The following is a 112993-nucleotide window of genomic DNA, read 5'->3' on the forward strand; positions in this document are numbered from 1 at the left end:
AACCGGTTCGTCGACCACCATTATCCTCCACTCTTCTTGATTTTCTCGATCTGGTCTTCGAAGATCTGCAATTCGCGGGCCCGGTAGGCGATGTAGTCCGCGTCCGGGTCGGTGCTGCGGCGACCCAGTTCGGCGAGCACCGCCAGCAAGCCGACGGTCGCCCCGTACCGAAGCAGTTGCTCCGCCGACTCCTGCTGGACGGCGATGTCGTCATCCTTCAGCGCGGCTGTGAGACTCGCCAACGCACCTCGTCCGGCAGGCAACGCCCCAACACCCGCACGGAATCCCGCCGCACATCCCATCGCGGCGACCGAATCCCCAGCAACGCCTGCTCCCCATCCGAATGTAGCCCCTGCACAACCTCATCCAATCGCATCCCCCGACTGCAGGCATGCTCGGCCTTCGTGCCAAATGGGGTCGGTCGGATGGCAGTACCACCACGACTTTCCGACTTGGGCGGGTTCAGTGGATTCGTGCCCTTCTCAGCATTGGGTACCTCGGAAGTACCGACCGGGAGTGCTGTGTCGCGAACCCGCCACGAAGCAGTGTGCTGAATTAGTTCAGCACTGGGCATAGGGTGAAGTGATGAAGTCTCTACCGTTCAGTGAGCTCATCCGTAAGCAGACGTCGGTTTTTCCGCTGCTGGCCGATTCCGATGTCACGCTCGAGCGCCGTGACGCCGAGAACGTTGTGATGATGCGCGACGAGCGGTATCAGGCGATGGATGGTGCGCTGCGGATCGCGGCTCGGTCGTTGGCGCTGGTCGCCAAGGCCAATCGGCAGATGGCGGAGGAGGTGTTGGCCGAGGAGCTGCCCTGGCTGCGGTGGCTGCGGTGGCTGCCTTCTGAGCATCGCGCCGAGGCCGTGCGGGAGTTGCTCGATGATCTCGTCGCGGGTGCGGACACCGGGTTCTACCTGCCTTTTCAGCGAAATCTGATCGCTTGGAAACACACCGCTCAGATCTATACCGACCCGGCGCTCGTCCGTGAACTCAGCGGGCCGTTCGAGCGGACCGATCATGGGGAGATCGGTCGACCGAAGGCCGCCGAGTGAGCGGGATCGAGCGCGGCGATGAGGTGCCGCGACCCGAGCCGTCGGATTCGGTGAAGTCCGGCGGTCGCCGTCTGCGTTGATCGAGGACTGCGAGGCGGATCACCCTGGGTTCGGGAGGTCTTGCGGCGTAGGTTCTGAGGTACGGAACCGGCGACACGAAGAGGTGTTATCGATGCGGGTGGTCAAGCGAATCAGGGGTTATGCCAAGGTTCTTGGGCAGGCTCGGCGGAATCGGGGGGATTTGGTCGGGTGGTTGGGGAGGCGGCCGCAGATCGGGGTGGCGACGGTGACTTATGAGACTGCGCTGTTGTTCAGCAACAAGGTGGATCCTCGGTTGAAGGAGTTGGCCGAGCTCAAGGTGGCGGGGTTGGTGGCTTGTCAGTTCTGTCTCGATATCGGGTCGGCGTTGGCGCATACGGCGGGGTTGAGTGAGCGGCAACTGGTGGATCTGCCTCGGTATCGGAGCAGTGATGCCTATACCGAGCTGGAGAAGTTGGTGATCGGGTTCGCCGAGGCGATGACGGTGACGCCGGCGGTCGATATCGATGAGCTGCGGGAGTCGTTGCTTCTCCATTTGTCGAAGACTCAGGTGGCCGAGTTGGCCGCGGCTATCGCTTGGGAGAATCAGCGGGCGCGGCTCAACCAGGGGTTGGGGGTGCAGCCGACGGGGATGGCCGAGGGGATGGCGTGCGCGTTGCCGGAGGCTCCGCGCACGCCGTGACCGCGCTCAGGCGGGACGCACCAGCAGGCGGACCACCGGCAGCACCTCCAACCCGACATCTCGGCATGTCAGAGGCGTCTCGAGGAGTGGCGCACTACCGTGGAGTCATGAGCGAACAGCAAGTGCCGGGTGGTGTGGTGCACGAGTTGCCCGCCGATCTGCGCGCGGCGCTGGTCGCCAACTCCGTGGCGCTGGACGCGTGGCGTGACATCACGCCGTTGGCGCGCAACGAGTTCATCTGCTGGGTCGAGGACGCCAAGCAGCAGCAAACGCGGGAGCGGCGGATTCGACGGACGCAGGAGGAACTCGAGGAAGGTCAGCGGCGACCGTGCTGCTGGCCCGGCTGCAAGCACCGCGAGCGCACCGGCAGATAGGCCGCACGAAGATGGCGATACGCAACGTGTACGCGGCCTGAGACGCGTTCGACCACCCCGGCGCGGAGCACATCGGCGACGAGGCGGGTGGGCCGGGTCTGAGTCGGGACGAACTCAGGCCGTGGCATTCACGATCGACATGGCGATCCCGTCGAGGATGTCGTGTTCACTGACCACGAGTTCGGAAACCCCCGCGCGCCGGGACAATTCGTCGGCGAGGACTTCGGTGATCACCGCGCCGCCGCCGATCACGTCGACGCGGCCGGGGTGCATCGGGCCGAGGGCGGCGCGTTCGTCGTGGTTCATGGCGATGAGGCGGTCGCAGACCTGGTGGACTTCGGCGAGGCTGAGGCGGGTGAGATGTACTCGGGTGGAGTCGTATTCGGGCAGGTCGAGGGCTACGGCGGTGATGGTGGTCATGGTGCCCGCTACGCCGACCCAGGTGTGGACGTTGTCGACGGGGACCTTCGCGAAGGCTTCGTCGAGTTTCTGCTGCGCGAATTCCCGTGCGGCGGCGACCTGTTCGGCGGTCGGCGGGTTGTCGGCCAGGCAGCGTTCGGTGATGCGAACGCAGCCGATGTCGGCGGAATAGGCTGCCTGGACACCGTTTTCGTCGCCGACGACCAGTTCGGTGGAGCCGCCGCCGAGGTCGACGACGACGAAAGGTCCCGCGTCGGCGGGCAATTCGCCGACCGCGCCGGCGAACGAGAGGCGCGCTTCCTCGTCACCGGAGATCACTTCGGCGACCGCGCCGGGGACGACGAGGCCGAGCAGGGTGCGGGTCATCTCGAAGAAGTCCTCGCGATTGGCGGCGTCGCGGGTGGCGGAGGTGGCGACCATCCGCACGCGGGTGACCCCGGTCGCGGTCATCACCTCGACGTAGTCGGCCAGCGCGGCGCGGGTGCGTTCGATCGACTCGGGGGCGAGTCGGCCGGTGGCGTCGACGCCCTGACCGAGGCGCACGATGCGCATCTCCCGGTGCACGTCGGTCAGGCTGCCGTCGGCGCCGACCTCGGAGACCAGCAGACGGATCGAGTTGGTTCCGCAGTCGACTGCTGCGATGCGCTCACCCATGAGTTCCTCCAGATCTCCGGCGCCGTGCACCGGTCGCTGTTCGCGATTATGCCTGCTGCGAGAGATCGACCGGTCGATACCCGATCCTGAAGCGGTGGCATATTCGTGCACTCGCCCGCACGCCGGGCCGTTTTCTGCCCTGCTGTGCGCAGAAATGCACGAAAATGCTGCCTCGGTGGGCCCTTAGACCGACTCGCCGGAGGTCTGGGCCTCGGGCCAGTCGGCGGGGACGGCGGTGCCGCGCAGGCCAGCGGCGGCGGCCAGGGCGACGGCTTCGTCGCCGAAGGGGTTCACGCCGGGGCCCTTGGCCAGCGAATGCGCGATCAGCACGTGCAGGCACTTGACCCGGTCGGGCATCCCGCCGCCGGTGAAATCTGTTCCGAGAGACTCGATTTCGTTGCGTTCGGCCAGGTAGCTCTCGTGCGCGCGCAGGTAGGCGGCGGCGACTTCGGGATCGGTGGCCAGGCGCTCGGTCATCTCGCGCATCACCCCGGCCGACTCCTGGCGGCTGGCCTCGGCGGTCAGACGCGGGTCGGTCAGGTAGTAGAGGGTGGGGAAGGGCGTGCCGTCGGGCAGGCGCGGGGCGGTCTTCACCACGGCGGGCAGGCCGTCGGGGGTGCGGTAGGCGACTTCGAGCACGCCGCGAGGCTCGCGGCCCAACTGCTTCGCGATGATCTCGAGGTCGCTGGCGTTCGGTGTCGTCACCGTGGTCCTTCCGGGGCTGGTTCGGAGATGGCGCGCCACAGGTCGGTGTACCAGGGGTCGGGCGCCGCTGTTCGGGTGCTCATCGGCGGCGGCGCCGGTGCTTCGATGCCGGGAACCTGCACGATGTAGGGGGTTTCGCCGGGCATCACCAGGCGCAGGCGGTCGCGCGCCTCGGACCGGATGTAGGCCGGATCCTGTTGTTGCGCACGACGATCGCGCAGGGCGGCCAGGTCGGCTTCGAGTTCCACGCGCTGCTTGGCCAGGGCCACCGCTTCGGCGCGCTGGCTGAAATAGGTGCGGGTGGGCACGGCCAGGGTCAGCGCCAGACCGCACAGCACGGCTGCCAGGATCACCGCTTTACCGGTCGAGAGACCGAGGATGGTGTGTTCGCTGCGTTCGAGCTTGCCGCTGAATTTGCGCTTGGCGCCGGTGGTTTCCGGGCGCCTGCGGGTGGTGCGCTTGGCCGCGGCGGGGCGGCCGGGCGCGTCGAGATGGCTGGGGCGCGAGCGTGCGGCCCGCGACGTGCGCCTGTCGCCTCGTCCACCCGGACTGGTTCCACGCGCACGTCGCTCGGTCATTCGCTACCGCCCCTGTACAGCTTTCTAGAATTCGCCGGTGAAACGCGGGAAGGCCACGTCGCCGGCGTAGCGTGCCGAATCACCGAGGGCGTCCTCGATGCGCAGCAGCTGGTTGTACTTGGCGACCCGCTCGGAACGGGCGGGGGCGCCGGTCTTGATCTGGCCCGAACCGACGGCGACCGCGAGGTCGGCGATGGTGGTGTCCTCGGTCTCGCCCGAACGGTGCGACATCATGGTCTTGTAGCCGTTGCGGTGCGCGAGCTCGACGGCGTCGAGGGTCTCGGTCAGGGTGCCGATCTGGTTGACCTTCACCAGCAGCGCGTTGGCCGCGCCCTTGGCGATGCCCTCTTCGAGCCGCTCGGGGTTGGTGACGAACAGGTCGTCGCCGACCAGCTGCACCTTGTCACCGATCGAGTCGGTGAGCGCGACCCAGCCGTCCCAGTCGTCTTCCGAGAGCGGGTCCTCGATGGAGACCAGCGGGTACTTGGTGAGCAGGTCCGCGTAGAAGTCGCCCATCTCGGCGGCGGTGCGGACCTTGCCCTCGAACTTGTAACCCTCACCCTCGGTGTAGAACTCGGTGGCGGCCACGTCGAGCGCGAGTGCCACGTCGGTGCCGAGCTTGTAGCCCGCGCGCTCGATGGCGACGCTGATCAGGTCGAGCGCCTCCACGGTGCCCGCGACGTCGGGGGCGAAGCCACCCTCGTCACCGAGACCGGTGGACAGGCCCTTCTCCTTGAGCACGGCCTTGAGCGAGTGGTACACCTCGGTACCCCAGCGCAGCGCCTCGCGGAAGGTGGGGGCGCCGATCGGGGCGACCATGAATTCCTGCACGTCCACACCGGTGTCGGCGTGCGCGCCACCGTTGAGGATGTTCATCATCGGCACCGGCAGCACGTGGGCGTTCGGGCCGCCCAGGTAGCGGAACAGCTCGAGGCCCGAGGACTCGGCGGCACCGCGGGCCACGGCCAGCGAGACGCCGAGCAGGGCGTTCGCGCCGAGGCGGGACTTGTCGGGGGTGCCGTCCAGATCCAGCAGGACCTGGTCGACGGTGCGCTGCTCGACGGCGTCGAGGCCGATGATGGCGGGCGCGATCTCGTCGAGGACACCCTCGACGGCCTTGGTGACGCCCTTGCCGCCGTAGCGGTCGCCGCCGTCACGCAGCTCGACGGCCTCGTGCTCGCCGGTGGACGCGCCGGACGGTACGTCTGCCCTGGTCAGGGTGCCGTCGTCGAGGGCGATCTCGACCTCGACAGTGGGGTTGCCACGCGAATCCAGAATCTCGCGCGCTCCGACCTGTTCGATAATGGCCACGAAAACTGCTCCTTACGACGGAAGGCACGGTAGGTATCACGGGAAGGGCCGTGCAGTGGCGAGCCTATCGTCTCGGCGGGGCGAGGAGTAACCGGCACTCCGGGCCGAGACCGACTACGCGCGACGGCCGATGCTGTACAGGGCGGCGCGATCGCGCACCACATGCATGTATTTGTTCGACTGGTTGTAGGCGAACAGGGCGCGCTGCCAGCCGTCGGCCGAGGTCAGGTTGCCGCCGCGGGTACACAGGTAGCGGGCGGCGGTGAGGGCGGCGTCGTCGATGTTCTGCGGGTCGATCACGCCGTCGCCGTTGGCGTCGACGCCCCAGCGCTGCCAGGTCTCGGGGATGAATTGCAGAGGGCCGACGGCGCGGTCGTAGGTGGTGTCGTTGTCGAGGCGACCCTTGTCGGTGTCGCGGATCTCGGCGTTGTTGTTGGTGCCGTCGAGGGCGACGCCGATGATCGGCGGGCGCACGTTGCCCGCGGCGTCGATGCCTGCGCCGCGATGGGTGCCGTGCGCGCTCTCCACGCTGGCGATGCCGGCGATGGTGGTCCAGGCGATTCCGCAGTCGGGCTTGGACTTCGCCAGGACCGCGGCGGCATAGCCGTAGGCCTGCAACGCGACCGGTTCGATGCCGACCGCGCCGGATTGCTCGTCGGCCCAGTCCGCCAGCTGCGCGGAGGCGCGGCCGGGTGCGTCGACGTCGATGGCGGGCAACGGAACTCCCGGGCCCGGCGGCATGTCATCGGGAATCGGCGCGAGCGAACTACACCCCGCGAGGAGCACGGTGATCGCGACTGCGGCGGCGATGCCGACCTTCTGCACTGACATCTGCTCAATCATAAGGATCGGTGTTGTGTGAATCCTGAGGCGGCACGGCGAGCCGTCGGGGATGGTCGAAATGTCCTGCTCAGCCGAGGAGTTCGGCGGTGGCGCGGTGGACGGGCGCGGCGAGAACTGTCGTCGGGGTGCCGGCTTCGACGACGCGGCCCTGGTCGAGGACGAGCAGGTCGGTGCAGTGGCCGCGAACCAGGGTCATGTCGTGGCTGATCAGGAGGACGGCGGTACCGCGCTCGGCGCGGACGCGATCGAGCAGGGCCATGATCGCGGCGGCGGTGGCGGGGTCGAGGGCGGTGGTGATCTCGTCGCAGATCAGCACGGCCGGGTTCGCGGCGAGGGCGCGGGCCAGGGCTACGCGTTGGCGTTGGCCGCCGGAGAGTTCGTGGGGGCGGCGGGTGGTGAGGGTCGAGGGGAGGTCGACGGCGGTCAGTAGGGCGGTGATGTGGGTGTGGAGGTCGCGCTCGGGGACGCGGGCGATGCGGCGGAGGGGGCGGGCGAGGGTTTGTTCGACGGTGCGGCGGGGGTTGAGGGCGGCGCGGGGGTTCTGGGTGACGAGTTGAATGCCGTTGGTAACCGGCTTTATTCGACGGTGACGGCCTGGCTTCTGTTGTCTGCCGAGAACTTCCAGTACCCCATCCGCCGCCGTGTGCAACCCCGCGATCACCCGGGCGAGGGTGGTCTTTCCGGCCCCGGACGGTCCGACCACGGCCAGCGCCGCACCGCGTCGCAGGGTGAAACCGACGTCCTCGAGTACGACGCGCCCACCCGCCAAGGCTCGGATGTCCCTGGCGGACAAGATAATTGGCTCATCCTCTGCCGATCCGGGTGACTTCTCAGTGCCCACCATCCCGCTGCCCGACTGCGGACCAGCGAGCTCAGGGGGGTCGGTCGACGCTCGAGAACCCCACCGCCCAGCATCGACACGCGCCACGGCGGCACCGGCCTGCCTGGCAACGGTCTCGGGGTCGCCGGTCGGCGCGCCGACTCTCCGCGACCCGGCGTCGACCATGGCGCGGGGTCGTGTACCCGGTTCTTCGAGGTGGGCGCCCGATGGGCGTGGGGCAGGGCGCTCGGCCGAATCCTTGGGTGTCCCGGCCGAATTCGGGGTGGTGTTCGTGGGGTGGTCGGTCGGGGGGCGGAGTTCGATCACCGTGTCGGCGATGGTGGTGATCGTGGCGGTGTCGTGGCCGGAGAGTAGGACGGTGGTGGCGTTTTCGGTGGCGAGGGTGGTGATGAGGTGGGCGATGTCGGTGCGGAGGGTGCCGTGGAGGCCGGCGAGTGGTTCGTCGAGGACGAGGATTTCGGGGCGGCGCAGGATGGCGCGGGCCAGGGCTACTCGGCGCTGTTGGCCACCGGAGAGGTGGGCGCAGCGGCGGCGCAGGTGGGTTCGGTCGAGGCCGACTCGTTCGAGGACGGCCTGGCGCTCGGCGGCTGTGGAGTTCGGGGCGGCGTCGGCGAGGACGGCTCGGACGCGGCGCAGAGGGTTGAGTTCGGAGCCGGGGTCCTGGCCGACGTAGGCGATGCGCTCCCGTCGGAACTCGCGCAGAGCCGCGGGCTCGAGCGCGAACACCGCGCGCCCCGCGACCGACACCTCTCCCGCCGCACGCGCGCCTGCGGGCAGATGCCCGAGCAATGCCCGCATCACCGTCGACTTTCCGACTCCCGAGGCGCCGGTCAGCGCGGTGACCGAACCGGCCTTCAACCGAAACGACAGCGGCGCGGACAAGACCACGCCACCCTCCGTGGCCACGGTCAGCCCTTCCACCACCACCGTGTCGCCGACCCCCGAAGTCCCGTATCCGCCCAGGTCCCCGTTCCTGCCGACGGAGGTACCACTGCCGTCCGCACCCGCGCTCGCGATAGTCCGAATGCGAGCAAGCAGCGATGGTCTCCTCCCCTCGGACACCCCTGCACTCCCCTCGGGCACCCCCGCACTCCCCTCGGGCACACCCGCACTCCCCTCGGATACCCCCACACTCCCCTCGGGCACCCCCGCACTCCCCTCGGGCACACCCGCACTCCGCTCGGGCACAATCGCACTCCCCTCGGACGCCCCCGCACTCCCCTTGAGCACCCCCGCACTGCCGGTAACCCGAGCGGAACCGACCTGACCACCGGCAGCCTTGCGACGCTCGGGCACACCCGTGACCACCAGATTCACCCCGACCGCGACGATCGCGATGGCGGCGCTGGGGGCGAGGACCGACCAGGGGTTGAGGAGGAGCCCGGCGGCGTTGTCGCGGACCATGGTGGCCCAGTTGTCGGGGCCCAGCGCGGGGGCGCCGAGGAAGGAGATGGTGCTGACCAGGTAGATGGCGACGACGAAGCGGAGGCCGAGTTGGGTGGTGAGCACGGCGCGGAGGTTGGGCAGGATTTCGCGGAAGACGAGGTGGGGCAGGGACTCTCCGCAGGCGACGGCCGCTTCGACATAGCCGGTGGCGGCCACGGGTGCAGCCGCGGCGGCGAAGATCCTGGCGCAGTAGGGCACCCCGAAGATCAGCGCGACCACGATCACCGCGGCAACCCCACCCTGGGGCCACGCGGTGAGCACGAGCAGGATGCCGAGCACCGCGGGAAGAAGAATGACCAGGTCACCCCCGATTTCGATCACCCGTCCCGCGCGCGGGCGCACCGCGGCCACCGCGCCGAGCACCGCCGACAACCCGGTCACCACCACCGCGATCACCACCGACACCACCAGCAGCCGCGCGCCCCCGGTGAGCAGGTGGCTGAACACATCGCGTCCGAGCCGATCCGTCCCGAGCAGCGCACCCCCACCCGGCCGCGCGAACGGCATCCCCACCGCCCGCTCCGGCGGATGCGGCGCGAACCACGCCCCCACCACCGCGAGCACCACGACCAGCCCCACTCCCCCGCCCACCCCGAACCGCCACCACGACCTGGACGTGCGATCACCACGCTCTGGTGGCGCACTTCCGCCGGTATCCGCGACCACCAGAGCGTGATGATCTTGATCGGCCGTGGGCTGGTCGCCGGTCATCGTGGGCCTCCCGTGCGCTGGTGGTCGCGCCGCCTCTCGAGGCGCGATGAATGCCGGCGCGCATTCCGTTGTCCACGGGTGAGGTTGGGTGGGTCGTCGGTGTTCGGGGGGTTACCGATCATCGTGAGCCTCCCGCGCGCTGGGTGGTCGCGCCGCCTCTCGGGACGAATACGGGCGTGTATTCCGTTGTCCACAAGCGTATTTGGATAGATTGTGAGTACATGGGGAGTCATCGGGTGCCTCCGGTTGACCAGGTGCGGATGAGGTCGGCGAGGGCGAGTAGGGACATGATGACGAGGGCGGTGAGGGCTACCACGGCGGTGACCAGGGTGGCCTCGCGGTCGGCGACGGAGTCGGCGAGGACGGCGCCGATGCCGGGGTAGTTGAAGAGGGTTTCGACGACCAGGGCGCCGCCGAAGAGCATGCCGACCGAGGTGGCGTAGCCGGCGACGATGGTGGGGGCGGCGAAGGGCAGCAGGTGTCGGGTGAGGATCTTGGGAGCAGGAAGTCCTTCCAGGACAGCGCTTTCCACGTGCGGTGCGGTGGCGACGTCGAGGAGGGCGGAGCGGACGATGCGGGCGTTCCAGCCGATCTGCGGAATCGCCAACGCCAGCACCGGCAGCACCAGCATCTCCGGTGCGATCGGGAAGCCCGAGCGGCCGGTGATGGTGACGGCGGGCAGCCAGCCGGTGGCCAGGGAGAACACCAGGATCAGCAGGGTGCCGCCGACGAATTCGGGTACCGCGACCGCGATGGTGCTGGCGGGCTGCATGATTCGGGATCCGAGGCTGCCGGGCCGCATCGCCCACCAGCAGCCGAGCGCCAGCGAGCACGCGATGGTCAGCAGCAGGGCGAGGCCGCCGAGCAGCAGGGTCTGCGGGAACTTGGCGGCGAGCAGTTCGCCGATCGGGGCGCCTCGGGCGGTGCGGCCGAGGTCGCCGGTGAGGACGCCGGCGAGCCAGTCGAGGAACCGCGCCGGCAGCGCGCGGTCCAGGCCCAGCTCGCGTTCCTTCGCCGCGATCTCGGCGGGGTCGGCGTCGCGGCCGAGCGCGGAGCGGGCCGCGTTGCCCGGCAACAGGTCCACCGCGACGAACACGATGGCGAGCAGGGTCACCAGCAGCGCGACCCGCCGCACGACCGGCAGCGCGATGGTTCGCACCCTCACGCCAGCCAGGCACGTTCCAGCTGGACCCGCGCGAAACCGCCCAGCGTCGGCAGGTCACGCACGGTGGCGGCGGCGATGTCGACGCCGTCGGCCATGCCCCACACCAGATAGCCGCCGCGCTCGAACTCGATGCGCTGCAAGCGGCGCACGGCCTGGGTGTAGTCCTCGCCGGTGGCGGCCAGGGCAGTGGCGTCGACCGCGTCGAATTCCGGGTCGTGGAAGGCGGTTTCGTTGCGGTTGGAGCCGGTGGTCATGAGCTTGTCGGCCAGGAACACCACCGAGTCGTTGGTGCCCCACGACACCGTGTAGAGCGGGGCGTTCAGCCAGGTGCTGTCGTAGAACGCCGCCGACTCGACCACCTGCACGTCGAGGCGGACGCCGATCTCGGCGAGTTGGGTGGCGATCACCTTCGCGGATTCGACCTCACCGGCCACTTCGGCCTTGGTGACGAACGGGTAGCTGCGGCCGGTGTCGAAATTCGCCTCGCGCAGCAGGGTTGTGGCGCGCTCGATGTCGCGGTCGCGGCGCAGCGCGGTGTCGTAGAGCGGGTCGGCGGTGCCGAGCACATCGGCGGCGACGGTGCCGAAACCGGAGTGCACCTGGTTGACCAGGGCCTGGCGGTCGACGCCGAGGCGCAGCGCGGTCCGCACCCTGGCGTCGGCGAAGGGGCCGTCGGCGGTGCGCATCGCCACGCCGAGCATGGTGTCGTCGGGGCGGCGGATGACCTGGAGGTCCGCGCGTCCGGCGGCGGTGCGTCCGGCGATCGCGCCCACGTTGGAGGCGAGGTCGATCTGGCCGCCGAGGACCGCGTTGCCCAGCGCGGTGACGCTGTCGAACATGGTCACCTCGATGGCGTCGAGCAGCGGCGGGGTGCCGTGCCAGCGATCGTTGCGCACCAGTCGGGCATTGCCGCCCTGATAGGACTCGAGCCGGAACGGGCCGGAGCCGACCGCGGCGGTGAAGTCGGTTGTGTTCTTCGGCACAGTGAAGGTCATCAACCGAAGCAGCAGTGGCAGTTGGGTATTCGGCTCGGGGACGGTGAAAACCACCCGGTCTGTTCCGTCGGCGGTGATGTCGTTCTCGGCCACGGGGACCTTCGACACCCCGCCCACCGAACGCAGTCGGCGCATCGACCACACCACGTCCTCGGCGGTCACCGGCGCGCCGTTGTGGAAGGTCGCGCCCGGCGCGATGGTGAAGGTCCAGCGGCGGTTGTCCGGGCTCGCCTCCCAGCGCGCGGCCAGGCGCGGGGCGACGGTCGGGTCGGCGCCGGGCACGGTGAGCGCGTCGTAGACGAGCGAGGCGATCAGGAAATCGCTGTCATTGCTGAGGTTGGCGTGCGGATCTCGTTCGCTGCGACCGGCGGTGCCGAGCGCGCCGACCCGCAGGACGCCGCCGCGCTGCGCGGCGCCGGACCCGCCCTCGGTCCCGCACGCACTCGCGAGTAACAGTGCGGTGACACCGACCCCGGACCGGAACAGCTGCCTGCGCGTGAAACCCATCGTGTCGCCTCCTCGAACCGCGCGTCGAAACACCTTTTCCGACAACGCAAACCAGGTGAGGCTAACCTGAAAAGTACCCCCGGTGGTGACCTTCGATTCGACCGTCACCCAACCGCAGCCGGGCGCGACACCCCGGTCGGGGCTGCCTTCGCGAACTCGGGTAGAAAAGCTACGTTATATGAATCGGCTATTTCTCCGGCCGAATAGTTAGGTAAGTCTTGCCTTATCAGAGTGCGGGCACTACCTTCGCACATCGAGTCTGAAGATCACCCGCGTTCGACCGATGAGAAGAAGGGAAGCCGGTGAAAAGCGTTCTCTCCGAACGTATGACGATTCACCAGCACGATATCGAATGCCGCGAATTCGATCCTGACGCAGCACGGGCCGTCCGATCGCTCGCGAGCGACATTCGCCGCCGATTAGGTGACACACCGCACATCGCGACCCTGCACGACCCCGAACTCCTCGCGCGGATCGACGGTCGCGTCGGCGAGTTGCCCGACAGCGTGCGCGAAGCCGTTCGCCCGCCCGCCACCGCGGCGGGCGCGACCGTGGTGCGCGGACTCGTGGTCGTCGATGCCGAATTCGGGCCGACCCCGGCCCACTGGCAGGCCGCGGCCGAGCACGCCGCCGACGGTTCGCTCGACCTCGACATCGCCATGCTGCTGCTGGCCCGGTGCGCCGGTGAGCCGTTCGGCTGGGAGGGGCAGCAGAACGGGCGGCTGGTCAACAACATCGTGCCCGCCGCCGGACACGAGGACGAGCAGTCGGGCGCGAGCAGTACCACGCTGCTGAGCCCGCACACCGAGGACGCCTTCCACGCCGCGCGCGCGAATCTGCTGATGCTGGCGTGCCTGCGCAACCCCGACCGGGTCGCCACGACGGTGTCGTCGGTGCGGCAGGTGCGCCTGAGCGAGGACGATCTGCGCACGCTCGCCACGCCGACGCTGCCGATCCTGCCGGATGTGTCCTACGGGACCGGCTTCGATTCACTGGCCCCGTTGCCGACCCTGTGGTTCGACGAAAATGGCGCTGCGACAACACGTTACGACCCCGCCTACACTCCACTCGACGATGCCGACGCGGAGTTCCGCGCCGCCTACGCCAGGCTCACCGCCGAACTCGCCAGGGTCTGTCACGCCCCCGCCCTGGCTCCCGGCGAGATCCTGCTGGTCGACAACGATGTCGCCGTGCACGGGCGGGTGCCGTTCCGGGCGCGCTACGACGGCACCGATCGCTGGCTCAAGCGCGTGAACATCCGGCTGCCCGAACGGCGTCGGCGCGCGCAGGAGTCGTCCGAGAATGGGTATGGCCAACGAGTGGTCGCGCCGTTCCGGGCGAGCACCGAGCGGACAGTAGAGCGGGGCATGGCAGATGAACGAGGATCCGTTGAACAACCGTGACCGGAGCACCCCGCTGCGGGTGCTGTCCCGCAGCGACCTGGCCGATGTGCCGATCACGCCCGCCGAGGTGGTGCGTGCCGTCGAGGAGGCCTATCTCGCCTTCGCCGCCGGGGAATCCGACAATCCACGCAAGTTGAGCGTGGCCGATCCGGGCGGATCGTCGGTGTCGTACGCGATGCTCGGGCGCGACGGGCGCCGCCGCGTGGTGGCCATGAAGACCTCCTACAAGTTCGATCCGGGCCACGACCGCAGCACCAAGCGGTACTACACGACGATCACGCTCTACGACGACACCACCGGCGCGCCGATCGCGATGATGGACTGCGCGCGGGTGGGTGCGTTGCGCACGCCCGCGGTGTCGGCGCTGCTGGTGCGCGAGACCGTGCGGCGCGGGGCCGAGAGCGCACTGCTGATCGGCACGGGCACGCAGGGGCGAAATGCCCTGCCGCACTTGCTCGCCGCGAATCCGCAGTTGCGCAAGCTGATGGTGTACGGGACGCATCCCGAGGGGTTGGCCGCAGTGCATGCGTATCTGGCCGACGCGGCGCCGCACGCCCTGCTCGATGTGGTCGACGATCCGTACGCGGCGGCGGCGAGCGCCGATGTGGTGCTGGCGACGGCCGGACCGGGGACCGAGGTTTCGCTGGAGGCCGCGCATCTGGCACCGGGGTCGGTGGCGGTGCTGGTGGGGTACGGCCTGGCACCGTCGACGCTGATCGAGGCCGATCGGGTGGTGGCGACGAGCGCGGCGCAGATGGCGTTGACGGGGACCGACATGGTCGGGCCCGACGGGACCTTGCGGTCGGTGGATGCCGAACTGCCGCAGGTGCTTACGCGCGCGGCGGTGGCTCGGCGCACTGACGACGAGAAGATCTTCGTCTACAACAGTGGGCTGGTGCTCACCGATATCGCGGTCGCGCACGCGCTGGCGGCCAGGGCGATCGCGGAGGGGCGGGGTACGGAGGTCCCGCTGTGGGACTAGCCGGGGACGGCGCGACGGTGTCGGCTCGGTGGGCGGATAGCGAGTCGAGCGCGAGTGACGCCGGGTCCGATCACGTGAGCCGAGGTGGCTCGTCCCGCGACACCAGGTCGAGCGAGCCTGGCGGTGGCGTGAGCGTGTTCGGCGGCGACCCCGCGTCGACCGAGATCGACTCCGACGACATCGCGGTGAGCGGCGTCGACGCGAGATCCGTTTCCGGTGGCGCGTCCCGCTCAGGACCCAGCGACGGGGCCGGGTCGCACCAGGCCACGCGCGGGGCCGAGGCACGGCGGCGTCCGTCGCACTGCGCACCACCGATGCCCGCGCGGATTTCCGCAGTCGAACAGCGCGTGCTCGACGATCCGCGACTGCTCGGGGAGATCGCCGAGGTGATCGGGGGGCCTTTTCATGTGCTGTTGCCCTCGCGGGTCTCGGTGAACGTCAAGGGTTTTCAGGCGGTATTCCGGGACGCGGGGGTCGACGGGTTCGTGTACTTCGGGAAGAAGGCGAACAAGGCGGCGTGTGTGGTGCGGGCCTGTGCCGAGGCGGGGGCGGGGGTGGATGTCGCGAGTGTGGGCGAGCTGGTGGCGGCCCTCGCGCAGGGGGTGCGGGGCGCGGATGTGATGGTGACCGGGCCTGCCAAGTCCGAGGAGCTGCTGTGGTTGGCGGCTCGGCACGGTGGGTCGATCGCGATCGACGCGCTCGACGAACTGGAACGGCTCGTCGCGCTCGGACTGCCGGCGCGGGTGCTGTTGCGGGTGTTGCCCGCGGGGTCGACCAGCAGGTTCGGGCTCGATCCCGGGGAACTCGACCGGGCGATCGGGGCGATCTCGTACCCGATCACGCTGTCGGGCTTCAGTTTTCACCTGTCCGGATACGACGCCGTCGCCCGCGCCGAGCAGGCCGCCGCGCTGGTCGAGCACTGCCTGCGCGCCCGCGCGAACGGCCATGCGTCGGACACCATCTCGATCGGGGGCGGGTTCGGGGTCGACTACGTGGCCGCCGACCGTTGGGAGACGTTCCGAAACACTCTCAGCGACAACTGGTTCCACAGCAGTCCGCCCGGCGACTACTACCCGTATCACTTCCCCGCACCGGGCCCGGAGATGCTCGGCGAGATCCTCGCGCACAACGACCTCGCGGGTCTGTTGCGCACCAACGGGATTCGCCTGGCCATCGAACCGGGCCGCGCCCTCCTCGACCAGGCGGGCAGTTCGATCTTCCGGGTGCAGGGCGTGAAAACCCGCACGGCACACGGCAACCCCTACGACATCCTCACCGTCGACGGCACCAGCCTGAGCCTGTCCGAGCAATGGTTCGACAGTGAGTTCCTGCCCGACCCCGTACTGTGGCCGCCGGGACCGGGCCACCCGACCCCCACCTGTGTCGGCGCCACCACCTGCCTGGAGTCCGACCTGCTGAGCAGACGACGTATCCCGCTGCCCCGCCGCGCCCGCGTCGGCGACCTGCTCGTCTACCCGAACACCGCCGGGTACCAGATGGACTCCAACGAGTCCCCGTTCCACGAGCTCCCGCTCCCCCCGAAGGTCGCGCTCCACCCCGAGCCCGACCGGGTGCGCTGGACCCTGGACGCCACCGCCCGCTGATCCACCTTCCGATGGAGGAATCCCCATGGCTCTCGTCACGCGTGTGACGGATCTGATCGGCCGCACTCCCCTGTTCGAACTCGCCGTCACCGACACCGGCACCCGCCTGCTGCTCAAGCTCGAACAGTTCAATCCGACCGGCGCGGCCAAGATCAGAATGGCCCGGTCGATGGTGCTCGATGCGGAGCGTCGAGGTTTGCTGAGGGTTGGCGGGCATATCATCGAGTCGACGTCCGGCAACACCGGACTCGGCTTGGCGGTGGTCGCGGCCGAACGTGGCTATCGATTCACCGCCGTGGTCGACAACCACGCCTGTAAGGACAAACTGCGCGCGATGCGAGCCATGGGCACCGACCTGGTGTTCGTCGCCGAGGGCGACGACGACGAGCTGGCCACCTCGGCACGAGAGGACCTCGCCGAGGCGATGGCGGCCGCCCGTGACGACGCGTACTTCACCGAACAGCACAACAACGACGCCAACGCGGTCGGCTACTACGCCGTCGCGGAGGAGTTGCTGGCCGAGGTCGAACGGGTCGACATCCTGCTCTCGGCGGTCGGCACCGGCGGTTCGCTGTTCGGCACCGCCACCCGGTTGCGCGATCTGGGCAGGCCCGCCCGGGTGATCGGGGTGGAACCGGTCGGCTCCATCGCCTTCGGCGGCGAGGGCGGACCGTACTGGCAGTCGGGCACCGGCACCCCGCCCGGGGCGAGCATCGGCACCGCCGTGGACTACGCGCTGCTCGACGAGGGCGTCAAGGTCAGCGATGTGGACGCCTTCGCGACCGCGCGGGCCGTGGCCAGGACGCACGGGCTGCTCATCGGCGGGTCGGCGGGCGGGTCGGTGCACAACGCGCTGGCACGGCTCGAGGAGTTCCCGGCCGGGTCGACCGTGGTGACCATCGTGTGCGACGGCGGCGAGAAGTACCTCGACACCGTGTTCGACGACGAGTGGATGCGCGCCCGCGACCTGCTCGACCCCGCCACCGAGGCGGACGTGACCACGCTGCTGCGCCGTTTCTCTCCCCTGCGGCGCCAGGACGAATTGATGGAGGTCTGAGTGAGCGCGACCGCGCGCCACATCCCGACGCCGACCACCGGTCGAGCGAATCCCCGGTGCGGGTTATGACGCACCCCGTCGACACCGACCCGACGAACGCGCCGGGGCTCGGTCGTCGGCGCGGCCCGGCGAGCGCGTCGCGGGGGCGGCGGTGATCAACACCCGCACCGACAGCGGTGCGCTGACCCGACTGGCGACGCCGATCGCGCTGACCCAGTTGGCGCAGATCGCGGTGTCGACCACCAATCTCGTGCTGATGGGCTCGCTCGGGGTGGCCGAGGTCGCGGCGGGTGGGCTGGCGCTGGTGTTGTTCAACCAGATCCGCACGATGTGCGTCGGGTTGATCACCGGGACCGGGAATCAGATCGCGGGCGCGCTCGGCGCGGCCGGGAAGCGGGGCGTGTCGGCCGATGACGAGGTGCGCGCGGTGGTGCGGGCCGCGTTCGTCATCGCGACCATCGCGGGTCTGCTCGGCGGGGCATTGCTGATCGGGCTCGGGTGGATGCTGCCCTGGCTCGGGCAGGACATGGCGGTGCTCGACCTGGCCCAGCCCATGATGATCGCGCTCGCGCCCGGGTTGCTGCCGTGCCTGTGGTTCCAGGTGCTGCGGCAATACACCGTCGGCATGCAACGTCCACAGGCGTTGCTGCTGGTCACGCTCGGATCGGTGGCGTTGAACCTGGTGCTCGCGCTGGCGTTCATCCACGGCTGGGCCGGCCTCCCGGCCATGGGGCTGACCGGGGTGGGTGTCGCGACCTCGCTGGTCTTCCTGATCACCTTCGGGGTGTTCTGGGCGATGGTGCGGCGCGACGAACACCTCGGTCGCACACTGCCGACGACACCGTGGCCGGTGCGCTGGTCGACTGTGCGCGCGGAGCTGCGCCTCGGCACCCCGATCGCGCTGACCTACGGGTCGGAGGCGGGCATGTTCTCGGTGTTGGCGCTGGTGATGGGCAGTTTCGGGCCCGCCGCGCTGGCCGCGCACAATGTCGTCTACCAGATCATCTACATCGTGTTCCAAGTCGCGATCGGCATCTCGCACGGTGCGTCGATCCTGGTCAGTCACGCGGTGGCGCGCGACGAGTTCGACCGGGCCAGGGCGCTGGCCTGGTCGGCACTGCGCCTGGCCGCGGTGGTCTCGCTGGTCACCGGGGTGTTCTACGTGGTCGCGCCGAACCTGGTGCTGGCGCCGTTCCTCGACCCGGGCGACACCGACACCGTGGCGATCGCGCACACCCTGCTGCTCATCGGCATCGTGCTGCAATTCTTCGACGCCGCCCAGAACATCGGCACCGGGCTGCTGCGCGGACTGAAACAGACCTCGGCGGGCCTGCGGCTCTCGCTGGTCGGGTACTGGGGCGTGGGGCTACCGGCGGCGCTGGTACTGGCGTTTCCGCTGCACCTCGGCGCGGCCGGGGTGTGGTGGGGACTCACCGCCGGGCTGGCCGCCACCGCCGCGCTGATGCTGCGCAAGTACTTCGCGCTGCTCGACCGGGCCGCCGTGGCGCGGCCGGTGCGGGTGCCGGTGGGTCAGGCTCGATGAACGAACGAGGCGGGCGACCCGCTGGTCGCCCGCCTCGTCTCGTGGTCTGTCAGAGATTCACACCGTAGTCACGGGCGATGCCCGCCAGGCCGGAGGCGTAGCCCTGGCCGACAGCGCGGAACTTCCACTCGGCGTTGTGGCGGTAGAGCTCGCCGAAGACCATCGCGGTCTCGGTGGACGCGTCCTCGGACAGGTCGTAGCGGGCCAGTTCCACGCCGGTGTTGGCGTCGGTGACGCGGATGTAGGCGTTGCGGATCTGCCCGAACGACTGGCCGCGAGCCTGCGCGTCGTGGATCGAGACCGGGAAGAAGATATTGGTGATCTGCGGCGGGGTGGCGGCCAGGTCGACGTTGATGGTCTCGTCGTCGCCCTCGCCCTCACCGGTCAGGTTGTCACCGGTGTGCTCGATGGTGCCCTCGGGCGAACGCAGGTTGTTGTAGAACACGAAGTGCTGATCGGAGAGCACCTTCAGGTTCGGTCCGGTGGCCAGCGCGCTGGCGTCGAGATCGTGATCGGCACCGGTGGTGGTGCGCACGTCCCAGCCCAGGCCGACCGCGACCTTGGTGAGGTTGTCGGTCTGCTTCGACAGCGAGACATTGCCGCCCTTGGCGAGTGTGACGCTCATGAAAACCCTTCTGTCCAGATAGTGTGCCGTGGAAGAACTTACGCCGTGAAACCGTTGTCGGCCCAGGTCCGCAGGGTCTCGACGCGACCCTCCAGTGCCCGCAGCTCGGTGTCGTCGAGGACGGTGCGCTGGATGCCCCGGTCGACGGCGAAGGCCGACTGCCGGTGATCGTCGATCACCTCCACATCGAGCTGGACCGCGGTGTAATCCGGTGCCTGCGGCATCTGCTCGGCGACCACCGTAGCGCGGCCGCGCGCGCACAACGCCACATTGCCGCCACCCAGGATCAGCAACGCCACCGACGGCTGCGCGCGCAGCCGAGCCAGCGAGCCGCGATCGGACTTCAAACTGATGAGGATGCGCTTGTCGCCGGCGCGCACCGGCCACGACACGGGAATCGCGTGCGGCGCCGGGTCGGTGGTGACGAGGACCGCGATGGTTTCCTGCGGCCAGACCGGCAACACGTCGAGCTCGGGATGCTCGGTTTCGGCGTGTTCGGTCAAGGAATCAATCTCCGCGGGATCTACTTCTGTAGCCATCTACCTCACCTCGACACTCGTCGGATACCGACTCTCACCGCGAACAGCGAGCACCCCCGAGTCTAAAGTGCTGTGCCCCTTGCCCGCTGGCGTGCGAGCGATTGACCGCAATATCTCAGCAAGGTCTCAGACCCGACAGCCGAGCCCGCCCCCTGCGGAGATTCCGTTAGCCCGTCGGTAACCGACTGTCCGCTGATGCCAGCTTACCCAGGGGGTCCGACAAGTGTCGCGCGCGCGAACTCAGACCGGCCAGTAGGTGCGCCAGTCCTGCGCGGCGAGCGGGGCGCGGGTGCCGCGAGTGGTCTCGGCGGCGTCCTCGGTCGCGCGGATGGCGGCGGCGAAGTCGAGCGTCGCGGTGCGCAGCCGCTCCTCGGCCGAACCCGGTCCGCCCAGTTCGATCACGCGCAGGGTGGCGGGGATCAGGTCATCGGGCAGGCCAGCGGCGGCGCTGCGCGAGCGGACCTTCTCGGCCAGGGCGAGGGCGGGTTGGGCCATGGCGATGCCGTCCAGGCACGAGCGACGCGCCTTCTCCGCGGATTTGCGCTCCTCCCAGGCCTTTTCCTGGGCGGCGATCTTGTCGTCCAGCGAGGTACCGGCGGAGAATTCGGCGTCGGTGAGGTAGGGGCTGCGGTGGACCAGCTTGTCGACCAGGGTGGCGGCTACGTCGTCGACGGTGAATTCGCCGGCGTGCTCGGCGATTCGGGAGTGGAACAGGACCTGGAGCAGCAGGTCGCCGAGTTCCTCCCGGATGGTCTCGGCGTCGCCCGCCTGGATGGCGTCGAGGAGCTCGTAGGTCTCCTCGAGCAGGTAGGGGCGCAGCGAGTCGTGGGTCTGGGTGCGCTCCCAGCCGCCGAAGTGCCAGAGGCGATCCATCACGTCGACGGCCTCGGCCAGGCCCGCCGCCACGGCGGCCTTCTCCCGCGAGACGTCCTGGCTCATCGGGCACCCGCCGGTTCGGCCGCGACCGAAAGATCCACCATGCCTTGGGGTTTGCCATCCAGGACCAGCAGCAGGTCGGCGACGAACTGCAAGACCGCCACATCGCGCACCCGGTCGGCGCCGACGCTGTCGGTGACGCGCGGCAGCGGCAGGGTGATCAGGCCGCTCGCGGGACGGTAGGTGGCGGCGGGGTAGATGCGCTTGAGCCGAAGCTGTTTGGAGTCGGGCAGATTCAGCGGCGCGATCTTGAGCGAGGAACCGGTGACCACGATCTCGGACACGTCGTACTCGCGCGCCAGCAGGCGCAGCCGGGCCACCGACACCAGGCGACCCACCTCCACCGGCAGCGGGCCGTAACGGTCGACGAGCTCCTCGATCACCGCCGCCAGGGCCGAATCGTCCTGTGCCGCCGCGAGTTTGCGATACGCCTCGAGCCGCAGGCGGTCGCTGGCGATGTAGTCAGGCGGGATGTGCGCGTCGACGGGCAGGTCGATGCGCACCTCCTTGTTCTCCTCGGTGACGATCGGCTTGCCGTCGGCGGCGGCGCGATAGGCCTCCACGGCCTCGCCGACCAGGCGCACGTACAGGTCGAAACCGACCCCGGCGACGTGACCGGACTGCTCGGCGCCGAGCACATTGCCCGCGCCGCGGATCTCGAGGTCCTTCATCGCCACCGCCATACCGGCGCCGAGATCGGAGTTCTGGGCGATGGTGGCGAGGCGGTCGTAGGCGGTCTCGGTGAGCGGCTTCTCCGGCGGGTACAGGAAGTAGGCGTAGCCGCGCTCGCGGGACCGGCCGACGCGACCGCGCAGCTGGTGCAGCTGCGACAGGCCGAGGGAGTCGGCGCGTTCCACGATCAGGGTGTTCGCGTTGGAGATGTCGAGGCCGGTCTCGATGATCGTGGTGCAGACCAGCACGTCGTACTCGCGCTCCCAGAAGCCCTGCACGGTCTTCTCCAGCTGGTCCTCGTTCATCTGACCGTGCGCCACGACCACCCGCGCCTCGGGCACCAGATCGCGAATCTTCTTGGCGGCCTTGTCGATCGAGGACACCCGGTTGTGCACATAGAACACCTGGCCGTCGCGCATGAGTTCGCGGCGGATGGCGGCGGTGACCTGCTTGTCGTTGTAGGCGCCCACGTAGGTGAGCACGGGGTGGCGTTCCTCGGGCGGGGTGAGGATGGTCGACATCTCGCGGATGCCCGCCAGGCTCATCTCCAGGGTGCGCGGGATCGGGGTGGCCGACATGGTGAGCACGTCGACGTGGGTGCGCAGCGCCTTGATGTGCTCCTTGTGCTCGACACCGAAGCGCTGCTCCTCGTCGACGATCACCAGGCCGAGGTCCTTCCAGCGCACGCCCGTCTGCAGCAGCCGGTGCGTGCCGACCACGATGTCGACCGAGCCGTCGGCCAGTCCGGCCAGGATCTCCTTGGAATCACTCGCGTCGGTGAATCGGGACAGGCCGCGCACCGTCACCGGGAAGCCCGCGACGCGTTCGGTGAAGGTTTGCAGGTGCTGTTGGGCGAGCAGCGTGGTGGGCACGAGCACGGCGACCTGCTTGCCGTCCTGCACCGCCTTGAACGCCGCGCGCACCGCGATCTCGGTCTTGCCGTAGCCGACGTCGCCGCAGACCACGCGGTCCATCGGCACCGGCTTCTCCATGTCGGACTTCACGTCGGTGATCGCGGTCATCTGGTCGACGGTCTCGGTGAACGCGAACGCGTCCTCCATCTCCTGCTGCCACGGGGTGTCCGGGGCGAAGGCGTGACCGGGCGCGGCCTGCCGGGCGGCGTAGAGCTGCACCAGCTCGCCCGCGATCTCGCGAACGGCCTTGCGCGCCTTGCGTTTCGTGTTCGCCCAGTCCGAACCGCCGAGCTTGGACAGGCTCGGCAGTTCGCCGCCGACGTAGCGGGAGAGCTGGTCGAGCGATTCCATCGGCACGAACAGCCGGTCGCCGGGCTGGCCGCGCTTGCTCGGCGCGTACTCGATGACCAGGTACTCGCGGCGCGCGCCGCCGATGGTGCGTTCGATCATCTCGACGAACCGGCCGATGCCGTGCTGGTCGTGCACGACCATGTCGCCGGAGTTCAGGGCCAGCGGGTCGACCTGGTTGCGGCGCTTGGCGGGCAGGCGCTTGCCCTCCGAGGGCGCGGTGACCCGGTTGCCGGTGAGGTCGGATTCGGCGACGACGACCAGCCCGGCGTCGTCGAAGATCAGCCCGTCGTGCAGCGAACCGCACAGCACCCCGACCACGCCCGGTTCCGGCACGGCGCCCGCGGGCAGCAGCGCGGCGGGCACCTCGGCCTCGCCGAGTCGTTCCAGCACGCGCTGGGCGGTGCCGTGCCCGGTCACCACGACCACCGCGCGACCGCCCGTGGCGACGTGGGCGCGCAGCGAGGCGAAGATGGTGGCGACCAGTTCCTCGGAGCCGCGCGCGGTGGGGCCGGACTGCACCGGCAGCACCACCTCGACCGGATCACCGGAACTGAGCGGGCTCAGCGTCCACCACGGCAGGCCGAGTTCGTCGGCGCTGCTGTGCAATTCGGACAGGCCGCGATAGCCGGAGGCGGCCAGGTCGAGGCCGTTGGCGCCCAGCGGGGCCTCGCTGCCGAAAGAGGCCGCGGTCCAGGAGGCTTCGAGGAATTCCTCGCCGGTGCGCACGAGATCGGCCGCGCGCGTGCGGATCTTCTCCGGGTCGCACAGCAGCAGCTGGGTGCCCGCGGGCAGGGCCTCGGTGAGCAGGCTCAGCTTGCCGGGCGCCAGGACCGGGAGCAGCGCCTCCATGCCGTCGACGGGGATGCCCTCGGCGATCTTGTCCAGCATCTCGACCAGGGAGGCGTCGGCCTCGTTGTCGGCGGCGACGGCGGTGGCGCGTTCGCGGACCGGGGTGGTGAGCAGCAGTTCGCGACACGGGGGCGCGACCACCACGTCGAGGGTGGCCTCGCCGATCGAGCGCTGATCGGCCACCGAGAACGGTCGGATCTCGCTGACCTCGTCGCCCCAGAACTCCACGCGCACCGGATGATCCGCGGTCGGCGCGAACAGATCGAGGATGCCGCCGCGCACCGCGAACTCGCCGCGCTTGCCGACCATGTCAACCCGGGTGTACGCGAATTCGACCAGGCGCGTGAGCAATTCGTCGAACTCGTAGTCCGCGCCGACGCGCAGCACGATCGGCGCGATATCGCCGAGCCCGGCCGTCATCGGCTGCATCAGCGAGCGCACCGTGGTGACCACCACGCGCAGCGGATCGGGATAGACCGGATCCTCGGGGTGGGCGAGCCTGCGCAGCACCTCGAGCCTGCGCCCGACCGTGTCGGGGCCCGGCGAGAGGCGCTCGTGCGGCAGGGTCTCCCAGGACGGGAACATCGCCACCGAGGGGCCGAGCATCTCGGTGAGCTCGACGGTCAGATCGTCGGCCTCGCGACCGGTGGCGGTCACCACCACCAGGGGGCGCTGATCGGCGATGGTCGCCGCGACGAACGGCCGCACCGCCGACGGCGCGACCAGCTCCACCCCGGATTTACCGATCAGATCGGTGACCGTCCGCAGCGCGGCATCACCCGCGACCGCCTCGGCCAGGCCGGCGAGCGGAGGACGAAGGGAGGACATTGTTCGCTCCTGAATGCGCAGTGGGCGGGCGTCGGAAACGGTCGAGGTGGCCGTATCGAAGTCTAGTCACCGGGTCCGACAGTCCCCGTGCAGCCTGGAGATGTCCCGCACCCGCGTAGGGTCGAGTCGTGAGTCTGGCTCGACGTGAACGCCTCGCCCTCGTGGCGACGATGACCGAAGCGGGTCCCGCCGCGCCCACCCTGTGCGGCACCTGGACCGCCCACGACCTGGCCGCGCACCTGGTGGTGCGCGAACGCCGCCCCGACGCCGCGCTCGGCATCCTCGTGCCGCCGCTGGCCGGCTACCTCGACAAGGTCCAGACCGAGATCGCGCGGCAGTCGTTCGCCCAACTGCTCGAGCTGGTCCGCACCGGGCCGCCGTGGTGGTCGCCGCTGCGCCCGGTGGACGCGATGGCCAATCTCACCGAGATGTTCATCCACCACGAGGACGTGCGCCGGGCCGAACCGGGTTGGGAGCCACGGCAATTGGCGGCCGCCGACGAAGACCGACTGTGGAAGGCGTTGCGCGCGGTGGCGCGCACGGCCTATCGCAAGTCGCCGGTTGCGCTCGTGCTGGCGAACCCGGCGGGCGCCGAGATCACGGCCCATCGCGGTGACGGCACGCCGGTCGTCCTCACCGGGACACCCTCGGAACTGCTGCTGCACGCGTTCGGTCGCGACGAGGTCCGCATCACCGCGACCGGTGACGACGACGCCGTGCGGGCCGCCCTCGCCACCGACCGCAGCGTCTGAACTACACGATGTAGCGGCGCAACCGACGCGCGGCGAACTCGCGGAAGTACGACAGCTTCTCCGGCGGCACCAGCGAGGGCAGCAGGAAATACCAGGCCCGCTCCATCCGCGCCGCCATCTGATCCATCGACTCGGTGCCGACCGCGACGATGTGCACGCCCGCCGTGAGCTCCTGGAGCAGCACGCCGACCACGTCCGGGTCCAGGTCGGGCAGCAGATCGCCCTGGGCGATGGCCCGCTCCGAGAGCAGACGGTAGGTCTCGCCCCAGGTCTTGGTGATGTTGTCGCCCTGGGCGCCGCGATAGTCACCGATCTGATGGGTGAGCTTGAGCATCGCCCCGACCATCGGATCGTTCATCGACAGATCGGCCACCACGTAGGTGATCCCGATGCCCGCTTCCAGCGCGGGCACCCTGGCATCGAAGAAACCCTGGCAGGATCCGATCAGGCGCTCGTTGCCCTGATCGACCACCGCACGGGCCAGCTCCTCCTTGGAGCCGAAGTGAAAGTACAAGGCGCCCTTGGTCACATTGGACTGCGCGATGATTTCGCTCAGGCTCGCGTTGGCGTAGCCCAAACGGAGAAAGACATCGGCAGCGCCAGCAAGGACGGAGTCGCGGGTGATCTCCGCGCGTGCTTGCCTAGCCATCAGATCCGCCTGTCATCCAATAATCCAGCCATCCTGAAGTAGACCGACATACCGAAATTTGATCGACATACCGCCCGGCAGCACCCAAAAGGATGGGTGAACCGTACCACCAGGCGGCAAAGCGGCGGCCGAATCGTGGATTCGGTACGCCTCGCCAGCGCTATCGTCCGGTTACCCCACCGTTGGTTGGCGTAGTCCCCGTATTCCATTCGGAGCTGAGCCCCGGTTCGGCTTCCAAATGCTTCAAACCGTTCCAACAAAGATTGACCAGATGCGCCGCGACCACCTCTTTCGGCGGGGTGCGCTCATCGAGCCACCAGGTGGCGGTGGTCGAGACCATGCCGACGAGGGCCTGGGCGTAGAGCGTGGCCAGGCTCGTGTCGAAATCCCGGCGACCGAAATCGCCCGCCAGCAGATGCGCGACCTGGTTGACGGCCTCGTTGAGCAGACTCGAGTAGCGACCGTCGGCATTGGGCGCGGGCTGGTCGCGGACCAGGATCCGGAAGCCGTCGGTGCGTTCCTCGATATAGGTGAGCAGCGCGAGGGCGACCTGTTCCAACCGCACCCGCGAACGATTGCGGGTGAGCGAGGAGGTGACCATCTCCAGCAACATCGACATCTCGCGATCGACGACGACCGCGTAGAGGCCTTCCTTGCCGCCGAAATGCTCGTAGACGACCGGCTTGGACACCTGCGCGCGCTGCGCGATCTCCTCGATCGACGTCGCGTCGTACCCGCGCTCGGCGAACAACGCCCGCCCGATCTCGACCAGCTGCTGCCTACGCTGCGTACCGGTCATCCTTGGCCGCGACGGACGCGCCGACTCGCTGGAAGACAAACTCCCCTGCCTCTCTATGCCTGGAGACCACTGCCCCAACTGTCTCAGACCGTGAGCGACATCGCGGGACCCACCCCTCCCAACCGGCTATCACCCGCCCGCACAACCGATCTCGCGAGAACACGGCCAACTCGTCGGGCACGGCCCGACTTCCCCCGTTCGCCGAGCTCGCCGCGTCGACGACCCGACCCCGCGCCGCGGTCCGGCCGGAGTTTCCGGGGAGGCGGATTTGCGGGGAGGCGGAACTGTGCGAGGATCACTGCTGTGCCGTAGCACAGTGGTGGGCTCACGCAGCCCACTGGTGTAGCGATCCGCCGTAGTGTAATGGCAGCACCTCTGATTTTGGTTCAGATAGTTCAGGTTCGAGTCCTGGCGGCGGAGCACACGGGCACACAGTGACGTATCGTCGGCCCGCACCGTCTACCGACCGAACCCGCCACAGCACTCGCTGACAGGCAGCCGAGGGAGATCCATGCCACCGCAGACCGCCGTCGTCGTCCTCGCCGCAGGTGCTGGGACGCGAATGCGGTCGAAGACTCCGAAAGTGTTGCACCCGTTGGCAGGCCGGTCGATGCTCTCGCACGCGCTGCACGCCGCCGCCGAGATCGACCCCACCCACCTGATCACCGTGGTCGGACACGACCGCGAGAAGGTCGGCGCCGCCGTGGCGGACGTGGGTGCCGAACTCGGCCGCGAACTCGTGTGCGCGGTGCAGGAGCAGCAGCTGGGCACCGGCCACGCGGTGCAGTGCGCACTGGGCTCGATCCCGGCGGACTTCGACGGCGACCTCCTCGTCACCTCGGCCGATGTGCCGCTGCTCGACGGACACACCCTCTCCGCGCTGCTCGACGAGCACCGCAGCTACGCCGAGCGGCCCGCCGTGACGGTGCTGACCTTCGTGCCCGACGACGCCAACGGCTACGGCCGGATCGTGCGCGACGACGACGGCCAGGTCGCCGAGATCGTCGAACACGCCGACGCCACCCCGGAACAGGCCAAGATCAAAGAGGTCAACTCCGGCGTCTACGCCTTCGACGCGTCGGTGCTGCGCACCATGATCGGACGGCTGTCCACCGCCAACGCCCAGCACGAGCTCTACCTCACCGACGTGCTGCGACTGGCCCGCGAAGCAGGCCACCCCGTGCACGGCGCGCGCCTGATCGACTCGAACAAGGTCACCGGGGTCAACGACCGGGTGCAGCTGTCCGAGGCGGGCGCCACCCTCAATCGCTACATCCTCGAACGCCACATGCGCTCGGGCGTGACGATCATCGACCCCGCGACCACCTGGATCGACGCGAGCGTGCGGATCGGCCGCGACGCCGTGCTGCGACCGGGCACCCAACTCTTCGGCGCGACCAGGATCGGCGAGGACGCCGAGATCGGACCCGACACCACCCTCACCGACGTGATCGTCGGGACGGGCGCGAGCGTGATCCGCACCCACGGTTCGGGCGCCGAGATCGGCGAGGGCGCCACCATCGGGCCGTTCAGCTACCTGCGACCGGGCACGGTGGTGGGCGAGGCGGGCAAGCTCGGCGCGTTCGTCGAGACCAAGAACGCCACGATCGGCGCGCACTCGAAGGTGCCGCACCTGACCTACGTGGGCGACGCGACGATCGGCGACCACAGCAACATCGGCGCGTCCAGCGTTTTCGTGAACTATGACGGGGTGACCAAGCACCGCACTGTGGTCGGCTCCCATGTGCGCACCGGGAGCGACACCATGTTCATCGCGCCGGTCACCGTGGGTGACGGCGCCTATACGGGTGCGGGTACTGTACTGCGCAGCAGCGTTCCGCCGGGTGCACTTGCGGTGTCGGGTGGACCACAGCGCACAATTGAGAACTGGGTGCAGCGCAACCGTCCAGGAACCGCTGCGGCGCTCGCGGCGGCGGAAGCCATCGCGGCAGACGAGACGTCTTCGAAGACAATCGAGCAAAAGGATGGCAACCAGCAGTGACCGCGTTCTCGATCGACAACCAGAAGAACTTGATGCTCTTCGCCGGCCGGTCACATCCTGAGCTGGCCGAGCAGGTCGCCAAGGAACTGGATGTCGACATCACGCCGCAGACCGCGACCGATTTCGCCAACGGCGAGATCTTCGTGCGGTTCGAGGAGTCGGTGCGCGGTTCCGACGCCTTCGTGCTGCAGAGCTTCCCGGCGCCGCTGAACCAGTGGCTGATGGAACAGCTCATCATGATCGACGCGCTCAAGCGCGGTTCGGCCAAGCGGATCACCGCGGTGCTGCCGTTCTACCCCTACGCCCGCCAGGACAAGAAGCACCGCGGTCGCGAGCCGATCTCGGCCCGCCTGGTCGCCGACCTGCTCAAGACCGCGGGCGCGGACCGCATCATCAGCGTCGACCTGCACACCGACCAGATCCAGGGCTTCTTCGACGGCCCGGTCGATCACATGCACGCGCTGGTGCAGCTGTCCGACTACATCCGCACCAACTACCCCTCCGACAACCTGGCCGTGGTCTCCCCCGACGCCGGCCGCGTGAAGGTCGCCGAGAAGTGGGCCGACGCGCTGGGCGGCACGCCGCTGTCGTTCATCCACAAGACCCGCGACCCGCTGGTGCCCAACCAGGTGAAGTCCAACCGCGTCGTCGGTGACGTCGAGGGTCGCACCTGCGTGCTGATCGACGACATGATCGACACCGGCGGCACCATCGCCGGTGCGGTGAAGGTCCTCAAGGAAGCCGGTGCGGGCGACGTGATCATCGCGGCCACTCACGGTGTGCTGAGCGATCCGGCGGCCGAGCGGCTGGCCAACTGTGGTGCCAAGGAAGTCGTCATCACCAACACGCTGCCGATCAGCGAGGACAAGAAGTTCCCGACGCTGACGGTGCTGTCGATCGCGCCGCTGCTGGCTCGCACGATTCGCGAGGTCTTCGAGAACGGCTCGGTAACCGGCCTCTTCAACGGCAACGCCTAAGCTGGGGCTCCCCCGCCTCTCCGGGTTTTTTGGCCAGGCTTGGGTGCGGGTCGGGTTGGGGACGCGGCAAGCTTTTCTGAGGTGAAGAGTTAGCTCGCGCCCGGTGAGTTACCCATGTGCTGACGAGATCAGTCGGTGCGTTTTCGTCCTTCGGACGTGGCGGACCGGCTGATCTTCGTGCATGGTGGTGTAGTTCGGGATGTGAGAGGGGGGCGAAATGGGGACCGAGCCGCAGTGGCCGGTTGAGTTGGGCAAGGATGTGCCTCGGGTGCAGGATGGGGCCGAGCCGGTGTGGGGTGGGGGCGCGAATCCGGTGCCTGCGGTCGAATTGCCGCCGTATCCGGCGCCTCCGCCGGTGTATCCCGCTGCTGGATTTCCAGGGCCTGGTTATCCCGCCGTAGGCAATCCCGCGCCGGGGTATCCGGGGCAGGCGCCCTACGGTGCCGTTCCCTTTCGGCCGGGTCCGCCGCAGCCTGTTTACGGGTATCGCGACACGACGCCGCTGTGGTCGATCTTCAGTTTCTGTTGTGCGGCGGGTTCGGTGTTCGGGGGGATCGCGCTGTGTGGATTGCCGGTGTTGATCACCGCGCCGACGGGGGTGGTGCTCGGGCTGGTCGGGCATGCCAAGGGCGAGGAGATGGGCAAGTGGGCCGCCATCGTCAACGGGGTGATCGGGGCGCTGGCGGCAGCGGTCGTGATCGTGTTCCTGGTGTTCCTCGGCAGCCTCTGAGCGATCGCGGGCGATACTGGTAGGCGGTAGCCGCACGATCGCCCCGACCAGGGAGGTTTCGATGAGCACACCGCTGGGCCCCGGATCCGACCAACCCGCGCCGCGTCGCCCTCCCCGCCACGCCAAACCGGAACCGGAACCCGAACAGCCCGAGGTGGCGCCCTCGATCTTCGACGAGACCGCCGAGGAGACGACCGACACGGACGACGGCCAGTCGGAGGTGACCTTCTCGATCTTCGACGACCCGGCCGTGACACGGGTGTCGAATCCGCCGGGCGGGAGCAAGCGGCGCCGACCCGCGGTGTCGTACTCGCTCGTCGACGAACCCGCCGAGGACACCACACCCGCGCCGTCGGACGACGACTCGGCCGGGCGCCACGAGGACGACTCGCCCGGCAAGCACGAGGAACGGGAACCGAGTCGGCCCGACGTCGCCTACGGCGGGCTGCCCGCCGACACCCCCGCGCCCACCGACGACAAGCCGGGACGGCAGACCTGGTCGATGGTCGGGTTCGTATTCGCCGCGATCGCGCTGGTGTTCTTCCCGATCATCTTCGGCGTGATCGGCATCGGATTCGGCGTCTACGCCCACACCAGGGGCGAGAAGCTCGGGTACTGGGCGGCGATCGCCGCGCTCACCGCCCTGCTGCTCGGCCTCGCGATCAGGATCTTCTTCTTCGACGCCGCCTTGCTCCCCGAACAGGACTGAGAAACACCGCACCGATGGACGCTTTCACCGGATTCCCGCTCGCCGGACTCGACTTCTACGAAGATCTCGAGGCCGACAACTCCAAGGCCTTCTGGCACGCGCGCAAACACCTCTACGACGAGTCGGTGCGCGCCCCGATGGTCGCGCTCACCGCCGAACTCACCGACGAATTCGGACCGGCCAAGATCTTCCGGCCCTACCGTGACGTGCGGTTCTCCGCCGACAAGCTGCCCTACAAGACCCATCAGGGCGCGGTGGTGGCGGTGGCGCCCGGGGTCGGCTGGTACGTGCAGATCGGGGCGGCGGGATTGTTCGTCGCGGGCGGGTGCTTCCGGCCCTCGCCCGCGGCGCTGGCGGTCATCCGGGCCACGATCGATGACGAGGTGCGCGGCGCGGAACTCGAGCGAATCCTCGCGGGCACCGGCGCGGCCGGGTACACGCTCGGCGACGACAAACTCGAGACCAAGCCCAAGGGCTACGCCATCGACCACCCCCGCATCGACCTGCTGCGCTACAAGTCGCTGACGGTGCATCGCGAGTTCGGCGCGCCCGACTGGCTCAGCACCCCGGCCGCCGCCACCCGGATCCGCACCGCCTGGAACGACCTGCGGCCGCTCGTGGAATGGTTCGGCGCGGTGCTCGAGGGCGTCGAGGACGACGCGCGAAGCCCGCGCCGGTAGCCGCCCGACCGACCGGGCCGAGCGTGGCTCGTGACGGATGGCCCGCGGAGGCCGATACTGGAAACCATGAGCCGTGAACCGTTGGACATGGACATGGGCGATGACGATCAAGCCGACGACATCGTCGAATACGAGCGCTATGTGGAGGACCCCCCGGCCGACTACGTGATCCGCAATCACGAAGCCGACGCCGACGGCTTCCTCGGCATCAACGAGGAGGTCTCCGAGGAGTGGTCCGAGCGCGGCTCCCGCCGTGAGGCCCTCGCCGAAGACGAACGCCCCGCCGAGGAAGCCGCGATGCGCGTGCGCGACGGCGACAGCCTCGACGGCGACCTGTTCGACGACGGCGCGATCAACGGCGAAGAAGGCGTCGAAAAAGACCTCGAGGGCGACGAGAACGCCATCAGCGGCGAATACCTCGCCGACGAACTCGACCTGTAGTGACAGTGCCGCCGACCGCGGTGTCGCGATCGGCGGCGCGGGTCAGCGGCGTTCGGCCAGGACGAGGGTGAAGCGGTGGGCGGGGTCGGTCCAGGTGTCGGTGGGGGTGAACCCGGCGGTGGTCAGTTCGGCGGCCAGGGATTCGGGGCGGAACTTGGCGGAGATCTCGGTGCGCATTTCCTCGCCCGCGGCGAAGTCGACGGTGAGGTCCAGTTCGGCGACTGTCGCGGTCATGGCTTCGGTGGCGCGCAGGCGCATTTCGATCCACTCGTTGTCGGCATCCCAGAGCGCGACGTGTTCGAACTTCTCGGGGGCGAAGTCGGCGTCGAGGCGGGAGTTGAGGACGTGCAGGACATTGCGGTTGAACTCGGCGGTCACGCCCGCGGCGTCGTCGTAGGCGGGGACCAGGATGGCGGGGTCGATCACCAGGCCGGCGCCGAGCAGGAGCAACTCGCCCGGTTCGAGGACCTCGTTGATGCCTGCCAGGAACTCGGCGCGCTCGGCGGGGACCAGGTTGCCGATGGTGCCGCCGAGGAAGGCGATCATGCGGCGACCGCCGCGGGGCAGGTTGTGCAGGGTGTCGGTGAAGTCGCTGACCACGCCGTGCACGGCCAGGTGCGGGTACTCGGCCGCGATCTCGTCCGCCGCGCCACGCAGCGCGCTGGCCGAGACATCCTGCGGGACATAGGTTTTCAGTGAACCTTCGGCGGTGAGGGCGTCGAGCAGCAGGCGGGTCTTGACCGAGGAGCCCGAACCCAGTTCCACCAGCACCTCGGGGCGGGCCGCGGTGGCGATCTCGCCGACGACGCGTTCGAGCAGGGCGCGTTCGGTGCGAGTCGGGTAGTACTCGGGCAGTTCGGTGATCCGCTCGAACAGTTCGCTGCCACGCGCGTCGTAGAACCACTTGGGCGGCAAGGACTTCGGCGTGGCGGTCAAGCCGGTGCGGGCGTCGGTGCGCAGGGCCGTGGTGAGATCGTCGTCGGTGAGGTGGATGTCCAGCAGCGGCACGGTCATGAACGGACCCTTTCGGTGGCGGGGAGTTCGAGGGCGGTGATGGTGCAGTGGCCCGGCGTGGCGGTGACCAGTCGGTGATCGTCGACGGGTTGCCAGCGCGGGTCGGCGTCGTAGGGTTCGGAGGACAGCACGGTGTAGTCCTCGGCGACGAGGACCGACAGCGAATGCCAGCAGGTGGTGGCCCAGAGGTGGGTTCCGTTGCCGAGCAACAGGTTCAGGCGCGCGGTGGGTTGGTGGCGTAGGACGGCGGCGGTGAGCAGGCTCAAGGCGTCGGCCGGGGTGACCACCGTGAGTAGGCCGCGCAGCAGGACCCACAGGGCCGCGGCGTCGGTGAGCGCCTCGGCGTGCAGGAACAGGGCGGGGGAATCGAACAACGTCGGCGGACCGGTGGAGGTGGCGAAGTGTTCCGCGAGATCGGCCAGGACCGCGACGAGGGTCGCTCGCCACTCCGGGATGACCCCGTTGTGGCTGAAGGCCCAGTGCTCGTCGATGAAGGGGGCGCAGGCGGACCGCTCCACCGGCATGCCGACGGTGGCCGAGCGGACCGCGGCGATCACCGACCGGGATTCGAGCTGGGTCAGGACTTCGGCGACGGCGGGATCGGTCCAGATCGGGGCCTGGTTGCGGTAGCGGGTCACCGCGTCGCGGGCGCCCTCGACCCCGATATCGGCGCGCCGCCACCAGGCCACGCCGAAACCGTCGGCGTTGATGGTGCCGCCCGCGCGCATCTCGCTCGGGGCCCAGGCCTGGACGAACAGCGAGTGCGGGCCGCGCACCACCAGTTCACCGACCCCGACCGGCGGGCCGACATAGCCGAGGTGTCGACACATCAGCGTTCGTCCGCGCGCAGGTCTCGGGCGAGGCGGAAACCGGCGAAGATCTGCCTGCGGATCGGGTGATCCCAATTGCGGAAGGTGCCGCGGCAGGCCACCTCGTCGGTGCCGAAGGAGCCGCCGCGCAGGATGCGGTAGTCGCCGCCGAAGAACACCTCCGAGTACTCGCGGTACGGGAACGCGCGGAAGCCCGGGTAGGCCTCGAAACCCGAGGAGCACCACTCCCAGACGTCACCGATCAGCTGGTGCACGCCGGTCGCCGAGGCACCGGCCGGGTAGGCGCCGACCTGGGCGGGTTCGAGGTGGCGCTGGCCGAGGTTGGCGGTGCGCGCGTCGGGTTGATCCTCGCCCCACGGATAGCGCCGGGACGCACCGGTTTCCGGGTCGTAGCGCGCGGCCTTCTCCCACTCGGCTTCGCTGGGCAACCGCTTTCCGGCCCAACGCGCGTAGGCCTGCGCCTCGAACCAGCACACGTGCACCACCGGTTGACGCGGCCGCAGCGGGGTTCGGACGCCGAACGCCGCGCGCGTCCAGCCGTCGCCGTCACGCTCCCAGAACTGGGGCGCGAACAGACCGGCCTCCCGGCGGTGGGCCCAGCCGCGCTCCGACCACAGTTCGGGTCGCTCGTAGCCGCCGTCGGCGATGAAGGCGAGGTACTGCTCGTTGGTCACGGGCGCGATATCGATCGCGAAACCGTCGACCCACACCGGGTGGGCCGGGCGTTCGTTGTCCAACGCCCACGGGTCGGCGGAGGTGCCCATGAGGAATTCGCCCGCGGGCAGGACTCTTTCGCCGTCGACGGGCACCTGTGCGGCCGGCGCGGGCGGGGCCGAGAGCACCGGCGGGCCGATGCGCAGCTGGTGGGTGGCGAGCATGGTCTCGTCGTGCTGCTGCTCGTGCTGGGCGATCATGCCGAACGCGAAACCGTTGTCCACCAGCGGGTTACCCGACAGGGTGTTGGTGTCGAGGACGTCGAGGACCTTGTCGCGCACCGAGCCCACGTAGGCGCGGGCCTGGTCGGGGTCGAGCAGCGGCAGGGTGGGACGGTTGGATCTGGCGTGTTTGAACGCGTCGTAGAGCTCGTCGATGTCGGCGCGCACCGCCTCGCGACCACCGACATCGCGCACCAACCACAGTTCCTCCTGGTTGCCGATGTGGGCCAGGTCCCAGACCAGCGGTGACATCAGTGGCGAGTGCTGGGCGCGCAGATCGGCTTCGTCGACGCTGTCGGTGAGCGTGGCGGTGCGACGGCGGGCCCGCGTGAGGACCTCGGCGATGCGCGCGCGCGTGCGGTCGAGATCGCTGTGGTCGGCGGGGGCGGAAAGAGTCACGAGGTCTCCGAAAAGGACAGGTCAACAAGGGATTCGGGGCGGAACGACGCGATCACCGCGCACCGTTTCGCGACGAGTCGACCTCGGCGAGGGGACTGCGGCCCGCACGACATCGGTGAGCGGCGGCGGCCAATTCGGCAGCGGCGGCGGGTGTTCGGGCGTTCGCGGCGGCGAGGTCGAGCACGTCCACGGCCGCGCGACGCAAGTGCGGGTCGAGCAGGCCACAGTGGGCCGCCATCAGCCACTCCCCCGCGGTGGGCGCGGCCAGGGCGGTGGCCTCGGCGACGACCGCCGGGGTGGCGAGCAGGGCGTCGAACAGGTGGATCGGGGTGGTCCAGGTGTCGCCCGGTTGGGTGTCGAGGTAGCGCACCTCGAGGTGACCGGAGGCGCGGACCGGGGGGAACAGGGTGCTCAGGTGGTAGTCCAGGTCGGCGCGGGTGGGGCGGCGGCCGACTTCGTCGTCGAGGGCGCCCGTGAGCCAGTCGGCGAAGGTGGCGCCGGGCGGGGGGTTCCAGTCGGCGTCGCGGTCGGTGCAGCGCACGCACAGCAGCGGGACGTCCAGCGCCCAGTGGGCGTAGGCGGTGATCGGGTCGGCCCAGTCGGCGACCGGCGGTCGGGTGCGGGAGGGGTCAAGGCGCAGCCAGGTGCGCATGCGCTGGGAGGCCCAGTTGCCGGGCGGGATGCCGTGCAGGCGTGGTGAGCAGGCGAAAGCGGCGATCAGGGCGGGGCCCAGGGCGTAGAGGGCGGTCCAGCGGGCGTGTACCTCGGCCGGGTCGGCGCCCGCGTCGACACTGACCTGGGTGGCCGCGGTATTGCACATCATCAGGGCGCCGAAGGGGCCCACGCTGTCGAAACGGCGTTGCATCGCGGCGTAGCGGGGAAGGCGCAGCAGGCGCTCGGCGGGGCGGCCCGCGTCGGCGGCGGCGGCGAAGACGGCGATCCCGCGGGCGGCGAGCAGATCCCGCAAACGGACCGCGTCGGCGCGCAGGTGTTCGGTGAGGGCGGCGGGGTCGGCGAACGGCGCGCTGGACAGTTCGACCTGACCACCGGGTTCGACGGTGACCATGCTGCCGCCGGGCAGGGGGTGTGCGGGTGAATCGGGGGCGATCGAGGTGGGGGCGTAGGCGCCGAGAGCGGCGGCCAGGTGGTCGAGCGAGGGGCGGGCGCCGGTGGGACCGGCGGTGAGCCACTCCAGTTCGGCGCCGATCAACGCCGGTGGTCCGAGCTTGAAACAGACCCCGCCGACATAGGCCTCCGCGGCGGCTCGGGATGAGAGTTCGGCCTGGTCAGGGACGGGAACCGGCCACGAGGAACGTTCCAGGATTACCGCCATGCCAACCTCCACGTGCTGTGTACTGCCGGGGAACCTGCGTTTCGCTCATTCCAGAGTAGCGACGCCCACCGACAGAAAAAGTGACGAAATGGAGAACGGCTCAGAGCCGTTATGGTCGAGCCATGAAGGACCTCTCGATGATCAGGGCCGATACCGCGGGACTCGCCGACGGCCGGATATTCCTCGACAGCGCGGGCTCGTCGCTGCCGCCGGCGATCGTTGTCGACACGATGATCGCCCACCTGCGACGCGAAGCCGAGATCGGTGGTTACCAGGCGGCAAACGAGCGACTCGATGACCTCGACGCGGTGAAGACCTCGATCGCCACGCTCATCGGCGCCACCCCCGACACCATCGCGCTCAGCGACAGTGCGTCCCGGTCATGGGCCGATTTCGCCTACTCCGTCCCGCTGCGACCGGGCGACCGAATCCTGATCTCGGGCGCGGACTACGCCAGCAACGCCATCGGCGCGCTGCAACGCGCCAAGGCCACCGGCGCGGTGGTCGAGCGCATTCCCAGCGACGACACCGGCCGCCTCGATACCGACGCGCTCGCGGCCATGCTCGACGAGCGCGTGCGGCTGGTGTCGTTGCAGCACGCGCCGACCAACGGTGGGTTGGTGAATCCGATCGCCGAAGCCACCCGCATCGCCCACCGGGTGGGCGCGCTGGTGCTGCTCGATGCCTGCCAGTCCACCGGTCAACTGCCCATCGACGTCACCGCGCTCGGCGTCGACGCCATGTCGAGCACCGGGCGCAAGTGGTTGCGCGGGCCGCGCGGCACCGGATTCCTGTATGTCCGTAGGGAATTGGCGCAGACGATGGAACCGGCCCGGCTCGACCTGCACAGTGCCGAATGGGTCGGCCCGCAGGAGTACCGCCTCGCCCCCGACGCCAGCCGGTTCGAGTTCTGGGAATGCGGGGTCGCCGCCCGCCTCGGACTCGGCGCCGCCGTCGACTACCTACTCGACCAGGGGCCCGACGAGGTCTACGCCGCCGTCGCCGACCGCGCCGCCTACCTGCGCAAAACCCTGCCCGAGATCCCCGGCGTCACCGTGCGCGACCTCGGCACCGAACACAGCGGCATCGTCTCGTTCACCGTCGACGGCCACGACCCCGAACAACTCCGCGACCGCCTGGCCGAGCACGCGATCACCGTCACCGTCAGCCACGCGAGCTCCACCCTGCTCGACATGACCGACCGCACCCTCCCCGCCGTCCTCCGCGCCTCCCCCCACTACTTCGTCGACCACCACGACCTCGACCGCTTCCACACCACCCTGACCACCCTCACCCACTGAGCCCAGCGAGATGCTCGCGGACAACGGCGTCCACGAGCACGGTCGCTACTACCCTCGGGTGGCGGTGCGGGCGCAGGTCAGGGGGGCAACTGATCGGTTGATGCGGGATATTGCGGCGGTATCGGGTAGACCATACGTAGACCGCTACGCAGCATCCTTCGCTGTCAAGGGCTGAAACAGCAGGGGTGTTGGTTTTTCAGCCGGGTTAACACCGGTGGGGCGGGGTGGGATTTCTTTGTTGGGAGTGCAGAGCACGGCCGTAACCGATCGTTGGCGAGAGGGAGACCGACGTTGAGCAGGTTCACCGACGAAATGTTTGGCACCGCGTTGTCCAGCTCCAGAGGGCTGGTCACCGGGGAACCAGGGGCGCCGCTGCGGCAGACCTGGGGGGAAATCCATGGTCAGGCCCGTCGGATGGCGGGTGGACTCGCCGCGGCCGGGATCGGACACGGCGACGCGGTGGGCGTGCTGGCGGGGCTGCCGGTCGATATCGCGCCCGCCTGCCAGGGCATCTGGATGCGTGGCGCCTCGATCACGATGCTGCACCAGCCGACCCCGCGCACCGATCTCGCGGTCTGGGTGCGCGACACGGAGACCGTGCTGCGGATGATCGACGCGAAAGCCGTGGTATTGGGCGCGCCGTTCGCCGCGGCCGAACCGGTGCTGCGCGAACGCGGGATCACCGTGGTCAGGATCGAGGACCTGCACGCCGGCCCCGACACCGACCCGGTGCCGACCGCCGAGGACGATATCGCGTTGCAGCAGTTGACCTCTGGGTCCACCGGCTCGCCCAAGGCGGTCCGAATATCGCACAGCAACTTCTACGTCAACGCCTACGCCATGTTCAACCGGGTGAAATTCCAGCCCGACGACGACGTGATGGTGAGCTGGCTGCCGCTGTTCCACGACATGGGCATGGTCGGATTCCTCAGTGTGCCCATGCAATTCGGCGCCGAAGTGGTGTGCGTGACACCGCTGGACTTCCTGGCCAAGCCGCTGCTGTGGGCCGAGCTGATCGCGAAGTATCGCGGCACCGTCACCGCCGCACCGAATTTCGCGTACTCGCTGCTGGCCCGCCGACTGCGCCAGGCCGAACCGGGCAGCATGGACCTGTCGAGCGTGCGCTACATGTGGAACGGCGCCGAACCGGTCGACCCCGACACCATGATCACCCTGGCCGAAGCCGGAAAACCCTTCGGCCTCAACCCGATGGCCCTCACGCCGGTCTACGGCATGGCCGAGACCACCCTGGCCGTGTCGATTCCCGACCCCGGCCACGGCCAGGTGCTCGACGTGATCGACGCCGACCTGCTCGAGGCCGTCGGCAAGGCGGTGCCGATCGCCGAGGACGGCCACCACGGCACGCCCCGCAAACTCCCGACACTCGGCTATCTCGTCGACGATCTGGAAGGCCGCGTCGTCGACGACGAACGTCAGCCGCTGCCCGTCCGCTCCGTCGGCATCATCGAATTGCGTGGTCCCGCGGTCACTTCCGGCTACGTCACGGTCGACGGCTTCCAGCCCGCGCAGGACGCCGACGGCTGGCTCGACACCGGCGACATCGGCTACTTCACCGAGGACGGCCTGATGGTGGTCTGCGGGCGGATGAAGGACGTCATCATCATGGGCGGCCGCAATATCTACCCCACCGACATCGAACGGGCGGCGCTGCGGGTGCGCGGGGTTCGGCCCGGTAACGCCGTCGCGGTGCGGCTCGACGCGGGCGAGAAGCGTGAGAGTTTCGCGGTCGTCGCCGAATCCAACGACTACCAGAACCCGGACGAGGTCAAGCGCATCGAACGCGAGATCGTCCACGAGGTCGTCGCCGAGGTGGGTGTGCGCCCCCGCACCGTCGCGGTCCTCGGCCCCGGCGCCCTGCCCAAGACCTCCTCGGGCAAACTCCGCCGCGCCGCCACTGCGGTCCACCTGCGCTGACGGGTGCCCGGCCGGGCCACACGCCCGGCCGGGCACGCCCTCAGTGCAGGCTGTTCTGGGCTCCCACCAAGCCCACCTTCAGCAACAACTCGACCGCGTCCGCGGCCTGCTCCACGATCACCGGAACCTCTTTGCGCTCCGGCGCGGAGAACGGCTTCAACACGTAATCGGCCGGATCCTGCCGACCGGGTGGACGGCCGATCCCGATGCGGGTCCGCAGGTACTCCTTGGTGGTCAACGCCTGCGAAATGGATCGCAGCCCGTTGTGCCCACCCTCGCCGCCGCCCTGCTTGAGCTTGAGCGTCCCGAACGGCAGATCCAGTTCGTCGTGGACCACGATCACCTGATCGACGGGCACCGAGAAGAACTTGGCCAGCGCCGCGACCGGGCGCCCGGACAGGTTCATGTACGTGCGCGGTTTGGCGATGAGGATCTGGCGGCCGTCCAGGCGGGCCTGGAGCAGGTCGGCGCCGGATTTCTTGTGCACGGCAAAACGGGANTTCGGCGAGCGCGTCGGCGACCAGGAAGCCCACATTGTGGCGGGTGCGCTCGTACTCGGGGCCGGGGTTACCCAGTCCGACTACGAGCGCGGGCCCGGAAGATTCGGTCACAGGCCGAACCGTAGCGCAGTCCTACTCGGACTCGGGCTCGGTCTCCGCGGTGACGACGTCGGCGGCGGTGCCTTCGCCCTCTTCGTCCAGCTGTGCGGCCGAGGGGGCCTCGATGACGTTGACGATCAGCGCCTCCGGGTCACCGGCCAGGGTGACGCCCGCGGGCAGCGTGATGCTGCCGGCCAGGATCTGGGTGCCGGGCTCGATGCCGTCGATGGCGACCTCGATGGTCTCGGGCAGGTTCAGCGCGTCGGCCTCGATCGACAGGGTGTTGAGCTCCTGGGTGATCAGGGCGCCGGAGACGGCATCGCCGGTCACGACGACGTTGACGTCGGTGGTGACGCGCTCGCCACGCTTGACGATCAGCAGGTCGGCGTGCTCGATGTAGCGACGGATCGGGTGCACGACGACCGACTTGGTCATCGCCAGCTGCTGCTGGCCGTCGATCTGCAGGTTGAGGATGGCGTTGGTGCCGTGCAGACGCAGGATCGCGGCGAACGCCTTGGCGTTCAGCGACAGGTGCTGCGGCTCGGCGTGGTGGCCGTACAGCACGGCGGGCACGTTGCCGTCGCGACGGGTACGGCGAGCGGCGCCCTTACCGAACTCGGTGCGGACAGCGGCTTCGATCAGGTTGACGTCGGACATACGAATGCGCTCCTACGGCTCTTCAAGGCTGGTCATGGGCGACCCATCTACCGGGGTCAAGGTCTACTCGTCGACGACAGAGAACGAACGAGGACGGCCCATCAGCCGAGCCGCGTCGATCACGGTGAGCACACGAGCACTCACCCTCGCCGAGACAACCCGCCAACCATACCGCATCCACCCATTCCACCCGAAACCGCCATGACCCCGACCCGGCACATCCCGACCATGAGAAGGGGCCGCGAACTCGAGCGCGGCGGCGCTCCAATACTCTGGAAAGGCTGCCCCCATCGAAAGGCCCCCTGTGTCCGAGTCCGGAGAGAACGTCGCCACCACCCCCCGCGGACTACCCGCCGAGGTGGCCCGACGCCGCACGTTCGCCGTGATCTCGCACCCCGACGCGGGTAAGTCCACGCTCACCGAGGCGCTGGCCCTGCACGCCAGGATGATCTCCGAGGCGGGCGCGATCCACGGTAAGGCCGGTCGCAAGTCGACCGTGTCGGACTGGATGGAGATGGAGAAGGCGCGCGGCATCTCGGTGAGTTCGACCGCGCTGCAGTTCAACTACCGGGCCGCGGGGTCCGATATCGACAATGTGATCAACCTCGTCGACACCCCCGGTCACTCCGATTTCTCCGAGGACACCTACCGGGTGCTCACCGCTGTCGACGCCGCGGTGATGCTGATCGACGCGGCCAAGGGTCTGGAACCGCAGACGCTCAAGCTGTTCCAGGTGTGTCGCCATCGCGGCATCCCGGTGATCACCGTGATCAACAAGTGGGACCGGCCGGGTCAGGCGCCGCTGGAACTGCTCGACGAGATCAGCGAGCGGATCGGCCTCACGCCCACTCCCCTGTTCCTGCCGGTCGGCATCGCGGGCGATTTCCGCGGTCTGCTGCGGCGCGGACCCGAGGGCGAGGCCACCGAGTACATCCACTTCACCCGCACCGCCGGTGGCGCGACCATCGCCCCCGAGGAGTCGCTGACCCCCGAGCAGGCGCTCGAGCGGGAGGAAGAGGCGTGGACGACCGCGAGCGAGGAGAGCGAACTGCTCTCGGCGACCGGCCAGGACCACGACCAGGAGATGTTCCTGGCGGGCCAGACCTCCCCGGTGATCTACGCCTCGGCGATGCTGAATTTCGGTGTGCGCCAACTGCTCGAGACGCTGGTGGAGCTCGCGCCCGCGCCCGGTTCACGCGAGGACGTCACCGGCAAGGAGCGCACCACCGGTGACCCGTTCAGCGCGGTGGTGTTCAAGGTGCAGGCGGGCATGGACACCGCCCACCGCGACCGGCTGGCGTTCATGCGCATCGTGTCGGGCGAGTTCGAGCGCGGCATGGTGGTGACCCACGCGCAGACCGGTCGCCCGTTCGCCACCAAGTACGCGCTGACGGTGTTCGGCCGCGAGCGCACCACCGTCGACACCGCCTACCCCGGCGACGTCGTCGGCCTGGTCAACGCGACCGCGCTGGCTCCCGGGCACACGCTGTTCGTGGAGAAGAAGGTCGAGTACCCGCCGATCCCGAGCTTCGCCCCCGAGCACTTCGCCAGCCTGCGCGCCCAGAGCGCCGGCAAGTACAAGCAGTTCCGCAAGGCCATCGACCAGCTCGACTCCGAGGGCGTGGTGCAGGTGCTGCGCAACGACGCCCGCGGTGACGCGACGCCGGTGCTGGCCGCGGTCGGGCCGATGCAGTTCGAGGTCGTCACCGCGCGCATGCAGGGCGAGTTCAACGTCGAGACCGAACTCAACTTCCTGCCCTACACGCTGGCCCGCCGCACCGACGCCGAGTCCGCGCCCGAACTGGACCGCCAGCGCGGCGTCGAGGTGTTCACCCGCTCCGACGGGGTGATCCTGGCGCTGTTCAGCGACAAGTGGCGGCTGCAGTACATCGAGAAGGAACACCCCAAGCTCACGCTGGAACCGCTGGTCGCCACCGCCGACTGAGTCGCTCGCTCAGGCGGCCGGACCGGGATTGCGTTCGACCGAGGAGATGTGGTTCTCCTGCGCGATCATGCCCCAGCGGCTGGCGGTGACGCGCAGACTCGGCAGGTCGCTGAGCGAGAGCACGACCTCGTAGGTGCGTTCGTAGCCGGTGTGCGAGATACGCCAGTGCCCGTCGTCGCAGCGCACATAGGCGTCGGTGTAGAAGGCGGCGCCGCGCAGGCACATGTTGTGCTCGGGGATGATCACCGTGTCGGCCAGGTACCAGGTGCCGGTGGCGGTGTCGCCGTCGACATCGATCTCGGGGTGGTCGGCGCGGTGCTCGGTGATCACGTGCGGTCCGAGGGTGTTGCGCAGGAAGGCCAGGAACGCCTCGCGCGACTCGAACTGCAGGTACTCGCTGTAGGTGGCGGTGGCCTCGGGGATGAGGGTGTCGGCGAACTCGTCCCAGGACTTGGTGTCGAGGGTGCGCAGGTAGCGGTACTTCAACCGACTGATCGCGATGAGGTCGTCGGGATGGTCCGGTGGACGTTCGATCGCCGGGGTGGGCTGGTCGTCGTCATCGTCGTCCGGCGGCGCTGGCGCCATCCATACCTCCCCCGAGTCCGACCCGGAGACCAACGGCACGTCGTCCCCGGGCAGCAACGGCTCAGGGCGCACCCCAGTGGCCGCGACGACATCGTCGACGTGCACGCTCGGCGTATCAGGACCCTGTTCCATCCCTCAACGATCCCACCAGATCGCCACTCGCCGCCGGATCTGTATCAGATCGCTATCACTGCCGACACCGGAGTGTGACCTCCCAGGCCGGTGACCGGGGCGCGGCGAGCTAGCCGATGGTGAAACAGGTGCGGCAGAAGTCCTCGCCGAACTCCGAGAGCCGCAGACTCTTGCGCACGATCTTGGGCGCGCGGCCCGCCTTCTTGAGCGCCTGCTCCACGACCGGCTGCACTTCCAGCACCATGTAGCGGCTCAGCACCACCGGGTCGTCGGAGGTGAGCGTGAGGCCGAGCCGGTTGAGGTTGATCAGGTAGGAGCGCGCGCGATCCGGGTAGCGCACGCCCGCCTGCTCGGGCACCGAGGTCAGGTCGCCCTGGACCAGCTCGGAACCGATGCCCAGCGGGCGGTTGGTGCGCACGTCGACCGCGGGCTGCGGACCGTTGAGCGCCATGAACCGCAGGATGCGGGCCTCGTCGGGCGCGACCTCGTCGAGGATGCGGTCGTAGGCCGGGTGCACGTCCTCGGTGAAGTACACGTCGGCCGAACGGGCCAGCAGCGCGTCGCCACGTCGGCGCAGGTCGTCGGTGGTGGCCGAGCGCAGGTACGGGCCGACCGTGATGGCCTGCTGGGTCGCGCCGTTGGGTGTGGGCACGTAGCTGACGATCTCGCGCACCGACCCCTCGGTGACGCCGAGCGCGCTGCGCGCGATGGAGCGAAGGGCGTTGCCGGTGCGCTCGGCGATATCGGCCGAGGACTCCCCGTCCAGGGCGGCCTGCGCCAACTCCTTGGTGACCTCGTAGGTGGTGCCGACGGCCCACTGGCTGCCGCGCACCGCGGTGCCCGCGGCCAGCCCGGCGGCGCGGAACACCCCGCGGATCAACCGTGCTTCGTTGCTGATCTGTCGCTGCTCGACATCCGAGCTGCGCTCGACGGCGCGGGTACCGGCACGGGCCAGGTCCTGTCCGGTCCTGTCGTCTGTCACGTCCTACTCCGAAGTCTCGCCATGTGAACAGTTACTGCCACCGCACGCCCCCTGCGCGCACCAGTTGTGTCCTGTCACGAAATGTGGTGATGGTCATTGTTCCGACTAGCCAGGGTGAATACGGCATTCGGGACAGGTTCTGTGACTGATGTCTCAGACACTACCCTGTGGCCTGCCACACCAGGAATGGACCCCGTTCCTCATCTCACAGTAGGGTCACCTCGCCGCGGGGGTGATAATTTTGGTTCTCGGTGAGGCGGTGGTCACCGGGTATCGGCAGGAGGGCGTGTCGTGTTGGAGAGTTGGTTCGGGTTACACCCGACCCTCCTGCTGGAAATTCTGACTATTCCTCTCTTCACAGGAATTATCGGCTACATCACCAACTGGTCCGGCATTCTCATGCTGTTCCAACCCATCAAATTCCACGGTGTCCGACTGCCGGGACTGCGCGCGATCTTCCCCTACCTGCCCAAGCGGATCCAGGTATTGCCGCTGCTCAGCTATGACGGCCGGATCGGTTGGCAGGGCATCGTGCCCTCGCGCGCCGACAAGATGGCCAGCATCGCGGTGGACAAGGGACTGTCCAAACTGGGCAGTGTCTCAGACTTCTACCGCGAGCTCGATCCGGAGAAGCTGGCCGAACATCTGGCCGAGGTGGCCGACGCGCAGATCCGCGACATCGTCGAGGTGATCCTGCGCCGCGAACACCCCCAGCTCTGGTACAACCTGCCCGTTCAGGTCCGCGAGATGATCCATCAGCGGGTGCGCTCGCAACTGCCCGAGATCCTGCGCGACCTCACGGTCGAACTCGGCGCCAATATCGATCAGCTGCTCGATGTGAAGCAGATGGTGATCCGGTACTTCCAGGCCCGCCCGCAACTGCTCAACCAGCTGTTCCAGGTGCTCGGCGCCAAGGAACTGCGCTTCATGCAGAACTTCGGTTTCTACTTCGGCGCACCGTGCGGGCTGCTGCTGGTCCTCGCCCTGCACACCACCGGGCTCTCGCCGCTGGTCATCCTGCCGATCGGCGGCATCATCATCGGCTGGGTGGTGAACTGGGTCGGCATCAACATGATCTTCGCGCCCGCCACGCCGAAATGGTGGTGCCCGTGGCGCCAGGGGCTGCTGATCAAGCGCCAGCCCGAGATCACCGCCGGCTACGCCGCGCTGGTGTCCACCGAGGTCGTCACCGTCGCCAATATCGGCGACGAACTACTCAACGGCCCACGCTCGGACCGCACCCTGCAGATGCTCGAGGACACCCTGCGCCCGGCCGCCGACCGCGCGCTCGGCCCGGCCCGCCCGGCGGTGAAGTTCATGCTCGGCAGCCGCGAATACGACACGCTGCAAACGACACTCACCGCCCAGGCCATGACCATCGCGCCGCTGGCCTTCGCCGACCCCGCGTTCAACGTGCAGCAGGGACGGCAGGTCAACGAGTACATCGCCCGACAAATGTCCGCACTTTCGCCGCACGACTTCGTGGACATGTTGCGCTCGGCGATCAAACAGGACGAATGGTTGCTTTTTGTCCATGGCGGCGCGCTGGGGCTGCTCGCCGGATACGCTCACATCCTGGTCTTCGGAACAGGAGTAGCGACGACATGGATGTAGACGACGGGACCTCGTCCACCGAGCTGGTGCGACGATCGGTGCCGCCGCTCGAAGTGTCCGGTGACAAGCTCGACCTGTCCCCGGCCGCGACGGTCCGGGCGGCCACCGGGGTCGCGCGGGTCGCGTTGACCGCGGCCTCCGGGATGACGCTGTGGACCCTGGACACCGCCCTCGGCGTGACCGTCACGGTGCTGCGCGGCAGCATGGCGGGCCACCCGCCCAACGAGGTGCTCGCCGAGGCGGAAAACGAAGTGCGCGACCGACTCCGCCACGCCCTCGGCCTGCCCAGCGCGGGCGAGAACCGCCGCGATACGGACACGCCAACCCTGCGCGAACAGGGCGCCGAACTGCTGCGCCTGTCGGCCAGCACGCACGTCACCCAGCCCGATTCGCATCCGGCCTACCCCGGCATCCTCGCCGAGATCACCCCCGACGAAGCCCGCATCCTGCGCTTCCTGCACGTCGACGGGCCGCAACCGGCCATCGACGTGCGCACCGGCCGCCAACGCGCCTTCGGCGGCGAACGGCTGATCAGCGGACTCACCATGCTCGGCGACCACGCGGGCCTGCGCTTCCCGAACCGGGTGCCGCAGTACCTGCCCAACCTGCGCAGGCTCGGGCTCATCGAGTCCACCCGCGACCCGGTCGGCAACCCGCACCGCTACCAGGTCATCGAGGCCCAGGAGCAGGTGCGAGAAGCGTTGAAGCGCACGGGCTTCGGCACGAAGGTGAGCTACCGCAGCATCCTGCTCACCGAGTTCGGCGCCGATTTCGTGCAAACGTGCCTGCCGGTCGTCATCGGAGACTCCAGGGAGTCAGCGGGCAGCTGATCCCACGCCTTGGATGACTCGTCGGGGACGGGCTGGCGCGACAACACCCAGCTGGACCAACCCGCGCCCTCGCGCCCAGGTTCAGTCGGCGGCCTCAGCCAATTCCATCCAGCGCTCTTCGGCCGCTTCTTTCTCGGCGACAACGTCTTTCAGCTCGGCGCCCAGCTTCACCAGCTTGTCCGGGTCGGTCGCGGCGTCGGCCAGGGCCTTGTGGAGTTTCTGTTCGCGCTCGTCGAGCTTGGCGATGCTGCGCTCGACCTTCGACAGTTCCTTGCGGGCCGCGCGACGGTCGAACGAATCCGTGGACCCGCCACCGGTTTTCGCCGTCAGCGGCTTGCTGTTGCCCGCCATGGCGGCGCGCTTGGTCAGGTAGGAGTCGATGCCGCCGGGCAGGTTGGTGAGCTTGCCGTCGCCGAACAGGGCCCAGGTGGAGTCACAGATGCGCTCGACGAGGTAGCGGTCGTGGCTGATGACCACCAGCGTGCCCGCCCAGTTGTCGAGCAGGTCCTCCAGCTGCTGGAGGGTATCGATGTCGAGGTCGTTGGTGGGCTCGTCGAGCAGCAGGACGTTCGGTTCGGCCATCAGGATGCGGGTGAGTTGCAGGCGACGGCGTTCGCCACCGGACAGGTCGCCGACGGGGGTGCGCTGGCGGGCCGGCGTGAAGCCGAGTCGCTCGGCGAGCTGGCCGGCCGAGATCTCCTTGTCGCCCAGCATGATTCGCTGCGCGACCTGCTGCACCGCCTCGAGCACGCGCATATCGGTGGGCAGGTCGTCGAGTTCCTGGCGCAGCCACCCGATCTGCACGGTCTGGCCCTGGATCCGCTTGCCCGTGGCGGGCTCGGTCTCCCCGGCCAGCGCGCGCAGCAGCGTGGTCTTGCCCGACCCGTTCACACCGACCAGACCGACGCGCTCGCCGGGCGCGAGCCGCCAGGTGAGATCGCCGACCAGTTCGCGGCCGTCGGGGGTGGTGAGGGTGGCGTCCTCGAGCTCGATCACCACGCGGCCCAGGCGCTTGCGCGCGAACGCGGCCAGCGAGACCGAGTCGCGCGGCGGCGGCACATCGGCGATCAGCGCCTCGGCGGCCTCCACCCGGTAGCGCGGCTTGGACGTGCGGGCCTTGGCGCCGCGGCGCAGCCAGGCCAGTTCCTTGCGGGCCAGGTTGGCGCGGCGGGCCTCGGAGGCGTCGGCCTGGCGGGCGCGTTCGGCGCGGGCGTAGATCCAGTCGCCGTAGCCGCCCTCGTAGACCTCCACCTTGCCGCCGACGACCTCCCAGGTGCGGGTGGCGACGGTGTCGAGGAACCAGCGATCGTGGGTGACGACGACGAGCGCGGTGCGCCGGGCGACCAGGTGCGCGGCCAGCCACTGCACGCCCTCGATGTCGAGGTGGTTGGTCGGCTCGTCGAGCACGAGCAGGTCCAGATCGCGCACCAGCGCGGCCGCCAGCGCGACGCGGCGGCGTTCGCCACCGGAGAGGTTGGTGACCAGGGTGTCCAGGCCCAGATCGGCGATGCCGATGCCCTCGAGGATCGAGCGCACGCGCGAATCGGCGGCCCACTGGTGGTCGGCGATATCGGCGGTGGACAGGTCGTCGGACAGTCCGGCGAACACGATCGAGCCGATGCTCGCGCCCTCGGGCAGCACGCCGCGCTGGGTGACCACGGCCATCCGCAGCCCACCGACCCGGCTCACCCGACCCTTGTCCGGCGGCTCCAGCCCGGTCAGGACCTCGAGCAACGTGGTCTTACCGCCACCGTTGAGGCCGACCACCCCGATCCGCTCCCCCGCGTGGATGCCGAGGGAGACGTCATCCAGCAGCGGCTTGACGCCGAAGCTCTTGGAGACCTGTTCCAGGTTGATCAGGTTGGACATGGATGCAGCTCGCCTGTTCCGCCTCCCCGCGACGGTGGACCGGACTCAGGCGCGGGGAGGCGGCGCGTCAGCGGCTTGGGTTGGACTGCTGGATCAGTTGGCTCGTCCCCCGCGAGCTGCCTATGTCCATACGAGATCTCTTGCTGTCGATCATAGAGGACCGGCCGGTACCGACTCCGGCCCGCGCTACCGGGGGCTGCGGTGATCAGCACTCGACGCGCGTCCCGGTGACGAGCACGCGCGAGGCCACTGTCACTTCCTCGCCCCGGTCAGGGCAGTCAGCGGAGTCGAGCACGCGCGGGGGCGGGCCGGGGCGGCCACGGTCAGCGGCGGCCGTGGGCCTCGCTGTCGAGCACGCGCGCCCCTGGGACCGGCCCGCTGGCCGTGCGGACGCTGCGGCACACCCCCGCACCCGCAAGTTCGGCGGCGACCCCGATCGCGGCCTCCTCGGATTCGCACAGGAACGCGCACGTGGGGCCGGAGCCGGAGATCAGACCAGCCAGCGCGCCCGCGCCGACGCCCGCGCGCAGGGTGCGGCGCAGTTCCGGCTTCAGTGACAGCGCGGCGGCTTGCAGGTCGTTGCCGAGGAGTGGGGCGAGAGTGTGCGGGTCGCCCGCGGCCAGGGCCTGCATGAGTTTCTGGGGGTCGCCCAGGCGGGGCGGGTCGCCCTCGGCGCGCAGGCGGTCGAGTTCGGCGAAGACCGACGGGGTGGACAGGCCGTCCTTGGCCAGGGCGAGGACCCAGTGAAAGGTGTTGCGGGACAGGACCGGGAGCAGCCGTTCGCCGCGACCGGTGCCGAGGGCGGTGCCGCCGTGCAGGGAGAACGGCACGTCGCTGCCGATCTCGGCGGCGATCGAGGACAGTTCGTCGCGGCTCAGGCCCAGATCCCACAGTTCGTTGAGGCCGACCAGCGCGGCGGCGGCGTCGGCGCTGCCGCCCGCCATGCCGCCTGCCACGGGGATGCCCTTGGTGATCGCGATCTCGACCAGCGGCGCGCGCCCGGCCAGGTGCGCCAGGCGCACGGCGGCCTTCCAGACCAGGTTGGTGCGGTCGGTGGGGACGTCGGCGGCGCCTTCGCCGGTGACCCGGACGGTGAGCGAGGACGCGGGGGCCAGGCGCAGGTCGTCGGCCAGCGACAGCGCCTGGAAAACGGAAGTGAGGTCGTGGTATCCGTCCGGGCGCAGATCAGCGACTCCGAGATGCAGGTTCACCTTCGACGGAGCTCGCACGACGACCGGGCTGGGCACAACTGACAGCACGATTACCAAGCGTAATCGGTCCTACCGACTGGTACGCGCGTCGAACTCCGACGGTGGCGCCCAACCCTTGCGCAAGGTACCCCTTGGGGGTATGTTCGTGCGGGTCGGGGATATACCCCTGGCCCGTATTTTTCACAGCGAAGGAGTCGGCCATGGCCACCAGCACCTACACCGTCACAGGGATGACCTGCGGACATTGCGTGAGCTCGGTCAAGCAGGAGATCGGCAAGATCGACGGCGTCACCGGCGTGGACGTCGACCTCGCCAGCGGGCTCGTGCGCGTCGACAGCGCCGGCGAGCTGACCGACACCGACGTGGCCGCCGCGGTCGACGAAGCCGGTTACGCGCTCAGCGAGTGATCGCACGCGAAACGGGACCTGCCGAACACTCGGCAGGTCCCGTTCGTGGTCTAGGTGGTGGCCGCCAGCCGGACGAACGCGGCGGTGTCGAGGGTCTCGCCCCGCGCGGTCGGGTCGATACCGGCCGCGACCAGCCGCCGCTCCGCCTCCGCGGGCGTGCCCGCCCAGCCGGACAGGGCCGCCCGCAATGTCTTTCGCCGCTGCGCGAAGGCCGCGTCGATCACCTCGAACACGCGCCGACGATGCGCCTCGTCCATCGGCCACGGCGGTTCGGCGTACCGGTCGATGCGCACCAGCCCCGATTCCACGCGCGGCACCGGCCAGAAGACCTGCGTGCCCACGTGCCCGGCGCGGCGGACCTTGCCGAAGAACCCAGCCTTCACGCTGGGCACCCCGTACACCCGATTGCCGGGTTCGGCGGCGAGCCGGTCGGCCACCTCGGCCTGGACCATCACCAGCGACACCTGAATGCTCGGCAGGATCGCCAGCAGGTGTAGCAGCACCGGCACGGCCACGTTGTAGGGCAGGTTCGCCACCAGCGCGGTCGGCATGGCGGGCAGCTGTTCGGGCCGCACCCGCAGCGCGTCGGCCTCGACCACCCGCAGGTTGTCGACGAGTCGGGGCGCGCGATCGGTGACGGTCTCGGGCAGGTAGTTCGCCAGCACCGGGTCGATCTCGACGGCGATCACCTGGTCGACCACATCGAGCAGCGCCAAGGTCAGCGAACCGAGACCCGGTCCGACCTCGAGGACGGTGTCGCCCGCGCCCACCCCGGCCGCGGCGACGATGCGCCGCACCGTGTTGCCGTCGTGGACGAAGTTCTGGCCGAGCTGTTTGGTCGGCCGGACGCCGAACCGTTCGGCCAGCGTCCGCACCTCGACCGGACCGAGCAGGGCTGCACTACCGCGAGCGGAATTCTCTGGTTCGGACACTGCTTGAACCTACCAACCTCGCCGACCGGGCAGCTCAGCGCTGTGGCGGGGCCGCGTTGACGCGGTCGAGGAAGGCGCCGATGGCGGCGAGCTGCTCGGGCGAGACCGAGCCGTGCGTTCCGGTGCCGAGCACCACCTGCTGGTCGACGCCGTTGGCGGCGAATTGGGCCACCAGCGCGGCGTGCAGCGGGGACGGCACGACGGTGTCGGTGGCGTTCATCGACAGCAGGATCGGGGCGTCGTAGCCGCTGGTCGGCAGCATCATGTACGCGTCGAGCGCCCCGCGCAGCCCGGCGAGCGGACGGGTGAGCAGGTCGGCCGAGGTGAGACCGCCGGTCGCGGCGAAGATCTCGTCGAGGCACTGGCCACCGGCCGCGTCGACGATCGCCCGGCCGCGCTCGGTCAGGTAGGAGTTCACGTCGACCTCGGGGCGGGCGTTGCGCAGCCCCGCCAGGATGCTGACCAGGAACGACGTGGTGCCCGCCGAGCTCAGCAGCGGCGGGGTGTCGGGTCCGAGGAAGGGCAGTACCTTCTCCACATCCGAGGCCGCGTCGATCGCGAAGGTGCCGCGGAAGTCCAGCTCGGGGGCGTATTCGGCCTGTAGATGTGCCGCGCTCAGGGCCGCGTGGCCGCCCTGGGAGGTGCCCGCGGCGGTCCAGGTTCGCGACAGCGCCGGGTCGGCGGCGCGGGCCGCGCGGACCAGGTCGATGACCGAGGTCGCCTCGCTGCGGACCTCGAGATAGGGGTGCGCGCCGGTGTCGAAGCGGCCGAGGCCCAGGTAGTCGGGGGTCACCACCGCGTAGCCCTGGCCGACGAGTCGCTGGATCAGCCGGTCCTCGGCGGCCCGGTGCGCGGGCAGCGGCGCGAGTTCCGGATCGGCCTGACCGCCGCAGCCGGGGCCGGAGCCGGAGGTGCCGTGGGCGTAGGCCACGATCGGCCAGCCGCCCGCGGGCGCGTCGCCTTCGGGGACGAACATCGCCCCGCTGGCCGGACGCGCGACGCCGGACGAGTCGGTCATCCAGTACTCGACCGAGGAACCCCCGGTGAGGCCGTGCCAGCCCGCGGGTTCGGCCTGCACCGAGATGAGCGTGCCCGGCGTCGCCGCCGCGGCCGGGGTAAAGCCCGCGGCGACCAGGGCGCTCGCGGCCATGGCGGCGACCACGGTCGCGCGAATCGGGTTCTTCAGCACAGTTCGGTCTCCTACCGGGCGGTCACGATCTCGGCCGAAGTGTACTGATCGACCGGGTCCGCGACCCCGAGATCAGCGCAGCGGCGGCGCGGAATTGATACGCAGTACGAAATTGTCGAGCGCGGTCCACATCTGCGGGCTCAGCGTCGTGTGCTGACCGAACCCGACGACCGTCTCGACATCGACCCCACCCAGCGCGAACTGCGCCACGAGCGCGGCGTGCAGCGGCGAGGGCACCACGGTGTCGGTCGCGTTGACCAGCAACAGGATCGGGGCGTCGTAGCCGGAGGTGGGCAGGGTCATGTACTCGGTGAGCGCCGCCTGCAACGGACCGTCCGACAGCGGCCGCGCGAACAGTTCGCCCAGACCGAGGCCCTTCACCTCGCCCACGATCTCGTCGATGCACTGGCCGCCTGCCGCGTCCAGGATTTCCCGCCCCTTGGGAGTGAGGTACGAATCGACCTCGGCTTCGGGGTGGGTGTCGCGCAGCCCGGCCAGGATGCTCACGGTGAACCCGGTCAGGCCCGCGGTGCCCTCGATCGCCGGGATCCCCGGTCCGAGCAGCGGCAGTACTTTCTCCACGTCGGAGGCCGGGTCCACCGCGGCGGTGCCACGGAAGTCGAGTTCGGGGGCGTAGCTCGCCTGGAGGGCGGCGGTGCTCAGCGCGGCGTGGCCGCCCTGGGAGGCGCCGACGGCGCTCCACGTGCGCGAGAGATCGGCGTTCGCGGCACGGGCGGCGCGCACGAGATCGATCGTGGCGGTGGCCTCGCTGCGCACCTCGAGGTACGGGTGCGGGCCGGTGTCGAAACGGCCGAGGCCGAGGTAGTCGGGCGCGACGACGGCGAAACCCTGGTCGACCAGGCGTCCGATCAGCTCGTCCTCGGCGGCCCGGTTCGCGGGCAGCGGGGCGAGATCGGGATCGGCCTGCCCACCGCAGCCCGGCCCGGAACCGAGGGTGCCGTGGTCGTAGGCGATGATCGGCCAGCCGGTGGCGGGCGCGTCGCCCGACGGCAGGAACAGCGCGCCGCTGGCGGGTCGCTCGGCGCCGGCCGAGTCGGTGGTCGTGTACTCGATCACCGAACCACCGAGTCCGTGGTGCCAGTCCGCGGGGCGTGGTTCGGTCGCGAGGGCGGTGCCCGGTTCCGCCGAGGCGGGCGCGAAGGTGGCGGTTACCAGCGCCGCTGCGGTGAGGGTGGCCGCGAACGCAGCGCGGTTCATGGTGGTCGACATCTAGGGTCGCCTTTCGGAACGATCGGCTCAGAACCTGGACAACCGTACAGTAGAAAACCTGAGAGTTTCGGCCCTTCGCTATCGACCGGCAACTCGTCTAATTCGCCCGTGACCAGCGACTACGCCGCGCGGTCTCATGAACTCGAAATTCTCAGTAACGCCGTCGAGCTGTGAGCCGACTCGCATCGCGGCCGCGCCGGTCAGGAGTGGACCCGGTCGAGGAACTCGTCGATCGCCGCCCACATGGTCGGATTCAGGTCGCAGTGGCCGCCGAAACCGACGACCGGGGTGTAGTGCACGCCGTTGGCGGTGAACTGGGCGGCCAGGGCGGCGTGCAGCGGGGAGGGGACGGTGCGGTCGGTGGCGTTGACCAGCAGCAGGATCGGGGCGTTGTAGCCGCTGGTCGGGACGGTCATGTAGTCGGCCATCGCGGAGCGGAACGGTTCGGCGCCGAGCGGTTTCGCTAACAGTTGGCCCAGGGTCAGACCGGCTACTCGCGCGTCGATGTCGTCCTGGCACATCGTGCCGATCTCGGCGATGATCCGCTGCCCGAGCGGACTGAGGACACTGTCCACCTGGGCGTCGGGTCGCGCGGCCCGCATACCGGCCAGGATGCTCGCCGAGAAGCCGAGGATGCCGCCGCCGAGTTGGTCCGGGTTGCCCGGCACGAGCACCGAGGCGACCTTCTCCACGTCCGATTCCGGGTCGATCGCGATGGTGCCGCGGAAGTCCAGTTCCGGCGCGTAGCTCGCCTGCCGGTGCCCGGTTCCCAAAGCTGCCTGCCCACCCTGCGACATCCCCGCCGCCACCCATGTCGGCGACAGGTCCGACCGCACCGAGCGGGCCGCCCGCAGCAGATCGATGGTGGCGGTGGCCTCGGTGTCGAGGCCGAGGTAGGGGTGCGGGCCGGTGTCGAAGCGGCCGAGCCCGAGGTAGTCGGTCGCGACCACCGCGAAGCCCCTGTCCACCATGCGATGCAGGAACTGCACCTGCGTCAGCGGCCACGCCGGCCCGGCCTCGGTCGACATCCCACCGCACCCCGACGCGAGTCCGGTGGTGCCGTGATCCCAGGCCACGACCGGCCATCCGCCCGCCGGAGCCGGACCCACGGGCAGGAACAACGCCCCGCTCGCCGGCTGGGTCGCCCCGCCGACACCGCGCGTCCAGTATTCGATGATCTGCGTTTCGCCCATCCCCCGGAACCCGTCGGCCCGCTCGACCGCGATCACCCCGCCCGGCGCCGCCGCCTGCGCGACCCCCACCGGCCCCACCGCGACCCCCGCCGCGATCACGAACGCCAGCCCCGCCCGCCGCCACGCCGAAACCGTCAGCATCACACCACCCGTCGACTCGTCCACGAGCCGAGCCACCGCACGAGCACAGCAGAAACCCGGCGAAACGAGCACAACCTACCGCGCGGCAGACTCCACGCCACCGAGCCACACGGGGGCTGACCGAACTCGACTCAGACCGAGGAGCCGCCGACGCCGTCCGGCGGCGCGGGGGGCCTAGCCGAGGCCGAGGCGGCTGGTGCAGGAGGGCCAGGCGCCCCAACCCTGGCGTGCCCGCGTCACCTCCGCGATGGCGATCTGTTCCTCGCGGGTGGCCAGGTCGGCGCGGGGGGCGTACCGGGTGCCGCCCTGGCGTTCCCAGGTGCTCTGGTCGAACTGGATGCCGCCGTAGTAGCCGTTGCCGGTGTTGATGGCCCAGTTCCCCGTGGACTCGCACTGGGCGAGCGCGTCCCAGACGGCGCCGTCGCGGACGGGCGGGACCTCGGTGCCGGGCTTGGCGCCCTTGCGGATCGTCTTGGGCTGGGCGGGGGTGAGCACGTTCGAATGCACCTGCACGCGAGACTCTTCCACCCCGTTGACCAGCTTCACCGCGAACGTGGCCTCGTGCAGGCCCGGTGCGCCCGGGTTCTCGACCACGGTGCGGCTCATGTTCATGGTCTCGTCCTCGATCACCGTTTCGGTGGGATCGAGCGGCAGGGTCTCGGTGCGCTGTTCGGTGCGCTGGCGGGTCACCACGATCTGCATGCCCTCGTCGAGCGGGGTCGCGGCGTCGGGCACCGTGAAGTCCTCGTCTTTGAGCGGAATCCCCGCGGCACTGAGGAATTCGCCGATGGTCGCGGCGGCCAGGCGCACGTCGACCGGTGCGGCGGCGCCGTCGACCAGCGAGATGTTGCGCGGGGTGTACACGCTCAGCGCGGCACCGGCCAGCGGCAGTTTCTCGGTGCGGGTGGGCACCACGTGGGTGTCGGACGGGATCTGCATGGCGGCCAACGCGTCACCGGCGGTGGCGCGGGTGGTCCAGACCTTGCGCTCCACGCCGTCGATGGTCACGGTGATCTCGCGACCGCGGTTGAGCGTGATGGTGGCGCCGTCGCTCACCTTGGCACCGACGGCCGGGATGACCTCGTCGTGCTCGGCGACCTCGTAGCCGGCGTCGGCCAGGATCGCCCGCACGTCACGGGACATGGTGGTGAGCTCGGTGCGCTCGCCGTCGATGACGATCGCGACCGTCTTGTGGTTCACGATGGCCAGCGAGGCGCCGACGAGCAGAATCAGCAGCATGGCTCCGACCGCCGCGAACAGCAGCGGTGAGCGAGACGAGTTGATCCGTGCGAAAGCCGACATGGTTACAGAACGATAACGACAAGGTCGGCCCTCGACAACAGCAACCGCCCCGATCAGCGGGACCGCAGATCACGATTCGGCGAAGACGCAGCCATAACGTAACGAAATGAGCTCGAAATGTGATGCACATCACGTTTGATGTATACGGACCTAGTCAGACCTGCGGCGGTCGATTCCCTACCGAATCCGGTACAACCTGCGCGCGTTCGCGGTGGTGATCTCGGCCAGCTCGCCCGGATCCTGGTCGCGCACCTCGGCCAGCGCCCGCACGGTGTAGGGCAGGCAGTACGACTCGTTCGGCGCCCCGCGATACGGGTGCGGGGTCAGATACGGGGCGTCGGTCTCCACCAGGATCTGATCGTCGGGCACCAGCTTGGCGGCCTCGCGAAGTTCGTGCGCGTTCTTGAAACTCACGGTGCCGGAGAAACTCAGCACGTACCCCTCGGCCACGCACGCCTGCGCCATCGTGGCGTCGGAGGAGAAGCAGTGGAAGATCACCGTGTCCGGCGCGCCCTCGTCGAGCAGCACCGTGAGCAGGTCGTGGTCGGCCTCGCGGTTGTGGATCATCAGCGGCTTGCGCACGCGTTTGGCCAGGTCGATGTGCCAGCGGAAACCCTCGATCTGGGTTTCGATATCGGCGCACCCGTCGAGCTTGCCCGGCCAGAAGTAGTCGAGCCCGGTCTCGCCGATCGCGACCACGCGCGGGTCGGTGGCGAGGTGCTCGAGCTCGGCCTTGGCCTTGTCGTCGAGGGCGTTGGCCCTGGTCGGATGCAAGGCGACGGCGGCGTACACCCGCGGATCCCACTGCGCGGCCTGGACCGCCCACTGCGCGGCGGCGAGGTCGTCGGCGACGGTCACCACGTGCCCGACACCGGCCGACGCGGCGCGGTCCACGATCGCCGTGGTCGAGGCGGCATCGGTCGCGCCACAGGCGTCCAGATGGGTGTGCGCGTCGATCAGCGGCGCGAGCGGCGGAGGTACGGGCGGAGCCGGACGATTCGTATTTGCCACCCGGATTACAGTAATGGGCACCATGACTGCACCCGAAGGCGCCGAGGCGCCCGCCTTCTACGTGACCACGGCCATCGCGTATCCGAACGGTGCGCCGCATATCGGCCACGCCTACGAGTACATCTCCACCGACGCGATCGCCCGCTTCAAGCGGCTCGACGGTTACGACGTGTTCTTCATGACCGGCACCGACGAGCACGGTCAGAAGATGCAGCAGACCGCCGCCACCGAGGGCATCCCGGTGCAGGAGCTCGCCGCGCGCAACTCCGACGTCTTCGAGGCGATGGACAAGGCCCTCGACATCTCCTACGACCGGTTCATCCGCACCACCGACGCCGACCACAAGGCCGCCAGCGTGGCCATCTGGGAGCGGATGCTCGCCAACGGCGACATCTACCTCGGCAACTACTCCGGCTGGTACTCGGTGCGCGACGAGGCCTTCTACACCGAGGAGGAGACCACCCTCCTGCCCGACGGCACCCGCGAGTCCACCGAGACCAAGACCCCGGTCACCTGGACCGAGGAGTCGAACTACTTCTTCAAGCTCTCCGAGTACCAGGACAAGCTGCTGGCGCTCTACGAGGAGCGGCCCGAGTTCATCGCGCCGTCCACGCGCCGCAACGAGATCATCAGCTACGTCAAGGCCGGGCTCAAGGACCTGTCGATCTCGCGCACCACCTTCGACTGGGGTGTTCCGGTGCCCGGCGAACCCGACCACGTGATGTACGTGTGGGTCGACGCGCTCACCAATTACCTGACCGGCGTCGGTTTCCCGAACACCGACTCGGCCGAGTTCCAGAAGTTCTGGCCCGCGAACCTGCACATCATCGGCAAGGACATCACCCGGTTCCACACGGTGTACTGGCCCGCGTTCCTGATGTCGGCCGGGATCGAACTGCCGGACCGGGTGTTCGTGCACGGGTTCCTGTACAACAAGGGCGAGAAGATGTCGAAGTCGACGGGCAACGTCGTCGACCCGCTCGCGCTGGTGGACATCTACGGCCTGGACCAGGTGCGGTTCTTCCTGCTGCGCGAGATCTCCTACGGCCAGGACGGCAGCTACAGCAACGACGCCATCGCCGGCCGCATCAACGCCGACCTGGCCAACGAGTTCGGCAACCTGGTCCAGCGCAGCCTGACCATGGTCAACAAGAACTGCGACGCCAAGTCCCCCACCCCCGGCGAGTTCACCGACGAGGACCGCGCCCTGCTCGACCGCGCCAACGGTCTGCTCGCCAAGTGCCGCACCGAGTTCGACGTCCAGCAGATGCACCTCGCCCTGGAGGCCATCTGGCTCACCCTCGGCGAAACCAACCGCTACTTCTCCGCCAACGCCCCCTGGGCGCTGCGCAAGTCGGGCACCGACGAGGACCTGGCCCGCATGACGACCGTCCTCTACGTCACCCTCGAGGTGGTCCGCATCGTCGCCATCCTGGTCCAACCGGTCATGCCCGGCTCCGCCGCCAAGATCCTGGACCTGCTCGCCCAGGAAAACCGCACCTTCGCCGACATCGCCACTCCCCTGGCCCCGGGCCTGGACCTCCCCGCCCCCGAACCGGTCTTCCCGCGCTACGTGGAACCGAAGGAATAGTCGAACGGCAGGGTCTCCTCGGGGACCCTGCCGTCAGCTGAGGGTGTCCTCGATGCTGGTAGCGACCAGAATCTGATCGGTCCACCGCTCCAACTCCACCGAGCTGGCCGCCCGAACTCGAGCAATCACCGACTCGGGAACCTCACCGAACTTGCGAGCGAGCAATCGAAGCAAGGTTTCGGCTTGGCCCTTCACGTAGCCCGACGCCGCACCACGGGCTTCCCCACGGGCTTCCCCGCGCGCTTCGAGTTTCTCCGCCGTAGTCACGATGACCTCCTTCGCCTGCGTTCCCAGCTGATCGAGCAACGGATCGAACCCCGCCGGATCGGTATCGCTGACATTTACAATGTACTCCACCACCGCTTGCAGATCAGTGCGGCCGTTGGGGCCGTCGAACATCGCTGAGACGTCCTTTACCAGCGGTAACAGTCGGGTGCCCGCGTCGGCGCCGCCCGGGGCAACCTTCAGCACGTACAACATCACCAGCACCGCCGGGGTGATGGAGCGCTTGCGCAGTTCCGTCAGGTCGGTGGTGGCCATGTCGTCGATGATGTACCGCATGTGCGGGACCAGATCTCCCAGCGACTCCCGCATCCGCGTCGACAGGCTGAACAGCTGGGACAGTTCCGTTTCCGCTTTCCATCGCCAGCCCTTCGGACTGGCGTGCACCACCAGCGGAATGATCAGCGGCAGTGTCGTGGTGCCCGGGTGCTCGCTGACGTAGCGGGTCCAGATGGACCGAGGATGCGACGGCAGAAAGCATCGTGCGGACTCGTCGGTCGCTCGGTCATAGCCACACCGTACGCCTACCGCGCTCATATGCCATAAACCTCAGTTCACCGGCCATCCCGAGTGCATTGCCTGGCAATAGCTTTCGGAATAGTCACTCCTGCGATCGGGCCGCCAACACCGCGTCGTACAACTCTCGTCTGGACGCCCCGCGACCGGCCGACACCTCCGCGCACGCGTCCTTGAGCCGCATCCCCCCGGCCACCAAAGTCTCGACCTCGTCGACCAATTCGGCGGGTTCGGCCGAAACCGGTTGGGAGCCTTCGAGTACCACGGTGATCTCGCCGCGGGCGCCGTCAGCCGACCAGGCCGCCAGTTCGCCGAGCGTGCCGCGGACCACTTCCTCGTAGGTCTTGGTGAGTTCGCGGCAGATGGCGGCGCGGCGGTCGGGGCCGAGGACGGTGACGGCGTCGGCCATGCAGTCGGCGAGGCGGTGGGGGGCTTCGAAGAAGACGATGGCGCGCTGTTCGGAGGCCAAGGTGCGCAACCACTCTCGACGTTGGCCGCCCTTGCGGGGGGCGAAGCCGTCGAAGCAGAAGCGCTCGACCGGCAGGCCGGACAGGGCCAGGGCGGTGGTCACGGCGGACGGGCCGGGCAGGCAGGTGACCGGCAGGTCGCGTTCGACGGCGGCGGCGACCAGGCGGTAGCCGGGGTCGCTCACCGAGGGCATGCCCGCGTCGGTCACCAGCAGGACCGTCAGTCCACTCGCGATGTCGTCGAGGAGCGCGGGGATGCGGGCGGTTTCCACGTGGTCGTAGAAGCTCACGACCCGGCCGGTGATCTCCACCCCGAGTGCCTTGGCCAGTGATTTGGTGCGGCGGGTGTCCTCGGCGGCGACCACATCGGCCGAACCGAGCGCGTCGCGCAGTCGCTGGGACGCGTCGCCGATGTCGCCCATCGGTGTTGCCGCCAAGATCAACACAGTGTCGTCCCGCCTCTCCGCCTGTCGTGGCCCGTTCATACTGTCAGGTCACCGAGGTGCGGCGATCCACCGCATGTGACGGGGAACAGGGGTGGCAGTGTCGGCTCGGACTTCGTCGGACCCACCGCCTACGATCGGGGCGTGATCCCGGTGACCGATGAGCGCGCGATGCCCCCGTCGCGTCCCGTGTCGGCCGTGGTCAGTCCGGCGCCGCTGCGGCCCGCACCGGACTTCGGTCCGCTCGACACCGCGCGCGGCTGGTTGGTCACCGGCGTGCTCACCCTGATCGCCGCGGTCACCCGCTTCGCCAATCTGAACTACCCCACCGACGCGCGCACGCCCGTCTTCGACGAAAAGCATTACGCCCCACAGGCGTGGCAGATGGTCACCAACGGCGGCCTGGAGGACAACCCCGCCTACGGCCTGGTGGTGCACCCGCCCGTCGGTAAGCAGTTCATCGCGATCAGCGAGGCGATCTTCGGCTACAACGCGTGGGGGTGGCGCGGCACCGCGGCGCTGGCGGGCACGGTCCTGGTGCTGCTGGTGATCCGCATCGTGCGGCGCATGGCCCGGTCCACGCTGATCGGCGCGATCGCGGGCGTCCTGCTCATAGCCGAGAGTCTCACCTTCGTCTCCTCGCGGATCGGCATGCTCGACATCTTCATGTCGCTGCTGGTCACCGCGGCCTTCGGCTGTTTGATAGTGGACCGCGACGAGGTCCGCGAGCGGATGGCTCACGCCGATCTGGCCGGGCGCGTCGGGTTGTCGCCGTGGGGTCCGCGACTGGGCGTGCGCTGGTGGCGGTTCGGCGCGGGCGTGCTGCTCGGCCTGGCCTGCGGCACCAAGTGGTCGGGCATCTACTACATCGTGTTCTTCGGGCTGTTGAGCGTGGCCTTCGACGTGAGCGCGCGCCGCGCCTACGGGGTGCGCAGGCCGTGGCTTGGCACGCTGGTCCGCGATGTCGGGCCCGCGCTGTACGCGCTGGTGGTGATCCCGGCGGTGGTGTACCTGTCCTCGTACTGGGCGTGGTTCGCCGGGGAGAACGGGGTGTATCGGTACGCGGTCGGCAACCAGGTCGGCACCGGGGGCGCGTTCGCGTTCCTGCCCGACGCACTGCGCTCGCTGTGGTACTACCAGGGCGAGACGCTCGATTTCCACTCCGGCCTGACCAATTCGGCGGGCAACCACCATCCGTGGGAGTCCAAGCCGTGGACCTGGCCGATGAGCCTGCGTCCGATGCTCTACTACTACGCCGACGGCACGGTCACCGGCTGCGGTGAAGCACAGTGTGTGAAGGCCGTGATGGCGGTCGGCACGCCCGCGCTGTGGTGGTTGGCGCTGCCGCTGATCGGCTGGATGCTGTGGCGCTCGGTGGTTCGCCACGACTGGCGCTACGCGGCGGTGCTGGTCGGCTACGGCGCCGGGCTGCTGCCCTGGTTCCTCACCCTGGACCGGCAGATGTACTTCTTCTACGCGGTGGTGCTCGCGCCGTTCCTGGTGATGGGCATGGCGCTCGCGCTCGGCGACATCCTCGGCCCCGCCAGACCCGCGGGCATCCCGCGCGGTCCGACGGGCACCTATCTGCCCGCCCCGGTCAACGAGCGGTACGCGCTCGGGCTGCTGATCGTGAGCATCTACCTCGGCTTGGTGATCGCGAACTTCGTCTGGCTGTGGCCGATTCTCACCGGCCAGGCGATCACGCCACAGAACTGGCAGGACCACCTCTGGCTCCCGAGCTGGCGGTGAGTTACCCCCGCGCTTGTGTTGGTCAGGTGTTGAGAACTCGTTGGACGAACTCGACCGCGTCGTCGTCCTCGAGACCCAGTCGTCGGATCGTCGTGACGTAGTCGACGGCGGCGCGGCTGGCGATGTCGCGGGTGGGGTCGCCGGAGGAGGCGATGAAAGAGCCCTGGCGGCCGCGGGTTTCGACGACGCCGTCGGCTTCGAGTTCGCGGTAGGCGCGGGCGACGGTGTTGGGGGCGATGCCGAGGTCGGCGGCCAGCGCGCGGACGGTGGGGATCTTGGTGCCCGCGGTGAGGGTGCCCGCGCGGACCTGTTCGATCACCGCCATCCGCAGCTGTTCGAAGGGCGGCTGCGCGGAATCGCTGGACAGCTCGACGTGGAACATCAGACCTCGTCTCGGGACAGCGGGCAGGACATGCAGCGCGGGCCGCCGCGGCCGGAGCCGAGTTCGGAGCCGCTGATGGTGAGGACCTCGATGCCCTCGGCGGCCAGGCGGGCGTTGGTGTGCTCGTTGCGTTCGTAGGCGACGACGACGCCGGGTGCGAGGGCGAGGGTGTTGTTCCCGTCGTCCCACTGTTCGCGTTCGGCGGTGGGCCCGTCGGCGCCGGTGTCGATCACGCGCAGCTTCGGAATTCCCATGGCCTTGGCGGCCGCCTCGAGAAACGGCTCCGGTCCGGTGATGCCGATCGCGGTGCCCGCGTCGTTCTCCCGGTGGATCGTGAACGCCCGCAACGACTCCCGCACGCCGGGGTACATGACCATCGCGTCGGTGTCGACCATGGTGGCGACGGTGTCGAGGTGCATGGTCGCGCGGGTCTGCGCGATCGGCACCACCAGCACCGTGTGGGCCAGATCATCGGCGAACAGGCTGCGCGCCAACGCTTCCGCGCCGGCCGGAGTCGTGCGTTCGCCGACACCAACGGCCACAACACCTTTCGCGAGCAGCAGCACATCGCCGCCCTCGATCGGCGCGGTGTGGGACTCGTAGGCCCGGCGCACGCCGAGGAAACGCGGATGGAACGCGTAGACCAGATCGGTGAGCGAGGTCTCGCGGCTGCGGGCGGGCAGGGCCAGCGAGGTGATCGCCACCTTGGGGCCGACCCAGAACGAGGAATCGCGGGTGAACAGCAGATTCGGCAGCGGATCGATGACGAAATCGCCGCCGTGGTGCATCCGCCGCACCAGCGAGGTGGTGTCGGCGCCGAAGGGCAGCTCGTCGAAGGTCATGCCCGCCATCAGGATCTCGGCGAGCGCGGGGGCGTCGACCTTGCGCAGTTCGGCGGCGAGTTGGTCGGCCAGATCGTGGCCGAGCCTGCGCGCGTCGACGGCGGCCGAGATGCCCTGAATCCTGGCTGCCCCACTGGCACTGAGGGTTTCGGTCAGCAAATCTGCCAGTAACAGCACTTCCACACCCCGCTCGCGCAGTACGGTGGCAAAGGCGTCGTGTTCGGCCTGCGCGCGCTCGACCCAGGGGATGCCGTCGAAAAGCAGTTGGTCGTTGTTGCTCGGGGTGAGGCGACGGAGTTCGGCACCGGGTCGGTGCAAGAGCACCGTACGGAGCGGACCGACCTCGGAGGTCACGGTCAGGCGCGTGTCGGGGGCAGTTCCCATTCGCAAAATGTAATGCGAGAACGCCAGGTCGGCACGTGCGACCCGCAACCGCCCTGGCGCGCGACCCCGGCAGCGCCCGCGCAGTCCGCCCGATTTTCGTACACGACACGAATACCTGAAGTATTGTTGAGGGTGGATGTGGGAGGAGCTACACATGACGACGGCCGATTGGCAAACCAAGGAGCTGACCCCCGGGCAGCTTTCCGATCGTAGTGGAGTTGCAGTGTCCGCGTTGCACTTCTACGAACGCGAAGGTCTCATATCGAGTCGTCGAACCAGCGGCAATCAACGTCGGTATTCGCGCGAAACATTGCGCCGGGTCGCCTTCATCCGCATCTCCCAACGCGTCGGAATCCCACTCAGTGAGATTCGTTCGGCCCTGGATCGACTGCCCGAAGGACGCACCCCCACCCGCCGCGACTGGGAGACCCTCTCCACCACCTGGCGCGCCGATCTCGACGACCGCATCACCCAGCTCGTGCGCCTGCGCGACAACCTGACCGGCTGCATCGGCTGCGGCTGCCTCTCGCTCGGCTCCTGCAAACTCGTCAACGAACACGACCGACTCGGCGCGGAGGGGCCGGGCGCGCGAGTACTCGATGTGCATCTGAACTGCCCGCCGAAATCCGGATGCGTCTGATGGTTGTCATATAGCTCGGGCATCATCGCGGTATGACTTCACTCGACGCCGCCGCCAAGACCCTGCTCGCGCTGCACCGCCCCGGAGATCCGGTGGTGCTCCCGACCGTATGGGACGCGTGGTCGGCGAATGTCGCCGTGGCGGCCGGGTTTTCGGGGTTGACGATGGGCAGCCATCCGGTCGCCGACTCGATCGGGCGTCCCGATGGCGAGGGGATGAGTTTCGACGAACTGCTCACCCGAGTCCGGCAGGTGAGCGCCGCGGTCGAGGTTCCGGTCTCGGTCGACATCGAATCCGGCTACGGACTCGAACCGCTGCAACTCATCGACGGGCTGCTCGCCGCGGGCGCCGTCGGCCTCAACATCGAGGACACCGTCCACAGCGAGGGCAAGCGCCTGCGCACCCCCGCCGAACACGCCGACCTGGTCCGCGGTCTGCGCGAAGCCGCCGACGCCGCGGGCGTGCACGTGGTGATCAACGCCCGCACCGACCTGTTCCTCCGCGCCGACGGCGACGAATCCGACCGCCTCGACCGCGCCATCGCCCGCCTCACCCTGGCCGCCGAAGCGGGCGCCGACGTCCTCTACCCCGTCGGCAAACACCCCGACGCCGACCTGCGCCGCCTCACCACCGAACTCCCCCTCCCGGTCAACGCCATCGGCCAACCCACCACCCCGGCCAAAGCCCACTTCGCCGAATTGGGCGTCGCCCGAATCAGCTTCGGGCCATTCCTTCAGGCAGCTCTCGGCGCGGAGGCGACCACGCTGCTGGGAGCATGGAACTAGTGGAATCGAACTAGTCCGCGACGCCGAGGAAAACGGCCTCTACAGCCCACTCGCCGAGGCGTACGCGCAAGTGATCCGGGAAGCCCGCGGCGCGTTGGATTCTCCGGGGTTCGATCCGTTGCTCGATCAGCTGGGAACGCAGGCGAAGGAGGTCATCGTGACTACGGCGGAGAAACTCGAAGCGCGCGGCGAAGCCCGCGGGGAAGCCCGTGGTGCGGCGTCGGGCTACGTGAAGGGCCAAGCCGAAACCTTGCTTCGACAGCTCGCTCGCAAGTTCGGCGAGGTTCCCGAGTCGGTGATTGCTCGAGTTCGGGCGGCCAGCTCGGTGGAGTTGGAGCGGTGGACCGATCAGATTCTGGTCGCTACCAGCATCGAGGACACCCTCAGCTGAGATTCTGCGCATCACCCCCTGGACTGCGAGTCCTTCGGTGACAGCGCGACGGGGGCTTGCACCATCACGGCAGACCGCTGAGCTGGCCAGTTGACCGGACCATATCCTGCCCACACGATCGCCTCGGCCGCCGGGATTCTCAGCCTGCCGTCCACTCTTTCGATGCTTTGCCGAGGGACAGCACGACCCTGGGAATCGCTGTGGCGGCTGCTGCCGTCAACGCGTCGGGGTCGGAGTTACCCACCTCTGCCATCCTGTCCGCCGGATCTGCTGCGCAATCACCGAGATCCGGCGGCTGGGAGAACCTTGTCGCACCTGCTCGGCGAGGACCGCGCTCGTTGCCGACCTCGCCGCCCCACTCACCTGCCCAACACCGCGAGCATTCCGGCGACGGAGCGGGGCCAGCTGAATTGTTCGGCGCGGGTGCGGGCGGCTCGGCGGCGGGCGGGGGTGGGTAGGGCCAGGACTTCGGTGATGGCTCGAGCGAAGGCTCGGGGGCGGTCGGCGGCGATGGCGCCGCAGTCGGTGGTGACGATGTCGGCCAGGGCCGAGGAGCGGCTGGCTACCACGGGGGTGCCGGTGGCGAGGGCCTCGAGGGCGGCCAGGCCGAAGGTTTCGTGGGGGCCGGGGGCCAGGGAGACGTCGGCGGTGGCGAGGAGTTTCGCGACCTGGGCGCGGTCGTTGATGAAGCCGGTGAAGTGGATGGCGGGTTCGCCGCCGGGCAGGGTCGGCAGGGTGCGGGCGCGGCGTTCGAGGGAGTCGCGGCGGGGGCCGTCGCCGGCGACCACCAGGCGGGCGGGGACGCCGGTGCGGTGCAGGGCGCCGATCGCCTCGATGCTGCGGTCGACGCGTTTCTCCACCGACAGGCGTCCGCAGTGCACGAGCAGCGGGTACCCGGCCACGCCGAGGTCGGCGCGCAGGGCGGGGTCGTGGCGGTGGGGGTTGAACAGGTCGAGGTCGACGCCGAGCGGCACCAGTTCCACGTTGGTCGCGCCGATCCGCAGGAACTCCTCGCGCGCGAAATCGGTGGTGCACACGACCATGTCGTAGTCCTCGGCGGTGCGCCGGTTGGCGAGGTCGGCGCAGTGCCGGGCGGCCGGGCGGGGCAGGACCTGGCCGAGCAGCCGGTCGAGGCGTTCGTGCGAGATCATCACGCTGCTCACGCCGCGTCGCCGGGCCCAGCGGCCGAAACCGCGCAGGGTGAGCCGGTCGGACACCTCGAGCACGTCCGGGGACAGGCCGGACAGTACGTCGGCGACGCGACGGGGGTCCGCGGCGCGGTAGCCGCCGGTCCACGGAATTCCCAACGCGGGCAAGGTGATTCGCAAGGCGCCGGTCGGGAGGACCTCTTCGCGACGGCGCGCGCCCGGCACGATCAGCACCACCTCGTGGCCCGCGGCGACGTATCCGGCGCCGAGATGGTGCAGGGCGGTGCGCAATCCGCCCGATCGCGGACCGTAGAAATTGGCTAGCTGCACGATGCGCACCCGCCGATCGTCCAGCGCCTCGGGTCCTGTCCGAGGAACGTCGGGTGAACAGCGGCGAAAGATGCGCCGAACCCGGGCCGAGCCCAGGGCGCCGAGCTTGCGCGGTCGCGGCCGCCGAACCCGACAACGCCCACCTCAGACCTGGTCGTCTCCGTCGGCCCACACCCGCAACAACCCGTGCCCGGTCGCCGCGGTCGTGATCGTGACCAGTTCGGCCCGCGCGCGGATCCACTCCCCCTGTGCGAACCGCACCCGCAGCGTGAGCGTGTGTGAGGTGCCGGGTCGGGCGGCGGCCTCGGCGCAGGCGTCGTGCAGGGCGGCCGAGTCGGCGGGGTCGATGGTGGGCCGTTCGACCGCCCAGCGGTCCAGCGGTGGTGGGGGTTCGCCCGCCCATTCGTAGATGAGTCCGCTCGCCAGCAGGATCAGGCCGACGCCGACGCCGCTGCGTTGGGAGACCGCGCGCAACATCACCACCGCGGGGTCGACCTCGGCGGCGTCGTCGTCGAGTTCGGGGATGGCGTGCATCAGGCCGCTGATCCGGCGCTGGTCGGGCCGGGCCCTGGTCACCATCTGGAATCGGCGCACGCCGTCGTCGTCGCCGAGCATGTCGACCTGGCCCTGCCAGTGGCCGCCGGGTTCCAGTGTGCCGACCATGGCGAAGTAGTCGACGCGGCCGTCGAAGCGGACCATGCGGCCGAACGCGTCGGGTGGGGTGCGGACCACGCGCACGTCCTCGGGCGCTCTGGCGAAGACGAGTTCCTCCAAACCCGGTCCGTGGTGGGCTAATTCGGTGACCGCGTCCCAGTCCCACGCGGCGACCCGTCGACGCGGGGCGACCGGCGAGTGGGCCGGGCCGAGCCAGATCTGCACGCCGTGGACGCCGTCGAACGGGCAGCGCACGGGTTCGGCCACGAGCACGATGTCCCCGGCGACGGTGCGCTCGGATTCCCCGCCCGCCGCGCAACGCCGCACCGCCTCGGTGACGAGTTCGGCCTGCGCGGGCCCGAATCGCCGGCGCAGTCGGGCCGGGGCGTGCCATGGCTTGGACTGTTCGTCCTCGGCGACGAGGGTGGGCTCGAGATCCCCGGTCAGGGTCTCCACCAGCAGCCATCGGCCCTGAGACATGTCCGCGTTCAGTTCGGCGCCACGCCACGGCCCGCGCGGGGCAGGTCGAGGTCGAGCGGGATGCGCCCCTCGCGTAACTGTGCTTCGACCTCGTCGGCGGGCATCGGCCGGGCGATCAGGAAGCCCTGGGCGCGGTAGCAGCCGAGACCGACGAGCGTGCGCGCCGCCATCGCGGTCTCCACACCCTCGCCGACTACGCCGAGCCCGAACGAACCGGCAAGTCCGATAATGGATTTCACGATGGCGAGGTCGTCGTTACTGTCGCCGAGGCGCTGCACGAAACCGCGGTCGATCTTCACCGCGTCCACCGGCAGGGCCTTGAGGTGCGACAGCGAGCTGTAGCCGGTGCCGAAGTCGTCGATGGCGATCTGCACGCCCATGCGCTTGAGCCCGCGCAGGGTGAGGCGGGTGCGCACGAGGTCTTGCACCACAACGTGTTCGGTGATCTCGAGGCAGACCGAACTGCCGTCGATGCGGAACAGGCGAAGGATGTCCTCGATGCGTTCGACGAAGTCGGCCGAAACCAACTGCACCGGTGAGACATTGATCCTGATCACCACGTTCGCGGCCAGTCCGCGATCCCGCCACTGCGCGAATTGCGAACAGGCCGAACGGATCACCCACCGTCCGAGCTCACCGGCCAGATTGGTCGCCTCGGCCACCGAGACGAACGCGCCGGGCGGTAGGAGGCCACGGGTGGGATGCTGCCAGCGCACCAGTGCTTCCAGTGCCACGATGCGGCCGGTGCGCAGGTCGACCTCGGGCTGATAGTGCAGGACCAGCGAACCGTCGGAGACCGCGCTGCGCAGGTTCAACTCCACGTCGTCCTGGAGTTCGAACTGGGCGCGCATGGCGTCGGTGAACACCGCCACCCCGTTGCCGCCGCCGGATTTGGCCGAGAGCAGGGCGTGATCGGCGCGACGCAGCACGTCCGACACCGAGGTCTCGCCCGGAATACCAAGGGCGACACCGACACTCACCCCACGGCTGACCGATTCCTGGCCGACGGTGACCCGGCGGCCGATGAGCTGCTGGATGCGGGTGGCCTCCAGTTCAGCGGCCACGGCGTCCATCGGGGCGGCGGGCACGATCACGAACTCGTCGCCGCCGAGGCGGGCGATCATGTCGGCGGGATCGAGGTTGTGCTGCAATCGGCGCGCCAGCGTGCGGATGAAGTTGTCGCCCGCGCTGTGGCCGAGGAAGTCGTTGAGCGCCTTGAGGCGGTCCAGATCGAGGAAGAACGTCGCGACGGGGCCGGAATTGCCCACCTGTAAGCGCTGCTCCATGTATTCGAGCAGGGCGCGGCGGTTGGCCAGCCCGGTCAGGTCGTCGTGCAGGGCGATGTAGCGCAGCTTCTCCTCGGCGACCACCCGCGCCTGCAATTGCGCGAACAGCGCGGCGATGGCCTTGAGGACGTTGAGCTCGCGTTTGCTCCAGGCCCGGTCGCCCATCTTCACGAAGCCGAGCACCCCGGTGGACTCCCCGCGCGAGACCAGCGGCACGCACGCCATCGCCACCTCGGGCACGCCCGCGGACTTGCGGATCGTCTCCTGGTAGTCGGCGCTGTCGGTGCCAGGGCGCACGATCAGCGGTTCGACCGCGTTCTCGAGTGCACGGAACACCGAGTCGGCGTGCTCGAATTCCACCACGCGCAGCGGGTCGGGCTCGGGGACGCCGACACGCGGCGGCCACTCCGCGACGAGCACGGTGGCGCGCCGCGCCCGGTCGGTATGGCGCAGGTAGCTGACGTCGACATCGAAGTGCTCGACCAGGGACGCGAGTACCCGCTCACTCGCCGCCACCATCGTCGTGGCGTCGACACCCATCAACTCGGAGGCGACCTGCGTCACCAGTGAGTCGAGCGTTTGCCGAGGCACGTTTTCTCCGATCCGCGCTATCCGTCGTTTCTTGTGCGTCCTACTGCCGCATCGGCAACCGTCGGCTGCGAGCGCTCGCGGCCGCGGCGTAGCTCAGACGAAGAACCAATGCCACGTTCTCATCGTCAGCGATTCCCATCAGGTCCAGGAAACGCCGCTGAATGCTGGCAAGTGTATCTGTGAACTCGGGAGAAACGCTGCGCAAATCATCGTGCCGGTCGGCATAGAGGAACACCGGCGACACCGGTTGCACCGCAAGACCGAGCAGTTGCGCACGTAGCCACACTCTTTCCAGTGCGGCGCCGCCGCGCGCGTAGGCGGCGAGATCGGGCTCGCCGTCGGCGGCGGTGACGGTGATCGCGACCAGTGCCGAGCTGGCCCGCACCCGGTCGACGGTGAATTCGCCGAGTGCCGAACCGGCCGACCATTCGCGCAATCGGTCCATCACATCGGCGCGACGCCCGACCCGAAGCTTGGCGAGTTCGTCGGGTGCGGGTTCGAGTGTTCGCACGTCGATGCCGGTGCGCAGATCCTCACCGGGCCAGCGCAATTCGGCGTAGAACTGCTCGTGCAGTTGGGGGGTGAGGTAGCGGACGCGGTCGCTCGCGCCGAGCAGCAGCGCGGCTTCTGCCAGTTCCTCGGTGCCGGTGATCGCGTGAACGCTCGCCCGCTCGGCGCCCGCGGCGTCGGTCAGCGCGGGAATCACGGTGTCGGGCAGTGGCATCGCCATGCCGAGGCGGCGGTTGGTGTGACGGGACAGGGCCAGTGGGAAGTCGGCGGCGAGGTCGGGGTCGGCGCCGTGGCTCAAACGCAATCGGGCGATCAGGGGCGCGGCGGGGTCGTCGACGGTCAGTGTCCGCGCGGTGCGGCGACCGTGCGCGGCGGCGGCCGCCGCGGCGTTGTGCAGCGCGGCGCCCACCGCGACGGCACTGCCGCGCAGGCGGATGTCCATCGCGGTCGTCGCCGTCGGATCGAGGGCGATCTCGATCATGTCGTTGTCGCCGCGCATCCGCCACGGCTGCGCATTGCCGCCCGACGGCGCGCGCTGCGCACAGGCGATGATCGCCTCGACGCGGTTGCTCGGCGGTGGCTCGACGTGCTCGTCGCCCGCCGTGTCGATGCCCTCGTCGACGAAGTCGGGCTCGGCGAGGGAATCCAGCGCGGCGGCGAGGTCGACGCGGGTTCGCCCGGAGGAGAGCTTGACGCCGAGGCCGATCCTGCGCACGGCGGCGGCCACGATCGCGGCGCCGAGCTGGACCTCGCTGCCGAGTTGGGGCCAGGTGGTGATGGTCTCGTCGATCTCGGCGAGGCTGGCCGCCATCCGCGACGAGAGCCTGCCCGGATCGAGGATGCGCAGCACGTGCGGCGCCTTCGCCCTGGTGTCGAGTCCGGCGAGTTGGGCGCCGGTGGTGGCGCCGAGCAGGCCGTGGAAGGGTGCGCGGTCCGGTTCGAGGTCGTAGCGCTCCACGTCGAACAGGCCGCGGTCGCTGGTTTCCATCAGCAGCGGGATCTGGCGACGGCGCGCGGCGTCGCGCACCGCGAATTTGATGTCGAGGGAATCGCATTCCTCGATGACCACCGCGATGCCGTCGAGGAACTCGTCGACGGTGTCGGCCATGACGCCCGCGGGCCAGATCTCGACCGGCAGGAAGGGGTCGAGTTCGGCGATTCGGCGGGCGGTGACCACGCATTTGTTCACGCCGACGTCGAACAGTCCGCCGGGCACGCGGTTCAGGTTCGACAGTTCGATGCTGTCGAAATCGGCCAGCCGCAGCAGCCCGCACGAGCCTTCCATAGCGAGGGTGTGGGCGACCGAGTGGCCGACGCTCTGGCCGACGACGCCGACGGTCAGGCGGGCGAGGCGGCGCTGTTCGTCCCTGGTGAGCTTGTTGCGGTTGCGATCGGAGCGGATCGCGCGGAAGGCGTCGGGGCCGAGCACCGCGACGATCGCGCGGCGCCACGGGTAGTAGACCCAGCGTTCCTCGATGGGATCGATGCCAGCGGGGGCGCCGATGAGCCGGTTCAGCTCGGCGCGCATGCCGTCGCGCAGGTCTTCGGTGATGACGCCGGGGGTGGCGCGCAACCGCCGCACGGTGGCCGCGTCGACGGGGACGGCAGGGTCGAGCACGAGGGGGCGATGGTCCATCGCCGGATAATCCGGTTCGATCATCTAGCGGGCCGACCCGCCACGGTGAATGCTGCGCAACCCCACTCCAGCTCGCATGATCTCGACAGCCATCGTGTTCCTACTCCGTGCTCAACGCCCGTACGCGGTCGGCTTCCTACCGATGCCAACAGGTGCAGTATCCGTCATCGGCGGAGATTGCACCAGACGAGTGGCTAATTTCTCGGAAACCTTCTGAGCCAGTTGAAATAACCGCAGGTCAGACTAGGTCATGACAGTGAAGTTACCGGATTGCAAACCAATCGGTTCGGATTCGGCTAATTTTCAGCTATCCACGGTGATGGAGATGAACAGCTCGACCCGGTGCGGGCCGTGCCACACCTCGATCTCCTCGCGGTAGGCGCGCGAGATCTCGGCCGAGGCGGTCGCGTCGTCGACCTGGGCCCAGACGTCCTCGACCGGGTCGTGGTAGTCGCCGTTGGGGGCGAAGCGCGCGTAGATGCCCTTGGGCACGCGCAGCATGAGATCGCCGACGGGCACCGCGTCGGGGGTGGCGTATTCGCGCGCGACCAGGGCGTTCCAGTTGCCCGCCGGATCGGGGACGTAGACGGTGTGCAGCGGTTCGCCGCCGGTGGGGCGGTCGCGCAGGCGGTCCTTGAGGAACTCGATCAGGTCGCTGTTGCTCACCTTGAAGCTCGGATGCACCCTCGGCACGGCCAGCCCGCCGTACAGCGCGGCGCCGCGCACCACGATCGAATAGGTCATCGCGGGTCTACTGCCAGGTAGAGGTCGATCTTGTAGGCGTGCGGGTAGCACTCGAAGTCGCCGGTGAAGGTGCGCTTGATCTGGTTGTGCTCTTCGGCGTAGGCGATCTGGGTCCACAAATCGGTCATCACCTGCGGGAAGTTACCGACCGAGGAGAAGCGGGCGTAGGTGCCGCGCGGGAGCCGGGCCGCCAGGTGACCGCGGGTGACCTGGTCGAGCGAATCGCACCGGTAGCCGACGATCTGGGTGTTGTAGGTGCTGAGCTCACCGGTGTAATCGGTATAGGCGCTGGCCAGCGGACCGCCGAGGTCCTGATGCAGCACTGCCGACCAGGCGGCCTCGAGGTCTCGGTCGCGCAGCTCACCGAGTGCGCGTTTGGGACTGCGGACCGGCAGACCGGCCACCCAGGTCTCGTCCCGCTCGACGATTTCGAACTGCAATTGACGACTCTCTCGAAGGGTCCTGCTCGGTTGCGCCATGCTATCAAACTCCCACCGCACCGCAGCTGAGCTGGACAAACGACCACCACCACGGGCCGATTCGACACTCTGTGGGCGGCGGGCAACTACAGCCGCGAGGACGCCGGTGGGCGTCGGCGGTGCTCCGAGCGCCCCGAGTACGGTCCGGCGGGGTGGCAGTTCGTCGGGATCGCGGCGTTGCCGTGGTCGTGTCGCCGAGGTCGGACGGCGACCGTGCCGGTGGCGGTTATCCGATAGCGGCGGCCAGGTGCGGCCAGGCCTCGTGCAGGTCGGCTTCGAACTGGCCCCAGGTGTGCGAGCCGGTCGGCCGGTGCACGTGCACGGCCGGGATGCCCAGTTGGCCGAGGCGGCCGGCGAAGGCCGCGGTGCAGGCGCCGGCGAGGGTTTCGATCGGCGGCATCGGCATGCCACGGTCCTTGGGGCCGGGCAGGCCCGTCGCGGCGGACAGGAAGATGGTCTTGCCCGCCAGGCGTCCCGCGTTGGCGAACACATCGTGCGCACGCCAGCCGGGGCCGCCGGGGAAGCCCCACATGTTGCCGGGGTTTCCGCCGCCGCGCACCGCCTGCGCGCTGGCCATCGCGATCCCCAGCGGGTCCGCCGCCCACGGGCACCCACTCAACGCCGCCACGGCCGAGAAGCGCGGGCCGCTCTGAATGGCCAGGTCCAGCGCGGAGGCCGCGCTCATCGACACACCGGCGATGGCGTTGCGGCCGCTGGCGCCGAGCGCGCCGTCGATCACCCCCGGTAGCTCCTGGGTCAGGTAGGTCTCCCAGCGCACCCGGCCCATGCCGGGATCATCGGAGATCCAGTCGGTGTAGAGCGTGAACGCGCCGCCGACCGGCATCACCACATTGACGAACTTGTCGGCGAAGAAGTGCCGCACGTCGGTGTTGTCCCACCAGGAGATCCCGTCGGCCCCGCCGCCCGCGCCGGTGAGCAGGTACAGCGTGGGCGCGCCCGCGCCCGCCGCCTTGATCACCTTGTTCTGGATGACCCGACCCATCGCGGGCGAGTACACATCGATCTGGGCCGACCGCCCACCCAGCGGCACCTCCCCGGCCACATGCGCCCCCGGATCCGCCGACGCCGTGGCCCCACCCATCGCGGCGATGATCGCGCACACCACAGCAAGCCATGTTCTCGATGCAGTCACCAGTCCTTGATACCCATCCGCGCGAGGGTCACACCCGCGAACACACCGGGACGACACGAGTCGGAATCGGACAGTGACCAGGCTCACCATCGGGCGTGATATTCGATCCAACACCCCGCCGACCTGCGGATCAGTTCCCATAGCGATGGCTACGGACCCCGAAAATCAGATGATTTGTGTCGGAGGTGATCGGAATACTTGCCGACGCTCGATGAGTTGGACCGACGGAATCCGTCTTCACTGCTGTGGGTGCCCAGCTCACGCCCTGCCTGAATCCATGCTCCCCGGAGGTTCCCCCCATGCCAGCCGATATAGCCCCACCGATGACGAAGGGCAAGACACCGACCGTCATCAGCGTGCTGGTGCTGGCGACCTTCGTCGTCATTCTCAACGAGACCATCATGATCAACGCGATCCCGAGCCTGATGGCCGACCTGCACGTCACCGAGGTCGCCGCGCAGTGGGTCTCCACCGCGTTCATGCTCACGATGGCCGCCATCATCCCCACCACCGGCTGGTTCCTGCAGCGCGTCACGACCCGCCGGGCCTACGCCACCGCGATGGGCGTGTTCATCGCGGGCACCGTGATCTCGGCGCTGGCGCCCACCTTCGCGGTGCTGCTGATCGGCCGCGTCGTGCAGGCGGGCGGCACCGCGGTGATGATGCCGCTGCTGATGACCACCCTGATGACCGTCGTGCCCGAACACGACCGTGGTCGCGTGATGGGGCGGGTCATGCTGGCCATCTCGGTCGCGCCCGCCATGGGCCCGTTCGTGGCCGGGCTGATCCTGCAGATCGACCTGCCGGGCATCGACGCGTGGCGCCTGCTGTTCGTGGTGATGCTGCCGATCGCCGGTCTGGTGACCTGGCTGGGTCTGCGTCAGCTCGAGAACATCGGCGAACCGCAGCCCGGTGAGCTCGACCTGCCCAGCGTCGCGCTGGCCGCGCTCGGTTTCGGCGGTCTGGTCTACGGCCTGAGCCAGTTCCACGGCGACAGCTACGCCCTCGCCACGGCGATCACCGCCGGCGGCATCGCGCTGATCGCGGCGTTCGCCTGGCGTCAGATCCACCTGCAGCGCACCGGCACCCCGCTGCTGGACCTGCGGGTGCTGCTGCAGGGCACCTACACCAAGGCGCTGGTGCTCATGTCCATCGCGTTCCTGGCGATGATGGGCTCGATGATCCTGCTGCCGCTGTACCTGCAGAATCTGCGCGGTCTGACGCCGTTGCAGACCGGTCTGCTGGTGATGCCCGGTGGTCTGGCGATGGGTCTGCTCGGCCCCACCGTCGGCAAGCTGTTCGACAAGTTCGGCGGGCGGCCGCTGGTGATCCCCGGTTCGATCGGGCTCACCGTCGCGCTGTTCGGGTTCACCCAGATCTCGATGACCACGCCGTACGCCGTGCTGCTGGCCCTGCACATCCTGCTGATGCTCTCGCTGGCCGCGTCGTTCACGCCGGTGTTCACGCTGGGTCTTGGCGCGCTGCCGATGCAGCTGTACTCGCACGGCAGCTCGATGCTGGGCACCCTGCAGCAGGTCGCGGCGGCCTTCGGCACCGCGCTGGTGATCACGGTGATGTCGGCGCGCAGTGCGACGCTGCGCGATCAGGGCACCCCGGCCGATTTCGCCGAGCTCGACGGCATGCGCCTGGCCTTCCTGGTCTCGGCCGTGCTGTCGGTGGCGGTGGTCGTGCTGGCGCTGCTGCTGCCCAACCGGGCGGCCTCGGACCCGCACGCCGCCCCGTCGGTGGAACCGGAAGCCCCGGAGCTGGTCAAGAACTGACCCACCCACGACGAACCCCCGGTCGCCTCGGCGGCCGGGGGTTCGTTCGTTTCCGACCCGGTGGGCTCAGTGGGTGGGGCGGGTGGTGGCGCGGTGGTCCTGCCAGACGCCGAGATCGAAGTAGAGGGTGGTCATGGAGTCCCACAGGGTCGACCACGGCTGCTTGGGGCCCTTGCAGACCCAGATCGCGGTCATCCGGTCGATGCCGGGGATGCCCATCGGGTCGTCGAGGTGCACCACGCGCTCGACCTCGTCGAAACGGGCGCGCAGGTGCGGTTCGGCGGAGTCCATGCCCAGGTAGATGACCGAGGTCGCCGAGTCCGGCGGCGGGCCGAAGAAGCCGAAACCGCGGCTCGGGCTGAAGGTGGCGGGCAGGTCGTAGCGCGCCCCGAACTGTTCGACGGCGCCCGCCTGCCAGTAGCCCTGGGCCACGACGGCGGAGTTCGCCTTCTCCCGCGGCGTGAGCTTGTCGTAGCCGGTGTCGACGGCGGCGACCAGGGTCGTCCAATTCGTCGTGCCCCAGAAGCCCGAGCGGATGCCGAGATCGATGGCGTCCTCGGCGGGATAACGCCAACTCGACGGCAGCGGCGTGACGGTGACGGAGACGATGAATCCCAACACCGACGCCGCGGCGATCGGAATCATCGCGATATTCATCCACCGTTTACGGTCGTAGCGCCACAGCCCCACCGCACCGAGGGCGAACATGGCGGGAAAGAAACCGGTCGGATAATAGGGCCGACCATGGGTGATGATGACGAACGCGGTCATGATCAGGAATGCGATCGGGATGAATCGAAAGGGTCGCAGCGATTCCTGCTTGAACACGGCCCAGAATCCGATGACCATCAGGAGAACACCGAGGAAACTCGCCAGGCCGAGCCACTGCGGAATGAATCCCAGCTGACCGAAACCGGTGGCGTCCTGTTCGGCGGCGATGATCGAACCCATCGCCAGCTGCGGCCAGTTGTGCTGGGACTGCCAGAACAGAATCGGCACCAGCGACAACGCGAGAACGGCACTGGCCACCCACAGCGCCGGGCGCCGCAGCACCTCGCGCGGACCGCACACGAGCACGGCCAGCCCCAGACAGGCCCAGACGATCGGGATCATCCATTTCACCTGCATGTCCACGGCCGCAACGAGTCCCGCGACGATGATCAACCAGTCCTGGCGGGTGCGCACCCACCGGATCAGCAGCCAGGTGATCACCGCCGTGAGGGTTGCGTCGAAGGCGAAGGTGCTCAAGATCACCTGTGTGGCAACGAGATTGGAGGTCGCGTAGGTGAACGCGGCGAGCAGCTGGACGCGGTGACTCGCCCGCAACTCGTACGCGATCAGCGCCGAGACCACGATCGCGCCGACACACATCAGCACCGCCGGAAACCGCAGCGCCGTAACAGATCCCGGCGCCAGCTGGTCGGCCATCCAGGCGAACAGGGGCACGATGACGCCCTGGTCAGCGTAGGTGTAGTCCAGCCGGCGTCCCGCGGACAGGAAGTAGAGCTCGTCGCCGAAGAAGTCGAAGCGCGCCGCGGTCACGGTCAGCACGAGCGCGGAGATCGCGGCGATCACCGCCACGCCACGGTAGGCGAACGTCGGTTCGGTAGTCGGTGGATCCTGTGGAGCGGTACGAACCGCAACGACCGCTGTCATGCCAATAACCCCTGATAATTCGAACAACAGATGCGGTCGAAACCATCTTCCCGTGGATGGTGTCGCACCTGTTCGCTGATGAACCGATTTCCTCCCCGGCAACGAACTCGACGGGCACCAACGCCCACGGTCGTGCTCGGATCACTTTCCACGAACAGTAATGCAGGCCCCGGCGGCCCGCAAATGTGACGGAAATCGATAGCGAACAGCTTTTAGTTGCCGGTAATAGAGATCGGCGTTACACGATGAGGCCGGATCGACATGAAAATAGATGATTTCAATTTACGTTCCACAAAAATTCAGCATGCATAAAATTGCGGCGAATGCCTGCCCCTATTTATCGGGGCATAGAGTTGTCTACGTTGTTCGACAAAGAAAAAAGAGGCCCGGTCTGATGACCGGGCCCCTTCGGGGGTGGAGCTAAGGGGAATCGAACCCCTGACCTTCTCGATGCGAACGAGACGCGCTACCAACTGCGCTATAGCCCCGTGCGGCTCTGGCGAACCGCGCTGTGACACTGTATCAGGGGTTGCGCCCCGATACCGAATCGGTATCCTGACCTGCGGATTTGCGTGGTTACCCGAGCTACTCGCCGACGGCTTGGCCGAGGTCGTCGACCCGGTGGCGAAGCGCGCGTGAGGTAGCCGGATCGAAGATCTCGAGGTACTCGAACCTCGGATCCTCGTCGTCGGTGTCGAGCAGCGTCGAACGGCGACGCAGGGCGCGGGCGGTGTCGCGGTCCATCGTGCGCCGGGTGGTGGTCGCCTCGGGGGCGGCCTCGTCGGTCTCGGGACGCTTGCCGTGGGACAGGCGCGCCGCGCGCCTGCGGCGGATCTCCTCCTCCACGTGGACCTGCTTGCGCAGGTAGGCCAGATAGCCCGTCAGCACGGCCGCGGACAGCCCGCACGCCCACCAGAACATCGACGACAGCAGCAGCCCGAAGGCGGCGAACATGATCGCGGCGATGATCAGCCCCATGACGGCCCGCTGGCGGAAGCTGTAGCGGGCGGCACGGGCGATGGCGTCGGCTTCGGGGTCGTAGCCGCCGCGACCGCGCCGGGTCGGGACGAAGTCGTCGTCGTAGTCGGTGTCGTCGTCCGCATCGGCCACGAGGTCGTCGAGGCGGGCAGGCGGTGCGGGTGGGATGCGCGCGGCGAGCGGGGGCTCGTCCTCGGCGGTGTCGGAGAGTTCCTCCGCCACTTCCGTTTCGGTCTCGTCGGTGTCGAGATCGGCAGGGGCGGTGGACTCCTCGGCGTCGTCGAGTTCGTCGACGGCCACCTCGGTGGCTTCGAGTTCTCCCGCGGGAGTCAGCTTTTCGTCGTCATCGTCGGTGACAGGGTCTTCGGACGTCATCCGATCCTCCGAATCAGTACGGTGGGAGCGCTTGCGCAACACACGGGGTCGATAGTCGGGGTCACTCTCGTGACCGCCTGCCGCGCCGATGCGGATCCGCCGTTCGGCCCCGCCACGGTGCAGCACGCGTGTGGCGAGCGCGGCGTCGGTGGTGCGGCGGATCCGGGGATGCCGGTCCGCCAGGATCGGGAACAGGACGAAGACCCACAGCACCACCAACCCGATCCACAGGATCGAATTCGGCATCGCGGTCATCACCTCCCGTCCCCACCTACGTGTTGTCCACCTGTGGACGCACCACTGACGTCCGTAGGTTAATTCGGGCAGACGCGCCCGTGTGGCAGGCGCGCCGTGCACACCTGCCACATGAGTAACAGAATTTTCACGGCAGCGCCGCCCGACCCTCCTTGACCAGGCGGTCCACCACGGTGCCGAGCACCTCTTCGACTGTCAAGCCCACGAGCAGATGATCACGCCACGCACCGTCGACATCGAGGTAGCGGCGCAGCATGCCCTCCTCGCGGAAGCCGACATTGCGCAGAACCGCCTGGCTGGCAAGGTTTTCCGGCCGCACCGTCGCCTCGACGCGGTGCAGACCGACCGGACCGAAACAGTGGTCCAGACCCAGCGCCAGCGCGGCGGTGGCCACTCCGCGTCCGCCCAGATCCTTGGCCACCCAGTAGCCGATCCAGCCCGACCGCAGCGCGCCGCGCACGATGTTGCCGATGGTCAACTGGCCGCTGAACTGCCCGTCGACCTCGATGACCAGCGGGATCATCGCCCCGCGCCGGGCCTCGGCCTTCAGGCTCGTCCACAGCGAGGGCCAGTTCGACGCGTGATTGCGCGCCTCCCAGCTCCCCCGTCCGGTCGGTTCCCACGGCTCGAGGTGGTCGCGGTCGCGCAGCCGGATGCGGCTCCAAGCCGCGGCATCGCGAAAACGCACGGGGCGCAAGGTCACCGCGCCACCGGCCACCAGCACCGGGCCGAGCCGGGCGGGCCAGCCGGGATGCTGTCCGGCCCGGAAGACGTTCATGGACTCCATTGTTCAGCCGCGCTGCGCCAGGAACGCGACTTGCACTTCGTCACCGGTGCGGAAATCGGTCTCGTCGGGTTCCACCACGATCAGGCTGTTCGCCTCGGCCAGCGTCGCCAGCAGGTGCGAGGAACCGCCGCTGCCGTTGCCGAGCGGCTGCACCAGGTAGTCGCCGGTGGCCTCGTCGCGCAGCAGTTGCGCGCGCAGGTAGCCCTTGCGGCCCGGCATCGAGGCGATGGGAGTGATGGTGCGCGCGTTGACGATTCGTCGCATCGGCTGGCGGCGGCCGAGCGCGATGCGGATCAGCGGGCGCACCATCACCTCGAACACCACCAGCGCGCTCACCGGGTTCGACGGCAGCAGGAAGGTGGGGACCTCGTCGCGGCCGAGCCGCCCGAAACCCTGCACCGAGCCCGGATGCATCGCCACCCGCTCGACCTCGAGTTCACCGAGGCCGTCGAGCGCCTCACGGACCTGATCGGAGGCCCAGCCGCCGACCGCGCCGGCGATCACCACGACCTCCGAGCGCACCAACTGCCCTTCGACCACGTCGCGCAGTCGGCGCGGGTCGGCGCTGACGATGCCGACCCGGTTCACATCGGCGCCCGCGTCGCGCGCGGCCGCCGCCAGGGCATAGGAGTTCACGTCGTAGACCTGGCCGGGGCCGGGCGTGCGGTCGATGTCGATCAGTTCGCCGCCGATGGAGATCACCGACAGGCGCGGACGCGGGTGCACCAGCACCTTGTCCTGGCCCACGGCGGCCAGCAGGCCGACCTGGGCGGCGCCGATGATGGTGCCCGCGCGCACGGCCACGTCGCCGGGCTGCACGTCGTCGCCGACGCGGCGCACGTAGTCGCCCGAGCGGACGGGCTCGAAGACCTTGATCCTGGCCCGGCCGCCGTCGGTGAACTCCAGCGGCAGGACGGCGTCGGCCAGGGTGGGCAGCGGGGCGCCGGTGTCGACGCGCACGGTCTGGCGCGGCTGCAGGCGGATGGGCTGGCGCGAACCGGCCACCACCTCGCCGACCACCGGCAGGGTGAGGTCGATCAGCTCGCCCTCCTCGTCGCGCACGTCCACGCCCGCGGCGGAGACGTCGACGCTGCGCACCGCGTACCCGTCGATGGCCGCCTGATCGAAGCCGGGCAGCGGCCGTTCGGAGATGACATCCTCGGCGCACAGCAAACCCTGCGCCTCCGAGATCGCGACCCGGACCGGCCTGGGTGCGACCGCGGCCGCGGTGACCTTGATCAGCTGATCCTCAACCGAGCGCATCGAGCTCCTGAATCTATGGCGGCGGTGAAACGGCCGCGTTTAGGCGACGGGCGACTGCGGATCCCACTGCGGACTGAGCCGGAAGTTCAGCCACTCGCGCAGTTGCGGGCCGTATTCCTCCCGCTCGAGGGCGAAATCCACAGCAGCTCGAAGATAACCGCCCGGATTGCCCAAGTCATGGCGCGACCCTCGATGGACCACCACGTGCACCGGATGCCCCTCGGCGATCAGCAGCGCGATGGCGTCGGTGAGCTGCAGTTCCCCGCCCGCGCCCGGTTCGATCCGGCGCAGCGCGTCGAAGATCGCCCGGTCGAGCAGGTAGCGGCCGGCGGCGGCCAGGGTGGAGGGCGCGTCGGCGAGTTCGGGCTTCTCGACCATGCCCTTGACCCGCAGCACGTCGGCTTCGGCGCCGTCGTCGAGATCGGCGACATCGAACACGCCGTAGGAACTGACCTGCGACTTGGGCACGTCGATGGCGCACAGCACGCTGCCGCCACGCTCGCGACGCACCCGGCTCATCGTCTCGAGCACGCCGCACGGCAGCACCAGATCGTCGGGCAGCAGCACCGCGATGGCGAGCTCGTCGTCGTCGAGGACGGCTTCGGCCTGGGCGACCGCGTGGCCGAGGCCGAGCGGCTCCTCCTGCACGACCGAGGTCACGTCCAGCAGGCCGGGCGCCTTGCGCACCTTCTCGAGCAGCGCGAACTTGCCGCGCTCGGCGAGGGTGCTCTCGAGCACGAGGTCCTCGACGAAGTGCGCGACCACGCCGTCCTTGCCGGGCGAGGTCACGATGACCAGCCGGTCGGCGCCGGACTCGGCGGCCTCGGCGGCGACCAACTCGATGCCGGGGGTGTCGACCACCGGCAGCAATTCCTTGGGCACCGTCTTGGTCGCAGGCAGAAACCGCGTTCCGAGACCGGCCGCGGGAACCACCGCAGTGCGGAAACCGGAAGTCTTGTCTGTCATGCGCATACCCTATCCATTCCAGTGCCGTCCGATCGTCCGCGCGACGATCCGGCGTCGGCAAGAGCTTAGGCGTTGCCGCGACCGCCCCGCGCCCGCGCGCGACCGACATCGGATCGTCGCGCTCGGAGTGCAGACTATGGTGGTCGCTGTGGATATGCCCGGTGAGCGCACCAAATATGCATGGCGGCGCGAGATCGGGGCTACCCGAGCGCAACTCGACCCCGCCGAGCACGCGGTGGAGGCGGCGGCGCTGGCCGGTGCGACGGCCCAGCTCACCGGTACCGACGAGGTGGTGTGCGCCTATGTTCCGGTGCGTGGCGAACCCGGCGATCTGCGCATGCTCGACGCGGTGCGCGGGCGCGGCGCCACGGTGTTGCTGCCGGTGACCGGCGAGCCCGGACCGCTGAGTTGGGCGCGCTACGACGGTGCCGATTCGCTGCGCAAGGCCCGCTACGGGCTGCTCGAACCGGCCACCGAGACACTGCCGCCCGAGGTCGTGGCGAGCTCGACCACGATCCTGGTGCCCGCGCTCGCGGTGGATCGGCGTGGCGTGCGACTCGGGCGTGGCGCGGGCTATTACGACCGGACGCTGGGAGCGGCGCGCGCGGGGGTCCGCCTCATCGCCGTGGTGCGGGATAATGAACTGGTCGACCGGCTTCCCGAGGAACCGCACGATCGGCGAATGGGTTGGGCGCTCACCCCGAGCGGCGGACTGACACCGTTGGGCCGCGACCTCCCCGTTTCGCCGGAATGAAACGGCGATTCGCGACGTTGGCAGTGTCGGCGGTAGAGTGCTAGATCGACGAGAGACCTGCGGAGGATCCTGTGCCAACTTATTCGTACGCGTGCACCGAGTGTGACAACCGCTTCGACATCGTGCAGTCCTTCTCCGACGACACGCTGACCGAATGCCCGCAGTGCGCGGGCAAGCTGCGCAAGCTGTTCAACTCGGTCGGCATCGTGTTCAAGGGCAGTGGCTTCTACCGCACCGACAGCCGTGGTGGCGCGTCCACCGCGAGCGAGCCCGCCAAGACCTCCTCGGAGTCGAGCTCCAGCAGCAGCAGCAGCAACGGATCCGGCAGCAACGGAAGTTCGTCGTCGAGCGCGAGCACCAGCTCCACTCCGGCCGCCGCCAGCTGACTTTTTCCCAGTTATCCACAGGCCCCGAGTTATCCACAGGGGGCTGTTTTCGACGGTGTCGCGACGGCGCGCGGTTCTACGCTTTCGCTATGACTCGCAGTCTCGCCGATCTGGGACGTGGTAGTTCCTGGCGCTTCGCTCTCGGTAACCGACCGTCGTGGGCCGATGCCCTGCTGCTGCGGCGCATCGCCGCCGCCGCGCTCGCCGTCGCCGCGGTGGTGTTGTTCGTGCGTGGCGATCCCGGTGGGGCGCGGGTCGCGGTGGTCGTGGCGGCGCGTGATCTCTCGCCCGGCCGCTTGCTCACCGCCGCGGACCTCCGCATCGATCAGCACGAATCCCGTTCGCTGCCAACGGGTTCGGTAGCCGAGACCACTCCCCTGCTCGGCGCGACGCTGACCGGCGCCATGCGCGCCGGGGAGACCTTCACCGATCTGCGCGTGGTCGGCCCGCGGTTGGCCGCGGCCGCCGCCGGAAGCGCGGACGCGCGGATCGTGCCGATCCGGTTGGCCGATGCCGCGGTGGCTGAGGTGTTGCGGGCCGGTGATCGCGTCGATGTGATCGGGGTCGAGGACGCGGGCGGGCCGGGAGCGAGCAGACCCGCGCGGACCCTGGCCACCGACGCGGCCGTCGTGCTCGTCACCGCGACCGGCGATCGGCGCGGCGCCGAACGGGTGGTCCTGGTCGCGCTCGACACCGAATACGCCACGGCGGTGGCGGGTGCCTCGCTACGCACGGCGCTGACCGTCGTCTTCCACTGACGGAATCCCCCGGCCGGTCGGGGCGTCGTTTGCGCGCGATTTGCCACCGTCGTGGTTAGCATCAGAAACCACGCTCGATCGTTTCGCGTCACCGCTCGCACGAAGGAGACATCGGCAATGCTCAAAGGCTTCAAGGATTTTCTGCTCCGCGGCAATGTGGTGGACCTGGCCGTCGCGGTCGTCATCGGCACCGCCTTCGTCGCGATCGTCACCGCGTTCAGCGACGGCGTCATCAATCCGGTGCTCGCGGTATTCGGCGGTTCCAACGATCTGGGTCTGGGTTTCCAGCTCGTCGCGGACAAACCGGCCACGTTCATCGAGATCGGCCCGATCATCACCGCCGTCATCAACTTCATCCTCATCGCCGCGATTCTGTACTTCGTCCTGGTGGCGCCCGCCACGATGGCGCGTAAGCGGTACTCACCGGGTACGGAGAAACTCACCGACAACGAATTGTTGCTCCAGATCCGGGATCTGCTCGCCGAACAGCGCGGTCGCGCCGACGGTCAGCACAATCCCTGAAAGAGTCACTGCTACACGGAAATCGGAGCTCACTCGGTTGAGCGAGCTCCGATTTCCCTGCGGTGTCGCATAATTCGATCAGGAAGCGAATTGCGTGATCAGCCCAGACTGAACGGTGCACCCCACAGCGTCACCCAGCTGATCACATTGTCGGTTTCCACCTCGACGCTCACGAACGAGCGGGCCTGGGCGTAACCGCCGCAGCCGGACAGGCCGATGGTCTCGTCGGCCCAGGTCACCGAACCCGAACCGCCGGTGAAGGCGTTGCGGGTCTTGTGGGTTTCGCTGCCGTAGTCGTCGGCCATCTCGAGGTCGAGGACGTAGAAGGACCGGGCCTGGCCGGGACCGAGGGTGAGTTCACCACCGGTGGACACGCCACCGGTGGTGGCCCCCGGATTCCCCTGGTTGTCAGCCCAGCCCTGCGTGCCCTCCGCCTCGCCGTTGACGCCGCCGCCGGCGATATTGACCTGGCAGCCGACGGTGTAGCCGGGGAAGATCTTGCCGTCCCCGCCGCCGGACACCGTCACCTGCGCGCTGCCCGACACCCACGCATTGCGGTGCGCGGGAGTCGATCCCAGCGACGGGTTGATGTTGGCCGACTCGCCCACCAGGCTGATGTCGACGACGGTGCCGTCGGAGAGCACCTTGGTGATGTGCCCGCCCGGCAGCGGAACGAAGGTGTCGGCCGACGCCGCACCCGTGGAGAACAAGCCCAACGCCATGGTGGCGGCGGCGCCGAGACCGGCCGCGCGCACCATGCTCTGACGGTTGATCAGCACAGTTGACCCCTCGATGGTGAATTCGATGGAACGGGTGGGAGTTTCGGTTCGGCCGTGCGATCAGCCGATGCTGAACGGCATCCCGTACAGCGTGGTCTTCGAGTAGTGGTCACCGATGATCTCGACCACCGTGTACGCCCGCGCCTGCGCGTAGCCCGCACAGCCCTGGATCTGGATCTCCGCGTCCTGGTAGTCGATCGAGTAGACACCCGGCTTCAGAATGTCCTTCGCGCTGATCTGGACGAAGGCCACCTCGCCCGGTCCGAGGTTCAGACCGATCGAACCGCCCGCGCTCAATCCGTCGGTGGATACGCCGCCGGAGACGCCGGCGCCGATCGCGTCGTCGCCGATGCTCACCTGGCAACCGACGATGTAGCCCGTGTTCAGATTCGACGCGCCGTGCGTCGAGGAATTGTTGGAGCCGGGACGACCCGACGGGCCGTTGTAGGGCCCGACCTCGCCTTCCGGCGTGACCTGCACATCGGCGCGCGCGTTGCCCGATACCCACACGACGCGACCGGCGCCATTGGCAGCCAGCGACGGTGAGATGACGGCGTGCTCGCCGGTCCGACTCAGAGTGACTCCGGGACCGGCCTTCTGGCCGTCCGGCAACGGTACGAAGGTGTCCGCGTTGGCTGCACCGGCCGACAGCAGCCCGATCGAGACGGCCACTGCGGCGCCGGCGCTCACGGCGCCGCGGCGCACGCGGATGGTGCGGTTCTCGCTCATTGTTCCCCTCGAGGTGTACGCAAATTCGACCTCGACCGTCGAGGTCGATATCTGTGCCGCGCCCGGACCCAGCTGGGGTGTGCCCCGAGGACATGCACCGCTGGCAACAGGGCGAATGGCGCTCTGCCGGGAGGTGGATCGAGAAGCTGATGGTCACCGAGAAATGGTGAAGCAAGCGATAACTTAATGATGCGGTCTCGTAATGTCCAGTCTCGCACCTTGAACAAACAACAAAACGGGCCGGTCGCGAAAGCGACCGGCCCGTTTCGAGTTCGGGTGCGAACAGATCAGCCGAGGCTGAACGGCTGGCCCCACAGGGTGACCCAGGAGATCACGTTGTCGGTCTCGACCTCGACGGACACGAAGGCACGCGCCTGCGCGTAACCGGCGCAGCCCGACAGACCGATGGTGGTGTCGGCCCAAGTCACCGAGCCGGAGCCATCGGAGAACTTGTTCGACTTGCCATGGGCCTCGGAGCCGTAGTCGTCGGCGAATTCCTTGTCGAGAATGTAGAACGAGCTCGACTGGCCGGGGCCGAGCGAGAGCTCGCCGCCCGCGCCGACGCCGCCGGAGCCGGCGCCCTCGGGATCGACAGAGCCCGAGCCGTCGCCGGAGACGGAGCCACCGGAGATGTTGACCTGGCAGCCAACGGTGTAGCCCGGGTAGATCTTGCCGGAGCCGCCGTCGGAAACGGTGACCTGAGCGCTACCGGAGACCCACGAGTTGCGGTGCACCGGGGTGGCGCCCATGGACGGGCTGATCAGGGCCGACTCCCCCACCAGGGAGATGTCGACGACGGTGCCGTCGGAGAGCACCTTGGTGATGTGCCCGCCCGGCAGCGCAACGAAGGTATCGGCATTGGCCGCGCCCGTGGAGAACAGGCCGACGGCCACGGTGGCCGCAGCGCTGACGCCCGCCACCTTCGCCATGAACTTACGGTTGATCATAGGATTTGTCCCTCGAGGAGTGAGTTCGCCGCAGCGAGAAGAAGATTCGTGCCGGATCGAAAGACGTCAGCCGATGCTGAACGGCGCGCCGTACAGGGTGGTCTTCGAGTAGTTGTCGCCGATGATCTCGACGACGGTGTACGCACGGGCCTGCGCGTAGCCGGCGCAGCCCTGGATCTCGATTTCCGCGTCCTGGTAATCGATCGCGTACGTGCCGGCCTTCAGGATGTCCTTCGAGCTGATCTGCACGAACTTCACTTCGCCGGGGCCGAGGCTCAGGCCGATCGAGCCGCTCGCGGAGACACCGTCGGTGCTGACACCGACGCCGCCACCGGCGGTGATCGCGTCATCGGCGATGCTCACCTGGCAACCGACGATGTAGCCGGTGTTCAGCTGGGAGGCGCCGTGCGTCGACGAGTTGTTCGAGCCGGGACGGCCGGTCGGGCCGTTCCAGGGGCCGACCTCGCCCTCGGGGGTCTCGGTGACCTCGGCGATGGCGGAGCCCGAGACCCAGACGACGCGACCCGCGCCATTGGCGGACAGCGACGGCGAAATCAGCGCGGATTCCGCGGTGCGGGTGATGGTGACGGTGCCACTCGGGCTGACCTTCTGGCCGTCCGGCAACGGCACGAAGGTATCGGCGTTGGCGGCACCGGTCGACAGCAGGCCCATGGCCACGGCGGCCGCGGCAGCGCCGACGCCCGCGGCACGGGCGCCGCGGCGCACACCGGTGGTGCGGTTCTCGCTCATACTTCCCCTCATCAGGTGTCTAACAGCCGATCTCGACTTTCGAGATCGGACAGGTGGCCCTCACAGGCCCCGCTCAGTGTGTCGCCCCTTTGTTGCCATTGCGTAACTAACTGTTATTTCGGCGATACGGCGGGGTCGGTGTGACGAACCCGAGCCGGGGTTCTTCCGAGTGTTTCGACGCACAGAAGTCGGAGTACTGCGGGGGCCGATAGTTGGTTGGCTCGATGGCGAACATTAAACGCCGATACCGGGATTCAGCAACGAAAGAGTTCGTAAATTTCACTGTGAAGCAGGGCACACATTAGTACATCGCCACATGCTTTGACATGCATTAATACGGTCGTAGGACACGGTGTCAGTGACACTTGACAAGAGGTGTCCACGGGTACGAACGGACCCATATACGACAAAAGACCACGCTTTCGCGTGGTCGGGGATTAATTGTCGGCCATTGCGCAGGCTACCGAAGACGGCGATCGACGGGGTGATTACTACGGAGTAACTACGTAGATAACGGCGCGATCACCCGTGGTGCGGCGGCACCTGAGACCGTAACCATTCGTCTACCTCCGCACCGCGCGCATCGTCGCGACGCTCGTCGCCGGTGGTCTCGGGCAGCACATCGCCGAAGATCCGGGCCAGCCGCGCGGCCTCGGCGGCCTTGCGCCGCAGCGCATCCGCCGAGGCCGACTCCTCGGATGGAGTTGTCACTCGTCCAGACCGCCGGACAGCTCGCCGATCACCTTGCTCGCCAACGGGCCGAGCGTGGCCATGCCGTCGCGCACCGAGGCGCGGGTGCCGGGCAGGTTCACGACCAGGGTGCTGCCGGAGATGCCGGCGACCCCGCGCGACAGACCCGCGTCCAGCGAGCCCGCCACCCGACCCGACGCGCGCAGCGCCTCGGTGATGCCGGGCAGCTCACGGTCGAGGACCTGGGTGGTGGCCTCGGGGGTGATGTCACGCGGCGACATGCCGGTGCCGCCGACCGAGATGACCAGGTCGACACCACCGATCACCGCGGTGTTGAGCGCATTGCGGATCTCGACTTCCTCGGCCTGCACCGTCACCGAGGCGTCGACGAGGAACCCGGCCTCGTTGAGCAATTCGGTGACGAGCGGGCCGAGCGAATCCACGCCGCCATGGGCGGTCCGATCGTCGACGACAACAACCAGGGCGCGCCCTGCCACGGGAGCATCGATGTCCATGGTCATCACCGTAGCGCCTACGCACGACAGGCTTGCGTTCGAACGCATCATCGGCCGCCTTCCGCCGCCGCTGCGGTGAGCGTGACCTCGACGGTCTTCGGGTCGCGACCCTGGTCGTCGGTGTAAGTGACCTTCACTGTGTCTCCTGGCTGGTGCGAGCGGACGGCGGCGATGAGCGCGTCGCCGGAATCGATGGGTCGGTCGTCGAGCCGGGTGATCACGGCACCGGTCGGGATACCCGCCTTGGCAGCGGGACCGTCGGGGGTGGCTTCGAGCACGCGGGCGGCGTTGTCCTGGGGGCGGAGTTTGATGCCGATCTGGGCGTAGGTGGCCTGGCCGGTCTTGATCAGTTGGTCGGCGACCCGGCGGGCCTGGTCCACCGGGATCGCGAAACCGAGCCCGATCGAACCGCTCTGGGTGCCGCCCGCCACCTCGCCGCCGAGGCTGGCGATGGCGGTGTTGATGCCGATCAGCTTGCCCTGACCGTCGACCAGCGCGCCGCCGGAGTTGCCCGGGTTGATCGCGGCGTCGGTCTGGATCGCGTCGATCACCGGGTTGACCTGGCTCGGGGCGCCCTCGCCGCTGGTGGAGACCGGGCGGTTGAGCGCGGAGACGATGCCGGTGGTGACCGTGCCCGCCAGGCCGAGCGGCGAGCCGATCGCGATCACCGGTTGGCCGACCGCCAGCCCGTCGGAGGTGCCGAGTTCGATCGGGGTGAGGTCGGATTTGCCGCTGACCTTGATGACGGCGAGGTCGGAGACCGGATCGGCGCCGATCATCGTGGCGGGGGCGGTGCTGCCGTCGCTGAAGACCACTTCCATCTTCGCCGAGGCGCCCGCGCCTGCGGCGACGTGGTTGTTGGTGAGAATCAGTCCGTCGGTGGACAACACGACCCCGGAACCCTCGCCCGAGGCCCGGTTGCCTGCGACCTTGATCATCACGACGCTGGGCAGCACGCGCTGCGCGACCGCCTGGGTGGAGCCGGCCGGGGCGTTGGCGACGTTGTTGATCTCGGGCTTCGGCGCCTCGAGTGCGTTGGTGACCTGGACCGAGTCCGAGTCAGTGACCAGGGCGCCGACCACCCCGCCCACACCACCGCTGACCAGCGCCAACGCGGCAGCACCGGCGATCAGGCCGAGCCGCAAGGGCTTTCGCTGCACCGGCGCCGGCGCGGCATGGGCGGGCTGGGCGAAAGGCGCAGGCTGGCCCCCTCGCCAAGGCTGGCCGTCGTACGGTCCGTGACCGCCGAATTCCCCCGTACCCGCACCCGGATACGGCGCACCGGAAGTCGGCCCTGCCGGGTAGTCGCCCGGGGACGCGGGTCGGCCGAAGGGGCCCGTGGCGTCGGATCCGGTCTCGTCGGGGCGGTGGTCTCGGGGATCGTCGGTCATGTCTTGTGTCTCCTCACGCTCGCAGACCAGCTTCGTGACCGCTACTGAGAGCCACCTGAGATCGGACTATCAGTTCGCCGAGACTCGGTCACGGGTCGACCTCGTCGAGCAGGGTCGGCGCCTCGCCCGGCAGCACGATCCGCACCAGCGCGCCGCCGCGATCGGAGGTGTCGATGACGATGGTGCCGCCGTGTTTGGTCACCACCTGCTTGACGATGGCCAGGCCGAGCCCGGAGCCGGGCATCGAGCGCGAGGCGGTGGTGCGGTAGAAGCGCTCGAACACCAACTCCCGTTCCCCGGTGGGGATGCCGGGGCCCGCGTCGCCGACGGCCAGCTCGAGCAGGCCGGGTCCGGCGGGGCGCATGGTGATCCGCACGACCGCGTCGGGCGGGCTCCACTTGGCGGCGTTGTCCAACACGTTGAGCACGGCCCGTTCCAGCCCCGCCTCGTGCCCGTAGACGAACCAGGGCCGCAGATCGGCGACGAAGGTGATCCCCACCCGTCGGCGGCGCGCACGTTCGAGCGCGCGCTCGGCCACCTCGCCCAGATCCACCCGCTCGTAGACGGTTTCGGGGGCGTCCTCGCGGGCCAGGTCGACCAGGTCGCCGACCAGGGTCGAGAGCTCCTCGATCTGGGCCACCACGTCGGCGCGCAACTCGGCCATGTCCTCGTCGGGCAGCCGGGGCGCGCCCGGTCGGCTCGAGGCGATGAGCAGTTCCATGTTGGTGCGCAGCGAGGTGAGCGGGGTGCGCAGTTCGTGGCCCGCGTCGGCGACGAGTCGACGCTGACGGTCGCGCGATTCGGTGAGCGCGCGCAGCATCGTGTTGAAACTCTCGGTGAGACTGGCCAATTCGTCGTCACCGGTGACCGGGATGGGGGTCAGATCGTCGGTGCGGGCGATGCGCTCGGTCGCGGCGGTGAGCCGGGCGATCGGGCGAAGGCCGGTGCGGCCCACCGCGGTACCGGCCGCGGCGGCGAGCACGACCCCGCACGCGCCGACCACGAACAGCAGCCAGGCCAGCTGGTCGAGCACCTCGCGGGTGCGGTAGAGCTTCTGCGAGATGATCAGCGTGGCGCCGCTGTGTGTGCGCGCGGCGAGTACCCGCTGGTCACCCACGGTGCGCAGCGACGAGTTCAATCGTCCGTCGGCAACGGCCATCTCCTGCGCGCCGACCGGCGGAATGGTCTGCTGGGGCGGCATGTACGGCTTGTTGCCCGCGTAGATCAGCGCCACGCCGACATCGTTGGAGAACAGCCCGGCCAGCACGATCGACTGGAATCCGGCGGTCTCGAAGTTGTTGTTGATCATCGTCGCCGCGCGGGCCTCCAGCTGCCGGTCGACATCGGCGTAGAGGGCGCGCGCCACCATCGCGTAGGCCGCGATCGAGGTGAGTGCCACCGCGATCAGCACCACCGAGGCGGCCAGCAGGGTCACTCGCCAGCGCAGCGACACCGATCGGGTCAGGGGCATGGGCGGTCGCATCTCGCTCGCGTCGAGGGGTCGCCCGAGGACTGCGACCACCGGTTCCTTGGCTGCCATGTCCGCCTACGGAGGGGTCTCGCGCAGCACGTACCCGACGCCGCGCACGGTGTGGATCAACCGTTCCTCGCCGTCGGCCTCGGTCTTGCGGCGCAAATAGCCGATGTAGACCTCGAGCGCGTTGCCGGAGGTGGGAAAGTCGTAGCCCCAGACCTCTTCGAGGATTCGACCGCGGGTGAGCACCCGGCGCGGATTGGCCATCAACATCTCGAGCAACGAGAACTCGGTGCGCGTGAGACTGATCGCGCGCTCGCCGCGCGAGACCTCGCGGGTGACCGGATCCAGCGACAGATCAGCGAACACCATCGCCTCCGACGCTTCACCGGGATCGGGCGTTCGGCGACGGAGCAACGCCCGTAAACGCGCCAGCAATTCTTCCAACGCGAATGGTTTGGGCAAATAATCGTCGGCGCCCGCGTCGAGTCCGGCGACGCGTTCGGAGACCGAATCCCGCGCGGTCAAAACGAGAATCGGCAGATCGTCGCCGGTGCTGCGCAGCCGACGGCACACTTCCAGGCCGTCCAGGCGCGGCATCATCACATCCAGAACCAGGGCATCGGGCCTGGCAGCGGTCACTTTCTCGAGGGCGTCGAGGCCGTCGACGGCCAGGTCGACGGTGTAGCCGTTGAAGCTCAGTGACCGGCGCAGTGATTCTCGCACCGCGCGATCGTCGTCGACTACCAGAATGCGCATGCGCTGTAGTTTGCCGTGACCGACTGAGAACGTACTGAGAGGCCCGCGCGGGGTGTCGGAAGGTCGTGACCTCGGCGAGCGAGTTGTCAGTCTTGACAACTCCGAGCAATCGTCGTGGTGCCAGCGCATATTCGGCGAATTTTCGTCCGCTCGACCGGATTGCCGATACTCATCCGGCACGGTATCTTTCCTGGCGATAAAGAAGACCTCCAGTTGGTTCTGCGCTCGCATCGCTCCGCGACCTCCCCGCGCGGGCCGGGGTCACACGTGGAAGCAGAGGCAACGCACGCGGATGGAACCTGCATCGCGCTCCTGGCAATTCAGCCTGTCCAACTGGTCGGTTACGCGCAAGGTCGGTGTGGTGCTGGTGCTGCCGGTGATGCTCGCTACCGCCTTCGCCGTGCTGCGGATCAACAACGAGCTGCAGACGATGACGCAGCTCAGCGCCGCTACCGAGCAGGCAACCGTCATCCGTCCCGTCGTCAAGTTCGCCACCGCGACCGAACAACTCGCCGTCGCCGCCACCGCCAATTGGGGCGCCATCGCCGACCCGCAGACCGACGCCGCGCTGACCACCTACGACCAGGCCCTCGCCGAGGTGCAGAGCGCCCTGCGCTCGGCCAGCATCGACCCCGGCGTCGCCGATGAGCTCACCGCGGCCACCGTCGCGGGCGCCACGCTGCGCAACACCGTGCGCGGCGGGTCCCCCACGATGGTCGCCGAACAGTCCGACCTGATCGGCGAGCGGATCGGCAACGCGCTGGCGAAGACCCCCCAGGTCGAGGACTTCGTCGTGCAGCGCTACTTCCTGCAGCTGACCTCGCTGCACCAGGCGCGCCGGGTGCTCACCCGCGAGCGCACGCTGGTCGTCTCGCCCGAGGCGGGCGTCAGCCAGAGCGCGCGGGCGAAGATGCTCGTCGAGCTCGGCTCCGAAGCCAACATGATCAAGACCTACGCGATGATCCTGCCCGACCAGGCAGGCAGCCAGGCCGCGCTGCTCGACGCGGTGCAGACCAGGATCAGCGTGTTCAGCCAGAACAACGGCGACCCGACCACCAACGCCGCGGTGCTCAACACCCTGCAGGTCAGCGCCGACACCTATGCCTCGACCATCTCCGCGCTGCTCGACAACATCGACCACACCCTCGACAGCAACACCGCGACCGCCCAGACCGCGGCCCTGCGCGAGACCACCCTGGTCCTTGGCATGCTGCTGGCCGGGCTGGCGCTGGCGCTGGCCGTGGCGCGCACGCTGGTGGTGCCGGTGCGCAGGCTGCGTCGCGACGCGCTCGAGGTCGCGCACGTGAAGCTGCCCGACGAGCTCGCGGTGGTGCGCAGCGGCGGCGCGACCCCGGAGATCACCCCGGTCGGGGTGCACTCCACCGACGAGATCGGCCAGCTGGCCCGCGCGGTGGACGAGATCCACGAGCAGGCCCTGAATCTGGCCGGTGATCAGGCCCGCCTTCGCCTGCAGATCGGCAACATGTTCGAGACGCTGTCGCGGCGCAGCCAGTCGCTGGTCGAGCAGCAGCTCGCGCTCATCGAGGAACTCGAGCACGACGAGGACAACCCCGCGCGGCTACAGACGCTGTTCCGCCTCGACCACCTCGCCACCCGCATGCGCCGCAACGGCGACAACCTGCTCGTGCTGGCCGGCACCGTGTTGCGGCGCGGTCACCTGCCGCCGGTGCCGCTGTCGGACATGCTGTGGAGCGCGGTCTCGCAGGTGGAGGACTACCAGCGCGTCGAGATCGGGAATGTGCCCGACGGTGTCGTGGCCGGTGAGTCCGCGGTCGATATCGAGCACCTGCTCGCCGAGCTCATCGACAACGCCCTGCGCTACTCCCCGCCGAGCACCTCGGTGGCGGTCATCGTGGGCCGCGCGGTCGACAGCGGGTATCTGATCGAGATCACCGACCGCGGCCTCGGCATGTCGGCCGACGATCTGCAGACCACCAACGACCGGCTCGCTTCCGGTGGTGAGGTCACCATCGAGACCGCGCGCCGGATGGGTCTTTTCGTGGTCGGCAGGCTCGCCAAGCGCCACACCATCACCGTGAGCCTGCGCCGCACCAACGGCGCGACCCCGCAGCCCGGCATCACCGCGAGCGTGCATCTGCCCAGCTCGCTGGTGGCGCCGATGCCGCCGATGTCCTCGGGTCCGGCCACCGGCCCGAACCCGTTGGTCGCCACCGGCCCGAACCCGTTGGTCGCGACCGGCCCGCAGCCGATCGTGCCCGCCGGGATCGGCCCGTACGCGCTCACCCCCGCCGACATCACCGGCCCGAATCCGATCATGGGGTCGGGTCCGCTGCCGCTGACCCCGGTCGCCCTGACCAGTCTCGATCTGCCGGGGGCCCCGGTCGGACCGCCGATCCCGCCCGGTCCGCCGGTACGTACCAACGGCGTCGATCACTCGGTGCCCACGACCACCGGTTACGTTCTGCCACAACGCATTCCGGCCGCCGTTCCCGCGCCGCCGACGGAACCGGTGGCGGTCGTCCCGGTCGAGGACGACGAACCGGTCGGACTGTGGGCCGAACACGAACACGACACCGACGATCTCCCCGTCACGGCCGGCGACGCCCCCGAGCCCGCGCCACCCGCCGACTCGCGCCCCCTCGGCCTGCCCCAGCGCATCCCCGCCAACGCGCTGGCCGAACTCGCCGGTCGGCCCGCTCGCGAACCGGAACCCGAACCGCGTCGCGAACCGGAACCCGAACCTCGACCGCGTCCCGTCGACGAGGATCCGATGCCGACCACCAGCACCCGGTTGCAGCCGGTGCCGGGACCGGCGCCGACCCCGATCTACCAGCGGATGGTCTCGGAGTGGCTCGTCGAACCCGCCACCACCGACAACGGCGGCAACGGTGCCGCGTGGAGCTCCCCCGGCGATGCGGGCTGGTCGGCGGCGGCCGAGGCGGATCACCCGCCCACGTCCTCGCGCACCAGCGGTGGTCTGCCGATTCGCAAGCCGGGGGCGCAACTCGTGCCCGGTGGACTCACCCCCGCCGAAGAAGCGGGCGATCGCGATCCCGAGGAGATCCGCAACAACTTGACCCGACATCTCAGCGGCGTCCGCAGCGGTCGTGCCGAGATCCAGTACAACGACGGAGGCCTCGAATGAGCAACGCGCACCCCACAGACGAGAATCTGAACTGGTTGGTCGCCCGCTTCACCCGAGACGTGCCCGGCGTCTCGCACGCGGTGCTCGTCTCTGCCGACGGACTGCTCCAGGCGACCAGTCCGCACCTGCCCTCAGATCGCGCCGAGCAGCTGGCCGCGGTCACCGCCGGGCTGGCCAGCCTGTCGATGGGTGCGGCGCACCTGTTCGACGGCGGCAAGGTGATGCAGTCGATCGTGGAGATGCAGCGTGGCTACCTGCTGGTGATGAGCGTGGGCAACGGCTCGCATCTGGCGGTGTTGGCCAACAAGAGTCACGACATCGGCCGCATCGGCTACGAGATGGCACTGCTCGTCGACCGGGTGGGCTCGGCGGTCACCGCCACCGCCCGCTCTGCCGGCTGAGGTGAGATGTCGAGCCCTTACGGATCCGATGCCCGGCCAACGACCAGGGTCAGGCCCTATGCCCTGACGTCGGGCCGCACCGAGCCCGCGATCGCGCTACCGCTCGAGGCGGTCGTCGAAACGGTCTCCTATACAGCGCACAACGACTGGTCCGCAGGCGATCTGCGGATCGAAATCGTGCGACTGGCCACACATCGGCTATCTGTCGTCGAGATAGCCGCATACCTCGGGCGCCCACTGGGTATGGTCCGGGTGATGATCGGCGATCTCGTAGTGGGCGGGATTCTTCGAGTGCATTCGACGCTGACCGAGCAGGCGAGCTACGACGAACGCCGATCACTGATGGAGAGGACTTTGCGTGGACTCCGTGGCCTCTGATGGCATGCGACCGCCGACCCCGGAACAGCGGGTCGCATCGACCAAGATCGTCGTCGCCGGTGGTTTCGGCGCCGGGAAGACGACCTTCGTCGGTGCGGTGTCGGAGATCGTGCCACTACGCACCGAGGCGATGGTGACCCACTTCTCCGACGGCATCGACGATCTCGCCGAGACGCCGGAGAAGGAAACCACCACCGTGGCCATGGACTTCGGTCGCATCGTGCTGCCCGGAAACCTGGTGCTCTACCTGTTCGGCACGCCCGGCCAGAAGCGCTTCTGGTTCATGTGGGACGACCTGATCCGCGGTGCCATCGGCGCGGTGGTGCTGATCGATACCCGCAGGCTCGAGGACAGTTTCGCCGCCGTCGACTTCTTCGAGGCGCGTGGCCTGCCGTTCCTGATCGCGGTGAACCGCTTCCCCAACGCCCCCCGCTTCCCCATCGCCGAACTGCGCGAAGCGCTCTCGGTGCGCGAGGGTATCCCGATCGTCGACATCGACGCGCGCAACGCCGTCGAGGTCCGTCAGGCGCTGGCGGCGGTGACCGAATACGCCATCGCCCAGCTCGAGCCCCAGCAGTTCGAGGGGGCGGGCAGGCGTGGTTGATCTGCTCGCCGCCGCGGGTGCCGACACCTTCGCCAACGGCACCGGGATCGCCTGGCTCGCGGTGGATCTGTCGGCGGTGGGCGCGCTGGTGTCGTTCGCCTGTGTGCGTCACGCGAAGTACTCGCAGCGATTTCGGCTGGTGTGGTTGACGATGGCCGCGGTCTCGCTCGGCGGGGTCGGGCTGTGGTTGGCCAATTCGGTGGCGCTGCTGGCGCTGCGGGTGCACGACTCGACCCTGCGCTACAACGTCGCCCTCGGCGCGTCGGCGCTGGCCATCGCGGTGGTGGGGGTGCTGGCCGGGTTCCTGATCAGCGGGCGGACCCTGCAGGTGCCGCGGCTGATCATCGGCGGGCTCACCATGGGTTTGAGTGTCGGCCTGTCGACTTTCCTGACCCTGGACGCGATCTCGGTGCAGGGCACGATGGAGGAATCGCTCGGCCTGATCGGCGCGGCGGTGCTGCTGTCGATGGCGGGGTGCACGGCGACGCTGTGGGCCGCGCAGGTGGTCCGCCGGATCGCGCTGCGCGTGGTGGTGTCGGTGCTGTTCGCCGTCGGTGTGGCCGGGGTCTACTACACCGCGCTCACGGCCCTGTCGTTCTCGATCGATCCCGCGATCAAGACGCCGACCGGGGTGCCGCTGTTCGACCTGGTGTTCCCGATGTTCGTGATCGGCGCGCTCGGCCTGACGGTGCCGATCACCGCGGTGCTGGTGGCCCCGGATCGGCGCGACGCGGTACTGGCTGCGCGCCAACCGGTTCCGGCCCGCTGACCGCAACCAGCTAACGTCCGGTTTGTCGGATTGTTTCCGACCTTCGTTCCGCTGGACCATGCCCGCCCGACGGGTGCGCACCGGCGGAAAAACCGCCCCTGAAATGGCGATGAGCGGGTTCCCCATACTCGGAGAACCCGCCCTCACGCACGAGAGTACATACCCGCCCCGGAGTCCGCATCAGCAGTTCCGGAATTTTATTGTGGTGAAAAACAAACCGCGAGTTGGTAATTCGAGATCCAGCAACCACTCCGCAAGCCACTCCGCACCCCCGAGCCAAGTGGCACGCGTCACACCGTTAGCCGAAAAGTTGCCGAAGCTCACGTAAAACGCCCTGAACAGGCATTACGCCGCCGGAGCAACCCCCCTGGACGACAGGCACTTCCGGCCCGCACGCGGCGACGGCCCACCGGGTGACCCGGCAGGCCGTCGTGCGAGCGCCGACGAGACGACTCAGGAGATCCGCGCCGGATCGATCAGACCCCGACGCACCGCGGCGACGATGCGGCGCGGCACCCGGTATTCGACCCCGGCCACGGTCACCGGAACCAACTGGGGCACTTCCGCTTTCCACTGCGAACGCCTGCTGCGGGTGTTCGAGCGCGACATCCTGCGCTTGGGGACCGCCATGACTCAGCCTTCCTTGCCCGCGCGGGGGCGCTTGCCGTACTTGCGTTCGAACTTCTCGACGCGACCCTGGGTGTCGAGGTTGCGGGCGGTGCCGGTCCAGAACGGGTGCGAATCGGAGGTCACGTCGACCACCATCAGCGGGTAGGTGTTCCCGTCGCTCCACTCGATGGTGCGGTCACTGTGCGCGGTCGAGCGGGTCAGGAACTGCTTGCCCGTACTCGCGTCCTCGAACACGACGGGGTGGTAGTCGGGATGGATGCCTGTCTTCATGCCGTTTCTCCTCTCGGATCGGTGCGCTCACTCGCCGAGGCCGTGGCCTCGGTGGGATCGGCGCAGGGTTCTTCGTGCCAGTCGCCGAAGGGGTCCTCCCACAGCGCGACTCGTTCGGGGGCCCGCTCGACGAGCAACATCTCGTCGTCCTCGACCAGGGCCCAGTGCAGGGCGTGGCGGATCTCGTCGGGATCGGCGTCGTGGGCCAGGATCACCAGCGACACATCGCGATCGCCGAACTGCTCGTCCCAGCCGAGCGCGGCCATCACCTGCCGGTCGGGGTCGGTGGCGGCGCGTTCGGCCGGGCTCATCGCGGCCAGCCACCGGCCCGCGTTGCCGACGCGCAGGCCGCCACCGGCCGACTCGAGCCACACCACCTGGTCCGGTTGGGTCGCCAACCACACCCGACCGCGCGCGGTGACCACGCCGTCGAGCAGCACGTCCAACGCGTCGTGCAGGCGCGCGGGATGGAAGGGCCGACGCGCGGCGAATTCGACGATTGTGACGCCGCAGTCGGTGCGCAGCGGGGGCTGTCCGCGCAGCAGCGGGGCGTGCGCGTCGAAGATCCGGCCGCGTCGGGAGTCGGCGGGCACGCGGGCCAGCAGGGCGCCGATCTCGATGGCGTCGAACCCCGCCAGGCCGTCGAGCCAGGCGACGGGCGCGGCGGGCGCGAGGCGGGCGAGCACGGCGGCGAGCCGATCCCGTTCGAAGATCTCGGTCCCGGCGGTGAGCACCACCAGCGCGTCGGCGAAGTCGACCTGACCCACGGCCACCTGCGCGACCGTGCGCTCGTCGTCGGCCCCGGCCAACCCGCGGTCGGCCAGCACCTCGTCACCGCTCGCGTCGGCGAGCCACTGCTGCCCGTCCACGCAGGTGAGCACGGCCTCGACGCGCACCGAGCGGGCGGCGGGCCCGTCCACGCGGTCGGCGACCCCGCACACCTCGACGTTCTCGATCGCGTGGCACAGCGCCTCGGCCTCGATGCCCGGGTCGAGCGCGAGCACGATCCGGGAGATGTGGGCGCGGGTGGCGAGCGTGCACAGCATCGGCAGCAGATCCGCGCGTAGCGTGCACGACACGCAGCCGTGCGCGAGTTCCAACACCGTGGTGGTCACGGTGCCCGCCGTGCGCACCGTGCGGGTCACCACGCCTTCGCGCAGTTCGGCGAGGTCGTGGTGCACGATCACCGTGCCCGCGTCCGCGCTCAGCGTCGCCGCGATGTGCTCCACGCCGCCCATGGCGGGTCCGGAGAAGCCGGCCAGCAGCACCACGGGCGTTCTCCGGTCTGACTGGTCCAGCACCCGATACCCCTTTCGACAATGATTTTCAATTACCTCGCGACGACTGTACAGTGCGGAATAATCGTTGTCGAAAATGGTTGTCATAGCCATGAAGGGAGTCGCATGTCGGCCCACTGCCAGGTCACCGGACGCAAGCCCGGCTTCGGAAAAGCCGTCTCACACTCGCACCGGCGCACCAACCGACGCTGGAACCCCAACATCCAGCGCAAGACCTATTTCCTGCCCAGCGAGGGCCGCCGCGTCACGCTGACGGTCTCCGCCAAGGGCATCAAGACCATCGACCGCGACGGAATCGAGGCTGTCGTAGCTCGCATCCGCGCCCGCGGCGACAAGATCTAGGAGCACCACATGGCCTCGAAGTCGACCGATATCCGGCCGATCGTCAAGCTCAAGTCCACCGCCGACACCGGCTACACCTACGTCACCCGCAAGAACCGCCGCAACGACCCCGACCGGCTGATCCTGCGCAAATACGATCCCGTCGTGCGCCGCCACGTCGATTTCCGCGAGGAGCGCTAGCAATGGCCAAGAAGTCCAAGATCGCCCGCAACGAGCAGCGGCGCGAGGTCGTCGAGCGTTTCGCCGCCCGGCGCGCCGAGCTCAAGGAGCTCATCCGCAAGCCCGCGACCGACGAAGCGCAGCGCCTCGCCGCGCAGGCCGAACTGCGCAAGCAGCCGCGCAACGCCAGTCCGGTACGATTGCGCAATCGGGATGCTGCTGATGGCCGGCCACGCGGCTATCTCCGGAAGTTCGGCCTCTCCCGTGTTCGTGTGCGCGAGATGGCCCACCGGGGCGAGCTCCCTGGGGTCCACAAATCTAGCTGGTAGAGACACCCTCTGATCTCGTGAGAAGGAATATCCCATGGCAGTGAAGCGAGCACCGTCCAAGAAGTCACGCGCCGACCAAGGCCGTAAACCGAAGAAGAACCCGCTGATCGCCGCGGGTATCGACCACGTCGACTACAAAGACGTCAACCTGCTGCGCACGTTCATCTCCGACCGCGGCAAGATCCGCAGCCGCCGCGTCACCGGACTGACCCCGCAGCAGCAGCGACAGGTCGCCGTGGCGGTGAAGAACGCCCGCGAGATGGCGCTGCTGCCCTTCACCACCACCAAGTAGGCGCAGGCACGACAAAGGCCCCGAGGCAACAGCTTCGGGGCCTTTTCGGTGTTCTCGTTACGGGATGGTGAGAACCTGGCCCGGGTTGATGAGGTCCGGGTTGTCGATGCCCGAGGCCGAGGCGATTTCCTGGTAGCGGCTGCCGTCACCGTAGAAACGCTCCGAGATGGCCCACAGGGTGTCGCCCGACTCGACCGTGTAGGTCTGCACGACCGGCGGCGCCGGGACCTCCTCGGCGATGGCGGCCGCGAGCACCGGCTCCGGCGCGGGCAGCGGGTTGTCGGTGTTGGTGGCGGTGGCCCAGGCGACCGAACCGTCGGTGCCGTAGAGCACGACGTTGCGGTCGGGCTGCACGACCAGCCGCTCGACGTTCTTGCCCGCGGTGTCGGTGGCCCAGATGCGCGCGCCGCCCCCGCTGTAGAGGACGAAGTCGCCATCATGTTGCAGGGCCGCGCGCTGCACGTCCTGTCCGTGCGATTGCGCGGCCCACACGACGTTGCCGTCGGGCTCGGTCAGCACGAGGTTGCCGTCCGGCTGCAGAGCCAGGGTGTACGCACCGCCGGTCAGGGACTGTCCCAGTCCCAGTTCTTCGCCTACACGCAGCGTGTCGCCCACGATGTTCCTTTCGAAGATCCAGTTGCAGAGCATCCAAATAGCCGACGCCGGTCGTAAGCCACGCCCCCGCGTCCACGCCGAATGTAGTCCTCCCAGAGCGACAATGGGGTACTTACGCGCATGGTTCGCGGAAAGTTCACTGTGGGATGGATCGCGTTTAGAATGCGCGCCGAACGTGATATATCCGCGCCCGCAAGGCGATCCGGCCGATCCGGGCCGCGCCCCCACCCCGCGAATACCCTACCCCGGGCCGAATACCAGTCGATACCACTGCGTACCAACGGAATCCGTGGACACCGGCGTCTGTGAACCGGAGGCGCCGGCGCCCCATCGAACCGACATTCACCTCCGCGATGCGGTCGGGCGCGGACGGGATCGACGGGAGTGCGCGGTGATAGCTCGCCGCCGCGGCCCGACACGCTGACCCCCGCGCACCCGACTCGCCGACGACGACCGGCACGCGGCCACGATAGCCACTGTTGTACTGCGACAACATGATCCAATGAGCGCCCTGCGCTTGCACCCTCTCGAGGAGTTGACTGGATGCGTTCGAAATCGCTCGTTGCTACCCTCGCTACCGTCGTGGCGCTGCTCGCCGGCTCGCCCGCGGTCGGCTACGCCCAACCCGGTTCATCGGGCTCGTCGGCCCCCGGTTCGCCCTGCGTCCCCGGCACCCCCGACCTCGCCCCCGCGACCACCACGTTCTACGACGCCGACCGGCAGTACCTCGGCCCCGAACCGCTGCCCGCCCAGGCACCGGTCGGCCCCCTGCTGCCCGGCTACCAGCGTTTCGGTGCCATGTCGGCCGACGAGTTCGTCGCGAAGTACCGCACCGACCAGGGCTGGTGGATCTACCCGCCCGCCGACGGTTTCGTGACCGTCGCCGGTCAGCCGGTGCGGTACCAGGACTCCCTCGACCCCGGCGAACGCCTCGACCGCTTCGGCTACGCCGGTGGCGCCTTCCTCGCCCCCAAGGGCGACTCCTTCGCCGCGCGAGCGCTGCCCCCGCAGAACCTCAACACCCCGGCGGGCACGCCGCTGAGCAACTACCACCAGTACTGCGTCATGAAGACCTTCCGGGTGGACGCGGGCCCCATCGCCGCCTGGTTCGAGCAGCCCGGCGGGGGCACCCAGTACAAACTGGAATCGAGCTACCTGCCCGAAGCCGGTCAGACCCTGAGCGTCACCTGGCTGCTGGACAACGGCTACCTCGTCGAAGAACGACCGGCCTGACCGAAGGACCCCATGAATCGCCGTGAACTCAGCACCGCCCTCACCGACGCGGGCCTGCCGCCCGACTCGTTCCGGATCGAGGGCGTGCACGAGACCGACCCCGTCCCCACCGACTTCTGGTTCCTCCGCGACTCCGACAATGGTTGGGAGGTCGGCTCTTTCGAGCGGGGCACCTTCGACGTCCGCGCACGCTTCGACACCGAGTCGGCGGCGGCGGACTGGATGTTGAGCACCCTCACCGGCCGCTGACGACAACGGGTGCCGCACCGGGACTCGGTGCGGCACCCGTTGGGGCACAGACGAACTCAGTGCGCGAAGTGGCGCGCCCCGGTCAGGTAGAGGGTCACGCCCGCTTCCTTGCACAGCTCCACGGTGTCCTTGTCGCGGATCGAACCGCCCGGGTGCACGATCGCGCGCACCCCGGCGGCCACCAGGATCTCGGGACCGTCGGAGAACGGGAAGAACGCGTCGGAGGCGGCGACCGCGCCCTTGGCCCGCTCCCCCGCGCGCTCGACGGCGAGCTTGCACGAATCCACGCGGTTGACCTGGCCCATGCCGACACCGACCGCGGCGCCGTCCTCGGCCAGCAGGATCGCGTTCGACTTCACCGCACGGCAAGCGCGCCAAGCGAATTCGAGATCGGCCAGGGTGGTGGCGTCGGCCGGATCGCCCGCGGCGAGGGTCCAGTTGGCCGGATCGTCACCGGCGGCGTCGAGCACGTCGCGATCCTGCAGCAGCGCACCGCCGCTGATCGGACGCAGCTCCACACCCTTGCGCTGCGGCGGCTCGGCCACCAGCACGCGCACATTCTTCTTGCGCTGCAACACTTCCACCGCACCGGGCGCGTACCCGGGCGCGATGATCACCTCGGTGAAGATCTCGGCGACCTGCTCGGCCATCTCGACGCTGACCTCACGGTTGGCCGCGATCACGCCGCCGTAGGCGCTGACCGGGTCGGTGGCGTGCGCCTTGCGGTGCGCCTCGGCGATATCGGCGCCGACGGCGATGCCGCACGGGTTGGCGTGCTTGATCACCGCGACGGCGGGCTCGTCGAAGTCGAACGCGGCACGCCAGGCGGCGTCACCGTCGGTGTAGTTGTTGTACGACATCTCCTTGCCGTGCAACTGCTTCGCCTGTGCGATGCCGACCGTGCCGTCGTTGCTGGTGTACAGCGCGGCGGCCTGGTGCGGGTTCTCGCCGTAGCGCAGCACCGCGGACCGCTCCCACGAACCGGCGACCCAGCCCGGGAACTGCTCGGTCTCCTCGGCGACGGCGGGCACGGCCACCGACCCCATCCAGCTCGCCACGGCCACGTCGTAGCTCGCGGTGTGCTGGAACGCCTTGGCGGCCAACGCGGTCCGCTCGGCGAGGGTGAACCCGCCGGACTTCACCGCGGCGAGCACGTCGTCGTAATCGGTGACGTCGACGACCACGCCCACCGACGGGTGGTTCTTCGCGGCGGCGCGCACCATCGACGGGCCGCCGATGTCGATCTGCTCGACGCACTCGTCCACGCTCGCGCCGCTGGCCACGGTCTGGGTGAACGGGTACAGGTTCACCACCACCAGCTGGAACGCCTCCACGCCCAGCTCCACGAGCTGATCGACGTGCTCGGCGCGGCGGGTGTCGGCCAGGATGCCGGCGTGCACGCGGGGGTGCAGCGTCTTGACACGGCCGTCGAGGGTCTCGGGGAACCCGGTCAGGTCCTCCACCTTGGTGACCGGGATGCCGGCCTCGGCGATCTTGCCCGCGGTCGACCCGGTCGACACCAGCTCCACACCGGCGGCGTGCAGGCCGGTGGCGAGCTCGATCAGCCCGGTCTTGTCGTAGACGCTCACCAGCGCCCTCTGGATCGGCTTACGTTCACTCACCGGCGTGCTCGCTCACTGGTATCTCTGCCTTTCGTCCGTCGGAGACAATGCCTCGGGTGGCGACGGCGGCGATGACCTCCGCCAGCAACCGTCGCTCGACAACCTTGATGCGCTCCTGCAGCGTGTCCTCGTCGTCGCCGGGTGCCACGGCGACCGCTTCCTGCGCGAGGATCGGGCCGGTGTCGACACCCGCGTCGACCAGGTGCACCGTGGTCCCGGTGACCTTCACGCCGTAGGCGAGCGCGTCACGCACCCCGTGCGCGCCGGGAAACGACGGCAGCAGCGCGGGATGGGTGTTGATGAGGCGGCCACCGAAGCGTTCCATGAACGCGGGGCCGAGGATCTTCATGAAGCCGGCCAGGACGACCAGATCGGGCTGGTGGGCGTCGACGGCCTCGGTGAGGGCGACGTTCCAGGCTTCGCGATCGGGGAAGTCCGTCAGCGCCACCTGGAAGTGCGCGACCCCGGCGGCGTCGGCGTGCGCGGTGGCCTGGCAGTCGCGGTCGACGCCGACGGCGACGATCTTCGCCGGATAACCGGGCTCGCGCGCGGCGGCCAGCAGGGCGTTGAGCAGCGAGCCCGTGCCCGAGGCCAGAACGACGACGGTGGCCGGTGTTCTGGCGGGCTTCCACGGGGCAAACGAGGACGTCAGCGCTCTACTCCTGCGTGTGGTCGGGCGGCGGCGATGGCGACTTGCGCCGGGTCGAGCTTAGCGACCGGGGGTCTTGTCCCCGTCCGGCAGGTCCGACTCGACCACTTCCACATCGACGATCTCGTCGGTGGGCTCGGTGTCCGAACCCGCCGCGGCGACGCTCACCTCGAGGTCGTCGTCGAGGTCGGTGACCAGTTCGGCGTCGACTTCGACTGCGGCGTCGTGATATTCGACGGGGTCGTCGGCGTAGTCGTCGTGCTCGTCGGTGTCGTCGTAGTAGTCGTCGTCCTCGTAGTCGTCGGTGTCGTACTCGTCGTAGTCCTCGGCGTGTCCGGCCAGGAAGCGCCGGGCGAAGACCATGCCGACGAAACCGCCGAAGCCCAACCAGGTGACCATCAGGACGACCAGCATCAGCAGGTCCACCCCGACCCACCCGACCGCGCCGAGCTGACCGCTGCCGAGGATCGCCAGTATCAGGAACGTGAACGTGGACAGCGCCGCGCAGGTGAGCGTCGCCCACGGCGCGCCGGGCCGGTCGTCGCTGGTGCGTCCGAGTTCGATCCCGGCCAGCACCCCGACGGCCAGCGGCACCAGCAGCAGCACCGACCACCACGGCGACGCGGGCCCCTGCGGCACCGGGATCAGCGCGGGCAGCACGGGCATGTGCCCGCCGGTCACCCCGAACAGGCCCACCGAGCCCGCCCCGAACAGCACCGTTGCGCCGCTGAGGATTCCGGCCGCGCCGATCACCACATTGGGCAGGTAGAGCAGCGAGAGCAGGGTCATCCCGATCACGTCGGTGGGATCGTGGGCCTGCTGGTAGGCGCCGTCGAGGCGCGAGAGCTGGGCGAAGAAGGCGATCACGGTGGCCAGCGCCGCGCACCCGAGCATCCGCAGCACGGTCCGGCGCGCGGCGCGAGCGCCCAGCACCGCCCATTCCGGGATCTCGATCGGCACGAGCGCGCACAGCGAACCCCACGCCCGACTGCTGATGCCTGCGGCGGCCGCGCCGAGGTAGAGCACGAGCACCCAGCCGAATGCCGCGATCGGGCCGGGTGTTTCGAGGGGGGTGACGCCCGCGGCGTCACCGGTGACGGCCAGACAGACCGCGGTCATCAGCAGTGGTCCGGCCAGCACGGCACCGACCAACCAGCCCAGCTCGATCGAGGTGGGGCGTTTCGGGACGGCGCGGGCGCATTCGCGGGCGGCCAGCCAGACCAGCACGGCCGTGGGCACGAGCGGGAGCAGCCCGAGGGTGGTGCGGCCGACGGTGAGCGGAACCTGGTGCGCGGCGAGCCAGGTCGCGGCGACGGCGGCGGGCGCGCTGGTGAGATCGGTGCCGGTGGTGAGCATGACGAGCAGGACGAGCACCACCGTCGCCGCCAGGGCGGTGATCGTCGGCCGGGCCGCGACCAACAGCAGGGTCCGCGCGCGCTCGGGCGAGGGCGCCCACCACCCGGGTTCACGCCCGGACGGCGGTGCGGTGGCGGTCTCCCCGGTGCCGCCCGACCCGGGGGTCCGGCGCACGAGGGAGTTACGGGAGCTCATGACAATTCAGCGTGGCAGCTCGCGCGGCGGGCACGGGTCAGGCGCGCCGCGAGCCCACAGGCACACCTGTGGGCTCGCGATCGACCCGAACGGCCATCCGGCAGCATGGCCGACTTTCCTACTTGGTGTCTTCGTTGGGCCGGAACGCGGTGGTGGCGTCGGCCGCGGGATCGGCGGTCTGCTCGCCGCCGAACGGCTGCGGCTGCCCCGGCGAGGACGGCTGGGCACCGTAGGTGGGCGCGCCGAAGGGCTGACCCTGCTGTCCACCGAAGTGCTGCGTCGCGCTCTCGTCGGGACGCGGCTGCGCCTGCGGCGCCGAACCGTACGGGGACGCCTGCTGCTGCGGCGCGCCGTACTGCTGCCCGTAGGGCTGACCGGGCTGCTGGCCGTAGCCGGGCTGCGCGGGCGCACCGTAGGAAGGCTGCTGCGCCTGCGGGATCGACGGCGAACTCTGCTGGCCGTAGGGCGAGGGCGACTGCGTCGGGTACTGCCCGCCGGTCTGCGGCTGGCCGTAACCGGGCTGCTGACCGTAGGACTGCGGACCGGTGCCCTGGCCGTAACCGGGCTGCTGGCCGTAACCCTGCTGACCCTGCGGTCCGCCGAACTGGCCGTACTGGTTCGACTGCTGTTGCGGCTGAGCCGGTTTCGGCGCGGGAGCCTTGATGATGCCGAGCGAGAACAGCAGCGCCACGATCGCGGTGGCCGCGGTGGCGAAGGCGAAGAACAGCACCAGGTAGGCGCCGAACTGCAATTCGGCCTCGTCGGGCGTGGCGAGGAACGCCGTGATGGTGACGGTGATGAAACCGACCAGCGCGGTCGCGGCGGCCGCGCCGAGCAGATCCTGCTTGGGCAGCAACGAAACCCCGGCGAACAGGCCGGCCAACAGGACGAGTCCGGCGATAGCCGCGCCGCCGGTCCAATCGAAGAGGCTGAAGTCGATCCCCTCGCCCACGGTGGTGCTACCGATGGTGACCGGTTCGGAACCGATGAACGGCGCGAAGCCGAGCAGGAATGTCAGCACCCCGAGCCCGGCGGTGGCCGCGGTCAGAATGAACGGCAGCCCTTTGCCTTCGGTGCCCGGCGTGGTCGATGGCGCGGCCGCGGCGGCTCCGGTGGTGGGGCCTTGCGGTGCGGCGGGCGGCACGGGTGCGTTGTACCCGGAGCCCCCGGACGGGTATGACATGTCTCGTCGTCTCCTTGTCGAGTCGTGCGCATCGGTCGCGTCGATCTGACTGGCGCGGTGATCCGATACCTGACGCTACTGCACGCCACGTCCCCGGTCATCACCAACCGATCGCCCTGTGGATAAACCACGACCTGTGGATAAATCGACGAAAGCCGCCCAGGCAGAACCTGAAAGCGGCTTTCGACGGTGTCAAAGGGTGCGATCACGCGGAAGCGATGGACGCCTTCTCGAGAATCTCGCGGGCCAGCGCGGCGGTCGCGGACGGCGTCTTGCCGACCTTCACGCCCGCGGCTTCCAGCGCGTCCTGCTTGGCCTGCGCGGTACCGCCGCCGGAGGAGACGATGGCGCCGGCGTGGCCCATGGTCTTGCCCTCGGGCGCGGTGAAACCGGCGACGTAGCCGACGACCGGCTTGGTCACGTTGGCCTTGATGTAGGCCGCCGCGCGCTCCTCGGCGTCGCCGCCGATCTCGCCGATCATGACGATGATCTTGGTCTCGGGGTCCTTCTCGAACGCCTCGATGGCGTCGATGTGGGTGGTGCCGATGACCGGGTCGCCGCCGATGCCGATCGCGGTCGAGAAACCGAAATCGCGCAGCTCGTACATCATCTGGTAGGTCAGGGTGCCCGACTTCGACACCAGGCCGATCGGGCCCTTGCCGGTGATGTTGTTCGGGGTGATGCCGACCAGCGCCTCGCCGGGGGTGATGATGCCGGGGCAGTTCGGGCCGATGATGCGGGTCTTCTCGCCCTTTTCGACGTTGTAGGCCCACGCGTAGGCGGAGTCCTGCACCGGGATGCCCTCGGTAATGACCACGAGCAGCGGGATCTCCGCGTCGATGGCCTCGATGATGGCGTCCTTGGAGAAGGCGGGCGGCACGAACGCGATGGAGGTGTCGGCGCCGGTCTTCTCGATCGCCTCGGCGACGGAGGCGAACACGGGCAGCTCGATCTCGTTGCCGTCTTTGTCCGTGTGCTTGACCGTGGTGCCGGCCTTGCGCGCGTTGACGCCGCCGACGACGTTGGTGCCCGCCTTCAGCATCAGCGCGGTGTGCTTGGTGCCCTCGCCGCCGGTGATGCCCTGGACGATGACCTTGTTGTCCTTGTTCAGGAAGATGGACATGTTCGCGTTCCTTACTTGGCGCTGAAGGCGAGTTCGGCGGCCTTGTCGGCGCCCTCGTCCATGGTCTGGGCCAGCGTCACCAGCGGGTGGTTGGCCTCGGCGAGGATGCGACGACCCTCTTCGACATTGTTGCCGTCCAGACGAACGACCAGCGGCTTGGTGGCCGCGGCACCGAGCACCTCGAGGGCGCCGACGATGCCGTTGGCGACCGCGTCACAGGCGGTGATGCCACCGAAGACGTTCACGAAAACACTCTTGACCTGCGCGTCGCCCAGGATCACGTCCAGGCCGGCGGCCATCACCGAAGCCGAAGCGCCGCCGCCGATGTCGAGGAAGTTGGCGGGCTTGACGCCGCCGTGGTTCTCGCCCGCGTAGGCGACGACGTCCAGGGTCGACATGACCAGACCGGCGCCGTTGCCGATGATGCCGACCTCACCGTCGAGCTTGACGTAGTTGAGGTCGTTCTCCTTGGCCTTGAGCTCGAGCGGGTCGGTCGCGTCGACGTCGGCGAACTCGATGTGGTCGGGATGCCGGTACTCGGCGTTCTCGTCCAGGGTGACCTTGCCGTCCAGCGCCAGGATCTCGTCGTTGGGGGTGCGCACCAGCGGGTTGACCTCGACCAGGGTGGTGTCCTCGTTGACGAAGACCTCCCACAGCTTCTGGATGGTCACGGCCGCGGCGTCGAGCACGTCGGCGGGCAGGTGGCCCTGCTCGGCGATCTGACGGGCGAAGGCCAGGTCGACACCGGTGACGGCGTCGACGGGGATCTTGGCGAGGCGCTCGGGAGTCTTCTCGGCGACCTCTTCGATCTCCATGCCGCCCTCGACCGAACACATGGCCAGGTAGGTGCGGTTGGAACGATCGAGCAGGAAGGAGATGTAGTACTCCTCCGCGATGTCCTTGGCCTCGGCGACCAGGAGCTTCTTGACGATGTGGCCCTTGATGTCGAGGCCGAGGATGTTCTGCGCGTGGGTGAACGCGTCTTCGGGGGTGGCCGCGTACTTCACGCCGCCGGCCTTGCCGCGGCCGCCCACCTTGACCTGCGCCTTGACCATCACGGGCTTGCCGATTTCCTCGGCAATCGCGCGTGCTTCTTCAGCCGTGTCGCAAACACGACCCTCGGACGAAGGCACTCCGTGCTTAACGAAGAGCTCCTTCGCCTGATATTCGAAGAGATCCATGTACTCACCGTCTCGTCTGCGTTGCTATGACAACGTCTTTGGTTGGCGGCCCGACTGCGGGTCGGATCGGACTGTAGCTAGTCACGGGGAGGGGTAAACGACCACGTTCATACTAAGTGGCGCAGGTCACGGCCTTTTACTCGCGGTCGGAAAAACCGCTGGCCAACGCTACTGGCGAGTAGTTTTCGGGTACTTTTCGACGCCGTGGCAGGTCGGGCCACATAAAATCGGGGCACCTCGCCATCTACTACATTATGTCGTCGACAGACCTCACCCGAGACACCCGAAAGCGGTGAGATTATGCGTCGCGTTACGGTGATGAATGTCACACAGAAGTGTAGGTTTCCGGGCAGCGCTTGCCACTCTGCAATCGCTTCGTTACCGTCAATGCGGTCGAAGTCACAACCAGGTCACGACAACCAGGTCACGACTGGCAAGTCAGGACTGAGGAGGACGACATAGCGTGAGGTACTTCATCCGATGAACCACCGCTCCACCCTTCCAGTCGATCATCGCGCCGACACCGGCCACCGTTATCGCTACGCCGACGAATACACGTCGTATCCGCAGGCCCGCGCCGCGCATCCCGCGCCCGCCTGGCCGCAGACCACCTGGTCCGACGACACGGCGTGGACCCCCGCCGAGGACGAGTGGACCGCGGACGAGTCCTACGACACCGGCACCGGTTGGGCGCCCGTCGCCGAAGAGACCACCGCCGAAGAAGCTCCCGCACCCCGCCGCGCCGAACGTCGTGGCGGCGCGCACCGCGTGCCCGCACCGCCCGCCGCACTGAAGGGCCGCGCCGCGGTCATCGCCGTGGCCGCCGGCGCCGTGGTCGCCGCGGGCCAGGCCGCGATGGCCGATCCGGGCCAACCCTCCTCCGGTCTCGATTACGAAGCCGCGGGCCAGGTTCACGAGATCGCCGCCCAGTCGATGAGCACCGCCGACGTCGCCGACCCCACCGGCACCGCCCCGCAGGTCCTCGACGCCACCACCATCGCCGACAAGACCCATTTCGACGACATCCTCGCCAAGGGCGCCAAGTTCG

At 68.9% G+C, this 112993-nt stretch carries 108 protein-coding genes, 2 tRNA genes and 1 pseudogene (1 of these 111 running past the window's edge); 44 read left to right on the forward strand and 67 right to left on the reverse strand.

The genetic code is table 11. The annotated features are described in order from the left end of the window. Positions 1-20: 20 nt before the first annotated feature. On the reverse strand, positions 21-242 hold the full coding sequence (locus ACFP3H_RS23865) for a hypothetical protein (RefSeq protein WP_378609303.1): 222 nt from the start codon (positions 240-242) through the stop codon (positions 21-23). A gap of 343 nt (positions 243-585) precedes the next feature. Between ACFP3H_RS23865 and ACFP3H_RS23870 the strand changes: the two genes are divergently transcribed. From ACFP3H_RS23870 to ACFP3H_RS23880, 3 genes are all read left to right on the forward strand, one after another. Next, a complete protein-coding gene (locus ACFP3H_RS23870; RefSeq protein WP_378609304.1) occupies positions 586-1053 on the forward strand; it encodes a hypothetical protein in 468 nt (155 codons plus the stop codon). Between the two features lie 172 nt (positions 1054-1225). Next, positions 1226-1774: a carboxymuconolactone decarboxylase family protein gene (locus ACFP3H_RS23875; protein WP_378609305.1), complete on the forward strand. Its 549-nt coding sequence runs from the start codon at positions 1226-1228 to the stop codon at positions 1772-1774. A 107-nt stretch (positions 1775-1881) separates the two neighbouring features. Next, positions 1882-2148 (forward strand): YdeI/OmpD-associated family protein, encoded by a 267-nt coding sequence (locus ACFP3H_RS23880; RefSeq protein ID WP_378609307.1) that lies wholly within the window; start codon positions 1882-1884, stop codon positions 2146-2148. A gap of 114 nt (positions 2149-2262) precedes the next feature. On the opposite strand, the gene ACFP3H_RS23885 is transcribed toward ACFP3H_RS23880, so the two are convergent. The 8 genes from ACFP3H_RS23885 to ACFP3H_RS23920 form a co-directional block, all read right to left on the reverse strand. Next, positions 2263-3222: a Ppx/GppA phosphatase family protein gene (locus ACFP3H_RS23885; RefSeq protein WP_378609308.1), complete on the reverse strand. Its 960-nt coding sequence runs from the start codon at positions 3220-3222 to the stop codon at positions 2263-2265. A gap of 183 nt (positions 3223-3405) precedes the next feature. After that, positions 3406-3927 (reverse strand): DUF501 domain-containing protein, encoded by a 522-nt coding sequence (locus ACFP3H_RS23890; protein WP_378609310.1) that lies wholly within the window; start codon positions 3925-3927, stop codon positions 3406-3408. Next, positions 3924-4505 carry an FtsB family cell division protein gene (locus tag ACFP3H_RS23895; protein ID WP_378609312.1) on the reverse strand — a complete coding sequence of 194 codons (582 nt, stop codon included), beginning with the start codon at positions 4503-4505 and terminating at the stop codon, positions 3924-3926. Before ACFP3H_RS23895 ends, ACFP3H_RS23890 begins: the two co-directional genes overlap by 4 nt. A gap of 24 nt (positions 4506-4529) precedes the next feature. Continuing rightward, positions 4530-5816, reverse strand: coding sequence for a phosphopyruvate hydratase (gene eno, locus ACFP3H_RS23900; protein WP_378609313.1), 1287 nt, complete (start codon positions 5814-5816; stop codon positions 4530-4532). A gap of 114 nt (positions 5817-5930) precedes the next feature. Continuing rightward, positions 5931-6647 carry a lytic transglycosylase domain-containing protein gene (locus ACFP3H_RS23905; protein WP_378609315.1) on the reverse strand — a complete coding sequence of 239 codons (717 nt, stop codon included), beginning with the start codon at positions 6645-6647 and terminating at the stop codon, positions 5931-5933. 79 nt (positions 6648-6726) lie between these two features. Continuing rightward, complete coding sequence (locus ACFP3H_RS23910) at positions 6727-9525, reverse strand: ABC transporter ATP-binding protein/permease (protein ID WP_378609316.1); 2799 nt, start codon at positions 9523-9525, stop codon at positions 6727-6729. A 361-nt stretch (positions 9526-9886) separates the two neighbouring features. Beyond that, positions 9887-10822: an ABC transporter permease gene (locus ACFP3H_RS23915; protein WP_378609318.1), complete on the reverse strand. Its 936-nt coding sequence runs from the start codon at positions 10820-10822 to the stop codon at positions 9887-9889. Next, entirely contained in the window at positions 10819-12324 is a 1506-nt protein-coding gene (locus ACFP3H_RS23920) for an ABC transporter substrate-binding protein (protein ID WP_378609319.1), read from the reverse strand. The genes ACFP3H_RS23915 and ACFP3H_RS23920 overlap by 4 nt, the downstream gene beginning before the upstream one ends. Before the next feature lie 326 nt (positions 12325-12650). Between ACFP3H_RS23920 and ACFP3H_RS23925 the strand changes: the two genes are divergently transcribed. The 5 genes from ACFP3H_RS23925 (at position 12651) to ACFP3H_RS23945 (ending at position 18913) form a co-directional block, all read left to right on the forward strand. Continuing rightward, positions 12651-13727 carry a TauD/TfdA family dioxygenase gene (locus ACFP3H_RS23925; RefSeq protein WP_378609320.1) on the forward strand — a complete coding sequence of 359 codons (1077 nt, stop codon included), beginning with the start codon at positions 12651-12653 and terminating at the stop codon, positions 13725-13727. After that, positions 13699-14709: an ornithine cyclodeaminase family protein gene (locus ACFP3H_RS23930; RefSeq protein WP_378609321.1), complete on the forward strand. Its 1011-nt coding sequence runs from the start codon at positions 13699-13701 to the stop codon at positions 14707-14709. The genes ACFP3H_RS23925 and ACFP3H_RS23930 overlap by 29 nt, the downstream gene beginning before the upstream one ends. Before the next feature lie 128 nt (positions 14710-14837). Then, positions 14838-16313, forward strand: coding sequence for a type III PLP-dependent enzyme domain-containing protein (locus ACFP3H_RS23935; protein ID WP_378609322.1), 1476 nt, complete (start codon positions 14838-14840; stop codon positions 16311-16313). A 25-nt stretch (positions 16314-16338) separates the two neighbouring features. Next, positions 16339-17370, forward strand: coding sequence for a PLP-dependent cysteine synthase family protein (locus ACFP3H_RS23940; RefSeq protein ID WP_378609323.1), 1032 nt, complete (start codon positions 16339-16341; stop codon positions 17368-17370). Between the two features lie 154 nt (positions 17371-17524). Beyond that, positions 17525-18913, forward strand: coding sequence for an MATE family efflux transporter (locus ACFP3H_RS23945; protein ID WP_378609581.1), 1389 nt, complete (start codon positions 17525-17527; stop codon positions 18911-18913). A gap of 49 nt (positions 18914-18962) precedes the next feature. Here ACFP3H_RS23945 and ACFP3H_RS23950 read toward each other — a convergent pair whose 3' ends face one another. The 4 genes from ACFP3H_RS23950 to mfd all read right to left on the reverse strand — a co-directional run bounded on the left by ACFP3H_RS23950 (position 18963) and on the right by mfd (position 24627). Continuing rightward, the gene (locus ACFP3H_RS23950) at positions 18963-19538 is read right to left on the reverse strand and encodes a TerD family protein (RefSeq protein ID WP_378609324.1); all 576 of its coding nucleotides are present in this window, start codon (positions 19536-19538) and stop codon (positions 18963-18965) included. 38 nt (positions 19539-19576) lie between these two features. After that, positions 19577-20077 (reverse strand): pyridoxamine 5'-phosphate oxidase family protein, encoded by a 501-nt coding sequence (locus ACFP3H_RS23955; RefSeq protein WP_378609325.1) that lies wholly within the window; start codon positions 20075-20077, stop codon positions 19577-19579. Between the two features lie 240 nt (positions 20078-20317). After that, positions 20318-21016, reverse strand: a complete 699-nt coding sequence (locus ACFP3H_RS23960) for a nucleoside triphosphate pyrophosphohydrolase (RefSeq protein ID WP_378609326.1) — start codon at positions 21014-21016, stop codon at positions 20318-20320. After that, positions 21013-24627 carry a transcription-repair coupling factor gene (gene mfd, locus ACFP3H_RS23965; RefSeq protein WP_378609327.1) on the reverse strand — a complete coding sequence of 1205 codons (3615 nt, stop codon included), beginning with the start codon at positions 24625-24627 and terminating at the stop codon, positions 21013-21015. Before mfd ends, ACFP3H_RS23960 begins: the two co-directional genes overlap by 4 nt. Before the next feature lie 128 nt (positions 24628-24755). Here mfd and ACFP3H_RS23970 point away from each other — a divergent pair, with 128 nt between their 5' ends. Further along, positions 24756-25379 (forward strand): TIGR03085 family metal-binding protein, encoded by a 624-nt coding sequence (locus ACFP3H_RS23970; protein WP_378609328.1) that lies wholly within the window; start codon positions 24756-24758, stop codon positions 25377-25379. Position 25380: 1 nt separating this feature from the next. On the opposite strand, the gene ACFP3H_RS23975 is transcribed toward ACFP3H_RS23970, so the two are convergent. Both ACFP3H_RS23975 and ACFP3H_RS23980 read right to left on the reverse strand, forming a co-directional pair. Then, positions 25381-26028 carry a TetR family transcriptional regulator gene (locus tag ACFP3H_RS23975; protein ID WP_378609330.1) on the reverse strand — a complete coding sequence of 216 codons (648 nt, stop codon included), beginning with the start codon at positions 26026-26028 and terminating at the stop codon, positions 25381-25383. Between the two features lie 160 nt (positions 26029-26188). After that, positions 26189-26827, reverse strand: a complete 639-nt coding sequence (locus ACFP3H_RS23980; protein WP_378609331.1) for a TetR/AcrR family transcriptional regulator — start codon at positions 26825-26827, stop codon at positions 26189-26191. 349 nt (positions 26828-27176) lie between these two features. Between ACFP3H_RS23980 and ACFP3H_RS23985 the strand changes: the two genes are divergently transcribed. The 7 genes from ACFP3H_RS23985 (at position 27177) to ACFP3H_RS24015 (ending at position 32366) form a co-directional block, all read left to right on the forward strand. Then, positions 27177-27247, forward strand: a tRNA-Gln gene (locus tag ACFP3H_RS23985). Positions 27248-27338: 91 nt separating this feature from the next. Continuing rightward, the gene (gene glmU, locus ACFP3H_RS23990) at positions 27339-28829 is read left to right on the forward strand and encodes a bifunctional UDP-N-acetylglucosamine diphosphorylase/glucosamine-1-phosphate N-acetyltransferase GlmU (RefSeq protein ID WP_378609333.1); all 1491 of its coding nucleotides are present in this window, start codon (positions 27339-27341) and stop codon (positions 28827-28829) included. Beyond that, the gene (locus ACFP3H_RS23995) at positions 28826-29806 is read left to right on the forward strand and encodes a ribose-phosphate diphosphokinase (protein WP_378609335.1); all 981 of its coding nucleotides are present in this window, start codon (positions 28826-28828) and stop codon (positions 29804-29806) included. Before glmU ends, ACFP3H_RS23995 begins: the two co-directional genes overlap by 4 nt. A gap of 574 nt (positions 29807-30380) precedes the next feature. After that, entirely contained in the window at positions 30381-30536 is a 156-nt protein-coding gene (locus ACFP3H_RS24000) for a hypothetical protein (RefSeq protein WP_378609336.1), read from the forward strand. A gap of 61 nt (positions 30537-30597) precedes the next feature. Further along, on the forward strand, positions 30598-31245 hold the full coding sequence (locus ACFP3H_RS24005; protein WP_378609338.1) for a hypothetical protein: 648 nt from the start codon (positions 30598-30600) through the stop codon (positions 31243-31245). Positions 31246-31259: 14 nt separating this feature from the next. Continuing rightward, positions 31260-31925 (forward strand): DUF2461 domain-containing protein, encoded by a 666-nt coding sequence (locus ACFP3H_RS24010; protein ID WP_378609339.1) that lies wholly within the window; start codon positions 31260-31262, stop codon positions 31923-31925. Positions 31926-31991: 66 nt separating this feature from the next. Continuing rightward, entirely contained in the window at positions 31992-32366 is a 375-nt protein-coding gene (locus tag ACFP3H_RS24015; RefSeq protein WP_378609341.1) for a hypothetical protein, read from the forward strand. Positions 32367-32408: 42 nt separating this feature from the next. Here ACFP3H_RS24015 and egtD read toward each other — a convergent pair whose 3' ends face one another. The 4 genes from egtD to egtA are packed head-to-tail and all read right to left on the reverse strand — an operon-like array spanning position 32409 to position 36877. Beyond that, on the reverse strand, positions 32409-33380 hold the full coding sequence (egtD, locus tag ACFP3H_RS24020; RefSeq protein ID WP_378609342.1) for an L-histidine N(alpha)-methyltransferase: 972 nt from the start codon (positions 33378-33380) through the stop codon (positions 32409-32411). Continuing rightward, entirely contained in the window at positions 33377-34210 is an 834-nt protein-coding gene (gene egtC / locus ACFP3H_RS24025; RefSeq protein ID WP_378609344.1) for an ergothioneine biosynthesis protein EgtC, read from the reverse strand. The genes egtD and egtC overlap by 4 nt, the downstream gene beginning before the upstream one ends. After that, entirely contained in the window at positions 34210-35544 is a 1335-nt protein-coding gene (gene egtB, locus ACFP3H_RS24030; protein WP_378609345.1) for an ergothioneine biosynthesis protein EgtB, read from the reverse strand. Before egtB ends, egtC begins: the two co-directional genes overlap by 1 nt. A gap of 52 nt (positions 35545-35596) precedes the next feature. Then, complete coding sequence (gene egtA, locus ACFP3H_RS24035; RefSeq protein WP_378609347.1) at positions 35597-36877, reverse strand: ergothioneine biosynthesis glutamate--cysteine ligase EgtA; 1281 nt, start codon at positions 36875-36877, stop codon at positions 35597-35599. A 122-nt stretch (positions 36878-36999) separates the two neighbouring features. Between egtA and ACFP3H_RS24040 the strand changes: the two genes are divergently transcribed. Both ACFP3H_RS24040 and ACFP3H_RS24045 read left to right on the forward strand, forming a co-directional pair. Beyond that, a complete protein-coding gene (locus tag ACFP3H_RS24040) occupies positions 37000-38178 on the forward strand; it encodes an aminotransferase class V-fold PLP-dependent enzyme (protein ID WP_378609348.1) in 1179 nt (392 codons plus the stop codon). 291 nt (positions 38179-38469) lie between these two features. Next, positions 38470-40113, forward strand: a complete 1644-nt coding sequence (locus ACFP3H_RS24045) for a fatty acyl-AMP ligase (protein WP_378609350.1) — start codon at positions 38470-38472, stop codon at positions 40111-40113. Positions 40114-40153: 40 nt separating this feature from the next. Here ACFP3H_RS24045 and pth read toward each other — a convergent pair. Further along, positions 40154-40724 (reverse strand): annotated as a pseudogene (pth, locus tag ACFP3H_RS24050) (aminoacyl-tRNA hydrolase). 21 nt (positions 40725-40745) lie between these two features. Beyond that, complete coding sequence (locus tag ACFP3H_RS24055) at positions 40746-41369, reverse strand: 50S ribosomal protein L25/general stress protein Ctc (RefSeq protein ID WP_378609351.1); 624 nt, start codon at positions 41367-41369, stop codon at positions 40746-40748. Positions 41370-41673: 304 nt separating this feature from the next. On the opposite strand from ACFP3H_RS24055, the gene ACFP3H_RS24060 reads away from it, so the two are divergent. Beyond that, a complete protein-coding gene (locus ACFP3H_RS24060; RefSeq protein WP_378609353.1) occupies positions 41674-43314 on the forward strand; it encodes a peptide chain release factor 3 in 1641 nt (546 codons plus the stop codon). A gap of 9 nt (positions 43315-43323) precedes the next feature. On the opposite strand, the gene ACFP3H_RS24065 is transcribed toward ACFP3H_RS24060, so the two are convergent. Together ACFP3H_RS24065 and ACFP3H_RS24070 are read right to left on the reverse strand one after the other, a co-directional pair. Then, entirely contained in the window at positions 43324-43848 is a 525-nt protein-coding gene (locus ACFP3H_RS24065; protein ID WP_378609583.1) for a nuclear transport factor 2 family protein, read from the reverse strand. A gap of 292 nt (positions 43849-44140) precedes the next feature. Then, positions 44141-45013, reverse strand: coding sequence for an Abi-alpha family protein (locus tag ACFP3H_RS24070; protein ID WP_378609354.1), 873 nt, complete (start codon positions 45011-45013; stop codon positions 44141-44143). Between the two features lie 399 nt (positions 45014-45412). Between ACFP3H_RS24070 and ACFP3H_RS24075 the strand changes: the two genes are divergently transcribed. Beyond that, positions 45413-46627: a DUF445 domain-containing protein gene (locus ACFP3H_RS24075; protein WP_378609356.1), complete on the forward strand. Its 1215-nt coding sequence runs from the start codon at positions 45413-45415 to the stop codon at positions 46625-46627. Then, the gene (locus tag ACFP3H_RS24080; RefSeq protein ID WP_378609358.1) at positions 46618-47457 is read left to right on the forward strand and encodes an Abi-alpha family protein; all 840 of its coding nucleotides are present in this window, start codon (positions 46618-46620) and stop codon (positions 47455-47457) included. The genes ACFP3H_RS24075 and ACFP3H_RS24080 overlap by 10 nt, the downstream gene beginning before the upstream one ends. Positions 47458-47538: 81 nt before the next feature. Here ACFP3H_RS24080 and ACFP3H_RS24085 read toward each other — a convergent pair whose 3' ends face one another. Together ACFP3H_RS24085 and ACFP3H_RS24090 are read right to left on the reverse strand one after the other, a co-directional pair. Next, on the reverse strand, positions 47539-49326 hold the full coding sequence (locus ACFP3H_RS24085; RefSeq protein ID WP_378609359.1) for an ABC-F family ATP-binding cassette domain-containing protein: 1788 nt from the start codon (positions 49324-49326) through the stop codon (positions 47539-47541). A gap of 323 nt (positions 49327-49649) precedes the next feature. Further along, positions 49650-50585: a 4-(cytidine 5'-diphospho)-2-C-methyl-D-erythritol kinase gene (locus tag ACFP3H_RS24090; protein ID WP_378609361.1), complete on the reverse strand. Its 936-nt coding sequence runs from the start codon at positions 50583-50585 to the stop codon at positions 49650-49652. Positions 50586-50737: 152 nt separating this feature from the next. Here ACFP3H_RS24090 and ACFP3H_RS24095 point away from each other — a divergent pair, with 152 nt between their 5' ends. Beyond that, a complete protein-coding gene (locus tag ACFP3H_RS24095; protein WP_378609362.1) occupies positions 50738-50944 on the forward strand; it encodes a heavy-metal-associated domain-containing protein in 207 nt (68 codons plus the stop codon). Between the two features lie 50 nt (positions 50945-50994). On the opposite strand, the gene rsmA is transcribed toward ACFP3H_RS24095, so the two are convergent. From rsmA to ACFP3H_RS24125, 6 genes are all read right to left on the reverse strand, one after another. Beyond that, positions 50995-51876 carry a 16S rRNA (adenine(1518)-N(6)/adenine(1519)-N(6))-dimethyltransferase RsmA gene (gene rsmA / locus ACFP3H_RS24100; protein ID WP_378609364.1) on the reverse strand — a complete coding sequence of 294 codons (882 nt, stop codon included), beginning with the start codon at positions 51874-51876 and terminating at the stop codon, positions 50995-50997. A 34-nt stretch (positions 51877-51910) separates the two neighbouring features. Continuing rightward, entirely contained in the window at positions 51911-53065 is a 1155-nt protein-coding gene (locus tag ACFP3H_RS24105) for a lipase family protein (RefSeq protein WP_378609365.1), read from the reverse strand. 72 nt (positions 53066-53137) lie between these two features. After that, positions 53138-54295, reverse strand: a complete 1158-nt coding sequence (locus ACFP3H_RS24110) for a lipase family protein (protein ID WP_378609367.1) — start codon at positions 54293-54295, stop codon at positions 53138-53140. A gap of 200 nt (positions 54296-54495) precedes the next feature. Further along, positions 54496-55629, reverse strand: coding sequence for an alpha/beta fold hydrolase (locus tag ACFP3H_RS24115; protein ID WP_417629270.1), 1134 nt, complete (start codon positions 55627-55629; stop codon positions 54496-54498). Positions 55630-55803: 174 nt separating this feature from the next. Then, a complete protein-coding gene (locus ACFP3H_RS24120; RefSeq protein ID WP_378609370.1) occupies positions 55804-56931 on the reverse strand; it encodes a transglycosylase family protein in 1128 nt (375 codons plus the stop codon). Positions 56932-57108: 177 nt separating this feature from the next. Then, the gene (locus tag ACFP3H_RS24125; protein ID WP_378609372.1) at positions 57109-57966 is read right to left on the reverse strand and encodes a TatD family hydrolase; all 858 of its coding nucleotides are present in this window, start codon (positions 57964-57966) and stop codon (positions 57109-57111) included. Here ACFP3H_RS24125 and metG point away from each other — a divergent pair. Next, complete coding sequence (gene metG / locus ACFP3H_RS24130) at positions 57965-59533, forward strand: methionine--tRNA ligase (protein WP_378609373.1); 1569 nt, start codon at positions 57965-57967, stop codon at positions 59531-59533. The genes ACFP3H_RS24125 and metG overlap by 2 nt on opposite strands. A gap of 33 nt (positions 59534-59566) precedes the next feature. Here the strand turns inward: metG and ACFP3H_RS24135 are convergent, their stop codons facing one another. Continuing rightward, positions 59567-60352 (reverse strand): DUF4351 domain-containing protein, encoded by a 786-nt coding sequence (locus ACFP3H_RS24135; protein ID WP_378609375.1) that lies wholly within the window; start codon positions 60350-60352, stop codon positions 59567-59569. Positions 60353-60416: 64 nt separating this feature from the next. Continuing rightward, positions 60417-61283: a 16S rRNA (cytidine(1402)-2'-O)-methyltransferase gene (gene rsmI, locus ACFP3H_RS24140; protein WP_378609376.1), complete on the reverse strand. Its 867-nt coding sequence runs from the start codon at positions 61281-61283 to the stop codon at positions 60417-60419. A gap of 102 nt (positions 61284-61385) precedes the next feature. Between rsmI and ACFP3H_RS24145 the strand changes: the two genes are divergently transcribed. Beyond that, a complete protein-coding gene (locus ACFP3H_RS24145) occupies positions 61386-62990 on the forward strand; it encodes a dolichyl-phosphate-mannose--protein mannosyltransferase (RefSeq protein WP_378609377.1) in 1605 nt (534 codons plus the stop codon). 22 nt (positions 62991-63012) lie between these two features. On the opposite strand, the gene ACFP3H_RS24150 is transcribed toward ACFP3H_RS24145, so the two are convergent. Both ACFP3H_RS24150 and arcA read right to left on the reverse strand, forming a co-directional pair. Then, complete coding sequence (locus ACFP3H_RS24150; protein ID WP_378609379.1) at positions 63013-63372, reverse strand: GntR family transcriptional regulator; 360 nt, start codon at positions 63370-63372, stop codon at positions 63013-63015. Further along, positions 63372-64598: an arginine deiminase gene (arcA, locus tag ACFP3H_RS24155; RefSeq protein WP_378609380.1), complete on the reverse strand. Its 1227-nt coding sequence runs from the start codon at positions 64596-64598 to the stop codon at positions 63372-63374. The genes ACFP3H_RS24150 and arcA overlap by 1 nt, the downstream gene beginning before the upstream one ends. A gap of 154 nt (positions 64599-64752) precedes the next feature. Here arcA and soxR point away from each other — a divergent pair, with 154 nt between their 5' ends. The 3 genes from soxR to ACFP3H_RS24170 all read left to right on the forward strand — a co-directional run bounded on the left by soxR (position 64753) and on the right by ACFP3H_RS24170 (position 66414). Continuing rightward, the gene (soxR, locus tag ACFP3H_RS24160; protein ID WP_378609382.1) at positions 64753-65238 is read left to right on the forward strand and encodes a redox-sensitive transcriptional activator SoxR; all 486 of its coding nucleotides are present in this window, start codon (positions 64753-64755) and stop codon (positions 65236-65238) included. 32 nt (positions 65239-65270) lie between these two features. After that, positions 65271-66023, forward strand: coding sequence for an isocitrate lyase/PEP mutase family protein (locus ACFP3H_RS24165; RefSeq protein ID WP_378609383.1), 753 nt, complete (start codon positions 65271-65273; stop codon positions 66021-66023). Between the two features lie 157 nt (positions 66024-66180). Beyond that, positions 66181-66414 (forward strand): DUF4351 domain-containing protein, encoded by a 234-nt coding sequence (locus ACFP3H_RS24170; RefSeq protein WP_378609385.1) that lies wholly within the window; start codon positions 66181-66183, stop codon positions 66412-66414. 359 nt (positions 66415-66773) lie between these two features. On the opposite strand, the gene ACFP3H_RS24175 is transcribed toward ACFP3H_RS24170, so the two are convergent. From ACFP3H_RS24175 to ACFP3H_RS24205, 7 genes are all read right to left on the reverse strand, one after another. Next, positions 66774-67901: a glycosyltransferase gene (locus tag ACFP3H_RS24175; protein WP_378609386.1), complete on the reverse strand. Its 1128-nt coding sequence runs from the start codon at positions 67899-67901 to the stop codon at positions 66774-66776. Between the two features lie 135 nt (positions 67902-68036). Then, positions 68037-69026 (reverse strand): GAF domain-containing protein, encoded by a 990-nt coding sequence (locus tag ACFP3H_RS24180; protein WP_378609388.1) that lies wholly within the window; start codon positions 69024-69026, stop codon positions 68037-68039. An 8-nt stretch (positions 69027-69034) separates the two neighbouring features. Beyond that, entirely contained in the window at positions 69035-70852 is a 1818-nt protein-coding gene (locus tag ACFP3H_RS24185; RefSeq protein WP_378609584.1) for a putative bifunctional diguanylate cyclase/phosphodiesterase, read from the reverse strand. Between the two features lie 91 nt (positions 70853-70943). Continuing rightward, positions 70944-73049, reverse strand: coding sequence for an Rv1355c family protein (locus ACFP3H_RS24190; protein WP_378609389.1), 2106 nt, complete (start codon positions 73047-73049; stop codon positions 70944-70946). Between the two features lie 303 nt (positions 73050-73352). Continuing rightward, positions 73353-73793, reverse strand: coding sequence for an AraC family transcriptional regulator (locus tag ACFP3H_RS24195; RefSeq protein ID WP_378609391.1), 441 nt, complete (start codon positions 73791-73793; stop codon positions 73353-73355). After that, positions 73790-74233, reverse strand: a complete 444-nt coding sequence (locus tag ACFP3H_RS24200) for a GyrI-like domain-containing protein (protein ID WP_378609392.1) — start codon at positions 74231-74233, stop codon at positions 73790-73792. The genes ACFP3H_RS24195 and ACFP3H_RS24200 overlap by 4 nt, the downstream gene beginning before the upstream one ends. A gap of 265 nt (positions 74234-74498) precedes the next feature. After that, positions 74499-75374: an alpha/beta hydrolase gene (locus ACFP3H_RS24205; RefSeq protein ID WP_378609586.1), complete on the reverse strand. Its 876-nt coding sequence runs from the start codon at positions 75372-75374 to the stop codon at positions 74499-74501. A 374-nt stretch (positions 75375-75748) separates the two neighbouring features. Here ACFP3H_RS24205 and ACFP3H_RS24210 point away from each other — a divergent pair, with 374 nt between their 5' ends. After that, entirely contained in the window at positions 75749-77206 is a 1458-nt protein-coding gene (locus ACFP3H_RS24210; RefSeq protein WP_378609394.1) for an MDR family MFS transporter, read from the forward strand. Between the two features lie 66 nt (positions 77207-77272). Here ACFP3H_RS24210 and ACFP3H_RS24215 read toward each other — a convergent pair whose 3' ends face one another. The 6 genes from ACFP3H_RS24215 to ACFP3H_RS24240 form a co-directional block, all read right to left on the reverse strand. Continuing rightward, positions 77273-78862: an ArnT family glycosyltransferase gene (locus ACFP3H_RS24215; RefSeq protein WP_378609396.1), complete on the reverse strand. Its 1590-nt coding sequence runs from the start codon at positions 78860-78862 to the stop codon at positions 77273-77275. A gap of 415 nt (positions 78863-79277) precedes the next feature. Then, positions 79278-79350, reverse strand: a tRNA-Ala gene (locus ACFP3H_RS24220). A gap of 97 nt (positions 79351-79447) precedes the next feature. Next, a complete protein-coding gene (gene sepX, locus ACFP3H_RS24225; RefSeq protein WP_378609397.1) occupies positions 79448-80461 on the reverse strand; it encodes a divisome protein SepX/GlpR in 1014 nt (337 codons plus the stop codon). A gap of 136 nt (positions 80462-80597) precedes the next feature. Continuing rightward, positions 80598-81248 carry a GNAT family N-acetyltransferase gene (locus ACFP3H_RS24230; protein WP_378609399.1) on the reverse strand — a complete coding sequence of 217 codons (651 nt, stop codon included), beginning with the start codon at positions 81246-81248 and terminating at the stop codon, positions 80598-80600. A gap of 12 nt (positions 81249-81260) precedes the next feature. Then, positions 81261-82520, reverse strand: coding sequence for a molybdotransferase-like divisome protein Glp (gene glp / locus ACFP3H_RS24235; protein WP_378609400.1), 1260 nt, complete (start codon positions 82518-82520; stop codon positions 81261-81263). Positions 82521-82559: 39 nt separating this feature from the next. Then, positions 82560-83486, reverse strand: coding sequence for a UTP--glucose-1-phosphate uridylyltransferase (locus tag ACFP3H_RS24240; protein ID WP_378609402.1), 927 nt, complete (start codon positions 83484-83486; stop codon positions 82560-82562). Positions 83487-83640: 154 nt separating this feature from the next. Here ACFP3H_RS24240 and ACFP3H_RS24245 point away from each other — a divergent pair, with 154 nt between their 5' ends. The 4 genes from ACFP3H_RS24245 (at position 83641) to mscL (ending at position 85906) form a co-directional block, all read left to right on the forward strand. Continuing rightward, positions 83641-84240 carry a 5-formyltetrahydrofolate cyclo-ligase gene (locus ACFP3H_RS24245; protein ID WP_378609587.1) on the forward strand — a complete coding sequence of 200 codons (600 nt, stop codon included), beginning with the start codon at positions 83641-83643 and terminating at the stop codon, positions 84238-84240. Positions 84241-84311: 71 nt separating this feature from the next. Next, positions 84312-84626, forward strand: a complete 315-nt coding sequence (locus ACFP3H_RS24250) for an FmdB family zinc ribbon protein (protein ID WP_378609403.1) — start codon at positions 84312-84314, stop codon at positions 84624-84626. 89 nt (positions 84627-84715) lie between these two features. Beyond that, complete coding sequence (locus ACFP3H_RS24255) at positions 84716-85384, forward strand: SAF domain-containing protein (RefSeq protein ID WP_378609405.1); 669 nt, start codon at positions 84716-84718, stop codon at positions 85382-85384. Positions 85385-85501: 117 nt separating this feature from the next. Then, positions 85502-85906, forward strand: a complete 405-nt coding sequence (gene mscL / locus ACFP3H_RS24260; protein ID WP_378609406.1) for a large conductance mechanosensitive channel protein MscL — start codon at positions 85502-85504, stop codon at positions 85904-85906. 98 nt (positions 85907-86004) lie between these two features. Here the strand turns inward: mscL and ACFP3H_RS24265 are convergent, their stop codons facing one another. The 9 genes from ACFP3H_RS24265 to ACFP3H_RS24305 all read right to left on the reverse strand — a co-directional run bounded on the left by ACFP3H_RS24265 (position 86005) and on the right by ACFP3H_RS24305 (position 93940). After that, a complete protein-coding gene (locus tag ACFP3H_RS24265; protein ID WP_378609589.1) occupies positions 86005-86682 on the reverse strand; it encodes an MspA family porin in 678 nt (225 codons plus the stop codon). Between the two features lie 63 nt (positions 86683-86745). Then, positions 86746-87414 (reverse strand): MspA family porin, encoded by a 669-nt coding sequence (locus ACFP3H_RS24270; protein WP_378609408.1) that lies wholly within the window; start codon positions 87412-87414, stop codon positions 86746-86748. A gap of 287 nt (positions 87415-87701) precedes the next feature. After that, positions 87702-88361, reverse strand: a complete 660-nt coding sequence (locus tag ACFP3H_RS24275; protein ID WP_378609409.1) for an MspA family porin — start codon at positions 88359-88361, stop codon at positions 87702-87704. A gap of 66 nt (positions 88362-88427) precedes the next feature. After that, entirely contained in the window at positions 88428-89111 is a 684-nt protein-coding gene (locus tag ACFP3H_RS24280) for an MspA family porin (RefSeq protein ID WP_378609411.1), read from the reverse strand. 522 nt (positions 89112-89633) lie between these two features. Continuing rightward, positions 89634-89822, reverse strand: coding sequence for a hypothetical protein (locus ACFP3H_RS24285; protein WP_378609412.1), 189 nt, complete (start codon positions 89820-89822; stop codon positions 89634-89636). Next, positions 89819-90364 carry a MogA/MoaB family molybdenum cofactor biosynthesis protein gene (locus ACFP3H_RS24290; RefSeq protein WP_378609414.1) on the reverse strand — a complete coding sequence of 182 codons (546 nt, stop codon included), beginning with the start codon at positions 90362-90364 and terminating at the stop codon, positions 89819-89821. Before ACFP3H_RS24290 ends, ACFP3H_RS24285 begins: the two co-directional genes overlap by 4 nt. Continuing rightward, positions 90364-91707, reverse strand: coding sequence for a S1C family serine protease (locus ACFP3H_RS24295; RefSeq protein ID WP_378609415.1), 1344 nt, complete (start codon positions 91705-91707; stop codon positions 90364-90366). The genes ACFP3H_RS24290 and ACFP3H_RS24295 overlap by 1 nt, the downstream gene beginning before the upstream one ends. Before the next feature lie 88 nt (positions 91708-91795). Then, positions 91796-93247, reverse strand: coding sequence for a sensor histidine kinase (locus tag ACFP3H_RS24300; protein ID WP_378609417.1), 1452 nt, complete (start codon positions 93245-93247; stop codon positions 91796-91798). A gap of 6 nt (positions 93248-93253) precedes the next feature. Then, a complete protein-coding gene (locus ACFP3H_RS24305; RefSeq protein ID WP_358071318.1) occupies positions 93254-93940 on the reverse strand; it encodes a response regulator transcription factor in 687 nt (228 codons plus the stop codon). Between the two features lie 292 nt (positions 93941-94232). On the opposite strand from ACFP3H_RS24305, the gene ACFP3H_RS24310 reads away from it, so the two are divergent. From ACFP3H_RS24310 to ACFP3H_RS24330, 5 genes are read left to right on the forward strand one after another with little or no spacing between them, the layout of a single operon-like run. Beyond that, entirely contained in the window at positions 94233-97067 is a 2835-nt protein-coding gene (locus ACFP3H_RS24310; RefSeq protein WP_378609419.1) for a sensor histidine kinase, read from the forward strand. Then, a complete protein-coding gene (locus tag ACFP3H_RS24315; protein ID WP_019049250.1) occupies positions 97064-97468 on the forward strand; it encodes a roadblock/LC7 domain-containing protein in 405 nt (134 codons plus the stop codon). The genes ACFP3H_RS24310 and ACFP3H_RS24315 overlap by 4 nt, the downstream gene beginning before the upstream one ends. Before the next feature lie 6 nt (positions 97469-97474). Next, the gene (locus tag ACFP3H_RS24320; RefSeq protein WP_378609420.1) at positions 97475-97846 is read left to right on the forward strand and encodes a DUF742 domain-containing protein; all 372 of its coding nucleotides are present in this window, start codon (positions 97475-97477) and stop codon (positions 97844-97846) included. Positions 97847-97850: 4 nt separating this feature from the next. Then, a complete protein-coding gene (locus tag ACFP3H_RS24325; protein WP_378609422.1) occupies positions 97851-98450 on the forward strand; it encodes a GTP-binding protein in 600 nt (199 codons plus the stop codon). Next, positions 98443-99219, forward strand: a complete 777-nt coding sequence (locus ACFP3H_RS24330) for an MHYT domain-containing protein (RefSeq protein WP_378609423.1) — start codon at positions 98443-98445, stop codon at positions 99217-99219. The genes ACFP3H_RS24325 and ACFP3H_RS24330 overlap by 8 nt, the downstream gene beginning before the upstream one ends. A gap of 453 nt (positions 99220-99672) precedes the next feature. Here ACFP3H_RS24330 and rpmF read toward each other — a convergent pair whose 3' ends face one another. The 3 genes from rpmF to mrf are packed head-to-tail and all read right to left on the reverse strand — an operon-like array spanning position 99673 to position 101420. Beyond that, complete coding sequence (gene rpmF / locus ACFP3H_RS24335) at positions 99673-99849, reverse strand: 50S ribosomal protein L32 (protein WP_378609425.1); 177 nt, start codon at positions 99847-99849, stop codon at positions 99673-99675. 3 nt (positions 99850-99852) lie between these two features. Then, positions 99853-100119, reverse strand: coding sequence for a type B 50S ribosomal protein L31 (locus ACFP3H_RS24340; protein ID WP_378609426.1), 267 nt, complete (start codon positions 100117-100119; stop codon positions 99853-99855). Continuing rightward, positions 100116-101420: a ribosome hibernation factor-recruiting GTPase MRF gene (mrf, locus tag ACFP3H_RS24345; protein ID WP_378609428.1), complete on the reverse strand. Its 1305-nt coding sequence runs from the start codon at positions 101418-101420 to the stop codon at positions 100116-100118. The genes ACFP3H_RS24340 and mrf overlap by 4 nt, the downstream gene beginning before the upstream one ends. A 102-nt stretch (positions 101421-101522) precedes the next feature. On the opposite strand from mrf, the gene rpmB reads away from it, so the two are divergent. Genes rpmB through rpsR form a run of 4 tightly spaced genes read left to right on the forward strand, consistent with a single transcriptional unit; the run spans position 101523 to position 102539 of the window. Further along, positions 101523-101759 carry a 50S ribosomal protein L28 gene (gene rpmB, locus ACFP3H_RS24350; protein ID WP_378609429.1) on the forward strand — a complete coding sequence of 79 codons (237 nt, stop codon included), beginning with the start codon at positions 101523-101525 and terminating at the stop codon, positions 101757-101759. Positions 101760-101768: 9 nt separating this feature from the next. Beyond that, positions 101769-101939 carry a 50S ribosomal protein L33 gene (rpmG, locus tag ACFP3H_RS24355; protein WP_378609431.1) on the forward strand — a complete coding sequence of 57 codons (171 nt, stop codon included), beginning with the start codon at positions 101769-101771 and terminating at the stop codon, positions 101937-101939. 2 nt (positions 101940-101941) lie between these two features. Further along, positions 101942-102247 (forward strand): 30S ribosomal protein S14, encoded by a 306-nt coding sequence (gene rpsN, locus ACFP3H_RS24360; RefSeq protein ID WP_378609432.1) that lies wholly within the window; start codon positions 101942-101944, stop codon positions 102245-102247. A gap of 34 nt (positions 102248-102281) precedes the next feature. Then, positions 102282-102539, forward strand: coding sequence for a 30S ribosomal protein S18 (gene rpsR / locus ACFP3H_RS24365; RefSeq protein ID WP_378609434.1), 258 nt, complete (start codon positions 102282-102284; stop codon positions 102537-102539). Between the two features lie 57 nt (positions 102540-102596). Here rpsR and ACFP3H_RS24370 read toward each other — a convergent pair whose 3' ends face one another. Next, a complete protein-coding gene (locus tag ACFP3H_RS24370) occupies positions 102597-103154 on the reverse strand; it encodes a LysM peptidoglycan-binding domain-containing protein (protein ID WP_378609435.1) in 558 nt (185 codons plus the stop codon). 543 nt (positions 103155-103697) lie between these two features. Between ACFP3H_RS24370 and ACFP3H_RS24375 the strand changes: the two genes are divergently transcribed. Beyond that, positions 103698-104387, forward strand: coding sequence for a TNT domain-containing protein (locus tag ACFP3H_RS24375; protein WP_378609437.1), 690 nt, complete (start codon positions 103698-103700; stop codon positions 104385-104387). A 12-nt stretch (positions 104388-104399) separates the two neighbouring features. After that, positions 104400-104636 carry a hypothetical protein gene (locus tag ACFP3H_RS24380; RefSeq protein WP_378609438.1) on the forward strand — a complete coding sequence of 79 codons (237 nt, stop codon included), beginning with the start codon at positions 104400-104402 and terminating at the stop codon, positions 104634-104636. 56 nt (positions 104637-104692) lie between these two features. On the opposite strand, the gene purH is transcribed toward ACFP3H_RS24380, so the two are convergent. The 6 genes from purH to sucC form a co-directional block, all read right to left on the reverse strand. After that, complete coding sequence (gene purH / locus ACFP3H_RS24385) at positions 104693-106258, reverse strand: bifunctional phosphoribosylaminoimidazolecarboxamide formyltransferase/IMP cyclohydrolase (RefSeq protein ID WP_378609440.1); 1566 nt, start codon at positions 106256-106258, stop codon at positions 104693-104695. Then, entirely contained in the window at positions 106251-106910 is a 660-nt protein-coding gene (gene purN / locus ACFP3H_RS24390; RefSeq protein ID WP_378609590.1) for a phosphoribosylglycinamide formyltransferase, read from the reverse strand. Before purN ends, purH begins: the two co-directional genes overlap by 8 nt. Before the next feature lie 57 nt (positions 106911-106967). Further along, entirely contained in the window at positions 106968-108458 is a 1491-nt protein-coding gene (locus ACFP3H_RS24395) for a cell division protein PerM (protein ID WP_378609441.1), read from the reverse strand. Positions 108459-108576: 118 nt separating this feature from the next. After that, positions 108577-109641, reverse strand: coding sequence for a DUF5336 domain-containing protein (locus ACFP3H_RS24400; RefSeq protein ID WP_378609443.1), 1065 nt, complete (start codon positions 109639-109641; stop codon positions 108577-108579). Positions 109642-109846: 205 nt separating this feature from the next. Next, positions 109847-110764: a succinate--CoA ligase subunit alpha gene (sucD, locus tag ACFP3H_RS24405; RefSeq protein WP_056814017.1), complete on the reverse strand. Its 918-nt coding sequence runs from the start codon at positions 110762-110764 to the stop codon at positions 109847-109849. A gap of 11 nt (positions 110765-110775) precedes the next feature. Beyond that, positions 110776-111945, reverse strand: a complete 1170-nt coding sequence (sucC, locus tag ACFP3H_RS24410) for an ADP-forming succinate--CoA ligase subunit beta (RefSeq protein ID WP_378609445.1) — start codon at positions 111943-111945, stop codon at positions 110776-110778. A 480-nt stretch (positions 111946-112425) separates the two neighbouring features. On the opposite strand from sucC, the gene ACFP3H_RS24415 reads away from it, so the two are divergent. Continuing rightward, positions 112426-112993, forward strand: the 5' portion of a protein-coding gene (locus tag ACFP3H_RS24415; RefSeq protein WP_378609446.1) for a M23 family metallopeptidase. It continues 440 nt past the right edge of the window; only the first 568 of its 1008 coding nucleotides appear in the window; the start codon lies at positions 112426-112428; its stop codon lies beyond the right edge, outside the window.

Origin of the sequence: Nocardia lasii, assembly GCF_042658545.1 — a bacterium.
GTDB classification, from domain to species: Bacteria; Actinomycetota; Actinomycetes; order Mycobacteriales; family Mycobacteriaceae; genus Nocardia; species Nocardia lasii.

Excerpts from the sequence above, each read along its gene's own strand:
- ACFP3H_RS23870 (WP_378609304.1), top strand. The coding sequence starts at position 586 with ATGAAGTCTCTACCGTTCAGTGAGCTCATCCGTAAGCAGACGTCGGTT.
- ACFP3H_RS23875 (WP_378609305.1), top strand. The coding sequence starts at position 1,226 with ATGCGGGTGGTCAAGCGAATCAGGGGTTATGCCAAGGTTCTTGGGCAG.
- ACFP3H_RS23880 (WP_378609307.1), top strand. The coding sequence starts at position 1,882 with ATGAGCGAACAGCAAGTGCCGGGTGGTGTGGTGCACGAGTTGCCCGCC.
- ACFP3H_RS23885 (WP_378609308.1), bottom strand. The coding sequence starts at position 3,222 with ATGGGTGAGCGCATCGCAGCAGTCGACTGCGGAACCAACTCGATCCGT.
- ACFP3H_RS23895 (WP_378609312.1), bottom strand. The coding sequence starts at position 4,505 with ATGACCGAGCGACGTGCGCGTGGAACCAGTCCGGGTGGACGAGGCGAC.
- ACFP3H_RS23905 (WP_378609315.1), bottom strand. The coding sequence starts at position 6,647 with ATGTCAGTGCAGAAGGTCGGCATCGCCGCCGCAGTCGCGATCACCGTG.
- ACFP3H_RS23920 (WP_378609319.1), bottom strand. The coding sequence starts at position 12,324 with ATGGGTTTCACGCGCAGGCAGCTGTTCCGGTCCGGGGTCGGTGTCACC.
- ACFP3H_RS23925 (WP_378609320.1), top strand. The coding sequence starts at position 12,651 with ATGACGATTCACCAGCACGATATCGAATGCCGCGAATTCGATCCTGAC.
- ACFP3H_RS23930 (WP_378609321.1), top strand. The coding sequence starts at position 13,699 with ATGAACGAGGATCCGTTGAACAACCGTGACCGGAGCACCCCGCTGCGG.
- ACFP3H_RS23940 (WP_378609323.1), top strand. The coding sequence starts at position 16,339 with ATGGCTCTCGTCACGCGTGTGACGGATCTGATCGGCCGCACTCCCCTG.
- ACFP3H_RS23950 (WP_378609324.1), bottom strand. The coding sequence starts at position 19,538 with ATGAGCGTCACACTCGCCAAGGGCGGCAATGTCTCGCTGTCGAAGCAG.
- ACFP3H_RS23955 (WP_378609325.1), bottom strand. The coding sequence starts at position 20,077 with ATGGCTACAGAAGTAGATCCCGCGGAGATTGATTCCTTGACCGAACAC.
- ACFP3H_RS23960 (WP_378609326.1), bottom strand. The coding sequence starts at position 21,016 with ATGAGCCAGGACGTCTCGCGGGAGAAGGCCGCCGTGGCGGCGGGCCTG.
- mfd (WP_378609327.1), bottom strand. The coding sequence starts at position 24,627 with ATGTCCTCCCTTCGTCCTCCGCTCGCCGGCCTGGCCGAGGCGGTCGCG.
- ACFP3H_RS23975 (WP_378609330.1), bottom strand. The coding sequence starts at position 26,028 with ATGGCTAGGCAAGCACGCGCGGAGATCACCCGCGACTCCGTCCTTGCT.
- ACFP3H_RS23980 (WP_378609331.1), bottom strand. The coding sequence starts at position 26,827 with ATGACCGGTACGCAGCGTAGGCAGCAGCTGGTCGAGATCGGGCGGGCG.
- glmU (WP_378609333.1), top strand. The coding sequence starts at position 27,339 with ATGCCACCGCAGACCGCCGTCGTCGTCCTCGCCGCAGGTGCTGGGACG.
- ACFP3H_RS24005 (WP_378609338.1), top strand. The coding sequence starts at position 30,598 with ATGAGCACACCGCTGGGCCCCGGATCCGACCAACCCGCGCCGCGTCGC.
- ACFP3H_RS24010 (WP_378609339.1), top strand. The coding sequence starts at position 31,260 with ATGGACGCTTTCACCGGATTCCCGCTCGCCGGACTCGACTTCTACGAA.
- ACFP3H_RS24015 (WP_378609341.1), top strand. The coding sequence starts at position 31,992 with ATGAGCCGTGAACCGTTGGACATGGACATGGGCGATGACGATCAAGCC.
- egtD (WP_378609342.1), bottom strand. The coding sequence starts at position 33,380 with ATGACCGTGCCGCTGCTGGACATCCACCTCACCGACGACGATCTCACC.
- egtC (WP_378609344.1), bottom strand. The coding sequence starts at position 34,210 with ATGTGTCGACACCTCGGCTATGTCGGCCCGCCGGTCGGGGTCGGTGAA.
- egtA (WP_378609347.1), bottom strand. The coding sequence starts at position 36,877 with ATGGCGGTAATCCTGGAACGTTCCTCGTGGCCGGTTCCCGTCCCTGAC.
- ACFP3H_RS24040 (WP_378609348.1), top strand. The coding sequence starts at position 37,000 with ATGAAGGACCTCTCGATGATCAGGGCCGATACCGCGGGACTCGCCGAC.
- ACFP3H_RS24055 (WP_378609351.1), bottom strand. The coding sequence starts at position 41,369 with ATGTCCGACGTCAACCTGATCGAAGCCGCTGTCCGCACCGAGTTCGGT.
- ACFP3H_RS24075 (WP_378609356.1), top strand. The coding sequence starts at position 45,413 with ATGCTGTTCCAACCCATCAAATTCCACGGTGTCCGACTGCCGGGACTG.
- ACFP3H_RS24080 (WP_378609358.1), top strand. The coding sequence starts at position 46,618 with ATGGATGTAGACGACGGGACCTCGTCCACCGAGCTGGTGCGACGATCG.
- ACFP3H_RS24085 (WP_378609359.1), bottom strand. The coding sequence starts at position 49,326 with ATGTCCAACCTGATCAACCTGGAACAGGTCTCCAAGAGCTTCGGCGTC.
- ACFP3H_RS24095 (WP_378609362.1), top strand. The coding sequence starts at position 50,738 with ATGGCCACCAGCACCTACACCGTCACAGGGATGACCTGCGGACATTGC.
- ACFP3H_RS24110 (WP_378609367.1), bottom strand. The coding sequence starts at position 54,295 with ATGTCGACCACCATGAACCGCGCTGCGTTCGCGGCCACCCTCACCGCA.
- ACFP3H_RS24115 (WP_417629270.1), bottom strand. The coding sequence starts at position 55,629 with ATGCTGACGGTTTCGGCGTGGCGGCGGGCGGGGCTGGCGTTCGTGATC.
- ACFP3H_RS24120 (WP_378609370.1), bottom strand. The coding sequence starts at position 56,931 with ATGTCGGCTTTCGCACGGATCAACTCGTCTCGCTCACCGCTGCTGTTC.
- metG (WP_378609373.1), top strand. The coding sequence starts at position 57,965 with ATGACTGCACCCGAAGGCGCCGAGGCGCCCGCCTTCTACGTGACCACG.
- ACFP3H_RS24125 (WP_378609372.1), bottom strand. The coding sequence starts at position 57,966 with ATGGTGCCCATTACTGTAATCCGGGTGGCAAATACGAATCGTCCGGCT.
- ACFP3H_RS24135 (WP_378609375.1), bottom strand. The coding sequence starts at position 60,352 with ATGAGCGCGGTAGGCGTACGGTGTGGCTATGACCGAGCGACCGACGAG.
- rsmI (WP_378609376.1), bottom strand. The coding sequence starts at position 61,283 with ATGAACGGGCCACGACAGGCGGAGAGGCGGGACGACACTGTGTTGATC.
- ACFP3H_RS24150 (WP_378609379.1), bottom strand. The coding sequence starts at position 63,372 with ATGTTCCACGTCGAGCTGTCCAGCGATTCCGCGCAGCCGCCCTTCGAA.
- arcA (WP_378609380.1), bottom strand. The coding sequence starts at position 64,598 with ATGGGAACTGCCCCCGACACGCGCCTGACCGTGACCTCCGAGGTCGGT.
- soxR (WP_378609382.1), top strand. The coding sequence starts at position 64,753 with ATGACGACGGCCGATTGGCAAACCAAGGAGCTGACCCCCGGGCAGCTT.
- ACFP3H_RS24165 (WP_378609383.1), top strand. The coding sequence starts at position 65,271 with ATGACTTCACTCGACGCCGCCGCCAAGACCCTGCTCGCGCTGCACCGC.
- ACFP3H_RS24180 (WP_378609388.1), bottom strand. The coding sequence starts at position 69,026 with ATGTCTCAGGGCCGATGGCTGCTGGTGGAGACCCTGACCGGGGATCTC.
- ACFP3H_RS24185 (WP_378609584.1), bottom strand. The coding sequence starts at position 70,852 with ATGGGTGTCGACGCCACGACGATGGTGGCGGCGAGTGAGCGGGTACTC.
- ACFP3H_RS24190 (WP_378609389.1), bottom strand. The coding sequence starts at position 73,049 with ATGGACCATCGCCCCCTCGTGCTCGACCCTGCCGTCCCCGTCGACGCG.
- ACFP3H_RS24195 (WP_378609391.1), bottom strand. The coding sequence starts at position 73,793 with ATGACCTATTCGATCGTGGTGCGCGGCGCCGCGCTGTACGGCGGGCTG.
- ACFP3H_RS24205 (WP_378609586.1), bottom strand. The coding sequence starts at position 75,374 with ATGGGTGGGGCCACGGCGTCGGCGGATCCGGGGGCGCATGTGGCCGGG.
- ACFP3H_RS24210 (WP_378609394.1), top strand. The coding sequence starts at position 75,749 with ATGACGAAGGGCAAGACACCGACCGTCATCAGCGTGCTGGTGCTGGCG.
- ACFP3H_RS24215 (WP_378609396.1), bottom strand. The coding sequence starts at position 78,862 with ATGACAGCGGTCGTTGCGGTTCGTACCGCTCCACAGGATCCACCGACT.
- sepX (WP_378609397.1), bottom strand. The coding sequence starts at position 80,461 with ATGCCGAATTCGATCCTGTGGATCGGGTTGGTGGTGCTGTGGGTCTTC.
- ACFP3H_RS24230 (WP_378609399.1), bottom strand. The coding sequence starts at position 81,248 with ATGAACGTCTTCCGGGCCGGACAGCATCCCGGCTGGCCCGCCCGGCTC.
- glp (WP_378609400.1), bottom strand. The coding sequence starts at position 82,520 with ATGCGCTCGGTTGAGGATCAGCTGATCAAGGTCACCGCGGCCGCGGTC.
- ACFP3H_RS24240 (WP_378609402.1), bottom strand. The coding sequence starts at position 83,486 with ATGACAGACAAGACTTCCGGTTTCCGCACTGCGGTGGTTCCCGCGGCC.
- ACFP3H_RS24245 (WP_378609587.1), top strand. The coding sequence starts at position 83,641 with ATGCCCGGTGAGCGCACCAAATATGCATGGCGGCGCGAGATCGGGGCT.
- ACFP3H_RS24255 (WP_378609405.1), top strand. The coding sequence starts at position 84,716 with ATGACTCGCAGTCTCGCCGATCTGGGACGTGGTAGTTCCTGGCGCTTC.
- mscL (WP_378609406.1), top strand. The coding sequence starts at position 85,502 with ATGCTCAAAGGCTTCAAGGATTTTCTGCTCCGCGGCAATGTGGTGGAC.
- ACFP3H_RS24270 (WP_378609408.1), bottom strand. The coding sequence starts at position 87,414 with ATGAGCGAGAACCGCACCATCCGCGTGCGCCGCGGCGCCGTGAGCGCC.
- ACFP3H_RS24275 (WP_378609409.1), bottom strand. The coding sequence starts at position 88,361 with ATGATCAACCGTAAGTTCATGGCGAAGGTGGCGGGCGTCAGCGCTGCG.
- ACFP3H_RS24280 (WP_378609411.1), bottom strand. The coding sequence starts at position 89,111 with ATGAGCGAGAACCGCACCACCGGTGTGCGCCGCGGCGCCCGTGCCGCG.
- ACFP3H_RS24290 (WP_378609414.1), bottom strand. The coding sequence starts at position 90,364 with ATGCGTTCGAACGCAAGCCTGTCGTGCGTAGGCGCTACGGTGATGACC.
- ACFP3H_RS24295 (WP_378609415.1), bottom strand. The coding sequence starts at position 91,707 with ATGACCGACGATCCCCGAGACCACCGCCCCGACGAGACCGGATCCGAC.
- ACFP3H_RS24300 (WP_378609417.1), bottom strand. The coding sequence starts at position 93,247 with ATGGCAGCCAAGGAACCGGTGGTCGCAGTCCTCGGGCGACCCCTCGAC.
- ACFP3H_RS24305 (WP_358071318.1), bottom strand. The coding sequence starts at position 93,940 with ATGCGCATTCTGGTAGTCGACGACGATCGCGCGGTGCGAGAATCACTG.
- ACFP3H_RS24310 (WP_378609419.1), top strand. The coding sequence starts at position 94,233 with ATGGAACCTGCATCGCGCTCCTGGCAATTCAGCCTGTCCAACTGGTCG.
- ACFP3H_RS24315 (WP_019049250.1), top strand. The coding sequence starts at position 97,064 with ATGAGCAACGCGCACCCCACAGACGAGAATCTGAACTGGTTGGTCGCC.
- ACFP3H_RS24320 (WP_378609420.1), top strand. The coding sequence starts at position 97,475 with ATGTCGAGCCCTTACGGATCCGATGCCCGGCCAACGACCAGGGTCAGG.
- ACFP3H_RS24325 (WP_378609422.1), top strand. The coding sequence starts at position 97,851 with ATGCGACCGCCGACCCCGGAACAGCGGGTCGCATCGACCAAGATCGTC.
- rpmF (WP_378609425.1), bottom strand. The coding sequence starts at position 99,849 with ATGGCGGTCCCCAAGCGCAGGATGTCGCGCTCGAACACCCGCAGCAGG.
- ACFP3H_RS24340 (WP_378609426.1), bottom strand. The coding sequence starts at position 100,119 with ATGAAGACAGGCATCCATCCCGACTACCACCCCGTCGTGTTCGAGGAC.
- rpmB (WP_378609429.1), top strand. The coding sequence starts at position 101,523 with ATGTCGGCCCACTGCCAGGTCACCGGACGCAAGCCCGGCTTCGGAAAA.
- rpmG (WP_378609431.1), top strand. The coding sequence starts at position 101,769 with ATGGCCTCGAAGTCGACCGATATCCGGCCGATCGTCAAGCTCAAGTCC.
- rpsN (WP_378609432.1), top strand. The coding sequence starts at position 101,942 with ATGGCCAAGAAGTCCAAGATCGCCCGCAACGAGCAGCGGCGCGAGGTC.
- rpsR (WP_378609434.1), top strand. The coding sequence starts at position 102,282 with ATGGCAGTGAAGCGAGCACCGTCCAAGAAGTCACGCGCCGACCAAGGC.
- ACFP3H_RS24375 (WP_378609437.1), top strand. The coding sequence starts at position 103,698 with ATGCGTTCGAAATCGCTCGTTGCTACCCTCGCTACCGTCGTGGCGCTG.
- ACFP3H_RS24380 (WP_378609438.1), top strand. The coding sequence starts at position 104,400 with ATGAATCGCCGTGAACTCAGCACCGCCCTCACCGACGCGGGCCTGCCG.
- ACFP3H_RS24395 (WP_378609441.1), bottom strand. The coding sequence starts at position 108,458 with ATGAGCTCCCGTAACTCCCTCGTGCGCCGGACCCCCGGGTCGGGCGGC.
- ACFP3H_RS24400 (WP_378609443.1), bottom strand. The coding sequence starts at position 109,641 with ATGTCATACCCGTCCGGGGGCTCCGGGTACAACGCACCCGTGCCGCCC.
- sucD (WP_056814017.1), bottom strand. The coding sequence starts at position 110,764 with ATGTCCATCTTCCTGAACAAGGACAACAAGGTCATCGTCCAGGGCATC.
- sucC (WP_378609445.1), bottom strand. The coding sequence starts at position 111,945 with ATGGATCTCTTCGAATATCAGGCGAAGGAGCTCTTCGTTAAGCACGGA.